Consider the following 88,686-nt stretch of genomic DNA (forward strand, 5'->3'; position numbering starts at 1 on the left):
TTCCTAAGACTATCTAAAACACTGCCAGCGCTGTCATAGTCATACATACTTATAAATTCATCAATTGCAGTTATCGCTTCTGCAAACTCTTCGTCTGTGATCTCTTCCTTGAATGAATCGTCCAGCTCATCCTCTGCCATAGGTGCCAGATACTCTTCATAGGCCCTGTAGTCTTTAAGAAGGCCCGGAGTCAGCTCCTCAATGGACTTCTCGTCAGCCTTGTCGCCGCATTCCTCAAGAAATCTTGCCTTCTCGGACAACTCAGACGCACCAATAAGTCTGCTGCTGCCCTTAAGGCCATGGACCAGTATTGTATAATTCCTGAAATCCTTCTCTGCAGCAAACTTCTCTATCTTCTCACTCTTACCTTGGATATCTTCTCTAAACATCTTGAGAGATTCTGCCAGGACTTCTTCTGACCCGCAGTTGGTCAGTCCCTTGTCCAGATCAATACCCCCAATCTTATGCAATAATTCCGTCAGGCTCATGCTAAATAACCTCCAAAAGGGATCTTTTTCCCCCGCGTTACACATTCCCGCATAGAGATTATCGGCATAAATCATCAACAAATAAACTTATACTCAAATTATAACATGACGTAAGGGTCAAAAGTCATTTCGATTCGAGCTTGCTCGAAATCGAATATGAATTTATGACCCGCAAAACATGAGCAAAGTAGCACGTAGTGCGGATTGGCGAATGTTTTAGGATTGTGAGAGTTTCGAAGAAACGGAACAATCCGTTAGTCATAAGGTGTCAAGCAGTGTATATATTTAAATTTATTGAATAATACGTCTTATCTCATCAAGAAGCTTTCTGTAGCTCTCCATAAAGATATGATGATTAGCTTCGATAAAGCTATGATCACCTCTTTTGCAGGCATCACTAAGGTCCCTTGCCATGGAACCAATATGATCAATACCCAGAGTCAGGGATGTACCCTTTACTGAATGCACATATACGCCATAGTTCTTCCAGTCCTGAGCAGTAAAGCTCTCTTCAAGAGCCCTACTCTTTTCTCCCTCAAGATAATCGCCAAGGAGCTCTATATACAGATCCTCATCTCCGGCGCAAAGGGCTATTCCGTCCTCAACACTAACGCCGACTATATTTCTTACCTCATCTAATTTAGTCACGATGGTCTCCTTTGACCGCAGCGCGGCCTTCAAAATATGTAAACAGCATGGGATATAAGCCCAGGCAGTAGAGTCCTACCAATATATAAGTAATAAAGTGGCCCGGCAGATAGCCAAAGATCATATCAAATCCCTTACCTATGCCCATGGCCAGGATCACCAGTCCCAAAAATCCGGGAACAAAGCGCGTGAGAGCCTTCTTCAAAGTCATACCCTCTGTAGTAAAATGCACATATCTGCGTTCGATAAGGTAGCCCCAGTTGGCTCCGATAAAGATACCTGTCATCTTGAAAGCATCCTTTTTAAGGACAGCAGGATCCGCAAGAAGCTCTCCGTCAGCACCAATATCCATGGGATAGGCCTTAAAGGAAATATAGAGTATGGCAGCCAGAGCAAGCGCAGTAATTGCGATGAGATAGCGGATAAGGGCTGCATCATCTGATCTGTCCCCTATCTCAAGGAGCCTTCGCGATGCAAATAAGAATATGAGACTCAGCCCGCAGCCTGTCAGCACGTCCTGAGGCGTATGCACCTCGCAGTAGAGTCTGGACAAAGGTATGAGCACCGCAGGAAGGACAAGGAGCATTGACAGCTTCTTTCTCCCATTATCCCTTGCTGCTGCAGAACCGGCGCCATATACTGCCACAGCATTAATGGTATGACCGCTGGGAAAAGAGTAGCCCGTAGCCCCCTTGAGAGCGCTTGCAACAGGCTCTACAGCAGGATTCCTGATCCAGGGCCTGTATACGCAAAAAAGACACTTGGTAAAATTACCAATAAAATTGGCATAGGCAGCTGCTGCCACAATACAGATGCCGCTCCTCTTGTGGATACACCAGTAAACAAGGGTCATGAGCATCATCATGGGATACACATCCCCTGCAAAGGTCACGGCATTCATGATAAAGTCCAGGGCATAACCTGTAGCCTCTCTGAAAGCCTGGATTTTAAGCAGGATATCTATATCTATCCCCTGTGCATATAACATAGACAGCGTCATCTCATCCTCCATTCTTAATCACGCAATATAAAGATTTTAAATGCTATTCCATAGTCAAGTCAACTTTCAGAACTATACAACCGATATATAATACGCAGGAGCAAAGGGCGGAGCTGTTAATACCCCAGTAGAAAACAGATCACAGCAGGACTGTTATTACCCCATTAGAAAACAAATTGCAGCAGGACTGTTATTACCCCATTAGCAGTCAGATCCGGGAGGCGCTGATATGCCGGCAAACAGACGTCGCAGATCATCAGGATACGAAGATGGACACGGCCTTATTGTAGAATATGAGCATGAGGACGTGTCTTTGGAGCACCCTGTAAACCGTGACCTACGCCGCAGCGTCTACAAGGATGAAATAGCAGGCAGACTAAACTACTATGAGCAAACTGCCCATCCAAAGAAAATGCCCAAGGACGGTGTGATGAAGGAGTACGGCGACATCTATGATGATCTCAGTCGTCAGTTGGACATGGTCAGACATACAAGCTCCTCATCTGCGATCAATCAGCTCAAAAGAAAGCCTGTAAGCTCTTTATCATCAACTACTCAAAATAGAAGCTATGGACAAAGCTATGATAAAGGCTCCGCTCCCGGCCGCACACATTATAAAGACAGGGATTATGAGATCAGCTACAAGATCCACAAAGATCTGGAGAGAACAGGCTCCTCTCACAGAAGATCAGCTGCTTCCATAAGAGAAGACCTGGACAGGAGCTACTCGGAGTGGGGACATGACTTCTCCGAACTCAATGAGGAATACACAAGAAAGCGCAAAAGAAAAAGAGGCAAAAAGCTCTCCTCTTTCCTCTTTGTTATGGCCGGTATGATCATGGCCCTTGGTATCATATTTGTGATCTACATGATAGGAAGTAACAGGATGCCTGATTATTTTAAAGGCAGCTTTGAAGAGACCCGCTCCATGCTTCCCTCCGCAGAGGATCCCTATGCAAGACTCACCTCTGATATATACAAATAATATACCCGAAAAAGATAATCAATATTTAAGGGTTCTGCCACGGCTGCGGCAGAGCCCTGCTGTTATCCTTTTGGTGTAAGTCCCTTGTAAAAGCGCTGCATCAGCGCTATCTTGGCATCCAGCTCCACATGTGCCTTGCGAAGCTTGTCCTTTAGGCCTGCAGAGAGTGCTTCTCTATCATAGACTCCCTTGGCAAAATGAGAAGGTTCTGTTACTGCCTTGGATACAGGTCTGGCCAGCTCTCCTGTGACTTCATCAGTTCTAAGAAGCTGTGAGAGCTTGGTCATGGTAGCATCCTCTCCAACTGCAGCTGCTCCTCGCTGCTCCGATTCCTCCCAGGCAGCCTCATATCCTGCAAGTGCTGCAGCGCGTGAACGCTGGCCGCAGCCTGATTTCACAAGCCCCGCCAGAAGATCTGCAGCCCAGGCCTCAGCCGAAGCTCCAAGAGTCTTAAAGGTCACAAGTCCCGTTATATCTGCCTCATTGGATACATTATCAGCTGCCAGGCAGGGAAGGCCACAGGCCTGAGCTTCTATAAGAGACTGAGGTACTCCGCCGCACATAGTAGGACAGATATAATAATCCATCACCTGATAATAATCCCATATATTGCCCAATATTCCGGGCACCATTACCTGCATGATGATCCCCAGGTCACGGGCTTTTTCCAGGACCTTTTTTCTAAGGGGGCCGTCGCCGGGCATAAATAGATAAAGGGGAAGCCCTCTGAACGCAGCAAAGCCTGCTCCCTTGTCAGCACCTATTATCCCCAGTACACGATCAAATATCTCCAGCGCAAACTCATGATTCTGATCTTCATTAAAGGCTGCCACATAGCCAACGATGATGCCATCCCTGATGCCCATCCTTTTTCTTACTTCCAGCCTTTTTCGAGCAGAATAAACATATTTGGATGCACTGACGCCATCTCTGGTTACCAGTATCTTCTTTTCTTTGACAGCATTCTTGCCAAATACAGATACCGCACCGGCCTTGGAACCTGCTACGCAAAAATCCGCAGCAGACAGCGCCTGGGTGACACTTGTATAGAAGCCGGCATTTCTGTTTTCTTCGGGAGGGATGGCTGATGAAGCATGGAGTATGGTGCCCAATCCTTCCTTGGATGCAATAGAGAGATAGAGGGCAGCCGTGTCCAGGTCATGGGCCTCCACTATGGACCATCGTCCCCTATGAGATGCAAGGAGCCTTGTAAAGCAGTCCTTATATGCAAATATCCTGCCTTCAGCAGGCCTTGGCAGAGCATAGATATGCCCGCCCAGGCGTGTGATCTCTGCGTCAAAAAAGCCGGGCTGCCTGCGCCTCATAAGCTCATCCGAGCCTGGCATATCACTGTTTATATCTTCTGCACTGACATGGACTACAAAGTCAAACTGAATCTGAGATCTGTCCAGTGCTCTGTAGAGATCCATGAGCCTGACCATCTCGCCTGATAATTCCAAAGATGAGAAAACATGTAAAACCCTGAGAAGGGATAGACCTGATGATCCGCCCTGATCAGCATGAGCAGGAGTCCTGGCGGCTGTGACCCTGGGGGGATTGGCTGCTCCCTGCCCCATAAGAGCGGCACTTCTGAGAGCTGCACTCGTCTCGGATATCTCTTCCGATGCCTTGATGATATCATCATAGCGGTCAAGCCTGGCTGCAGCACTGGTGATATCCACAGCGCCCTGTCTCTTCTCCCACGCTTCCTTATAAAGATCGCTCCTCTTGGCACCGGGTCTTAATGGATCCCTGCCTCCGGAGCGCAAAAAATCTATAGCTGTCATCCTTTCGGATCCAGCTTCCGGTTCTGTCTCATGTATCTTGTCATCCTGAATGGAATCCCGGACAGTACCTGAGAAAATCGGGGAATCGTCATCTGCTGCTCTTGTATCGGCCGCCCCCTTTATTTCCTCCTGCAAGCCATGAAACAGCGGTTCTTCTTCATTTTTATTCCTGCCAAAAAAACGAGGTATCCGCGGCACCTTGCCTTCCCCCTTCTCTGTCAAAAACAAAAAAGAATCATACTATCTATAGTTAATATATTATCACAATATAGATTACTGATACAGCCCTGATGTAAGCAAACATGCCCTAAGTGCAAAATCCTTCATATCTGTCATAAGTTCCTCAAGACCATCCTCTGTGACCTTGTGCTCTCCTGTAAGGAAGCACTGCTCCATGTAGTGATTGATATCAGATGTAAAATGCAGAGTATCCATGTAATTATCAAGGTCAGCTGCAATATCCTCAACGTTTTGGAAAAAGTATACTTCTGCATTGTCATATTTCAGAAGCTCTCTCATCGCCAGCTCTTCGCAGGACAGATAGGCATCCAGGTCCCCATTCATGACTACGCTGTCCCAGTAAAGTATAGAATACACAGGAAAGAAGAATACAAAACGGGTCTCAGGGTGAGCTTCCACTCTCTCACAGATAAGAGCCGTATTGGCCCTTGCATTATCCAGATAATGATCTGCAGCCTTTATCTCAGAGACTTCAGAAGGCCTGTCATAATGGCTCATAGCAGCATCTGCAGCAAATACCTTGGATTCCTCCCAGTTATAGGAGAGGTCAGGATCAGCATCCCCTGTCATGGACTTTACCAGCATATATGGGATCCTCTGAAGGAGTACGTCCTTATTAAAAAGGTATTTATAGTCATTGAAGGGATTCCTGTCATATAAGTATACAGGAGCTCCGGTAGTCTCAAAGGTAGGAAGGGGCTCTGCAGGTAGCGACGTGGTATCAATATTGTAAAAGACATATGATAGGTCGTGCTCTTCATAGGCAATATCAAGGAGACTCACCAGGTCCGCAGTAGCGCCGTAGGACCTGATAGCCTTGATGGAGGTCACGCCAAAGTCTTCATCAAACCAGTCATTGTGATTATTTTCTGCCACAGATGAGCCTACGATAACAGCATCATAATCAAAGTTCCTGAGAGTGCCGGGAACCTGATACTCCTTTTCCGTAAGTACAGGAGTAAGAAAAGACAGATTTTTGTGATAATGATAAAAAGGGTCAAAGATCACGGTCACAAGGGCAGACAGAGCTAGCAGAACAGCTGTTATAAGTAATATTCTCTTTATAAAATCCAAAGATGTATTCTTCATCATATAATCATTTCCTCTGGATAAGATCAGGATGCCAAAGAAATCATTGACACCATATGGCAAGGGGCCCTCTACTTTTATGCAAAAGTCCCGCAATCCTCAAAAGTTGAAATACACATAGCTCTGAACTCCCGACAGCGACAGCAGGGAAAAGGCAAAAAGAAGGGACAAAGCAAGCGCTCTTTGCGTGGTAAACACCTTGTCAGAAGCAATCTCACGGGCATTTCTGCCTCGGATCACAAATGCAGATATCACAAATGCAAGAAGCATCAATATGACCTTGATCGCTGTTTCAAAGGAAGGTGCGATAAAACGCACAGCCTCGCTGATAAGATAGGTCTCAGGGATTATAAGGCTCTCAGCCGTCCTGAATACAAAACCGGGCCAGGTAAAGAAGAAGAGCCTCCTGACCATGGCAAGGGCATATGCCATATTCTCCGCTCTAAAGAAGAGAACAGTAAATGCAAAATAGAGGAAAGTCAAAAGAGTCCTGATAGAAAGCACAAGCCCTCTGCTGACCCGGGGCAGATATCTGTCGACCACTACCATAAGTCCGTTTAAAAGCCCCCATACTATAAAGGTATATCCTGCACCATGCCAAAGGCCGGACAGGAAAAATACGATCATGATATTGATAGAGGTCCTCACAGTGCCCTTCCTGCTGCCTCCAAGAGGTATATACACATACCTTGTAAGGAACCGTGAGAGGCTCACATGCCAGCGCTGCCAGAGCTCTCGTACACTCCCTGCCTTAAAGGGAGAATCAAAGTTAACAGGAAGCTCTATACCCAGCATGACTGAGATACCCTCAGCCATATCACAATAGCCGGAAAAGTCAAAATAGATATTAAAGGCACAGGCTACTCCCGCTATAATGACACAGATAGTATCAAGGTAATAAGCCTCCCTGAAGGTATAATCCACAATAAGGGCCATGGTATCTGCAAGAAGGACCTTTTTGCCAAGGCCTATGATAAATAGGGTAAGTCCTCTTGCAAATCTGTCCCTGTCCCAGCGGCAGTTATCCAGCCTTTCAAACTGAGGCAGCATCTCGGTGGGAAGCGCTATGGGTCCCTGCAGGATCTTGGGGAAATAAAGGATATACGCCAGATAGGTCAGAATGTCCTTGTGCTCTATATCTCCGCGGTATCTATCAACTGTATATGCGATCATCGAGAAGGTATAGAAGCTGATACCCACCGGCAGTATGACCTTCTCCATTAGGAGATCAGTCCTAAATACCATATTGATATTATCCAGCACAAAGCCGCTGTATTTAAAATATCCAAGAAGCGCCAGATCGATCAAAACTCCCGCTATCATATATAGTCTGCTGCCGGGAGATATTGCCAAAAGATAGGATATCAGATAGGTAATAAGCGCTGCTGCAATGAGTATCAGCATTGAAGTCATGCCAAAGCCTGTATAGAAGATAACGCTCATTGCAATCAGAAAAAGCAGGGCTGCCCTCTTAAGAGAGCGGCCCTGCAGATAATACCATCCAATAAGCAACAGAGGTAAAAATATAAAGATAAATGAAAACGAATTAAAAATCATAGTCAGGTCAGAACCATGTCACCATTTTGTTTCAAAAGCTTCTGCAAGCTGATGACCCGGTCCCAGCTGCCCCCTTCTTCAGTCATCGGTATCCAGCATTTGCCCTGGAGACATATGAAATGGTAGTAGTAATACATATCCCTTTCCAGTCTCTCGGTAGACAGGCCAAAGAGTTTGGAGAAACGCTCTATGGCCATCAGCTCATCTTCTGTGTAGGATACTGCCATAGCTCCGCTCTCAAGCATGGGAAGTATATGGCTCTTGGCATACTCAAAGCCTTCATCCCAAGATCTGCCCTCATCTGACCGAGAATTCTCATCATAGCCTCTTCCCGCTTCATCAAGAAGTGACTTGATAAATTCCAGGCTGGATATGTTGGTATTAGAGGAAAGATTGGCTATGAAATTCTTAAAGAGGATCAGCATATCTGCATCATCTGCGATCCCCGCAAACCACATCTTACCTGTCTCATCATCAAGTACCAGTGCCCTGTCATAGGCAAGGATCTCACTGCCGCTGCAGCGCATAGCTGTCTGAGCATAGCATATATTCTGAGACACAGCCTTAGAATCCCCCATATTGTGTATGCAGGCATTGAGGATAGCGACCATATATTTGGTATCCACAATCAGCATAAAGGGGAGCTTTGCGCGGCTTACACCTACAGCATCTACGGTAAATCTCCCGTCAGCCTGATCTGAATCAAGGGCAACAAGTATCCCTTTTCTTATTACCTCCTGACTGTTATCTGCTCTGGCGATCTTTAAAAAAGTGTTCTCAGAAATATAATCCATTAGGCCTGCCCTCCCTGAGGATAAACGACTTATGACACCTATATATATTTATAATATCATATAATCATAAGCTTTTGACAGATGCATTTACGTTATTCCGAGAATAAAAGATCGGAATATACAGGGAAAGGCCAGTAATCGGAATCAGTGAGCTCTTCAAGCTTGTCCGCAACTTCTCTAGCCTTCATCATATCCTTCATCAGGACATTTCTGCTGTAATCAAGAGCCTTGGTGGAATCGGAAGGCACCTTGGCAAGATCGGACTCAAGCTTGTTATTCAGGCTCTGGAGCTTATCTGTAAGCTGTGCAACCTTGCTGCCTACAGTCTTCTCGTAGCCGTTTGCAAATCCCACAGCCTCCTTGGCTGCTGCCCTTGCTGCCAGATCAGAAGCAAAGTCTGACACTGCAGGCAGGATACTGCGCCTTAGCATATCACTCATAGTCCTGGCTTCAATGGAGATCTGAGCATTGTAGATCTCTTCATGGATAGCACGTCTTGCATGCATCTCCTCTTCTGTATAGATGCCATTTCTCACATAGAGATCGATATTCTCCTGATCATCATAGTGAGGAAGAGCATCAGCTGTTGAAGGCAGATTGGACAGTCCCCTTCTCTCAGCTTCTTCCAGCCATGAATCCTCATAACCATTGCCATCAAAGATAATACGCTGATGTTCTGTAAGAGTCTTTTTGATCAGCTTCTGCATATCTGACTGGAAGTTCTTGCTGCTCTCCAGCTTGTCTGCAAATGCCCTGAGCTCTTCAGCCATGATGGTATTAAGTGCAATGTTGGGTCCTGATACGGACTGAGCACTTCCCAGCATACGGAACTCAAACTTGTTGCCTGTAAAGGCCATAGGTGAAGTACGGTTTCTGTCTGTAGTATCCTGACGGATCTGAGGCAGTGAATCGATACCGATCTTCAGGGTCTTCTTGCTGCCATCCTTATAAGCAGTGCCATCAATGATGGACCTTACAACCCTCTCAAGCTCATCTCCCAGGAAAATAGAGATAACAGCCGGAGGAGCCTCCTGGGCACCAAGTCTGTGATCATTGCCCGCACTGGCAACAGTACACCTCAGAGTGTTCTGATATTCATCGATACCCTTGATGAATGCAGCAAGGAAGAGGAGGAACTGCGCATTCTGGCTGGGTGTGGAACCGGGCTTGAAGAGATTCTTGCCGGTATCTGTACCCAGTGACCAGTTATTGTGCTTACCGGATCCGTTCACGCCAAGGAAAGGCTTCTCATGGATCAGGCATACCAGGTCATGGCGCAGAGCTACCTTCTTCATCAGCTCCATAGCAAGCTGATTCTGATCGCAGGCTGCATTACAATCTGTATAGATAGGTGCCATCTCGTGCTGTGCGGGAGCCACCTCATTGTGCTTGGTCTTGGACAGTACGCCCACCTTCCAGAGCTCATTGTCCAGATCGATCATATAGTTGGCAACGCGGGGCTTAAGCTGACCAAAGTAGTGATCAGAAAGCTCCTGTCCTCTGGGAGGCATATTGCCAAATAGAGTCCTGCCGGTAAGCCTTAAATCTTCTCTCTGATCGTACATATTCTTATCTATAAGGAAATATTCCTGTTCTGCTCCAACCTGGGGAATGACCCTCTTAGTAGTCTTATCACCAAAAAGACGAAGGATCCTAAGAGCTTCATGGTTGACCTTCTCTATAGAACGCAGAAGAGGTGTCTTCTTATCCAGGGCCTGTCCGCCATATGACAAAAAGACTGTGGGTATATAAAGGGAATTATCTTTGATGAAAGCAAAAGAATTGGGATCCCACGCAGTATAACCTCTTGCCTCAAAGGTGGATCTGATACCACCGTTAGGGAAGCTTGATGCATCAGGCTCGCCCTTTACCAGCTCTTTGTCTGAGAACTCCATGATGATCTTGCCGCCACCTGCCGGCTCTACGAAAGAGTCGTGCTTCTCGGCAGTCACACCTGTCATAGGCTGGAACCAGTGTGTGAAGTGAGTAGCTCCCTTGGACACAGCCCACTGCTTCATAGCCTCAGCTATCTCATTTGCTGTTGACAGCTCCAGTGCGGTACCGTCCGTAACAGATTTCTTCCATGCTTCATAGGATGCTGTGGAGAGCCTGTCCTTCATGGTATCTTCATTAAATACCATTGATCCGAAGAGTTCAGGTAACTTATTTGGTGCTTCCATTAATTTCCCCTTTCAAAAAACGAACTAATTAAGCGGTGAACACTTTAGGAATAAACATAGCACAAGAAGAAACAATCTTCCACTATAAAATCAATTTTTTTGACCAAACAGTAAAAATCAATAGCGGGGCGTGTTGATAAAGGCGGCGCTGACGTGATCCCTAAGCAGGCGCAAGTCGTCGCCGTCTGCGAGGATGATGCGGGGCATGAGTCTGGAGAGGAATAGGTGGATGCCCTCTGTGACTGTATAAGCGCCGGTATTCTCAAATACTAATAGGTCGCCAAGCCCCAGGTCTGTAAGAGGCAGCTGCCTGACAAGCACGTCTGCCGTGGTACAAAGGCTGCCGCAGATGCAGTAGTCTCGTGACTCTAATGCACCAGCTGCGCTGCCATCTAATATGCAATCGCCGTCAGCAACCGGTTTCAAATGTCTGATACGCGGCACCTTCATGCCCATCATCTGACCCAGGTAGCTTAGGTGGTTCATACCGCCGTCCACTATGACATAGGCTGAGCCGTTATTCTCCTTGATATCCATGACACGTGTCAGATAATAGCCGCATTCCGTCACATAAAACCTGCCCATCTCCACTGTGACATCAGCCCAGCCGGCTGCCTCTTTCAGGGCAGCTGCTATATCCCTGGCAGGCTGCAGACTGTCTTCAAAGTCCTCGCCCTCAAATAGCGGGACTGCAAGGCCGGGTCCATACTCAAGCCTGGGAAGTCTTATTAAGAAGCGCTCCGAGATCTCGTCATAAAAGTCCCTGAGCACGCTCAGTTCCTTTATCTGCTTATCAGTCTTTTTCCTCTGAGTGCCTGCAAAATAGTGAATACCCACAAATTCCAGGTGAGGATAATCCTGCCTCTTCTCGATAGCAGTAAAGATATCCTCTCTGGACATACCAAACTGATTGCCGCTGGTCAGCCTAAGAAGTACAGGAAGAGAAAGCTGCGGCGTATCTACTGCGCCGCGTGCTCCGGTGCTGTCTTTATAAATCTCCCGGGCTGCCTCTTCCAGATACTGCAGGTGCAGAAGGGATTCTGCGGTATAGACACCAGCGCCGTAGCGAACTGCTTCCTTTATATCCTCCAGAGTCTTATTTACTCCAGAGTAGACTATGGAGGATGCAGATAGCCCTAGTTCCTCACATATCTCCAGTTCACCGGGGGAGCATACTTCCAGGGCATCCACCTTTTCCAGCATTTCTTTGGCCAGAAAGGGATTAGCCTTAATGGAATAGGCCAGCCTTATATTCTCTCCAAATATATCCCTGATGGCATCCACTCTCTGCCTCAGCCTCTCAGCGTCAAATACAAAGGAGGGGCTCCCATACTGCTCATATATCTTTTGAAATCTATTAATATCCACGATATGCTCCTTTATATAAGCTCCTGCAGAGCCTTTCTGTCTATCTTGCAGTTCTTGTTCATAGGCATCTCGTCCAGCTTCCTTGTGCTGCCCGGGATCATAAATACAGGAAGGATAGCCTTTAGCCCTGCTGTAAGCTGCTTTTTATCTGTATCGCCTGTATAGAATAGTATGATCTTCTTTTTGACACTATCATATATACAGCAGGCCCTGGACACTCCCTCCAGTGCCATGGCAGCATTCTCGATCTCTCCCAGTTCTATCCTGTGGCCCAGATGCTTGATCTGAAAATCCTTACGGGATACATAATATAGAAGGCCGTCCTCATCATATCTGCCAAGGTCACCTGTCCTGTAGATTATATCAAGGTATGCCTTGTTTAGAGGATTCTGGACAAAGGCTGCCCCGGTCCTCTCGGGATCATTATAATAGCCTGCACCTACCGATGTGCCGCTGACGCAGATCTCTCCATTGACCCCAGGTCTGTCAGGACCCACAAGCTTATCTTCCTCATCCAGGAGGAAGACTCTCTCATTTGCAAAGGGGATTCCCATGGGAATCAGGTCTGTATCCTCCCATTTTCGCTCTTTATCAAGAACATAATAAGTACAGTTACAGGTGATCTCTGTAGGTCCGTAGAGATTAACATAGGTGGCATCAGGAAGATATCTCTGCCATACCTTGAGCTGCTTTAGGGGCATCACTTCACCGCTGAACATGATAAGGCGAAGAGTATCCGGATTTCTGTAATCCAGGCCATTCATGATAGATACAAAGCACATGGCGCTCACTGCCCAGATCAGCACTGTAGCCTTATTGTCAGCGATATAATCCATGAGCTTCATGGGCTGGGAAAAATAATCCCTGGGGATGATCTGCACCAGAGCCCTCTTGTAAAGGCCGGAATAAATATCCTTCACCGATACGTCAAAGTCAAAGGGCGCCTGATTGGCTATTATATCCTCATCACAGATAAAAAAGCGGTCTGCAAAGATGGGTATAAACTCCAGTACATTCCTGTGGCAGATGGTCACTCCCTTGGGAACCCCGGTGCTGCCACTGGTAAAATTCACATAAAGAGGATCTGTCTCGCAGGCAGACTCCCTCACCTTCAAAAGAGCCTCCTCGTTTACAATGGCGCTGTCATCCTGAAGGATATCACTGAGGATAAGGACTTTGACAGCTGCTTTTTCTGCAATAGGGCTTATAGAATCATATAGCTCACTTGTGGTCAAAATGACCGCAGGCTCAAGTACATTTAATATCCCGCCTATCCTTCCTTCAGGCTGCCTCACATCTATGAAGCTATAGAAGGCACCCGCATATACGGCTGCCATCATGCCACAGACGGCTTCTACGCTCTTCTCCATATAAAAGGCAACAGGGCGCCTCATGATATCACCCAGTTCACCGATCAAAAACGCAGCAAGGCTCCTGCTCTTATCTCTAAGCTCGCCATAGCTGATCCCCGCATTTACATCAGCAAAGGCAGTCTTATCAGGGCACTTGTCTGCAGCTCTCTCAAGCCAGCTCAATATATTAGTATCTCTCATACCTCTCTCCTGCATATATGTGGATGCACTTCTATGTCGTGAATACAAGGATGTATTTCGACATGCTTAGAAGTGCAGGGATGCACTTCTATGTCGTAGTATCAGTTAATGCTCAGAAAATAGTCATTAACAGGCTTTCCTCCATCTCTCCATTTAAGGAACTCCGCAAAGAACCTGCTAAACAGCTGCGCTCCATAAGTGTTCATATGCCCCTGGTCCTTAAAATAACTTCGATCAGGTCTGTAGACCTCGCCTATGACCAGATTAAAATCATAATAATCAAATCCGTATCCGTTAAAGAGTTCTATTAACCGGCTGTGCATAGCTGCATAGTCTTCAAGAGAGTAGATGGTGACAAAGGTGGGATAAGGCACAGTGATGGCGATCAATTCTATATCATTGTCTCTGCAAAGTCCTGCTATATTACGCAGATCATCTTCTACTTCAACCGACATGGTCAGTTCCTGAAACTCCACTCCGGATTCGCCCCAGTCTTTTGCCTCATCCAGGCTGATATATTTCAGATCGCCCAACTCTTCATCAGAGGGAAGAAAGCCCCTGTCCGTCCTGTGACCTTCCTCATCCAGTATCCTGCCGGCAAGCTTCTCCCTGACATTAAGGCTTATGTCAGGATTCCTGTCATAGATCCAGGAAAAGAAATAATTAATAGAAGAAGGCTTCCCAAGATATACCTTGTCCACAGCAAATAAAGCCTCATCTGCCGCCCTGCGAAATAAATTACCGGGTATGTAGCGGCTCCTTGCGTGATAAAAGCTGGCCTCAGCCCTGAAGTTATCATATCTGTCAGTATCCAGCATCTCATAGTCCACCACAAGGACCACTCTCCTTAGAGTATCCTTGTGCTGCGCAATAGCAGTAGCAAGAGCTATATAGGAATTGTGAAAGGACTGCATGTTGGTACCCATGTTAAAGGAAAGAGTACCCAGGCTCTTATCTATGACCTCGGGATCGATATCGCTGATACACTGAGATGAGCCTGCATATACCATATCAATGTCGCCCATATTGTCATAAGCGCTCCACATCTCCTCACCGGAGCCTTTATAGGGGCTAAGAACAAATACAAGCGCAGAATTGATGAGCACAAATACCAGCAGGAAGGCTGCTATTTTCAATATGATCTTAGAAATTCGCATACATAAATCCTCCCGCTGATGTTGCCAACATAAATGAAGCCAGGATCAAAAAGATAAGTCCCTGATAGAGGGCAAATCTCACAGGAAAAGCCCTGGATCGGATAAATAAGTAGACATCAACATTACGCTCCCTGAGGATGCTGACTGCAAATATCACAAGGCAGCCTATAACGGCAAGAGCAAAGCCTCCCAGCACATAAGCAGGGGACACAAGGTCAGGATTCAGCATGGTATTGCCAATCTCAAAGGTAAGGCTGCGCAGGTTAAAAGAAGTAAAGGTCCTGCCCAGTGCCATAAAGGCATCACCGATATCATATATCCTGTCAAAATACCAGCCTATATTCACTATCAGGAATGTCCTGATGATCCTGAAAATATACATTCCACGAGACAAAGGGCTGATATGAAGTCTATCATTTACATTCTTGAAGAAGGGCTCCGCCAGGTCGCTGAGGGCTATGATGATACCGTTATAGAGTCCCCAGGCAATGTAGTGAAGCTCTGCCCCGTGCCAGATACCCACCAGGAAGAATACCAGGATATTGGCTATACCTGCAGGGATCACTCTCCCGGCATGGCTTCCCAGGCGCTTGCCGCACCATTTACCAAATCTCTGCATGAATTTAAGAAGGGCAAAGGGGTAAAAAACATAATCTCTCATCCAGGTACCAAGGGAGATATGCCATCTGCGCCAGAAATCTCCAAGGCTCACTGAGAAGTAGGGCTGTCTGAAGTTGACCATCAGCCTGATCCCCAGCATTCCGGAAACAGCCGTCACTATGTCTATGCCTCCGGAGAAATCCGCATACTGCTGAGCTGAATACATGAGCACAGCCGTAAAAATGGTAGAACCCGATAAGGACGCTATATTGCCGTCCAGAACTATGGAAATGCTGTCTGATAAGAGATTTGCAACAGCATATTTTTTCATAAAGCCAAAGCCCGCAAGAAGAAGGCAGCGCTTAAAGCTCTCGTAGTCGATGCTGCGCCTGCTCCCAAACTGGACACCCAGCTGGTCGTATCTGCCTATAGGTCCCTGGATCAGCTGAGGGAAGAAGGACACAAAGAGCAGGAATCTGAGATAATCCTTTTCAGCAGGATATTTGTTATTGTACTGATCTATGAGATAGCCTGTAGCCTGAAAGGTATAAAAGGAAATACCAAGGGGAAAGAGCAGTCCCGAGGTATGAAAAAGCACATTCCAGTATTTGAGATAAGCCAGTATCCCAAAATTCAATATAAGTACGGCAAATAAAACTGCTCTCCTTCGGCGCGTCATCTCGGCCTTGATCTCTCTTTTGACCGATTTGTCGGTCTCTGCCTTTCTCCTGGCTCCATAGCTTGCAGAGAGCCGGTCCATAAGGAGCGCTCCCATCCATACGCTAAGAGATGTGACCAGGATAAAAATGAGATTGAAAACGCCGTGATAGGCATAAAAAGCCAGGCTGCCTATAAGGAGAAGCGCGTTCTGATAGCGGTGATCAGAGGGCACAAGATAATATAAAGCCATAAGCACAGCTATAAATACAAAAAATAAAAGTGAATAGAGTTCCATAAGAATCCTTTATGCGTAAATGTTTTTGGTCCTGTGATATTTTAACATAGTTTGAGCAGGTGGGCACGAAAAAGGGAAGCTATGGCCATACGTCATAAGTAATTATGACATACGGTCATAGCTTCCCGTAATATCTGCTAATAAATATATGCACTTCTATGTCGTTGGATATATGGATATATCCTGACATGCTCAGAAGTGCAAGGATGCACTTCTATGTCGTTAGATATACGGATATATCCTGACATGCTCAGAAGTGCAAGGATGCACTTCTATGTCGTAAGTTCAATTCCCAACAGAAAGAGCAGACAGTGTGTCTGTGATCCTTCCGCGTACAACATCCCACTCAAGATCCATAGCATAAGCAAGCTCAGAATATAAGAGCTTCTCGGCAATACCAAGATACTTCTCGTCCATTGAAGAGAATTTCTTGCCTTCAGCGGCGCGCTGGGACTTGATCATATAAAGAGTCTTGATAAGGCTCATGACTTCACCGGCTTCATTCTTCTTGCATACATCAGAAATAACTGTCTCAGCCTTCTTGCCAACGGGAAGCTCGATCACTTCCATATCTTCAAGAGAGCCGATAAGCTCATCAGCCGCCTCTGCACTGATAACTTCACGCATCTTATCTTCAGCGCCATCAACAGGAACGTAGAGAACGCCCCCACGATCGATCGCAGAAATCATCTGATAATACATCTTCTCACTACCTTTGGGAAGAAATGACGGCACCATCATGTCAGATACTTTGCACAATCCATGATTTCCGTATACAGCAACATCTCCTTTGTTAAGCATTTCCACCTCACTTTACAAGACACCCTGCTGGATAGATACCCAGGGCAAACTACCCACCGAACGAACATGCTTATTATAGCACAAATATTACTAAAAGTTAATAGTTTTACAAACGAAATATCGGAAACTCAAAATGCGATTATTGTTTTTTGTGCATTTTCTACAATTCATTCAATTCACAAAATAATTTAAACATACAATTTGTAAAACCCATATAAAGCAAAATAGTGAAAACGTTTTAAGCGCATAAAATACGCAATTCGCACCCGGCTATATAAACAGCTCGCATAGAGATATAGACCTAAAGGGGATTTGACGCATTTGAACAAATGGTCAAATTTTCGTAATTCTGCCAAAGAAAATAGCGAATCTTTGTCCATTATTATTGTTACATTTTTTGTAACATATTATCGAAATAACATTTAGTATGTTAACTCGAAGTCAGCCACAAGTTATTGTGCCCGGTCCAGATAAAAGACCTTGTGAGACTTTACTTCTCCCAGCATGGGATTATAAATGTCATGAACAGTCCGCAGATAATGAAAGCCAAGCTTACCGATCATGGAGAGTGAAGGAGTATTATCCTCAAAAGAACTACAAATAAGCCTCCTGATATTCAGGTCCTCAAAGGCATACCTTATCACCTCTCTGACTGCCTCTTCTGTCAGTCCCATCCTGCGATAGGCAGTCCCTATCCAGTATCCTAGCTCGGCTTCACCCTCAGCGATATCGCGAGTCAGCATGGGTCCCAAGGTCAGACTGATATTGCCAATTGGGGCATTCTTACAAGCACCTGCTATCACGCCTTTCTTGGGAACCATGGCAAATACAGGACGCGACAAATAGACCGTCCTGAGAACGGTCCTGGAAAAAGCAAGGCTTTCATGCGGCCTCCAGCCTGCGCCGGGGCCAACAAGAGGATCAGAAGCCAGCAAATATAAATCTTCGGCATCGGATTCAGTCCAATGCCGAAGAATAAGTCTGGGAGTATCCAGAATAGTATCCTGATCAGTTAACATTGCTTCCTTTATGACGGGTCAGGCTATCACAGCCTGTACCCATAATAGCTTCCTTGATAAATCCAAATACAAGGTCTGAATAGCCGTTTTCACCGTTACGCTCATAATTACGGTCAAAAGCAGCAAATTCGCCATCCTCATATTCAACACACATAGCACCCGAAGGCTTCTTGACAATATACCTGGTCACATTGCCGGATATAGCTGTCACAAATTCATAATCCTGCTCTTCCAGGAAGCACTTGATGTCATCTCCTGCGCCATCAGCTACAGGTACAGGTTCAGGTATGGGTTCAGGTGCAGGCTCTGCTATCGGCACTGCTGCCGGCTCTTCCATCACAGGCATCTCCGGCATAGCTTCAGGCATTGCCTCGGGTACAGGTTCAGGTATGGGTTCAGGCGTAGGTGCAGGCTCTGCTACCGGCATTGCTGCCGTTTCTTCCATCACCGGCATTTCAGGCATGGCTTCAGGCATTGCCTCAGCTACTGGCTCTGCTGCAGGTTCAGGTGCTGGTTCAGGTGCTGGTTCTGCTGCTTCAGCCAGGATATCAGGCATAGGCACTTCTTCAACAGGCATCTCTGGCATGGCTTCAGGCATTGCCTCAGCTACTGGCTCTGCTGCAGGTTCAGCTACTGGTTCAGGTGCTGGTTCTGCTGCTTCAGCCAGGATATCAGGCATAGGCACTTCTTCAACAGGCATCTCAGCCATAGCTGCCAGGAGATCATCAACAGAGGCAGCTGTCTCTTCGGCTGCAGCTTCAGGGAGAGGTGCTTCCGGAATGGGTACTTCAGCCAGAGGCATTTCAGGGCCAGATGTTTCCAGAGCAGGTGCCTCTGCCACAGGCTCTTCGCCTATAGCCATAGCAGCCTCCACCGCAGCCTCAGCTTCTGCAATGGCTGCATCCTGAGCAGACATAGTGGGGGCAGCCTCTTCCTGGGGAGCTGCAGCGGCCTCCTGAGCCTTCATAGCAGCCAAGAGATCATCCACACTGACATCAGCCAGATCCTTATTGATCATATCCTGCATTGTAGCACCTTCCATGTCTTTTCTCCTTTCGCATATATCTGCTTATACACAAGCTATGACATGGGCCAATAATAGCTTGCCCACATTAAGATACACAGTTAAAAAGCAGCAATACCGCCATCTTTTAAATATATCGTGCTAATAGTATGAAAATATAATAGTGTCAGTATAATCGCGTCAGAAAATCTGAACAATTCGTCTTACGCAATCATATTTGATATTTATTTTTGTTTATCCCTTGCGTTTTTGCGATTTTTGTGTTAGCATGTAATCAGAATACTATTGTTCAGCAAATGCGAATTTCTGAATAGACATAGGAAGTCATATCTTTTCGGGAAAGGATTACCCAGAAAGGAGCGCTTTATGAATATATCACCGGTAGCAGCTAATAATGCCGATCTATCAACAGCTTTGCAGGAATTTATGAAGAGTGCCAGAGAGCAGTCAGCTCAGCAGACTCAGAGTCAGCAGGCTGCCCTTGAGACCAAGCCCACAGCAGAGAAAATAGCCAGCCAGGCATCAGTGCAGATCAGTGCACAGGGCCAGGAAGCTTATGCGAAGAGCAGACAGGTAAGTGGCGCTGAGGAGTCGGGCACTGAATCCAATAAACAGAGTAAGGAAAGAGACATGGCCACCAGGGCCTTTGATGAAGGCGTAGTAAAGCAGCTGGCTCCCACTGTAATGAAGCCAGGCAGCGATGAGGAGAAGGTAGCCAATTCAAATGCTGAATCAAACGCAAGCTCCGGTAATGCAGCTGCACTTCAGAATTTTGCCATTCCCGGCATTGACGGAGTTGCTTGATCAGCACAAAGCCAAATTTCAACTACAGCTAAATGCTTATTTCAACTACAGCAAAGAAAGGGCGTAGAGATCAGTTCTCTGCGCCCTTTCTGCATCTTTGTTAAACTCGCAAACGCTTCGCTTTTTGCTCGTTATAAAATCACTGCTGACGCAGTTCTACGGGTACGGGGCTTATAACCCCGCACCCGTAATCAAGATATTCCCACCACCTAAAGGTGGTGGGTTATCTTGATTATTTTATATATTATCACTTTTCATAATAACAGACTGTCCTTACCGATATATTTGTTTATCACGCTTCCGGATCATTCCACAGCAAAAAGCTTTTGCGTATTATAGAGGCTAGCGTATTCTCCGCCGGCTTCTATCAGCTCCTTGTGTGTACCTTCTTCGCTGATCCTGCCCTCTTCTACCACTACGATCCTGTCTGCATTTCTGACAGTAGCCAGTCTGTGAGCTATCACAAAGGATGTCCTGCCTTTCATCAGCTCTTCAAAGCTCTTTTGTATCTTTTCCTCAGTGATGGTATCCAGGGCAGAAGTAGCCTCGTCCAGTATGAGTATGGAAGGGTTCTTGAGGAATATTCTGGCTATGGATATCCTCTGCTTCTGACCACCTGAGAGCCTGGTACCCCTTTCTCCCACATAGGTATTAAAGCCATCAGGCATCTCCAGAATATCCTTATAGAGTTCTGCTCTCTTGGCAGCCTCTATTACCTCTTCGTCACTGGCTCCGGGCCTTCCGTATCTGATATTCTCCATGATGGTATCTGCAAATACAAATACATCCTGCTGTACGATGCCTATAGCAGTCCGCAGGGACTTCTTGGTCACTTCCTTGATATCCATGCCGTCTATGGTTATATGACCTTCGGAAAGATCGTAGAATCTGGGGATCAGCTGGCAAAGCGTAGTCTTACCACCTCCGGATGCACCTACTACAGCGATCATCTCTCCGGGCTTAGCAGTCAGAGTCACATCGTGAAGGACCTCTTTTTTGTCATTATAGGCAAAAGAGACATGGTCGATATCCACCCTTCCTTCTGTCACTAGAAGCTCGGCTGCATTATCAGCTTCCCTGATAGCCGGCTCGAGGTCCATGATCTCCTCGAAACGCTTGATACCGGCCATACCGCTGGCAAAAACCTCTGCAAAATTGGAGAGCTTCCTGACAGGAGAAATAAATGAATTGGTAAAAAGTGTAAAGGTGATAAGGTCAATGTAATTGAGCTCGCCCTTCATCATCAAAAAGCCACCAAAGGCAATGACCACAGCAGGCATAATGCCCAGGAAGAATTCCATGGATGCATTAAAGGTGCCCATAGCCTTGTAAAACTCCTTTTTGGCTGTGCGGAAGCGGTCATTGGATTCATAGAATCTCTCCAGATCCACATCCTCATTGGCAAAAGCCTTGGAAGTCCTGATACCGGATATGGAAGACTCTATATCAGTGTTGATGATGGCTATCTTCTTTTTGACATTTTCGGAACTGCGTCCCATATTTCTGCGCTGCATGATGACCACTGCAATGAATATAGGGATCAGTACTGCCACAACAAGAGCCAGTCGCCACTCGATGCGAAACATCATAAATAAAGCGCCGATAATGGTCAAAAGGGATATAAGCAGGTCTTCGGGGCCATGATGGGAAAGCTCAGTGATCTCGAAGAGGTCGCTGGTAAGTCTGGACATCAGATTACCGGTCCTGACCCTGTCATAGAATTCCAGATCCAGAGTCTGCATATGCCTGAAGAGATCTGCCCTGATATCAGCCTCTACCCTTACACCAAAGGTATGTCCCCAGTAACTCATGATAAAATAACATATGCTCCTGATCACATACATAAGACCTACCAGGATCATGATCAAAAAGAAAGTCCTAAAGGCATTATCAGGCAAGAGATCATACATACAATGACGGGATATGAGGGGGAACGCAAGGTCCACCAAGGCGGCTGTGACAGCACATATCATATCCAGTACAAAAAGTTTCATATGTGGTCTGAAATACCTGACCATCCTAAGAATTGATTTCATTTCACCCTCCACGCAATAACAATATCCCCGATATATGCCAGTTTTTTCCAGCAATCAGATAGTACTGCGATCCTTCATCTATATTATTATGCCGACACATTAATAGGCAAGGCACATAAACATTGTGCCTTGCCCTAATTAAAAAAGCAATGTATTATTCACGAAGTATTTATCTATAACATATGTTCTGTTACTATTCTCAGCTTATACAGATGCATCCAAGCCGCTCCCCGTATTGTTCTCAGCGGTTTTGGAGCCGTCAGATGAATAGATAGCCTTGGTGGAATCAGCCTCTTTTTCCTCTTCTTTATAAGTTGACAAGAGCTTTTCCAGCTTGCCGCTCTTCTCATAAGAGGTCTTCTCTACTGTCTTGGGATCATTTGCCTTCCTAGAAGAGGATGTGCCTTCGCTCTCAGCCTTTTCCTTGGCATAAACAGCCTTTAACAGCTTGCCGTAGCTGCCATTCTTAAGGGAGCTATAGTCCGAGAGGGTATAGTTGCCCAGCATATTATTCTGAGTGGCGGGTAAGCTGCCAAACATAGCATTGGCTGCGGAAGCTCTCATATTGATGGCATTTTGCTGCCCAAAAGATAAATAAGATGAATTGATGGTACTCATATCGTCACCTCCTTGTCACAAAGCAGGGAACCTATTCCGTTAGATTCCATACCTCTTCATCTCTTTTTATCGGACAGGCAAGCTCAATTCTTTAGCTCCTTTGCCAAAAAATCTTTTACCGCTTCCACAACCTTGTCAAGATGCCTGGTATAGCAGTGATCATCGCCATGGATAGTGGCAAGTCTTGCATCAGAATACTCTGCAGCAAGCTCTGCTCCGCAGGAATATGGCACCGCCTCATCATCATCTCCATGCACCACAAGGACAGGACGCTTATATGCCTTGACCGCATCATGGACAGGAAGCAGAGACGCCACCCTGATAGAGTCACTGCTCAGCTCCCATTCATCGCTGCCTATGGAATCAGGGATATGCTCGCTGTCAAATTCATTGCCCAGAAAAAAGCCCGATGCTGCGTCATTATATATATTGATAGCAGGAGAAAGAGGAATCAGCGCTTTGACTACATCTCTCATAATACCTGCTGCCAGTACTACTGACAGGCCGCCCTGGGAATGACCCGTAAGATATATATCCGAGACATAGGGGAGTCTTCTTACATAGCGGATCACTCTCACGATCTCCATGACCCAGATCATAACATTGTGATCATAGAAATCACCGCCGCTTAGCCCATGGCCGTACATCTCAGCCCTTATGCTGACCATGCCAAGATCTGTGGCCAGTCCTGCTACAGCGCGGATATGGTCTTCTTCCATATGGCCTGTAAAGCCGTGGATCACTATGAGTGCAGGCATCTTATCCTGCACAGCATCCGGCAGATCCTCCTTGATATGAAGGGGAATGCCATCAGATTCCAGATATTTTTCTATGGATCTTTTGCCTCCTTCAAAGATCAGCTGCTGTTCTTCATCTATATGCGCATTAAATGCATCCACCTCTTCTTTGCTATGGGAACTGATATTGATTGTCTTCATGCCTTTTCCTTTCATTGTCTATTTGTAGTGAGCTGCATATGATCCGGTGCCATATAGTTTATCAGCTTATGCTCATAAATAACCACGCGCCTCAACAATTACCGGTATATACATAGTGCAGATTCTCCCCGGCTATATCCGCCAGGCGGTATATCTTATCCACATCGGTAGCCGCCCTGTCAGTCATATGAAACCTTGGAAAAAATCTGCTGATATGAAGGACTATCTCCTCACCATCAGCACCCTTTATGGTACTAAGCCAGAGGGACATATCCCGCATCTCATCTTCTGAATCATTTTCCCCTGGAATGATAAGGCTTGTAACCTCCAGATGGGAATACTTACAGGCTCTGACTATGAAATCCATCACCTGCTGCCTGCTGCCTTTTAAGACCTCTGAGTAATAGCGGTCTGTAAAACCCTTGAGATCTATATTCATAGCATCTATACAGGGCCCTATCTCATCCAGCACAGGAAGCTCGCATGTCCCGTTACTCACAAGGACAGTCTTTAGCCCCCTCTTATGTGCCAGCATAGCCGTATCCCGCACGTATTCATAGCCTATGAGCGGCTCATTGTAGGTAAAGGCTATACCTATACTTCCCCTGTCCTGAAGCTCTATTGCCAGCTCCACAAGTTCCTCCGGAGCCATGAATCTGGCAGTATCTGCCATGGCAAAGGCTTCGTCGGACCAGGATATCTCATAGTTCTGGCAAAAAGGACAACGGAGATTGCAGCCAAATGAGCCCGCTGAGAGAATATAGCTCCCGGGATAAAAGCGGGCAAGAGGCTTCTTTTCAATAGGATCAAGAGCCAGCCCTGTGATCCTGCCATAGTTATAAGCTCTGACTGCCTTGTCCTCACATATCCTGCCACCGCAAAAGCCCAACTGTCCTTCTTTTACATCACAATGCCTAAAGCATACATCGCATTTCGCCACTATTCATTCTCCAAACAGCTTCTCACTAATCTCTGATAAATTTTTTCTTATATCCCCGCAATAAGACCTTACCATTCTCTGAATACAAGGATGTATTTGGACATGTTCTGAAGTGCATGGATGCACTTCAATGTCCTGAATACAAGGATGTATTTGGACATGTTCTGAATAATTCAGTTTAGTAATGCCTTACTACTTCAAATCTTTGAAGCTTATAATCCTCATATTCGTGGATACCGCCCTTTTGTCTGGCTATGCTGATCTGATCCTCCACTGTATCAACGCCGTCAAGATTGGGAAGGAGCAGCCCCCTCTTCATTCCGCTGCTGACGATCACGCCGTAGCGCCTTACATCAAGCTCGTCAGGGGAATCTATATCCTCTATCTCTCCCAGAACATCTACAGATATCTCCAGAAAAGGCAGCTCCGACTCTTCTATTGGCGTAAACCTGGGATCCCTGGAAGAAGCGCTGATGGCATTGTCTATGATCTCTTCAGCTATAGATTCCCTGGTAGCCATGATCGTGCCGATACAGCCTCTGAGTCTCCCTTTTTCATGGATGGATACAAAGGTGCCTGCTGCCTTGCCAGTCATCTCCTCGGGCAGACCATCCGGCATGGCAAGACGCTTTCTATACCTCACCCAGGATTCAACACTGGCCCTTGCAAGCTGCACATACGCATCACTCATATAAGCCTTCCTCCTGCAATCATCTTCCTGCTCATCCAGGTAATGAGCCAGAAAGCAGCGCTCCTTAGAGGGTGCACCGGGATAAAAGGTGCATATGCCATAGCCCACTCCGGTCACATCCTGATGGGACAAAGCACTGGCCTTCACTTCAAGTCCGTCAAAGCAGCCTGCCATGATGACAAAGGACCTATGGCCGCACTCAGCAGCCTTTTCGCAGAAACGCTCATCAAAATCAAAGAGTTCCCCAAAGGCAGCTCTGCCGCATACATCCATAATACGCCTGTCATATGCAGGTCCCTCGGCGGCATAACCATAAGGACCATAGCTCTGCAGCTTGTGTGACAGATCTCCACTGGCCACTACTACCACTCTTCTTCCCAGATCATTTACAGCCTCTGATATAAGCTGGCCCAGATGATAGTGCTCAGTCAGCGCAAGGCCCGACAAGCCTATCCTGATAATGCGCCCGCCCCGGTATTGCTGCCTGATGAAATACAGGGGTACCATACAGCCATGATCCAGCAAAGGATCCCTTTCGCCCTCAGTGCCTGCAGGAAAATCCTCTCTGTCAGCCAAAAGGCATATCTTGTCAGCAAGCTCGCGGTCATACTCTTCATCAAATCTGACCTCCGGGGCTCCAAAGCGAACAAATGAGCCCCTGGCTCTATCTCCGGGGGAAATATGGAAATAATCCGAGTACATAATGGAATGGGGACTGGTAATGATAATGGTCTCAGGCTCAAGGGCTGCTATTTCCGATGCGGCCTCTTCATAAGCTCTGATCGTATCTATGACTTCTCTCTCGCTGCCCTTGCCAATCCGGGGGACGATAAGCGGCGGATGGGGCAGCATGAATGCAGCTAAGATAGGCATATCCGAACCCTCCTTATGTACTTTTTATTATATATTAGCAGGAGGATTTTTACACAAAGAAAAAAACCGCTCAACATGGGGGTCGTTGAACGATTTCAGAGTAGCGAGAGGGGGACTTGAACCCTCGACACCACGGGTATGAACCGTGTGCTCTAGCCAGCTGAGCTATCTCGCCATTTATTTGCGACCGCTTTCTGCAGCCGACTAGAATACTATATCTCAGAGCCTCCTATATGTCAATAGCTTTTTTATAAAAAAACTGCAGTTTGCAAAAACCGCCTTTTACTGCATGCTCCTTATGGCCTCGTTCATTATCTTTTTGACATTCGCGCCTGCTATAACACCCCGTGGTCCAGCTACTAGGTTACTCTGTGGCCGGCCCATTTCATGCTGCGAAGGCGTATGGTGTAGAATACACCCCTGACAAACCAATCAGAGAACATACCAATCCAGACTGCCATAGGTGACATGTAATGGAAAAAATAAACCAGCGTCAGTGTAATGCCTACCCTTACAAACCACATGGTGGAAATGGATAAGAGCATGGAGAATCTCACATCTCCTGCAGCTCTCATACCATAAGCAGGTACAAATGAAGGTACCCAAAACAGGGGCTTGATGATAGTGATCCAGCCTACCATATACATGCATAGCTTTGCACTCTCACTATTCATACCTGCTATAGCCGTGATACGGCCGCCTGCCAAAAAGACCAGGATACAGCTGGCTGTAAGAAAGACCTCTGCCCAGATGGACAGCTTCCTGATATAATAGGCCGCCTCTTTCTTTCTACCGGCTCCCATAGTCTGACCTGCTACAGTCATAAGGCCTATGCCCACGCCTACAGCGGCTATGCCGTTGAGGTTCTCCATAATATTGGTCATGGCCTGTGCTGTAATAGCTATGGTGCCCATGGCAGATACTGCAGACTGGATGACCAGCTTGCCAAATTGAAACATGGAATTCTCTATACCATTTGGTATACCCAGTCCCAGCACCTTCCTGACAAGATAAGGGTCAGTACGAAGGCGGCGGTAATCTCTGATGTTGATAAGCTCGCTCCTTCGTCTAAGGAATGCATATACCACAAGGGCAGAGAGCCATCTGGATATCAGGGTGGCAAGGGCAGCTCCCGCTACGCCCATATTAAATACAAAGATAAATACCGCATTGCCTGCAATATTGATACAGTTGCAGGCTATAGATATGACCAGAGGTAGCCTGGTATTACCCTGAGCCCTGTATATGGCAGAGCCTGCGCTATAAAGCGCAATCCCCGGAAATGACAATATGGTAATAAAAAAGTAGATCCTGGCCTCAGCCATCAAAGCCTCTTCCACTCGTCCAAAGGTCAGGTCCAGGATGGGATTCTTTAAAACAATACAAAAAACAGTAATGAACAAAGACAATAAAAAGGCCGAAAGAGAAACCTGTTCGGCAGCCTCCTTCGCCCTTTTAAGATTCTGTTGTCCTATATAATGAGAGCAGATGACTACTCCGCCTGTTGCAATGGCAGCAAAAGCCTGGATCACCAGGATGTTAATGGAATCCACAAGCTGTACTGCTCCAAGGGCATAGTCATTAACGTTGCTGACCATCATGGAATCGGCCAGCCCCATGAGAGATGTGAGAAACTGCTCCGCAATGACGGGCAGGATCAGCATCAGCAATTGCTTGTTAGAAAATAATCTCTTATTATCCATGAAAAATATATCCGCACCTGCTTCGCAGTAAGCTTTTTTCCTCATGATTGTTAGGGTCATGAATACAAACAGCTCCACATGCAAGCATGCGAGCTGTTTGTATTATGACCCAATATCATTACATCCTATCCGGGGCGTCGAAGCCAAGGAGGTCTATTCCTGTTTCCATTACCTTTAAGGTGTTATAGAGAAGGGCGATATAGCCTTCCTTCTTGTTTTCATCAGGCTCAGTCAGGATCTTGGTCTCATGATAGAAACTGTTAAAGTCATTGGCCAGAGCGTAGATGTAAGCACAGATCCTGTTAGGCATAAGGTCTCTTGCAGCGCTTTCTACAGCTTCAGCAAAGGCAGTGAGCTGCAGGCAGAGAGCCTTCTCATTGTCTGTGGATGCATTTGCCAGGAGCGTATCTTTGGCCTTCTTGCCGGACTGCTCTTCGTACTTAGCCAGGATAGACTTGATACGAACAATTGTATAGAGCAGGTACGGACCTGTATCTCCTTCAAAGGAAGTGAACTTATCTATATCAAAGATATAATCCTTGGAAGGCTGGTTAGAGAGATCGCCGTACTTAATAGCTGCGACAGCTACCTGATGAGAAGTCTTACGAGCTTCCTCATCGCTCATCTCGGGATTACCCTCTTTGATCCTGTTGTACATCTTCTCATCAATATCTGCGATGAGGTTCTCCAGACGCATAACGCCGCCCTGTCTGGTCTTGAATGGCTTGCCATCGCTGCCGTTCATAGTACCAAAGCCTACGAAGCGCATATCGGTCTCAGGCATGGCAAGCTTGGAGATATGTGCACTTCTGAATACCTGTGTAAAGTGCAGGGTCTGACGCTTATCAGCTACGTAATAGATAGCATTTGGATGGAACTCATCCATACGCTTCTTGATAGTAGCAAGGTCTGTTGTGGCATAGAGAGCAGCTCCGTCACTCTTGAGCACGATGCAGGGAGGCAGCTCCTTGCTGTCATCTTCCCTTGTAACATCAATGACCAGAGCGCCCTGGCTCTCGTGAGCATAGCCGCCTTCCTTGAAATAATCGATCATGCCGGGGATGATGTCATGGACATCAGACTCGCCCCACCAAAGATCAAAATCCACATTCAGATTCTTGTAATTCTTTTTCAGATCTGCAACAGAGATATTCATGATATGATGCCAGAGAGCTCTGTAGCCTCTGTCACCGTCCTGAAGCTTCTTGGTAGCTTCAAGAGCCATGTTCTTGTACTCTTCATCCTCTTTGGACTTGCCGGATGCAAGAGGATAGATCTGTTCCAGCTCTGACAAAGTGAAAGGAGCTTCCTTGGGATAGCTGCCTGTATAGGACTCGTCAAAATAAGGAAGATCGGGCTTCTGAAGCTTAAGCTCAGTGATGATAAGGCCCATCTGCAAGCCCCAGTCACCCAGATGTACATCGCCGATGACCTTATTACCTGTATATTTCAGGATCCTCTTTAATGATTCACCGATGACCGCACTTCTAAGGTGTCCAACATGAAGAGGCTTAGCCACGTTGGGTCCTCCGTAATCTATAACGATGGTAGGCTCATGTCCGGGCATATCCACTCCAAATCTCTTGGCATGGAGCATCTTCACGATATAAGAACGTACAAAATTCCTGGACAGGATGAGGTTGAGGAATCCGGGTTTAACGGACTCCACCTTCTCAAATGCACTGTTATCCTGAAGGAGCTCTGCTACCTCATCTGATATCATAAAGGGAGCCTTGTGATACTCCTTGGCTGCAGCCATGGCGCCATTACACTGATACTCGCACAGATCAGGACGGTTGGATACAACGCACCTTCCCAGCTTCCTGTCATAGCCCGCCTTTTCAAAGGCATCGGACACTTCTTTAGAAATAAGATCTATCAGTTTTTCCACTATAGTTTCCTTTCTTTCACAACTTCCTAAAAAATCATTTCTTATTCAATATCACTTCACAATATAATAATAAAGTAACTCTGTGAAGTCAACAAATTCACTGAGGGAGACTGAGTATATGTGCCTTCAGGAGATTATAGATCCTCTCATAGCCCTCGTCACTGGGATGGAGTCCGTCCACATAGAACTTCTCATTATTATAGGGAAGCTCAGGCTGCATGGAGCTGAGAGCATAGAGGTCCAAAAGAGGAAGTGCATAATACTCTGCTACTTCTCTGATGATAGCAACATAATCTCCAAGGCTTCCCACATTTCTCACGCCAATTTCATTGATATATTTATTCTCCTCAGTCCTGTGAAGAGGTGTCATGGGAATGATCCTTGCAGCAGGATACTTCTTCATAAGCCTGCTATAGAGATCATGAAGAGCTCCGTAGAAGGTGTCAGGGTTTCTGTCTTCCATCCTGCCAAGAGGAGCATCCCCGTGCCCGTAATCATTGGTACCGCCAAATACCACTACTACGTCTGCTTCAGGATCCAGCTCCTCTATCCTGGAAGCAAAATACCTATCCCACCGCTCTTCACAGGAAGGAGTATGCTGCCTGGCAATCCTGGTGCCGCCTATGCCGTTTCCGCAGACAATGGCTCCGTCTTTTTCAAAGCGTTTCCAGTAGACCTTGTCTATACTGCTGGCGCCAACGCCTTCTGTAATACTGTCCCCCAGGAAATTCATCTTTAACCCTTCTAGTTTCATCTTCTCCTCCATATATATTTATATATTTTAGCCCTTGGGCTTTGATAGCTATCCCCTAATATATTTGATCATTGCCTGTCTTTTAAAGCCTTTTCCCTCTCCCTTTGAGCCTTGGAATATGCGCAGCCGCAGTAGTCCTGCCTGTAGAGGTCAAAACGCTTTGATAATTCTATAGAACGCTTATAGCCGTTCTTTTTCTTAAAGTCCGATGGAAGGAAAAAAATGCCATACTTATCAGCAGCTTCTCTTCCTGCCAGATTAAGCTTGTCTGCATTCTTAAGAGGACTGATGGTGAGTGTGGTTGTAAACAAGTCAAAGCCCCCTTCAGCTGCTACTCGCCCCGCTTCATCAAGCCGCAGCATGAAGCACTTTGTACAGCGATCTCCCCCTTCAGGGATATCCTCCATTCCTTTTACTGCGCTAAGCCAGTTCTCCGGATCATACTTCCCTTCCATAAAGGATATAAGGGAGGCATTCTCATCAGAGTTCATCCCTTCAAAGTCCCTCTCTATCACCTGGCGGTTGTATTCCTCAACAAGGCGCCTAGCTTCCTCTGTCCTCTTCCTATACTCAGCCTCATTGGTAATATTAGGATTGTAATAAAAGAGCGTGACATCAAAATACTGCCTGAGAAGCTCCAGGCAATAGGACGAACATGGCGCGCAGCAGGCATGAAGAAGAAGCCGGGGACGAAGTCCTCTGCTCATTATATCATCTATATACTTATCAAACTCTTTACTATAATTTATTTTATTCAATATCCAAACCTGTTTATTTCTCTTTGCTTGCTATCAGCTTATAAGCAGCATAACCTGTTTTCTGCATTTTCTTATCTTCTGATGCTGATATCCACTTCCCGGCTTTGTGCTAGAAAATCGGCTGCTGCACCAGGTGGTGCAACAGCCGATATAGTCATATCAAACTCCCATGTCATTGGTTGCAGGATGCAACCCGACATGATGTCATTGTTACAGGATGTAACACGACTTGTCCTGAAGTGCATGGATGCACTTCAAAGTCATTTCTTCCACAATCCGTGGAGATTGCAATAGGCATATGCTGCAGTAACGCTATCGCCTTCAGAAAGGGCGAATGTTACGCATGGAGCATCTCCGGCCTTCAGGTCCTTCATAGCAAAGCCTTGCGCAGTCTCAAGTCCGATCCACTCAATATAGTGCTCGGGCAGCATAGGATGGTCCACTTCACCGACCTTAACTGTTACAACAGAGCCGTTTACTTCAACTACCGGTACGTGTTTCTCCACAGCTGCATCGGTACTTCCGGGAACGATGAGTTTCATCTCTTCGCCGCAGCACATGGTTGGGCAGGCAGAGCCTTTGATGAGAGCAACTATTTTACCGCATTTACTACATTTGTAAAAACTAAGTTCCATAAAACTGCTCCTTTCTCCAAGCCTAAAAAATTTTAAATGGAAGCGATATCCACAAGCTCAATTCCTTCTTCATTATAAGCATTTTCCAGACTGGAAACAAGCGCTCTTGCAGTATCAAGTGCAGTAATTACATTTACTCCTGTTTCTATTGCAGTACGGCGGATCAGGAAGCCGTCTCTGCTCTTGTCGCGTCCCTGTGTAGGTGTATCAATGACCAAATCTATCTTATGACCCAGGATCAGATCCATGACTGTAGGTGATTCCTGGTGGATATTGTTGATCTTACGGGCCTTAACACCGTTCTCATTCAGTACTACAGCAGTACCAAGGGTAGCATAGATGATATAGCCCAGTTTCTCATAACGTCTTGCTATATCAATGATCTCGCCCTTATCAGCATCCTTGACAGTGATGATCATCTGCTTGTGCTTGGGAAGGGATACTCCTGCTCCAAGGAAAGCCTTGTAGAGAGCCTCGTTAAAGCTCTTACTGATGCCAAGACACTCACCTGTAGACTTCATCTCAGGTCCAAGGCTGATCTCTGCACCCCTGATCTTCTCAAAGGAGAATACAGGCATCTTGATAGCCACATGCTCAGCTTCAGGCTGAAGTCCGGGAGTGTAGCCCATATCGGTGAGCTTCTCGCCCATCATGACTCTTGCTGCCAGATCCACAATGGGAATACCTGTTACCTTGCTGATATATGGAACAGTACGCGAAGACCTGGGATTGGCTTCGATGATATATACTTCTTCGCCCACAGCGATGAACTGTACGTTGATCAGACCTATTACATGCAGCTCCCTGGCCAGTCTTGCTGTGTACTCGGCAATGGTAGCCTTGACATTATCAGACAGTGACTGAGCAGGATATACAGAGATGGAGTCACCTGAATGGACACCTGATCTCTCAATATGCTCCATGATACCGGGGATCACTATATTCTCACCATCGCATACCGCATCTACCTCAGTCTCTATACCCTGGAGATATTTATCTACAAGGATAGGATGATCCTGGGCATAGCGGTTGATGATATTCATAAACTCTTCTATTTCCTGATCGGAGAGAGCTATCTGCATGCCCTGGCCGCCCAGTACGTAGGAAGGTCTTACAAGTACAGGGTAACCCAGGCGATTAGCTACTTCCTTGGCTTCTTCCGCAGTATATACTGTAGCGCCCTGAGCCCTCTTTATCTCTGCTTTCTCCAGGATTTCATCAAAGAGCTCACGGTCTTCAGCCGCATCAACATCAGCAGCATCTGTTCCGTAGATCTTCACACCCATCTTCATCAGATCCTGAGTCAGCTTGATAGCTGTCTGGCCGCCAAACTGTACCACCGCTCCGTCAGGTTTCTCCAGACGGACTACATTTTCCACATCTTCGGGAGTCAGAGGCTCGAAATAGAGCTTGTCTGCTATATCAAAGTCAGTAGATACAGTCTCAGGGTTATTATTGATGATAATGGTCTCAAAGCCTGCCTTTTCAAATGCCCATGTAGCATGTACAGAGCAATAGTCAAACTCGATACCCTGACCGATCCTGATAGGACCTGAGCCCAGTACCAGTATCTTCTTTTTCCTGTCAGCGCCCTGGGGCTCTGCAGCCTCATCCTCGCTGTCAGGGCCGTCATATACAGAGTAGTAATAGGGAGTCTGTGCCTCAAACTCAGCAGCACAGGTATCAACAAGCTTGTAGCTGGCAGTGATATTATTGGCCAGACGCATCTCTTTGACTTCGTCTGCGCTCATGCCTGTAAGAGAAGCAATCACTGTATCGGGATACTCTACCCTCTTGGCTTCCAAAAGGGTAGAGGCGCTAAGCGCCCTGCCCTCTTCCTTAAGAGCCTTCTCCACCTCTACCAGGTGAGCCAGCTTGGAGATAAACCAGATATCGATGCCGCTTATCTTATTGATAGTCTCATAGCTCACATCTCTTCTAAGGGCCTCCGCGATCCTCCAGATACGCATATCATCCACGATCCTGAGTTCGTCAAAAAGGTCTTCATCGGACAGACCGGAGAAATCATAGGACATAAGGGAGTCCACATGCTGCTCAAGGGATCTGATAGCCTTCATCATGGCACCTTCAAAATTGGTGCAGATACTCATGACTTCACCTGTAGCCTTCATCTGTGTAGAGAGACTTCTCTTGGCAGTGATGAACTTATCAAAAGGAAGTCTTGGGAACTTGAGTACGCAGTAGTCAAGCGCAGGCTCAAAGGACGCAAAGGTCTTGCCTGTGATAGCATTGGGGATCTCATCCAGGGTATAGCCCAGCGCGATCTTGGCAGCAACCTTGGCAATGGGATAACCTGTTGCCTTGGAAGCCAGAGCTGAGGAACGGCTTACTCTGGGATTAACTTCGATAACACAATATTCAAAGGATGTAGGATGAAGTGCAAACTGCACGTTACATCCACCTGTGATCTCCAGTTCATTTATGATATTAAGAGCAGAGCTCCTGAGCATCTGATACTCTTTATCAGTGAGAGTCTGAGAAGGAGCTACCACTATAGAGTCACCTGTATGTACGCCTACAGGATCGATATTTTCCATGTTGCAGACAGTGATGCAGTTACCCTTGGAGTCTCTGATCACCTCATATTCGATCTCCTTCCAGCCGGAGATGCAGCGTTCTACCAGTACTTCGTGTACTCTTGAGAGTCTAAGGCCATTAGCCAGGATATCCTCAAGCTGAGTCCTGTCATAAGCGATACCGCCGCCGGATCCTCCCAGGGTAAATGCGGGACGCAGTACCACAGGATAGCCTATCTTATCTGCAAAGGCAGCTCCTGTCTCCACATCATGTACCACCAGAGATGCTGCGCAAGGCTCGCCTATCTTTTCCATGGTATCCTTGAACTCCTGGCGGTCCTCAGCCTTCTTGATGGTAGCGGAGGTAGTGCCCAGGAGCTTTACTCCGTGCTTATCAAGAAAGCCCGATTCAGCCAGCTCCATACCAAGGTTCAGACCTGCCTGTCCTCCCAGAGTGGGAAGGATGGAGTCGGGCTTTTCCTTTTCTATGATCTGCTCCAGCACCCTGACAGTCAGGGGCTCTATATATACTTCATCTGCTATATCCTTGTCGGTCATGATGGTAGCGGGATTGGAATTGACCAGCACTACCTCTACACCCTCTTCCTTGAGGGAACGGCAGGCCTGAGTACCTGCATAATCAAACTCAGCGGCCTGGCCTATTACTATAGGTCCCGAACCGATCACTAAGACCTTTTTGACATCTTTATTCTTAGGCATTGAAAGATCCTTTCTTCATCATGTTTATAAACTTATCAAAAAGAGTAGCTGTATCCTGGGGACCTGCACATGCCTCGGGATGGAACTGTACTGTGTAAATATTCTTGCCTGTGTATTTCAGGCCTTCATTTGTGCCATCATTGACATTTACAAAGGCAGGCTCTGCAACAGCAGGGTCCAGCTTGTCCGTATCAACCACATAGCCATGGTTCTGTGAAGAGATGTATACCTGACCGGTAGCCAGCTCCTTGACAGGATGATTGCCGCCTCTGTGGCCATACTTCATCTTATGTGTATCTGCCCCTGTGGCAAGAGCCATGAGCTGATGTCCCAGACAGATGGCAAAGATCGGAACATCGGATTCATAGAGCTTTCTCACTTCTTTGATCACATCCTGACAATCCTTGGGATCGCCGGGGCCGTTGGAGAGCATGATGCCATCGGGATGAGCTGCCAGTATCTCTTCTGCACCGGTATTGTAAGGATATACTGTCACATCACAGCCTCTGGCAGCCAGGCTGTCAGCAATATTTTTCTTGGCACCCAGATCCAGAAGAGCTACCTTAAGGCCCTTGCCGTTTAGTTCCCTCACCAGGGAAGGTCTGCGCTCTCTCTTAGTGTGATCGCCTGCCAGGTCTGCCTTGTAATTCTCTGCGTTAAAGGATGCACTACCTGATATAGGACCATTGTCAGTGAGACTCTCAGATCCTTTTACCAGATATTTTTCTTTGCAGGATACCTTCTTTACAACGCCTGCAGTGGTGTAGGCCTTGAGCCTTCCTATGATCTCATCCAATGAATAATTCTCATCAGAAGTGATGCAGCCGTTCATGGTACCCTTTTCCCTGAGAATCCTGGTCAGCTTCCTGGTGTCGATGCCCTCGATACCGGGAATATCATATTTATCCAGAAACTCCTGGATGGTCATGTCACAGCGGAAATTGCTGGCAACAGCTGACAGCTCCCTGACGATCACTCCGTCAGGCCAGATCCTGTCAGATTCCATGTCATCTATACATACGCCGTAGTTACCTATGAGAGGATATGTCATGCATACTGCCTGTCCTGCGTAGGAAGGATCAGTATACACTTCTGTATATCCTGCCATTGTAGTATTAAAGACTATCTCGCTGATCACTTCCCTGTCAGCGCCTATCCTTCTGCCTGTGAAGACTGTCCCGTCTTCAAGGATCAAAAATGCTTTCTTCATATACGTCTAAATCCCCGTTCTATCAGTAAACAATGTCAAACCGCATAAAATCATCATCCGAACATAATGCAGCCTGTCCGGATGATGCGTCATTGCACTTTATTATCTGAAATATGAAACACCGGATTCGAAGATCTTCAGATCCTGTTCTCCGTAGATATTAAGAGCTACGCCGTCACCTCTTCGCTCAGCGTGGCACATCTTACCCAGACATCTTCCGTCAGGTGAAGTGATACCCTCGATAGCTCTGTAGGAACCGTTGATGTTCCACTCGGAATCCATAGTCACATTGCCATCTACATCACAATACTGAAATGCAACCTGGCCGTTCTTAAAGAGTCCGTCTATAACTTCATCGGATGCAACAAATCTTCCTTCGCCGTGAGATGCAGGATTGGTGTAAACCTTGCCTACCTCAGCAAGTCTCAGCCAGGGGCTCTTGTTGCTCACAAGCTTAAGGTAAGCCATCTTGGAGATATGTCTGCCGATGGTGTTGAAGGTCAGTGTAGGTGAATCTGCAGTCTGCCCTGTTACAGCGCCGTTTGGTACCAGGCCCAGCTTGATGATAGCCTGGAAGCCGTTACAGATACCAAGTACCAGTCCGTCTCTCTTGTCCAGCATACCCTGAACAGACTCTTTGATCTTCTCATTTGCAAATGCTGTAGCAAAGAACTTGGCAGATCCGTCAGGCTCGTCACCTGCGGAGAAACCGCCGGGGAACATGATGATCTGAGCATCATCTATAGCCCTTGCAAACTCTTCTACAGATTCATATATATCTTCCGGAGTCCTGTTCCTGAAGATCCTGATATCAGTCTCAGCGCCTGCATTCTCAAATGCCTTTGCTGAATCATACTCACAGTTGCTGCCTGGGAATACAGGAATGAATACCCTGGGCTTTGCAACCTTGTTTTTGCAGACATATACATTTGATGTCTCAAAGAGCTCTGCTGCGACAGATGTATTATCATGGCCTGCAGCTGAAGGGAATACCTTGTCAAGCTTGCCTGTCCATGCCGCAAGCATATCCTCGATGTCTATCTCTATGCCTTCAAGCTCAAATGCTGCCTTATCAGTAACTGTAGCAACCATCCTGCTGCCAGGCAGTGCCAGGAACTTGTCAGCATCGGCACTGTCTACTTCAAGAAGCAGTGAAGCCATGTTATTAGCAAAAAGGTCTGCTGCCTTAAGTGAAGGATCAACGCTTACGCCCAGCTTGTTACCAAAGCTCATCTTGGCAAGTGAAGCTATAAGACCGTAGGAATCCTCTGCATACGCTGCCTTTACAAGGCCCTGTCTCTCAAGCTCTGTAACTGCCTCATAGAGCTCTATGAGCTTGTCGTATACAGGCAGATCATATTCGTCTCTTGGCAGAGAGAGCTCTATAAGCTTATCTCCTGCCGCCTTAAGCTCAGGTGTGATCACGTCGCCTGTCTTTGCGATATCTACTGCAAAGGATACCAGTGTAGGCGGAACGTTGATATCGTTAAAGGAGCCTGACATGGAATCCTTACCGCCAATGGATGCCTTGCCAAATCTCAGCTGTGCTTCCATAGCTCCAAGGAGAGCCGTGAAAGGCTGTGACCATCTGGAAGCATTGGCGATCTCGCCCTTTTCAAGGCTTCCGGTGAGCATATGCTTAAAGAATTCCTGGAAGGTGAAGTGGATATCCTTAAGCGCGCCGCCTCCTGCTACGATCCTGGATACAGACTCTGTCACTGCGTATACGCTGCCGTGATAAGGGCTCCAGGAGGAGAGATAAGGATCAAAGCCGTATGCCATCATGGTAACGGTATCTGTATCTCCGCCCAGCACAGGGAGCTTGGCGATCATGTTCTGTGTCTCTGTAAGCTGATACTTACCACCATAAGGCATCTCTACAGATGCAGCACCGATGGAAGCATCAAATCTCTCTACAAGACCCTTCTGGGAACATACATTAAGGTCAGCCATCTCAGCAAGGACAGCCTCTCTTACATTGCCCTTTTCAAGCTCTGCAGCAGCCTTGTCACATGCTATCTTGTCAAAATAATTATCTTCTCTGGCAGGTATCTCTACCTGTACATCTGTCTCCTGGTGAGCTCCGTTGGTATCAAGGAAGCTCCTGGCGATATCTACAATCTTCTGACCTCTCCAGTTAAGCACCAGTCTGGGATCCTCAGTTACTACAGCAACTGTGACAGCTTCAAGGTTCTCTTCAGCTGCATAGCCCAGGAACTTGTCCACATCTGCAGGGTCAACTACTACTGCCATTCTCTCCTGAGACTCGGATATAGCAAGCTCAGTTCCATCAAGACCTGCATACTTCTTGGGTACCAGGTCCAGATTGATATCAAGTCCGGGTGCCAGCTCGCCGATGGCTACTGATACACCGCCTGCGCCAAAGTCATTGCACTTCTTGATGATAGAGGATACTTCAGTTCTTCTAAAGAGTCTCTGGAGCTTACGTTCTGTGGGAGCATTACCCTTCTGGACCTCAGCTCCGCAGCTGGTCAGTGACTTGTTATCATGAGCCTTGGAGGAACCTGTAGCTCCACCAATACCGTCTCTACCGGTCCTGCCGCCCAGGAGGATGATCACATCACCGGGATCAGCAGACTTTCTCATGACACTCTTCTGGGGAGCAGCGCCCATAACAGCACCGATCTCCATACGCTTAGCCACATAGCCCTGATGATATACTTCCTTGACATAGCCTGTAGCCAGACCGATCTGGTTACCATATGAGGAATAACCCTGAGCTGCTCCTGTTACCAGCTTCTTCTGAGGAAGTTTGCCCTTTAAGGTCTCTGAAACAGGTACTGTAGGATCGGCAGCGCCTGTAACACGCATAGCCTGATATACATAACCTCTGCCTGACAGGGGATCTCTGATAGCACCGCCCAGACATGTGGCTGCACCACCAAAAGGCTCTATTTCTGTAGGATGGTTGTGTGTCTCATTCTTAAAGAATACCAGCCAGTTCTCAGTTACCTTTTCGCCGTTATACTCTGCTTCAACAGGTACCACAACTGTGCAGGCATTGTTCTCTTCAGACTCTTCCATGTCTGTGAGCTTGCCGTCCTTCTTGAGCTTCTTCATACCCACAAGGGCCAGATCCATCAGAGAGATAAACTTCTCTTCCTTCTTGGCTGGATCTGTATAAAGCTCATCCCTGGCTGTAAGGTACTCTTTGTAGGAATCTTCAATAGGTCCGCGGTAAAAACCATCTTCAAAAGAGATATTCCTTAGCTCTGTTCCGAAGGTGGTATGTCTGCAATGATCGGACCAGTATGTATCAAGCACGCGAATCTCTGTTACTGTAGGATCCCTGTGCTCATCATCATGGAAATAGGTCTGTATCCATTTAAAATCATTAAAGGTCATGGCAAGACCCAGGCTGTCATAGAGAGCCTTCAGGTCTTCTTCCTTCATATCCGCAAAGCCGTCAAAGCTCTTAACATTCTCAGGCTCAGGATACTCTTCATAGAGAGTCTCTGCTTTATCTTCACTTACAATGCCGGAATCAACAGGGTTTACTACATAGCCCTTGATCTTCTCAGCTTCTGCCTCTGTAAGGTCTCCGCTGATCACATAAGTGATAGCTGTGCGGACTACAGGGCGCTCATCACCCTTGATAAAGCCGATACACTGCTCAGCAGAATCGGCACGCTGATCAAACTGTCCGGGCAGGGCCTGAACGCTGAAGATCAGGTCGCCATCTGCAGCCTCAAAGCTCTCTCTGTAAAGATTATCAACAGGGGGTTCAGCAAAGACACCACTGCAAGCTTTCTCGAATACATCGTCTGATATGTTTTCCACATCATAACGAATCAGCTCTCTGACCTGTGTTACAGATGAGATCCCCAGGAATCCTCTGATCTCCTCATGGAGTTCCTCTGCCTTGACCGCAAAGGGCTTTTTCTTCTCAACATAGACTCGTCTTACCATAAACCTCATTTCTCCTTATAAAAAAGTGCTCCGGGAAAACCTGAAGCACATTAATTAACATATTCGTCTGCCGGTACCAGGCCCTGCAGAATATATAAGATCTCTCTGTCAACGGCAGCTTCGCTGATACCTGTAGATACTGCCATTAGCTTAAGTCCCTCAAATACATATGCCATATTTCTGGCACAGCCCTGAGGATCGTAGCACTCAAATTCTGAATTCTCCACACCTTCATTAATAAGCTTCTCAATGGTCTCACAAACGCCATCAAACTTCTGCTTTACATAGTTCTCGGCAGAAGGTGTCTTATTACAGGTATAGTATTCGATCATAGCCTGAAGGATACTGCCCTTCTTTCTCAGGATCTCCTTCTTCTGCTGACGGATAAAGAGAGCCAGCATGGATGAAACAGGAACATCGCCTTCCGGGATATCATTCTCGAAAGACTCTGATTCCTCATTCTCTGCATCCATTACGCACTGGAAAAGCTGAGCTGTATCGGAAAAATAAAGATAAAGGCCGCCGCGACTGATATCACATGCGTCCACTATATCCTTCATCGTCACTCCCTTGAAACCTTTTTCAGCAAAAACATCACGGGCCTTGCTGACGATATACTTCTTCTTGTGCTCAGATTTTGCTCCCATCGCGCCCTCAATAATAGCTTAGCAGGGGTTCAGCTCTGCTTATCCCAGAACTCGATCAGCTCCTGCATTTTGGTGACAGCCCTCTCCATCACTCCGCTTCTGACACCTTCAGACCAGAGCTCGCCCTTGACATTACCCTCCAGAATATATCTGGAAAGAATATCTCTCAGGTCGTCCATTCTCATGATATCAGCCTGCTCGATGATACGAAGCTCATCCTGCACGCCGCTGATATGATATTTGGAATAGAGATAGACATAGTTGCGATTCATGATCCCGCTTCCCTGAGCGGTCTTAACAAAATTGAGCAAAGTCGAATCATATACAGGGAAAGGGATAGTATGCCCCATTTCGGAGTTATCATACTTGGTGGAGACATCCTTCTTGGCATGCTCCCGAAGCCAGGGTAAAAACTTGGCGAGTACGGCTACGCTCTGTCTGTAACGATTGACAATATCCTGGGTACTGTTCTCGTTTAATGACATGTCTGACATGATCTGCCTGCCTTTCAACGCCCCTATTCTCCAACTTCCGCATAATAATAACATTGCTGTCATAAATTGTATAGAGGGCGATTCTCCAAATATTTGGGCTACACTCACGATTTTTTTGAACAAACGTTCTAAAAATAAAATAAGGTCTTTTCTTATATAAAAATTGTATCACATGTGATATAAATATGGATGGTGATTGTAGATCAAATAAATGAGGAAAAGTCTGTTATGGCAAGAAGAAGCGGTGGAAACGCTTTAGAAAATACATATAAAGAGGATGAGATCAGAGTCCTGGAAGGCAAAAACGCTCCTTCCAAAAACAGCAATCTGGTGACAGGTGCCTTTGGGGATAGCGAAAGCATTGGAACCGGAAGGGCACTCCCTTTCGCAAAAGAACTGGCCAAAGCCAGTTCTGTGATACCTGCCCTTATCAGTATGGGCAGCATATATTCCTTCTCCGCTCAGACAGGAGAAGAATCTGCAGGACTGAGCTACAGGGCGTCCTACGGGATCGTAAGCTTAATTAACAACATCTTCACTTTAGGACTGAGCCGTTTCAATATTGAAGGAAGAGCCAGAAGCTACGAATTCTTTATAAGAAAGGCTGCACATTTCTCAGAATACTTTATACTGGCGCTATGCGTGATGCTGCCCCTGTATGTATACAAGGTCAAGGGCCGCAAAAAGGGGCTCATCGCTGTGATCTTCTGTGCCATATATGCCTGCCTGGACGAGTTCCACCAGTCCTTTACAGCAGGTCGCTCCCCCCAGTTCCGTGACGTGATCATAGACAGCCTTGGCGCCATGGCCGCGGTGGGGATCTGCTATGCAATACGCAAGATTAGAGAATGAGCTGCTAAAAAATGCATGTTTTTATAAAAAACTCTTGCATAGCCCTCCTGGCTTTGCTATAATTACTTTCGTTGGCGGCGAGTTCAAAGCTAATGATCAAATAAATAGGGGAGTCATACAATGGCTAGTATTACGGTCTCCAAAACCGTCCATCAGCGTTCGAATCGCTGTTCCCCTGCTAACCGAATCCATTTGATTATGGATTCGGTTTTTTAATGTCTTTATCTTCAACCAATACAAACCTATCGTCCGGTTGCTTGCATCTCGGGCACTGATCTATATCTTTGATACTCTTGCCCTCTTTCTCCTCATCAAAAATGTAGCCACAAGACATGCATCTGTATACTGCCATACGCGCCTCCTTTTGATCAGATCACCGTTATCAATATCTCTGCCTCAATTAGTACACGTCCGCAAGTAAATCAGCAGCAGATATCGCCTTCTTCATAACGGCTTTTCTTATCCCTGCAAATATAGTCCCAACTGCAATCGCCGCAAATATCGCCGCGGATACCCGCATCAATTATCTTGTCCTTTACAAGTTCTATAAACCGTGCAAAAGAGATCTCGCCAGCTTCATCAAGGCCGCAAGCCTTTAGGACTGCTTCATCGTATCGCTGCACCTTCTCCCGGGTGCTGCAAATACCGCTATTATTATTTGGACAGTTCTCACATACAATATCTGTTTCTGCCTTCAGCAGCAGCTTTTGTGCAGGATCTGCTTCAAGCTCTTTGATCACTCGTCCCATATGATCGGTGAAATCGGCGCTATAGCCCTTGCCTTCATAGAATTGAAAGCACATTCCATGATGTGGTCTTAAAAACTTACTCATCTTATTCCCAATCTTAAGCAATCCTTTAAATAGTAATCTCTATTTTTATATCCCGGCTTCTCCAAAGACCTTTTATATTCCACTGAAAAGATCCATGATCGCTTCTATTATCTCCACGATCAGTCTTATAAGGCTATGGGAGCCGCTATTATCCGGGCCGTGCAGGATCCCAGAGTCTTCTTCAGAGCTCATGGGTGGTTCGAATATGGGAGCATATTCAGCGTCGTCATCAGAAGCTTTGGCGCCAGTCCCTTCTGCTTCAGCTAATGCATCAGATGCAGACTCTGCAGGCTCAAACTCCGCAGCAGCTTCTTCTGTAGCTGTTTCTGCTTCTGAAGCTGCTTCTGCATCCTCATATTCTGCCGATTCTTCTACAGCTTCACTTTCCGCTGTTTCTGCAGCAGATTCGTATGCTTCACCTTCTCCCCCTTCTTCATAAGGCTCAGCTGCCTCCTCATAGTAGGAGCTGGTATCTGATATAGGCTCAGAGCTGTGATTGCCTCCTGAGAGGACGTTGAAGAAGAGATAGCTGCCGCCTGCCAGCAGCATAAAGGCAGCAGCCGCTGCAGCTATCCTGCTAAAGCTATATATACGGGCTTTTCTCTTCTTGTCCTTTTCAAGTTCTTTTGATCCGTTATCCTCACCCGGTCTTTTTACAATCTTATCGGATTGCTGGCCCGTAGTATCACCTGTCAAAATGCCGGGAGCATTGCCGCTCAAATCTTTTTCAATATTTTGAAGGATCCTGGCGCGCATCTCAGCTGTCACTTCGACTTTGCTTATCAGCTCATCATATTTACTCAAAGTCATACGCCTCCTTCAATATTTTCTTTAGCCTGTCCCTGCCTCTTTTGAGGTCGGAACGGATCGTTGCTTCCTTACGTCCCAGGATAGAGGCTATCTCCGCAGTAGAATAGCCCTCATGGTAAAAGAGGTGAATCACCTCCCTGTTATTATCAGGAAGCGACTTAACAGCTTCCCATACAAATGCCAGATCCTCCTCTTCTTCAGCGACCAGTTCCTCCATTAGTTCGTCTGCTTCACGAACCTTCTTGTAGTCTATCTTGTTTTTGCTAAGATTAGCTGCAACACGCAGGAGCCATGCCTTCTCATGTGCCGGAGATTCCAGGAGAGGCCTTGTCTTAATGTACTGAACCAGCGTATCCTGAAGGATATCCTCAGCGTCTGTCATATTGTGGAGATACGAATATGCCACTCTGAGAATACTGTTACCATAATTGTCTATAAGGAATGCTGCTCTTGCTGAATGATCTGTCACAAAGCCGACAGCTCCCTCAGCTCCTGCCATATATAGACTAGCTCCTGCCATATGCAGAGCAGCCGCTGCAAAAATTCTTATCCTGCTAAGTATCCTGTATACTTTATCAGCTAATATGCGCCGCCTGGATACCGGCTGCCATATGAGTATTTCTTCCATTACTATCCTCCGCCTATTAGTTACGGTTCACAAAGGATAGTATATCATGATTAGGCCTCTTTATCCTCTCTTTTCCACAAGCCTTACCAGCTGATAGAATTCCTCCTGGTACTCATCAATATTCTTTAGATTCTTAAACTCATTTCTGATATGATCAAGGCTTGCACTGCCTGCATGATCGCTATCGCCCAATATAAGAGCAAATTCTGCTACAAGGCCTGCAAAGGTCAGATTCTCGCCGGCGTTTTCCTTATAAGCCTTTTTATCAACAACATATGTCTCAAGTCTGGACTTTGCTCCGTCAGGCTCCTTGTATCTGAGCTTAAGTGTTGCATAATCATCAGATGCTGAATCAGTCCCATTCTGGTACTTCAGCTCTATAGCATCCTTGCCATCTGCAGGTACTATCTCATAAAGGGCTACTACAGTGTGACCTGCACCCATCTCGCCGCCATCCTTGCTGTCATCATTAAAGTCAGCAGCATCCATTACCCTGTTCTCATAACCAATGAGTCTGTAGGAATTGACCTTGGCAGGATTGAATTCAATCTGGAACTTCACATCCTTGGCTACAGTTACCAGTGTAGATGTCATCTCTTCCACCAGGACCTTGTGGCCTTCAAGCTTGGAATCTATATATGAATAATTGCCATTACCATAGTCTGCTACTCTCTCCAGCATATCGTCTCTGTAATTGCCATCACCAAATCCCAGAACTGAAAGGAATACGCCGCTTTCTTTTTTCTCTTTGATAAACTTCTCCAGATCATCAGGATTATTTATACCTACATTGAGGTCACCGTCTGTGCACATGATGATCCTGTTATTGCCGCCTTCGATATAATTACGCTCTGCGATCTCATAAGCCATCTGTATGCCTTTTTCGCCATTGGTAGCACCATCTGCATAGAGATTATCTATAGCATTTATGACATCTTTCTTGTCCTTAAAGCTCACGCCATCAAGGAGCACCTCTTCCTGGCTGGCATAGGTCACGATAGACATAGTACCCTTGCAATCTATATTGTCGATCATATCCTTAAGTGATGTCTTGAGGAGATCCAGCTTGTCACGGGAATCCATGGAGCCGGATACATCAATGAGAAATACCAGATTGCTCTCCGGCACCTTGCCATCCAGCTTGTCTTCCGCCTTTACTCCCACGAACATCAGCTGGTGGTCCTCATTCCAGGGGCATGCAGATACTTCAGTAGTCACTCCGAATTTATTGCCCTTAGAAGGTCCCTTCAGATCATAGTGAAAATAGTTAATGAATTCTTCAGGTCTGACTGCTGCAGGATCAATATCCATGCCATAGTAGCCGTCTTCGATCATCCTTCTCACATTAGCATATGATGCAGTATCCACATCTGCAGCAAATGTAGAAAGAGGTGTTGTCTGAGCCAGGCTATAGCCATTCTCCTCATATTCCTGATAGGTCTCGCCTGTGGGTTCATCGTAGTATATCCAACAGTCTTCAGCCATAGCCTCCGCGGTTGCGCCTGCATCCTGCGCAGCTAATACAGGCTGGTCCATATCATATGCAGTATCTCCTTCTACAGCATAATCATAATCTGATGCCTCTTCTGCTATCGGCATCGTCTCTACAGTTGCCTTATCTGATGAATCAGATCTTATCGCTCCTTTATTTGAGCCTGTACCTATCTGGTCAGAAGAGCTTGTAGTCTCCTGCACATAAGATGAAGCCCCACAGCCAGTGAGGGCACCGGCCAGGATTGATGTAGAAGTGATCATTGTTACCAGCATTTTCTTTTTCATAAGTTACCCTCCGTTAATATAGTTATCAGTAAACTTTTTCATTATCCCTCGCGCATCACCCAGACTTTAACCCTATCGCCAACCGCTGGGTATCTGTGCGCTTCTACTATATATACAGAGAGGCTTATGAAATTGTTGCAGCTATCAAAAATTTTTTTCTGTTTTAGTGCGTAATCAAATTTACACGCAAAGATAGATTCAATTGTCAGTATGTACCAATCGAGTAGGCTGACTCCTACTCGATTTCGCACACGAACATTCCGCACTTAGTGCTCCATGTTCTTACGACCGGCAAATGAATTTGTATGCAAGCATCCATTCGCTTGCCGGTCTTGTGCAACAAAAAAGGCTTTCCGATGAGATACTCACCGAAAAGCCCATTCCTACAACAATATTTGCACCGACTTGTTCTCATAATGTGCTTCGCACATTATGTCAAATTAGTGTGCTTGCACACTAATCTTGTTTTACTCCTTATATGACTCAATCTGCTCATTAAGTGCAGCGCAGATCTCATCGCCGTCTATGCCGTGTACAGCACATGCCTCAGCCAGAGACTCCATCTGGGATGCAGGACAGAATATGCACTCCATACCGCAATCCATAAGGAACTGGGCTGTAGAAGGATGCTTTGCAATGATCTCGCCTACAAGCATATCTGAGGTGATCTCTCCGCTCTCCTTCTTATCACTATCGCCTGACATAGCCTTTGCTGCTGCCTCAGCGCCTGCCTTCTCAGCATCTTCATTGACAGGAGTATTCATGATCTCTTCCTCACTACCAAATAATATATCCTTAAGACTCATTAATTTTTCCTCCTAAAACAAGATGACTCCATTGTACAGCTAAAATGAATTTTACACAATTATTTAAATATTAAAAATTACTTGATGAGGCCATCCATTACTATAGTTAACATAGTATTCATAGCATCTCTGTAGTCAACACCGGTTTTTTCAAGGGTATTAGTGCTAAGGAGTTTCTCCATAAATGCCTCAATAAGAAGTGCCACCGAATCGACACTAACCTCTCTGATAGAGCCTTCCTTCTGTCCCTCTCTGATGAGATCCATAATCTCATTCCAGTCCTTCTGCATCATGCTATTGATTTTAGCATAAACCTTAGGATATCTTTCAGACAGAATATAGAGCTTATTAAAATCCATATCCTGATAGGAGTCCGGAAGACCACCCATCATCTTTCTGAGCTTCTCAGGAATAGATAAAGCGCAGTCCACCTTATATTGCTTCCTGTTGCTACGGATAATGTCGAACATATAGTCCACCATATCACTAAGCATCTCCTCTTTATCACGATATATGCGATAAATAGTCTTCTTGCTCATATGAAGCTGACTGGCAATATCATCCATTGTGAATTTCAGATCTTTTTCTCTGTACTGTACAAGGATCGCTTCCAGGATCCTCTTTCGAGACTCATCCATAGCTTGCCTCCCAATATTATATTTATTCGTCCGGTGATGATCGCAGCAGGTGATATGCTCTCAATACCAAACACCCCTTATAACAAGTAAGCTACAACTAATTACTCTCAATCTTTATTTTAACACAGCACAGAGATATTCAAAGGTCCTCTTTGAAGATTCAACACCAAGTTTTTCTGCAGTAGTATGAACACCTTCCATATCAGGGCCTATAGAGATGCAGTCAAGACCGGATATCTTCTCTGAGAAGAGGCCGCACTCTACTCCCGCATGAAGGGCTTCAATCCTGGCTTCCTTACCGAACATTTCCTTATAGACAGCTGCCATATGCTCACGGAGCTTGGAATTAACCTTGAAAGGCCAGCCGGGATAAGGTGCTGTGATCTCACATTCGCAGCCAAATGCCCTGGATATGATAGTCAATCTGTGAAGAAGATTATTCTTGGCAGATTCAACACTACTCCTTACTGAATACTCCAAATTTACAGCCTTGTCATCTGTAGATATCACTCCCAGATTGAGACTGGTCTCAACAAGACCGGGAACAGATATGCTCATAGCCTGTATGCCATTGGGAAGAGCAAGGATCAGCCTGTATACATTCTTCATAGACTTGGCATCCATGCAATCAAAGGTACCCCTTCCCTTTTTGGTCAGCTCAAATCTTACATCAGGATCCTTTACAGCCAGTTCATTCTTGACTTCTGTATATACGCAGTCAAGAGCAGCTTTCAGTTCTTCTTCGCTCTTCTCATCAGGAAGGATCACTGTAGCTACAGCTGACCTGGGAATAGCATTGTCTGCAACACCTCCTGATATAGATACCAGAGATATATCAGCCTTACTATAGAGATCAGCCAGGATCCTGCCCATGATAAGATTGGCATTGCCATGCTCCTTGATGATCTCTACTCCTGAATGACCGCCCAGGAGTCCCTTGATCTCTACGTCATAAGCTGTACCACTTCTATGCACTCTGCTAAGCGCAACGTGAGTGGCAAATCTGGCTCCGCCGGCGCATGATGTGAGGAGCACACCCTCTGTCTCTGAATCAAGATTGATCAGCTGCTTGCCCCTGAGCATAGACAGGTCAATAGCAAATGCTCCGTCCATTCCTGTCTCTTCATTGGTCGTAATGACAATCTCAAGAGGAGGATGAGGAATGCTGTCAGAATCCAGGATAGCCAGGCAGTATGCAACAGCTATACCATCGTCACCACCAAGGCTTGTACCCTTGGCCCAGATCTTCTCACCGTCAGTAGCAATCTTCAAAGGCTCCCTGGTCATATCAATATCCAGATCATCATCATGTACAGCCACCATATCCATATGGCCCTGAAGGATCACCGGTTCCCTGTCCTCATATCCTGCTGTGGCAGGGGCAAATATAATAACATTGAGAGCCTCATCCTGGATATATTTAAGTCCTCTGTCCTTTGCAAAGTTCACCAGATAATCACTGATAGCCTGAAGATTACCTGATCCATGCGGGATCTGCGTGATCTCCTCAAAAAAGTGGAACACTCCCTTAGGTTCCAGATTGTCCAATACGCCCATAAATACCTCCTAAAACAGAAAAGCCTGCCGCTCACAGTCTGTGAACAGCAGGCCTAAAGCTTGTTGTAACGATATACAAATTATGCAGTCTGCTTCTTAGCAAGCTCTGTAAGAGTTGCAAAGCCTTCAGCATCGTTTACAGCCATCTCAGCAAGCATCTTGCGGTTGATGTCAACACCAGCCAGCTTGAGGCCGTGCATGAATGTGCTGTAGGACATTCCGTTCAGTCTTGCAGCAGCATTGATACGAACGATCCACAGAGATCTCATATCTCTCTTCTTCTGCTTACGACCAGCAAATGCACTTGTAAGTGCTCTCATAACGGACTGCTTAGCAATCCTGTACTGCTTGGAACGAGCTCCTCTATAGCCCTTAGCGAGCTTTAATACTCTGTTATGTCTCTTCTTGGCATTTAATGCACCTTTGATTCTAGCCATTTTAATTTCCTCCTAAAAAATCCGACATGATCCCATAGTTAAAAAAGGGATCTGATTCAAAGCATCTTCAACAGATTAAACGTAGGGAAGAATCTTCCTCATTGTCTTTACGTTTGTAGCATCTACCAGTGTAGCCTGACGAAGATTTCTCTTTCTCTTTGTGGACTTCTTAGTCAGAATGTGGCGCTTATATGCCTTATTTCTCATAAGCTTGCCTGTACCTGTTAATTTGAAGCGCTTGGCAGCTGCTCTTTTAGTCTTCATTTTCTGCTGCATGATAATATCCTCCTGTTTCTTAAATGATCTGCCTGTTCACTCTTATTTCTTCTCAGCCAGGAACATAACCATGCTCCTGCCTTCTGCCTTGGGCTGTCTCTCAATAACAGCGCAATCCTCCAGCTCCTTGGCCAGATCTATAAGGATGTGAATGCTGGCACCCATATGGGCCATCTCACGTCCACGGAATCGCATGGTAATCTTGACACGGTTGCCCTTTGTAAGGAATTTCCTAGCAGCCGCGATCTTGGTATTAAGATCGTTGGTGTCGATGTTGGGAGAAATACGTATCTCCTTGATCTCAACAGTCTTCTGTTTCTTACGAGCTTCCTTCTGTTTGCGAAGCTGTTCATACTTGAACTTACCGTAATCTACAATTCTACATACCGGGGGCTTAGCGCCGGGAGCGATCTTAACAAGATCCACACCAGCTTCCTCTGCAGCCTTTCTGGCATCCTGAATAGACATTACACCAAGCTGTTCTCCGTCCGGTCCAATGACACGGACTTCCTTATCTCTGATCTGTTCGTTAATAAATAAGTCGTTAATGGTCTTTACCTCCAAGACTCAGCAGAAATAGCCTGATAGCTAATCCCGGATCCCCATTAGGGATCAAAAAAAGTGGACACGCAAGACGCATCCACTTATAATCAAACCGTACGAAAAAGTATTGTTTGAAAATATAAACACCTGCTGGCGATGCCGCAGGGTGAGAGTGGATACTCTGCTTTGTTATCAAACATAGTTAGGTTATCACCCATAGCACCTATTGTCAATAGGTTTTCCATATTTTTTTGTCTTTTGGAGGAAAGCTAATGTCAGATATCAATCTGGAATATTACAAAGTCTTCTATCATGTGGTAAAGTCCGGCAGCATCACAGCCGCAGCAAGGGAGCTGTCCATCAGTCAGCCCGCTGTGAGCCAGCAGATCTCTGCATTGGAAAAAAAGCTTGGTCTTTCTCTATTTAGCAGAAACGGCCGTGGTATACGGCTCACTGCAGAAGGCGAGTCTCTGTATGAGTATGTCAGCCGCGGGATAGACGAGATCCTCCAGGGCGAGAAGAGACTATGGCAGATGCAGCAGCTGGAAGCCGGCCAGGTCAGGATAGGCGCCAGTGACATGACCCTGCGCTTCTTTCTCCTGCCCTACCTTGAGATATTCCACAATCTCTATCCCGGCATCAAGGTCACGGTTACCAACGGACCTACTCCCGAGACTCTGAAAGCTCTCTCTGAGGACAAGATAGATTTCGGGGTGGTCTCATCTCCCTTTCCGGATAATATAAGAGCGGTCCCATATGCCCAAAATCCCAGCAGAAAAGAGCTGCTGATGGGAGAAAAGGGCACAGAGACCGTGCTTCGTTACACTGATGTCAAAGAGATCAGAGATACCTTTGTCGCAGGACGCTCTTTTATACAATACAAGAATCACATGCTGGATATCGCTGAGCTTGAAAAAATGCCTCTCATATCCCTGGAAGGAGACACCGCCAGCGGTAATTATGTCAGGAAATTCCTGGAAGAGAATCATGTGACTTTAAAGCCGGAATTCAGCCTGGCAACCAGTGATATGATCGTGGAGTTTGCAGAAAGGTCACTGGGCGTAGGTATCGTCGTGAGAGACTTTGCCAGGGATTCCCTGGAAAGCGGCAGGCTCTTTGAGCTATTGTTCAAGCAGCGCATCACTCCCAGGCAGATCAGGCTAGTAACAGACCCGAGGCACCCATTGTCTACAGCTGCCTCGGGTCTCTTGGATATCATATTAAAGAATAGCAAAGTATCACACTGATCACTTTACTCCCAGCTTTTTAAGCTCTGCAAGTACCTGGTCCAGAGTCTGGTAATGGATGGCTTCAATGCCAAGCTTTCGCGCCGCTTCCACATTGGGAAGAGTATCATCAATAAATACGCATCTGGAAGGATCAAGGTCGTACCTCTTTATGAGAAGCTCATATATGGCCGGATCAGGCTTTATGAGCTTTTCTTTGTAGCTGAGTATCCCTCCGTCCATCATATCGATGATGCTCATCACATCCCTGTTTGCTTCCAGTGCCTGCTTGGAAAAATTAGACAGGAAGTAGAGATGATAGTGAGCCTTCTTTAATGCCTTGATCAGATCTGCTGAGCCGGGCCTTGAGGCCACTATGCCTACATGATCGGCAAATACGCGGTCTATCTCGTCTGCTATTTCCGGATCATTCTTTTTAAATAGACCCAGAATATCCTTATATTCCATTACGCCTCTGTCTATCTCAGGCCAATCCTTTGATAATACAGTGGCCTTGCCAAAGCGGTCTATATCTTCCTCTTTGATCCCCTTGGCCAGGAGCATCTCCTTCCAGGAAAAGTCTATAAGGACATTACCCAGGTCAAAGATGATGGTAGTGATCCTGCCGGAAGGCTCTCTTGGTATGGGATTACCATATTTATCATGATCCATATTAGAAGTCATGGCATCAAGGGATGCAATGGTATGCCTGCCGGTGAGCACTCCTGCCATCCAAATGATGATCCAGAGCATGATAGGCACCGCCACAGTCACTCCGATAGCGCCAAAAAAGAGCTCTAACGACTTCTCCGGAATGATAAATGCTGTGACTAAAAGTGCCAAATACATGCCGACGAGGAGTACCACACCCACCAGCGCAGCTATGCGCTTAAATGTCCATTTGTTCTTATTATCACTCATTATCAAATATCCTTATTTTAAAGGGCTGTTCCTGTAAATGATATCTTCTCTTGCAGGTCCATTGGATACCATGGTGATAGGGAATCCAATCTGTTCCTCAATGAAGTTGACATATGCCTTGGCATTTTCAGGCAGCTCATCAAAGTTTCTGATACCGCGGATATCGCACTTCCATCCGGGAAGAGTCTTGTATACAGGCTTTGCTCTCTTGAGGTCCTTGGTAACAGGGAATTCTGTAGTCTCTACGCCGTCAATATCATAAGCTACACATACCTTGATCTCATCCAGATATCCCAGATCATCCAGAACAGTGAAAGCTACATCTGTAGCACCCTGCAGCCTGCAGCCATATTTGCTGGCTACGCAGTCATACCAACCCATACGTCTGGGTCTTCCTGTGGTAGCGCCGTACTCACCGCCGTCACCGCCGTGATTTCTCATAAGCTCAGCTTCTTCACCAAAGATCTCGGATACAAACTCACCTGCTCCAACTGCAGAAGAGTAAGCCTTGGTAACAGCAACCACCTGCTTGATCTCATAAGGAGGAATGCCTGCGCCCAAAGCGCCATAAGCTGCAAGTGTGTGTGAAGAAGTAACCATAGGATAGATACCATGATCGGGATCCTTCATGGTGCCCAACTGGCCCTCCAGAAGGATAGTCTTGCCCTCCTTCATGGCTTTATCCAGATACTCGGATACGTTGCCGATATAAGGGCGCACCATCTCTCTCCACTCTACAATGGTATTAAAGAGAGCTTCCTGATCAATGGGATCTGTATGATAAAGGTGTACCAGAAGGGTATCCTTGATAGCTGCGATACCTGCGATCTTTTCCCTGATCACATCATCATCCTGGAAGAATTCGTTGATCTGCCAACCGATCTTGGCAAACTTGTCTGAATAGAAAGGAGCAATACCTGACTTGGTAGAACCAAAGCTCTTGCCTGCAAGTCTGGCCTCCTCAAGGGTATCAAAGAGAACGTGATAAGGCATCATGACCTGTACCCTGTCAGAGATCATGATCTGAGGCATGGGCACACCCTGCTCTGTTACTGTCTTAAGTTCATTCATGAACTTAGGGATGTCAAAAGCCATGCCGTTACCGATTATATTCATAATGTGGCTGTGAAAAACGCCGGAGGGCATAGTATGAAGAGCAAACTTGCCGTACTTGTTTACAATAGTATGACCTGCGTTAGCACCGCCCTGAAAACGGATAACAACGTCAGCGCTGTCTGCCAGCATGTCTGTGATCTTACCTTTGCCTTCATCGCCCCAATTGGCTCCGACTACTGCCTTAACCATTATATTTCCTCCTGAGATCAGAAAAAGCCTTTATCATCCAAAAGCCTTTTCTATTAAAAGAGCCCCTAAAGACTCTGATTGACAGTCTTCATCAGCACAAAAACAAATAGCGATGATGACCGCAGTGACTATGTAACTATAACTCATATTTCTCTATAAGTAAAATCAATATTTTTTATGTTATATATAAGGTATGCTAATGACAAATCTTTTAAAACATAGTCCTGGCAAAATAATACTCATTCCAAACACCAAAAAACCAAAAAGCAGATTATCTTTAGCTCATTCTGAACAAAAAATCCCCAAAACAGACTGCATTCATCAGAATCGTCTGTTTTAGGGATTTAAGATCAAAATAAGATCAAACGTTTATATCTGCTTTTTCGCCAAGGTCATCCTTATTGGCTTCAAGAATGGGATTCACAACATCAGCAAGGAACTTCTCAACCTGATGAGCGCTGCAGCCTGTATATTTTGCAGGGTCCATGGATTTCTGAAGATCTTCCAGTGACATATGGAATGCAGGATCTGCTGCGATCAGCTCCAGAAGATTATTGTCCAGGCCATTAACCTTAACATTCTTGCCGGCTTCCATGGAAAGCTCCCTGATCTTCTCATGGAGCTCCTGGCGATCTCCGCCTGCCTTAACAGCATCCATCATGATATTCTCTGTAGCCATAAAAGGAAGCTCGCTTCTAAGTCTCTTCTCAATAACCTTGGGATATACCACAAGTCCGTCCACCACGTTGAGACACAGATCCAGGATACCATCGGTAGCAAGGAAGCCTTCAGGAACTGACAGACGCTTATTGGCTGAGTCATCCAGAGTCCTCTCAAACCACTGTGAAATCTCTGTGATAGCAGGGTTGAGTGTATCGGCGATCACATATCTTGCAAGTGAGCAGATTCTCTCACTTCTCATAGGATTGCGCTTATAAGCCATTGCAGAGGATCCGATCTGGTTCTTTTCAAAGGGCTCTTCCACTTCCTTGAGGTGCTGGAGAAGGCGGATATCCTGAGCCATCTTGCTGGCTGAAGAAGCAATCCCTGCAAGGACATTCACAACCTTCATATCAATCTTACGTGTATAGGTCTGTCCGGATACGGATACATATTTCTTAAAGCCCATCTTCTCAGCGATCATGGGATCAAGTCTGTCCACCTTGGACAGATCGCCTTCGAAGAGCTCCAGGAAGGAAGCCTGAGTACCTGTAGTACCCTTACAGCCCAGAAGCTTCATATTGTCAAGTGTATAATCCAGGTCTTCCAGATCAAAGATAAAATCCTGAAGCCAGAGGCTGGCTCTCTTACCTACTGTAGTAGGCTGGGCAGGTTGGAAATGTGTAAAGCCCAGGGTGGGAAGATCCTTGTATTTATCTGCAAAGGAAGCAAGCTCTGCTATAACGGACACCAGCTTCTTGCGGACCAGCTGCAGAGCCTCTGTCATAATGATGATATCTGTATTGTCACCAACATAGCAGCTGGTTGCGCCCAGATGGATAATGGGCTTTGCAGCGGGGCACTGAACACCAAAAGCATATACATGGCTCATAACATCATGACGTACCAGCTTTTCACGCTCTTTGGCTACATCATAATTGATATCATCTGCATGTGCCTTCATCTCCTCTATCTGCTCATCGGTGATATTAAGGCCCAGCTCCTTCTCTGTTTCTGCAAGAGCGATCCAGAGCTTCCTCCAGGTCTTGAACTTCTTGTCCTGAGAGAAGATATACTGCATCTTGCTGCTGGCATAACGCTCTGAAAGCGGGCTGCTGTAACGATCTGTACTCATTGGTAACGCCTCCTGAATTTGCGGTTCTTAGGTTTATCAGTGCCTCGTGGCACCTTTACTTTTATAACAGAAAGGAGAATGGAATACAATAGTGTTTTTGACCAAACGTTCTAATTTAAAGCCTGACACCCCTGAAACGGGCCACCTGATCCAGTATCTCATTGGCATAAAGGGGATAAGACCTGGCCAGATCCTCAACTTCATTTCTGGCACCGGCAATGACTACTTCTCTGTTGTAATCCATCCTTTTCCTGAGATTCTGTCTGCGGACAATGAGCGCATGACGGACTTCTACTTCCTCATTGTGATCTATGAGAGCAGCAGCCTGATGAAGCCATATCTCGGGGGTAGAGACACCTGCAAGCCTAAGGAGTCCCAGCAGTTCTCTCTGGTCTGAGCCAAGCTGCCTCTCTGTTTCTTCAAATACCTGGCGCTGTTCCCGCTCCTCGCGATATTTGCTGATCAGAGTCTTTAATTCCTCTCCGCTCTGCACACCATATTTAAGATAGAGATAATCCATGAGATTGATATTGTTGACGTAACGGACTTTGATAGTATTCTGAAGCTGTATAAGCCTGGACCTGGCGCTGGCAACCTGACGTTTCTGGGTCACCGCCGAACTGTGTCTGAGATATAGTCCCGTAATGCAAAGAGCACAGGCAAATACTGTGACCATCATAGCTCCCATTACATTGAACTTTAATATGATGCCTGTTATATACAGACCGATCATGATAGCCGCAAATGCAAAACAGGTAAAGATCATAAGGGTCCTGCAGGTCTTTATGGTCTTTCCTGCATCTTCTGCTTCCTCTGCATAGACTTCTCTTTCATTATCAAGGCGCATCATATCCTTGCGGATCTTGCGTTGAAGATCTTCAGCCTCCTTGATCTTCCTTACCGCCTCATCTTTCTTGTCTCCCAGTCGGTCTATGCGCTCGAATTCTCTGTCAGTCATCTTGGAACTGCGCTGGAGATAGGCCTGGCGCTGATTCTGACTGTCACATATCCTGGAAGCCACCGCATTGATCTCCAGCCTCTTATCCTGAGGAAGCTCATTGACAGCCTCCATATCATGGAGATAGGCAGTAACCGTCCTGTATTCGTATTGAAGATCATTTAATTCACGGCTGCTCTCTTCCATCTGCTGAAGGCAGTTCTGGACATACTCGCGTCTCTGAAGCGGATCGTCCATATTGACGCCTTCTCTGGAGTAACTGACCCTCTCCCACTTTTCCTCTTCATCAGAAGAAGAATTAGCAGCCTCATTTGCTGCGGCATCCAGTTCTTTTTCATATGCCGCATCATAGTCATAATGTTTTTGTCTGTGTGATGTTTTCTTCCTGGCGGTAAAAAAATCAAACAGTCCCATATCCGACTCCCCCAGATCCCGAAATCTCTCTGTACTCTCGTTTAAAAGATTCTGTAAGAGCTTCCATTCCCAGCTTGAACTCCCTGTCCTTGCCCTCGTTCTTGATCACCGACAAGGTCCTGAGACGATGCTTGTCTTCGCCTGCATCATATATAAGTATAGCATCCTTGAGGCTCGCCTCAACATCCAAGCCAAAGGCCGGATCATTATGAGCACGGCTGATATAATCCACGTATTCTTTTTCCGTCATGGATATACGAAGAGCGCAGAGATATGCCCTGATCGCGTCCTGGCTCTTCTTGTTCTCATATTCCTTTCTAAAGCACTCTGCAGCCTCTCTAAAATCAAAGAATCTAGCAAGTATCACACCTTCATTGTGAAATACTATGGCGCGCCTGTCAGAGGCTTCGGCAGGAAGGGACCTCTCAAGCCCCTTGTAGATGGACAGAGCCGCTGAGAGCTTGCCCTGCTGAAGTAACAGCCCTGCACTGTTCATGGTCTTGTCATATTTATCAAGACCCTCTCCCTCTTTAAGCCTCTCTCTGATGATCCCGGCTTCCTCACCTGTATGATAAGCCACATAATCTATGACCGTCATAGCAAGATCACAGCTTCCTGCACCGGACCTCCTTACGGCTCTTAATCTGTCTGCAAGCTCGTGAAGAGACAGCGATGCCTCTATCCAGTCAAAGAGCTCATCAGTAAAATCCTCAGCTTCTATAAACAGAGCATTTTGATCTATCAGTCTGCACAGCTCTTCTATGCTGAAGATCCTGCAGTTAAATTTTGGTATGAAGCAGGGCTTCTCTGCCCTGTTGCCAACACATGTCAGTACGCTCAACTCTATTATCCCCTCTCCTGTTCTCCCAGCTTTTCTTCAAGAGTCCAGGTCATCCCACTGGCTTTCTCCATTTCTCCAAATCCCAGATCTGTCACCTCTACAAAAAGCTCTGTAGCAGATTTCATGGAGGATCTGATCAGCAGTCTGGTGCATCTGTCCGGCCTCTGAGGCAGTCCCGCAAGCTCCAGACTATAGGAACTGGGCGCTTCTCCTGTGACCGGAGTCACATCAAAGGATAGCATCGTGCCTTTATCAAGGATGAATTCTCCGCTGAAAGCAGCTTCAAAATAAGATATACCTGCATCCACAAGAGGAAGGTATTCTTCCTGCCCCCTGCGCTGAACCTTCATTCCCACATTGTATCTGACCTTATCTTCTCCAAGGAGCAGAAATCTGGCCGATACTTCGCCGGGATTGGTCCTCTCCCTGGCTGCAATAGATGCGCCTTTGGAGAAGAGATTATTACCCTGGAACACTCTCCTGCCACTGCAAACATATTTCAGTGTATTGTTCATCCAGCCATTCCTGAAGCCTCTTCCAAGAAAATAAACACTGCTGATGATCTTGCCATCTATCTCTTTTTTGAGGATATAGCGAAGCTGATCATCAAGCACAGAGAGCTTGTCAGGATCTGCAGGAAGCGCGCCGTCAGCCATAGCCAGATCCGAATAAACCAGCTTATCTACAACAGTCACTTCAGGCCTTGTGGAATGATTGATATGCAGGTTGTAGATAGTAAGATCGCCATAATCGTAATGGACAGCCATCACATCGTGAACTCTAAGCTCTTCCTTTTGGTAGAGCATATAGTAAAAGAAGCTCTCCTCATAGCTTTGATAGAAGATATTGCACTTCTTCAGTTCAAGAGCATCACGGATTCCCTGCAGCACTCTCACCATACTCTCATCCAGATCCGGAACGGTAAAAACAATAGTCCTGACCAGATCCATGGACAGATCCATAGACAAAAGAGAAAGGCTCCTCTTGATGAATAAAGCAAGGAGTCTCACAGGGTCATAGCTCTCGTCGCCCACCATGACAGGATCCCCTTTTCTTGCCTTCTCAACAAGCCTGTCTACGGTATGATCTCCTCCCGAGGCTGCCCTCTCCCGGGCTTCCTTGCCATAATACCAGAGGTTGTCCCTTTTGGATCTGGATAAAACTGTCGGAATATTATAGAGCTCGGCTCCGGCCAGTATGGACAAAGTCTCGGGCATCTCAGCATCCGATGCCAGGTAAGAAATCTGGCTGTAGCTATCATCCAGATCTATACCCAGAACATAACTTTTGGATCTTCCGATATCAAAAATCATAGATCCCCCCATCAATTCATCTTAAAGAGTTCTTCCGATAAAAAGCGATATTTCTCATAATCTGATGCAAGCTTAAACACTGCCTTGTCATCATCCCCCGCAAGGCGTGCCGTCAGCTCATTGATCATCTTGTATCTGCGCTTGCCGGGCATATCTGTAGCCCTGTCACAGGACAAAGTGCCTGACTCAGTAAGCTGAGGAGAAGTAAAGCCTGTAGCAGGATCCACCACTTCCTCAGTTATATAATACTGGACCTTCTCGCCTTCAAAGAGCACAAAATCAGTCACATAGACGCCTTCAAACATCTCTTTGAGCTTGATCTTGGTATACTCAGGCGAATCACTCTCACCGTCTACAAGCATATAATTAACTATACAGCCGGTATGTGGATCGGTCCTGTACTCCAAAAAAGTCCTGTCAGCATATTCATTCATGGCAGGAATGATATCCAGGCAGTTCTTAAAGAAATCAAAGTACAATCCTGCTGCAATAGCATCCTCCAGGAAAGCTTCCATTATAGCCCTGTCACTGTCTCCCGGAAGAGTCAGCTCGGATTCTGCATGAAAACGCATCCATGCCAGCTTGCATATCTCAGGAAGCTGTGTTCCTGTCATATGCAAATAGCCTATCCTGTCGTAGATATATGCATCAGTCACTTCGTCCTTCACAAAATAGTCATAGGAGGACAGCGCCAGATAGGCCAGCTCGATATCAGTATTAGTACCGGACTTGACATAATCCTTATATATTCCGATCTGATCTCCCAGGTAAGTACCTGTATAGATCATCTGAACCATTATCCTGCCCAGAAGATTCCATGCATCTATGCCAAAGGATCTGGAAGCTCTATATAGATCTCTCATTTCCCTGACGCTGCCATTAAAGGTAGCACAAAGATAGATCAGCTCTGCTTCATCATATTTGCCCCTTCTAAAGGAGTACCAGGCGATCTCTGCAAGTGCGGGATCATCAGAATCCGCATCCTGATCAAAGGCCCTGTTGACCAGCCTCATGATGATCTTGGGATCCACATCGGTGCAGCCAAACTTCCTGATCCAGTCCAAAGCCTTGTCATACATGCCCGTCAGCACCATCAGCTCCAGCATCTCGCTGCGCTGCCTGGGCTGAAGGAGTTCCGGAGCCAAAGCTTCCAGGTATTCCTTAAGCTGCCTGATAAAGTCGTTGTCATAATAGAACCTGATAAGGCCCGAACGGATCTCTGCCCTTACATCATCACTGATCAGATCAGAATCCGCCAGATCCCTGTATCTCTCAGCGTTCTCCAGGCTGATAGTGTAAGCACTCCTACCCAGCTCACAGAGGAAGAGATCAAGATTTTCTCTGCCCTTTTGTATGTAGGGTATAGTCAGAGCAGGCAGGTCTCCTGCTCTCATATACTTTCTGACCTTGTATTCAATCGAACTAGCAAATATATTGCCCTTGTCATCCCCAAATAGCAGGGTGTATTCGCTGCCATAAAGGGGAATCTCGGCATGTCTGCTCCTGACGCTGTATCTCACCAGCTTCCTGCACTTATCATAGACTACTATGACAGAACTGATAGCAGGGTCTTCTACGGTGATGCCTGCAGTATGCATCAGAGTCAAAAGACGTGAAGCATTGCCTGAGTCCACCATCTGAGATGTGAGCATATTCTCATAGAGATAGCCAAGTGCAGGGCTGATATGTCCCAGGTCTATCTCTTCCAAAATAAACTTCTCGATCTGTATCCTGTAATTCTCATACAGATCAAGGAACTCCGCCCTGTGTTCATGAATATAGCGGTAGAGTATGGCATTCTGAGACCAGGGAAGATTGCTCTGATAAGAGAAATACATCAAAACCATCTTATCAATGGGACAAAGAGGCCTTCCCTCTTCATCCTCTTCAATGGACATCATGTAGTATTCATAAAGCCTGGTGATGCGAAGCTGTCCCTCAACTGCCTTGCGGTACCAGACAAAGCTATCCTTGTCCTGCCTGTCATCCTTCATAAGAAGGAGACATATAGCTGTGAGGCTATCCTTGTCCTGGCAGATCTCATAGCATTTCTTTAATATCCTGAAAAGAGAAGGTGAATAATCCTTGGCCTTAAGTGCCAAATATACCACCTGTTCCATCATGGGAATGGTGAGTATATTCTCCCTTGCGGCAAATGACAGGACAGAAAGCTCAAACTCCTCAAGCCTGCTAAGGAGTATCACATTGTTTCGAAGAATATGTACAGCATCCAGGAGTATCACCGGTGAATTACAGCCGTCCATATACAGATCCCTTAGAAAATTCCATCTGCGGGAGGGATCTGTGGAAAACTCCTCAGATACATACTGAAGAATCCATGCTATCCTCCAGTTGCCTCTGTTGCGCTTATATACCTCTTCTATTATCTCAGACACTCTTGATATATCACTTTCATCCCTGGTAAGAAGGGTCTGGAGATACAGATAATAGCAATAGAGCTGCTGTTCATATTCGCCGCCTCTTCTGAGTCCCTCTTCTATATCAGGGCGCAGCTCTTCAAGGGCAAATCTGCCTTCACCCTCTCTCATAGCTGTGATCTGATACTGGGCATTATAGAGGCGAAACTCTATATCATCAGGATAGAGCGCCAGCATTCTGCTGATAAGACGCTTGGTGGAATTGAGCCACTGAACAGAATCAGTCCTCTTGCATCTAAAGTCCACATAGAGCTTCATAAGCTCTGACACATATTTTTTGCGCTCGACATGCTCTGCAAGTTCCTTTCTGCGTGTGCCTCCCATAGTCACTGTAATAGGGATAGTCAGCACTCCCGAAGGGTTCCTGAAGCTGATATTGCAATAATTGCTGCCTTCATGAAGGCAGGATCTGTCTATAGTGAAATGGAAATACGCGGTACTTCCCAGAAAATCATCCTCTGTCAGAACAGTCTTGTCAGCCTTTATAGCATCAGAACCGGTATCTATCTCCAGATAGGAATAGCCCCATCCGTTCTTACGAAGAGAAATACAGTAATCCGTATTTTCTCCGGGAGAATCAATAAGCATGGACTTGGTATCTGCCACAAAGCTGACGGGATGCTTTTTGCTAACACTGATCAGAAACTCCTCCATGTTCCTGTCGGAGCCCCTGACTGTACTAAGTCCTCTGTAAAGGCTTTCAAACCTGGCATCTGCACCATTTAAAACCTTGGTAAACTTGGATGAATAAAAAATATGGAGCGCCTCATTCCAATCACTCCTTGCCAGATTGGCAAAATGAAAAAGATTCCTGATATCCCCCATGCCGGACGATACCCTGGCCTCTGTTGCTTTTACTATAAAAGGAAGCTGGTATTCGCCTCTGTTGGATATGATCCTGAAGAAGCCGCTAACCTGGCTTCTGTCGTTCATGCCAACACTTCTGAATCTGTATATGATCTCATCCTGCTCACCTTCAAATCGGGGAGTAAGAACTTCCATTCTCATATCAGAAGAAGAAACGCTGCCTTCTGTGATCTTTCCCTTGGGACCACGTATGCTAAAGCTACCCTCTATCTCTTCATTCTCATTAACCGTAAGCTCAACAACGGTTGTTGAAAACTCCAGATTGCCCCTTTCATATTCAAATTGTCCGTTTAATATCCTGTCTATACACTCTCTCAAAACTCTCCACCCCGGAAGCAGTAAAAAAATTACAAGGCAGCCAGCCTATGCTTAGACCATTCTAACACAAAAAACACCCGAAATATACTAAAGCTAGCATATTTCGGGCGTTTTCTATAGATTAATCGCTATGTCGTTAACTTATTATTTACTCTGCGCCTGTAAGAAGTTCCATGATCTTGTTGGATCTGGAAATAAATGCAGCCATGTCATCTCCGGAAAGAGGCTCATTCTGGATGCGGGCCAGATCATAGAGCTGCTCGCAGATCATACGATTGTTGCTGTCATCAGCCTTATCCATTACATACTTAACTAGGGGATGATTTGCATTAAGGATAAGAGTCTGTCCCTCACCCTTCATATCAGGCATTCCCATACCGTTCATGGCATACATTCTCATCATATCCTGCATACGTCTTGTCTCTTCAGATACTGTGAGAACTGAGGATATCTTCTTGTCCTTGAGCTTTCTGATGCTGACTGTAAGCTTGTCATTGGACAGAGCCTTTCTCATTTTCTCCTGAAGTGCTGCTGCAGCCTCATCAAATTCCTTCTCAGCCTTCTTGGAAATCTTGGACTTGAATGTATCGCTGATCTCAGCATCTATTCTCTGGAATCTCAGATCCTGGTTCTTGGACTCAATAGCCTGCATAAAAGGAGTATCAATATTGGTATTGAGCACAAATGCAGTCATCTTCTGAGCCTTGAAAAGCTTGATATACTGACTCTGCTGCTGCTCATCGGTCACATAATAGATAGTGCGGGGTTCTTTATCCTCTTCGCTATCCTGACCCTTATTATCTGCTGCATTATCAGCTGCCGCAGCATCCTTTGCAGCTGTATTTTCTTCGCTACTTGTCTTCTCTTCCTCTTCTGCAGCTTCCTCCGCTTCCTTATTGATCTGAAGAGCTTCAGGAAGGGCATGGTACTGACCGTCCAGATCTTTGAAAAGGATGAAATCATTGATCTTCTCTGCAAACTTTTCATCCTTGAGATAACCGTATTTGATAAATGGAGCGATATCATCCCAATACTTATCATAGTTTTCTCTGTCTGTCTTGCACATGCCGGAAAGCTTCTCGGCAACCTTCTTGCTGATGTAGTCAGAGATCTTTTTCACAAAGCCGTCATTCTGAAGAGCACTTCTTGACACATTCAGAGGCAGATCAGGGCAATCGATAACGCCCTTAAGGAGCATCAGATAATCCGGTATCACTTCCTTGATATTATCAGCTATGAATACCTGATTATTATAAAGCTTGATCACACCCTCGATGGACTCAAATTCCATATTGATCTTGGGGAAATAGAGGATTCCCTTGAGATTGAAAGGATAGTCCATATTCAGGTGGATCCAGAAAAGAGGCTCCTTGTAATCATTAAAGGTCTTGCGATAAAACTCAAGGTAGTCATCCTTTGTGCAATCAGAAGGAGTCTTGGTCCAAAGAGGATGAGTATCGTTCATAAGCCTGGGACGACGTCTGATCTTGAGCTTATTTTCTTCCTTTTCAGCACCATCCTTGTCTGCATCCTTCTTTTCTTCAGGAACGATGACCTCGATCACCTCGTCATCAGGCCTCTTTTCAGACTCTTTGATAGTCTCTGTCTGATCCTCATTTGCCCTGGATATATAGATCTCATAAGGCATGAAAGAACAGTACTTCTGTACTACTTCCCTGGCCTTGTACTCATTACAGAACTCCAGACAGTCATCAGACAGGTGCAGAGTAATAGTGGTACCTACGCCCTGCTTATTGCCATCTGACATCTCAAACTCAGAACCGCCATCACAGGTCCAGTGAACAGGAGTGGCACCTTCTTTGTATGAAAGTGTATCAATGTCTACGCTCTCAGCTACCATAAATGTTGAATAGAAGCCCAGGCCAAAGTGACCAATGATCTGCTCGTCGCTTGCCTTATCCTTGTATTTCTCAAGGAAATCAGTAGCTCCTGAGAATGCAACCTGGTTGATATACTCTTCAACCTCAGCTTCTGTCATACCAATACCGTTATCGGTAACAGTTATAGTCTTATCTTTGTCATTAAGGACTATATCTACTCTGGGTGTATATCCTTCGGGCAGCTCATAATCGCCCATTGCATCCATCTTTCTGATCTTGGTAATAGCATCACAGGCATTAGAAATGATCTCACGATAAAAAATATCATGGTCACTGTAAAGCCATTTCTTAATAATGGGAAACATGTTCTCGCTGTTAATACTTAAATTTCCTCTTTTGTCAGCCATATACTGATTCCTCCGTGATGTAAAATTTAGAATACATAAGGTATAGTAAGTCCCATAAATTTAAAAGTCAATAGAAAATTAGCACTCTCAAGGGCAGAGTGCTAATAATTAATGAAATATTTAGATTTTCATATCAAGATCAAAGAACAATCAACCAATATGACATCATAAAAATAAGCCTATTTTCTACGGATCACTTTCCAGGGATATATAAAGAACTCAGGATATACCAGCTTCTCCAGTATATAAGCAATGACACAAGACCCGCATATCCCGGCAAAGAGTCCCGATGCCACGTGCACCGCAGGGTCAAATACTCCAAGACTCACAAGACCTACCCTCACTGCGCCTGCAAGAATGGTATGCATAAGATATATAGGGAAAGTATAATGCGAGAATACTTTTAATATAGAAGGCATATCCTGCCCCCTGTCTATATAGGAAAATACAAAGCAAAAGCCCAAAACTGCCATGCAGCCCATAAGGAAGGTCCATGGAGTAAACTCTCCGCCAAGGCCATGGGTATATAGGACGACTGCCGTGATAACAAAAAAGATCAAAAGTACTGATCCCAAAAGGAGGATCCGCCTGTCTTTCCTGATCTCACCTCCGGAGAACATATACATTGCCATACCAAGCACAAACCAAAAACCATATTGAGCCACAGATAAGAGCACAAAATTAAAGGCAAAAAAGCCGGAAAACTGATATAAAACAAAGAAAAGAAAGCAAAGAGCCGCCATAAGGTAATGACTTCTCACAAAGGGAATCAATAGGAACATGAAAAAAAGCGTGTAGAGAAACCAATAAGGAGCCGTAGCGGGAGCCATAAATATAAAATCAAGGAGCTTGCCGCTCCTCATATTAACAGCATCCGCTGCCAGATCCTTGAGAAGCCAGGTCAGACAGGCAAAGGTCAGATAGGGCACCCCAAGAGAGATGAGCTTCTTAAAGAGAAAATCTATCCTGTACTCTCCCCTTCCATAGCCCTTCTTTTGATAGAGCCATCCACTGCAGACAAAAAAGAGCTGAACATGAAAGGTATAGATAGCCCAAAGAAAACCGGACAAGAAAAAGGACTTCCCTATGATGCCCCTGCGGCCAAGTCCCTGAAGAAGATGGCCAAGGACCACAAGAAAGCAAGCGGTCATTTTCATGTTATCCAGCCAGCTCTCCCTTTTGTCCATTAGTCCTCCCCAAAATATGTGTTAAACACATCAAAAAAATCTGAAAGCTCTTCTACGCTGCCATCCTCTACCCGAACGCTATTCCAAAGCTCCTCATTGAGATCGCAGGCAAGCCCTCCCGCAAATGCATCATACTCCTCGCTAAAGGCCTCACTTTTCCTCTGAAGAGCTATTCTGACCTTGTTGGCCTCGGTCTCTTCACGGTTAAATGTGGTGACACACTTAAGGAGCACCAGTCCGTCGCCGGTTCTGATGACATCGGATACTTCTCCAGTTGACAGATTAAAAGCAGCATCTTCAAGGGCCTTGTCAACCTCACCCTTGCCAAAGGAAATAGTGCCTTCCGGAGCCTCATTCATGTCAGCCACAAAGCTCTCAAAATCAGCCCCTTCCTCAATCTGTTTTTTGACAGATTCCATATCCTTCCTGATATGATCCACCTCAGAATCAGACAAGGAAACGCCGTCAGCGCCCGTGGTATACCTCATGATCTGAAGGACCGTGATAGTCCTGGCCTCATCGTCACTGACCTCAGGATTTATGTCCCTTATAGTGTATTCATAAAGCTTGGAAGCCAGAGCGTTCTCCAGGAACATCTCATAGATAACATCCTCAGAAACGCCGGCCATAGCAGTGATATCTTCCTCCGTCAAAGACTCATAATAGGCTTCCGCTGCAGAATGGGCAGCTCCTATCTCTCTGTCATCCAGTTCGATACCGTTTTTTCTGGCAAGCAGGACCATGGTCTTGACCCTTATCACCCCGGAGAGGCAAGCATCCTTGAGTCTTGCAGAGAGACTCTCATCTCCATCTCCAATAGTCCATATCTTCTCTCCAAGCCCGGCCTGATACTCCTCTCTCATATTGATAAGGTATACCTTTAGCTCCTGCATGCTGCAGCTAAGGTCTTCTATCCTGAGCACCTCATCTTCAGCAAATCCGCAGGTCATGATCACTTTAAGCCCTCCTGCACTGTACGATGCAGAAGAACTGCAGCCTGTGATCATAAGAAGACAGGCTGCAAGCATACCTATTATTCTGATTTTATCAGTCATTTTGCCTTTGCAAGTCATAGTATTCCCGTTTCATTAAGATCTGGAGGCCATGATACTTCTGGCTACGCTGATACCATTGGCACTGGCCTGCTGGAGTCCTCTTGTGACGCCTGCGCCATCACCGATAGCATAGAGTCCCTTGATACTGGTCTCAAAATTCTTATCTACAATAACCTTATTGGAATAGAACTTGACCTCTACGCCATACATTAGAGTCTCTTCGGAAGCAATACCGGGAGTCACCTTGTCCAGAGCCTGGATCATCTCATCAAGGTCCACCATGATCCTGTGAGGGAATACCAATGACAGATCGCCGGGAACCGCATCCTTAAGTGTAGGGATCAGGTTATTACGGCACAGACGCTCATCTGTAGTCCTGCGTCCACGCTTAAAGTCTCCATAGGTCTGTACCAGTATCCTGCCGCCGCAGAGCATATTGGAGAGCTGGGCGATCATCTTGCCATACTCTATAGGTGTCTTAAAAGGCTTGGTAAAATTCTTGGATACCAGAAGTGCAAAATTGGTATTACTGGTCTTGAACTCCTGAGCCTTGTATGCGTGTCCGTTTACCACAGCCAGATTGTCGTCATAATATTCTGCAGCGACTTCGCCTGAAGGATTGGTACAGAAGGTACGTACCTTATCATCAAATGTAGGAGTATGATAGATCAGCTTGGCCTCATAGAGATTCTCATTGAGGAACTGCATCACTTCATCCCTGACTTCTACACGGACACCCACATCTACTGTACCGGGCTTGGTCTCAATGCCAAGATCTATACATACATCCTTGAACCAGTCAGCGCCGTCACGTCCAACTGCTATGATCACCCTGTCGGAATTAAAGGTATCGCCCTTCTCTGTGGTCACTCCTGTTACCTTGCCATCAGAGATGTGGATCTGAGCTACAGGTGAATTGAACATAAGCTCAACTCCTGAAGCCTCAAGGTGCTTTTGGAGTTTGGAATAGATCTTGTAGCCTTCCTCGGTTCCCAGATGTCTGATAGGGCACTCCACCAGCTTGAGGTCAGCTCCTATAGCCTTGCGGCGGATCTCACGGATCTCCTTTTCCTTGTCCACACCATATACACTCTTGTCAGCGCCAAACTTCAGATAGATCTCATCAGACTCATGAATAAGCTTTGTGGCCGCATCATAGCCCAGGATCTCAGGAAGATTGCCGCCTACGTCAGGTGACAATGACAGCTTGCCGTCTGAAAAAGCTCCCGCACCGGCAAAACCTGTGGTAATGGAGCAGGGCTGGCAATGAGCACATACTCCTGTGATCCTCTTAGGGCACTGTCTCTTCTCTATGCTTCTGCCCTTTTCAATGACCAGAATCTTCATATCAGGGCATTTTTCTTTAAATTCATAGGCAGCGAAGATACCTCCGGGGCCTGCGCCAACTATTATTGCATCATAACTCTTTACCATAAGAATACTCTCCTGTCCAAATCCCGCTCTATCACTGATTTTTAGAGCGTTTGTTCAAATGCTGACCTTTACGGCAGCAGATTATGTTATCACAGTAAACCACCTGTGTAAACCCCATATAAATGATAACACCAGTGCCCACCGGCAAGCAATGTCATATATATGCAGCTGTGAATGATATTTTCCGCGTTGTAACTGTTCACTCGCTGAAGGTGTTCATATGGCGCTGCTGCAGAAGTTATTTTCCTAGTTCACGCACTCCAAATGGTGTTTTGCTAAATTCTTCATCACAGCCTTTTTTAATACGCCGCACTCGAAAGAAACTCACCTGTCAAAATGGAACTATGGTTCCACTTTGACAGGTTCAGACAACTTTCTCGTGGGCGTTTAAAGGCTGTGACCTAAGAATAAGCAAAAACTACCATTTGAAGTGAATGTTCGCTGCGGAAAATAATCTTCTGTAGCAGCGCCATTTTGATCATTGTAGGCGAGTGAACAGTTACTCCGCGTTCGCAATACTTCAAATGGCTTTTTACTATATTCTTCCGCATCCTTCTTTTTAATGCATAACTATATATTTTTCGTAAAAAAACGACCTCCAAAAGTCAGATTTTTAGGTCTAACTTTTTGGGGGCCGTTTCAGTTTGTCAGAAAAGAGAGCAAACATCTATTTCGGTCGTTACTTTATGTAGATCTTATATCTTTCCGCTATTCTCTTTTGATGATCAATATCATCCAAGATCAGGTCCTGGCGCTGGTCCTGTACTGAACAGGTGTCATGCCGTATTTCTTCTTGAAGAGGCGGTTGAAGTGCTCAACGTTCTGATAACCTGAAGCTTCTGCAACCTTTTCTACCTTCATATTGCCGTTTCTTAAAAGAGATGATGCCTTTTTAAGACGTACCTGCTTTACATTTTCACCAAAGGTCTTGCCTGACTTATCCTTGATATACTTGGACAGGTAAGGCTTGGAAAGGTAAAACTGTCTGGAGAGGTCATCCAGGGTCACGCTCAGGTAATTGTCCTGGATATAGGTCAGTATGGCATTGATCCTATCATCGCTGCCATCCAGCAGGTTCTGTACCTGCTCCAGCTGGTTAACAGCTACACAGAGAGCATTAACAGAGGATCTGATGATATCTTCATCATTGCCTACGCCCCAATATGTCTTGCCATCCTTGGTAATGCCTACATAAGTGATAGCCCTGGAAGAGGAACCTCTGGTAAGAGCGTGCTCTTCATAGCTGGAAAGCTCATAGGTCACGTCAAAGAAGCTCTTTAATGCGTTGCTGACAGCATCCAAACGGCCATTACCGGATGCTTCGATCACATGCTCTTTGCCTCCCTGAAGAATGGTCAGTTCTGTAAGGATGCCATCTCCCTGGCGGAAATGACACTCATTTACCTGGAATACAGAGTGGTTATTTACATACTTAGCCACAAACTCATCACGGATACGATCGGGAGTCAGCTCAGCATGCTCTCTATCGGAAATATCCTTCATAGTATAGGATACGTCCGCCTGCATCTCTTTGGGGATGGTCAGGCCGTATTTGCTCTTGAGGATGAAGCTTACGCCGCCCTTGCCGGACTGGGAGTTGATACGGATAACGTCACCATCATATTCTCTGCCCAGATCCTTGGGATCCACAGGAAGATAGGGAACTGTCCACATGCCGTTGTCCTTGCCCTCATTTCTCCAGCTAAAGCCCTTGGCAATGGCATCCTGATGAGAACCGGAGAAAGCTGTAAATACCAACGCGCCGGCATAAGGCTGTCTCTCATAGATCTGCATCCTGGTCAGACGCTCATAGGTCTCACCCACTTCCTGGATATGAGAGAAGTCAAGCTTGGGATCTACGCCATGGGAGAACATATTGACAGCCAGAGTCACGATATCTACGTTACCTGTACGCTCACCGTTTCCAAAGAGTGTACCCTCTATTCTGTCAGCACCTGCCAGGAGGCCCAGCTCAGCATCGCTGACGCCGGTTCCTCTGTCATTGTGAGGATGAAGAGATAATGTAACGGCATCACGATATTTGAGGCTCCTGCTGATATACTCAACCTGAGTAGCGAATACGTGAGGCATGGCAATCTCAACAGTGGTAGGTATATTGATGATGACCTTGTGATCCTGAGTAGGCTTCCAAACATCCAGAACTGCGTTGCAGACTTCCACTGCATAATCCACTTCTGTGCCCGGGAAGCTCTCTGGAGAATATTCAAATGCAAAGTTGCCGCTGGTCTCCTTGGCAAGCTTATCAAGGAGCTTGGCACCTTCTACGGCAATCTTCTTGATCTCAGCCTTGTCCTTGCCAAATACCTGCTCTCTCTGAGCTACTGATGTTGAGTTATAAAGATGTACAATAGCCCTGGGAGCTCCCTTTACAGCCTCAAAGGTCCTCTTAATGATATGCTCTCTGGCCTGGGTCAGTACCTGGACGGTAACGTCATCAGGGATCATGTGCTTATCAATAAGTGTACGTGCAAATTCAAACTCAGTCTCTGATGCTGCAGGGAAACCGATCTCAATCTCCTTAAAGCCAAGCTTGACAAGCATGGTAAAGAACTCCAGCTTCTCTTCCAGACTCATAGGCTCGATCAAAGCCTGATTGCCATCTCGAAGATCAACACTGCACCAGATGGGCGGATGATCTATATAATCCTTCTTAACCCAGTCATAGCTGCAGACCGGGGGCATAAAATACTGTCTCTCGTACTTCTGATAATTCTCCATCACAACTACTCCTTTTGCCTTATAGATGCCCTAATTTTTTTGCCATATTGGAACCCTATAAATTATTTGGTCCGTTCCATACCAAAATCCGCTATACATGTTTAAATATATAACGGATTTATTGATAATAATTATGATAACATCCAAAAAGAAATAGTGTAGTGATAGATTTAATCACTTTGGTTGATATTTTTTAATCTCTATATCTGGTTAAGAGTTCCAAAAAGGCCTTGCAGCCGTTTTCTGTCTGCTCCATACAAAGCTTAAAATCCCTTGTATACCAAGGGTCTGCAATGTCTCCCTGCTGGCCTGCATAGCTTCCAAGGAGGTGGACCTTGTGGCCCAGATCCTGCCCGCAAATGCGACCAATCTCGGATACATTCTCAGCATCAAAGCAGAGAATATAGTCCCAATTCCAGTACTCATCACTCCTAAGGCGCCTTGCTCTCTTTTTACTGCAATTGATCCCTCTCTCTTCGAGTAGCTTTTTGACCGGAGGATATACTCCGTTTCCAATTTCTTCTGTTGATGTGGCTGCGGATTCAATATAGATATCCTTCTCAGTCCATCCTTTTCTTGCTGCAATATCCCTGAGGAGATACTCTCCCATGGGGGATCTGCATATGTTGCCGTGGCAGACGAATAAAATTCTTATCATTTATTTTGACTCCTTAAAATTCTGAGTTATTCCCTGTAATGTGCACCGTTGCGGGATAAAAATTGTGTTCACATATCACGGTGACAGAACTATAATATCACAGTTTGTGTAATAACTACGAATATCTGGGAAAATCATGGACATGAAAAGTAGTCAAAAAGTAGTAAGGCGTGGTTGGGATTATGAGATATTCCGAAAATTTAATCTAAAAAGCAGCATAGATAAGTCATCTATGCTGCTTTTTGTTTATCATTTGATGTCAAGCTCAGGCGGCTCGTCCAGGTTCTGGGACACGTATTTGCCGTCCTTCTTGCGCTGTTTGACACATTCAGTTAAAAGATATTCTATCTGTCCGTTAATTGATCGGAAGTCATCCTCAGCCCAGGCAGCAATCGCATCGTACAACTTCGCATTTAGTCGCAGCGGAACCTGCTTTTTTTCTGCCATATCAGTAGAGGCTTCCTGAGTTAACTATTGGCTGTGCATCGTGATTGCCACACAGAACTACGAGGAGGTTTGAAACCATCGCTGCCTTGCGCTCCTCATCCAGGTTCACGATATCTTTTTCATTAAGTCTCTCAAGTGCCATCTCAACCATTCCAACAGCTCCGTCAACAATGAGCTTTCTTGCGTCTACTACTGCTGAAGCCTGCTGCCTCTGAAGCATTGCTGCAGCGATTTCAGGAGCATAAGCAAGATATGTGATCCTTGCATCCACGATCTCGATACCAGCGCCCTCAACCTTGGACTGAATCTCTTTCTTGATCCTGTTAGCAACGACCTCTGTAGAACCACGAAGGCTGCCATCATCTGCCTGTCCATCACCGGTTGTATCTACATTCTCTGTGATGTCGTAAGGATAAAGCTTAACTACGTTACGTACTGCAGAATCGCACTGAAGTGAAAGATACTCTTTGTAGTTATCTACTGCAAATACAGCCTTGGCTGTGTCTGTAACCTTCCACATAACAGCTACTGCAATCTCTACTGGATTACCAAGGATATCGTTGACCTTCTGCTTGGAATTGCTAAGGGTCATAACCTTTAAGGAAATCTTCCTGCTTCCGCCATTCTTAAGTTCGCCTGTTGTTCCGATCTGGCCACCACTTACAACGATACCAGAAAGTCCACTCTTCTTGTTATCGGAGATATCTCCGCTCTGTCCAAGCTTGGTGTCTGCTGCAGGGTTGAAGGCTGTGCAGAACGGATTTACAAAAAAGAATCCATCACCCTTAAGGGTTCCTACATACTTTCCAAAAAGTGTAAGAACAAGAGCTTCACCAGGCTTAAGGACCTTAAGGCCAAGGAATAAGATCCAGCCAAAGGCAAGATACAGAATAGATGCAATAAAGAGTATTGCACTTCCATCCTTGTCTTGATCGATGCCAGCACCACCAGATAATACTCCTATGAATGCCAGTAAATAAAGCGCTATTGTCAGGATCATCATTACAATCCCGTTCTTGTGGCCACTAATAACCTTTTCTTTGATGTTTTCGTTCATGACTGTTCCTCCATTTTCTGTCTGACCAGCCGCACTATTGCGGCATTTGCATGATGTCATAAAGTGTTGTGAATTGTTTTGATATCATTATGATATCATTAATAATCATTTTGTCAACACCTTGAAGCAGCATAGATAAGTCATCTTTGTTTATTTTCCTGTGTTAGCATCTAGCTCCTTTAATGTAATACCATCCGCTGTTTTCCACTCAATATTCCCATTTGCACTAGACCCGCAAACAAATGCAGCTGCTCCAGATGGAGAATTAAAGAGAATATACTCTATCGGATAACCCACGCCCGAAACCTGCAGCTCATACTCTACCTTCATGTTCTTTCCTTCATCCATATCCTGTTCTTCATCTAACTTCCTTCATCCAAAAACCGCAGTTTTCGGACTACTCTCCTTTCTCTGATAAAAAATATTGATAGTTTCGTTATGCCTCTCCTTCACGTGCACCTGATTTTGGGCATAAAATTAGACCAGTAAGTACCGGACGTTTCCGGCCTTTGCTGGCCTATGTAAAAAACCCCTATACAACAAAAGAACATCCCCCCAAAGACTGTTCATCCACATCTTCACAGAATCTGCACTATCTCTGTCTTTCTTTTCAATGTTTCTGTAAAAGGTGTTTGCAACAAAATCCGCAAGTTGAACAAGCTTTTCATTCTTAGAATCTGTATAACTTGCAGAAAACTTATAACATATTGGATTCTTAATCGTTAATTGCTGATTCAGATACTCTTCCAACTGCTCTATGTAAGATTATTCTATTTAATTTGTGAACCACAACAAAAACTATTTACCTAGTCATTAAAGGGATATAATTCTTCATTTTCTTATTATTTACCCTCTTAAACGTCAAATAAATAATTCTCCCTTAGACATAAATTCATCTATTGCTTTATCAGTATCACCAAGAAGTTTTTCCCACTCTTCATCAGTAAGATCTCCGAGGTCCTTATCACCACCATGAGAAGCAAAGAGATTTGCGTTCTCTTCCAGCATTTTCAGAAGAACTGATGAATCAAACGTTTCACCTGTCTGTTCTTTATGTCATCATAACTTCCATCAGCCTGTTTATGTGAGAAAGAAGCTGCTCTGCTCCAAGTGTACTTACTCCCATCATCTGAAAGTTGTTTATGGAGCCATTCAGCTCTGACAGATAATTCTTTTTCTCAAAGATATCATAAGGGGCTACTCCATCTACTGCCTGCATAGCTTCATCTGCAATACCCTCAGTGTCACGGATATACGAGCACAATGCGGCAAATTCTGTAAAATCCGAATCTGTCGGATTCACTTTATAAGGATCGATCTCTTTTGAGAACTCATTGCCGTTTTCATCTGTTCCGGTTGCAGTATATTTCCTGCTGTCTCCCATCACATCAATCCTTATCTCAAACTTCTGCATCACGCCTTGATAAGAATAGGCTGTTTTGCCATCAGCAAGTTGCGTTGATGTCATTCCTGAGTTCCACACATTTGCTGTTATAACTCGTGTATATCCTTTCTTTGCAGGCTCTTCTTTTGCCAGGGCATCTACTACTTCAGAAGAATCTTCATCTTTTTTGATGACAGCACTCTGGAAATCATTGTTCCCGAAAGTCTGATTCGAATAATAGTGGGCACTCTGTGAGTAATAATAGTTTCCGTTTGTTATTGTATTTGACATAAGCGTTCCTTTCTGCGGTTCATCTGTCAGTCAGAACCGCTCCACGCTCCGGAAAGGGCCAAGTGGTCAATTGATTATCAGTTGCGGCGCTTTGCTCTTTACTTTCACCCTCCTTCATAAAACAAGGATTTTGCTCCTTAAGTGCCATACAACATTTTTCTATGCTCGATAGCCTTTTCTGTCAGCTGTTTATTAAGATTCTGCTTTTTCTGATAATCCTCAAGCTGTTTCTTCTGTCTCGCTGCTCTCTGAGCCCGGCGTCTTGCATTATCATTGTTGTTATTTCGTCTGCTCCTTTGAGAGCTCTCACTGCGCATTTTCTCAAGGACTTCATCCAGCTTTTCAGCAGCACTCATAAGTTCTGATTCACGGCCTTTAATCGCGAGGTCCACGTGTTGGATAGTTCCGGCTGTACCGTCTTCTTTCAGGAAAATACCCGTTTTTCGTACCTTTCCATCAAGGACACCATCCTCACCCTCAAGAGTAAACTCAGTATTTTCTGCTCCCAGGAAAATGGCACCAACTCCGGATTCTTTGAGGCTCTTCATCTCATCTTTTCCATCATCTGTTTTGCTCCATACTTTGAGTTTTTCAAAAACCTCATCATTTTCATCAATCCAACCGTTGCCGTCAGTATCGTACTCTGCCAGGTCCCTAAAGCCGTCACCGCTCTTTACTCCAAACAGTTCAGTGCCGTCATTTATTTTTCCATCATCGTTCTTATCAAGAGCCAAGAATCCGCTCCCAGCCTTGGTCATGGAGATCTCATCCTGCTTGCCATCTGCATCCAGATCAAACTTGAATTTCTTATCACTAAGCCCTGATGTCTGTGCAGTGGTATTGATAATAAGTGGATCAAAAAGGTTATCCAGTGGTGATGACATTGCAATAAAAGTATCACGTTCTTTCTTCCTTGCCATGCTTACATCAACATCAACCTTGATCTCTCTGCCATCTTCAGTCCGTACCTTAACAGTTCTTCAACCGCTCTCCTAAGTACTCCATCAAATACAGGCTGCGAAACGGGTTTCAGCAGATAGTCATATGCATTAACACCGAAAGCATCTCCCATTCTGTCCGGAATCCCGGTAACATATATAATCAGTGGTCTGGAAGCGCGCATACTTCTGCCATTATTTTCTACTCTCTTCCCAAGTTCTCTGGCAGTGTCAATGCCATCAGCCCCTCCCATTGCAATGTCCAGAAATAGGATATCCGGATTTACTCCGGCATCAATATCATTAAGTAGCTCTTCACCGGAAGAGTATTCTTTTATTTCTGACTTGTATTGACTTTTTGAAAGCCAAGCGGAAAGCAGATTCCTGACAACTTCCTCATCATCGCATACTGCAAAACGATATTTATCCATTTGCGCTTGCCTCAATTCTCTTTAGCTCATCGGTATGCTTAAATAACGCAAAAATGCTTAGCACGGACATCCATGTAAGCATTTTCCCTTAAACTATGTATTTATAATATCATCATGAATAATACTCTTTATATATTCATGTCATGAATGGACGGATTATTGTAATGAATGGACATTTATATCTGGCTATCTACGGTACTACCTTTAACATCATTTGAAAGAAGACTAAGCTTATTGAGGATATTTGTGATTTCGGAATTAACAGCATTCTGCGTATCCTCCATGGATGCACCTTCAGAAATAATAGTTCTCTGGGCTTCCTCTGCTCCCATACTGTCAGCTTCTGCACGTTCTCTTCTGGCAATGGCCCGCTTAGTATCAGCACTGGTCCTATTACTCTCTGCAGCGTGTTCCTTGATATTCTCTAGCATTTCCTGCTGCATAGCTTCTTTTTCGAGCTTCTTTGCTTCTTCCTTCTTCTCTTCTTTCTTCTTTTCGGCAGCTTCCTTGGCTTCTTCCTCACGTTCCTTCTGCTCTTCATCAACATGGTCGACTGCTTCCTGTGTCAAAAGAGCTATAGCCTCTTCGCCCGCGGCTTCCATTATTTCTTCAGCTTCATCCTGAGCTTTCAGCATATCCTGTGACTTAGCTCGTTCTCTTTTCATATCTGCATAGCCCTGAACATTTCCCATCTGCTGAGCTTTTGCCCTATCTATATCAAGTGAATTCTGCTGATTCTTCGCAACATAGTATAAAGCCTGCTGCTGGTACTCGGACATCTGACTCTTTTCCTCATCCGAGAGTCCTTCTTTGGAATGATTTGCTTTGAATGCAAGCTTTGAAAGTTCCTTGCTCTCCTCACCGTCAGGATCAATTCCATATTGTTCCTGTAACTCTTTTAACCTGGCGTCATTCGCCATCGAATCAGCAGTCTTTTCGTTTATCACATCCTGAAGACGCTTTATCTCATCTTTAATGCCCTGCATCTGAGCATCCAGCTTCTTCTCGCCGCCAAAAGCATCTGACACAACCTTAAGTGCCTGCTTTCTTGCAAGGCCCTGTCTCTGCTGAACAAGACTTTCACCCTTGAGATTAGCACCGGATACTGAGGACAGATTACCACTCTTATGAGCGGTTTTTCCCGCACCTGCGGCAGTCCTGACATTATCCTGATTTTGAAAAGGATTTATTTGAACATCCGTGTTCTGTTGTATCCTCATAGAGCACCTCCACCTGCGATAAATCTGACACTATCATGTATCATGCATAGTTATGGTTTTCTATTTGTATATCGGCAAAAAATAACTTTTAGTCAAGCTCTGACATCAAAACTGCCATTTGGATTCACAACCGTTTTCTCTGCCAATTTTCTGGAAAACTGTCAGATCTTCAAGATCTTTACCCTGCAGCTCCATAGAATAAAGGTCCTCTTGCGATTCCATAACTTGCGTGTACTATATTCCTTTCCAACCGCAACATTATGAAACATTACGATATTTGCAATGTTTCCTCAATCAATAGATGTTAATAAAAGCACCCTGCTTCTGCAGAATGCTTTCATATCATCATCGGGTAGTCCACCTTCAAAAGGTGTAAATCTCTTTTCCGTACAACTCGCTTATTCATTGGCGACAGCCACACAGCGAAAAAGCCGCAGGCTTTCGAGCGGTCAAGCCCTATGCCTCCTTTCAGTTCAGAATCTCATGCACTCTTTCCTGTACCATTTTACTGATTAGTTTTAATCTATCCGATGCCTTGTCCCTATATTCAGAAAAATCCGTTAAAACATCAGTATCTTTTTTAGATTTATTCCTTTATTCTTCCAATAAAAAAGGCAACATATAAATTGGCATGAATAAAGTCTGTCCGTCATTAGAAATATCTTTCTGCGAAAAGATATAAGGCCTGGAAGTTATTTTAGAATATTTTTCGCAAAAAACATCAATAGACTTATGTGAAGTGGTTGCTGATGATTTTATCTCGATTGGAACTACTTTTTGTTTCTGCCCTATCAAAAAATCCATTTCATAATAATGCGTACTTCCATCCTTTAGCCATGTGTGATAGCACAGTTCTCTACCGGAAGCCGCAATCATCTGAGCAGCCACATTTTCATACAGATAACCCAGGTTAGCAGGCAACTTATCCGATAGTAGTTTTTCATACAGTATATTCTCTGCTACAGGTCTGTCAATAAACATAAGTGTTACAAATAGGCCTGTATCTGCAATATAGAGTTTATAACTGTCCAAGTCCTTTGTGCTGGATAAACTTATATCAGGCTTTGTTATATTGTATGATACTAGTACTGTCTGAGAATCGATCACATCATACAATCTCTCCAAATCCCTCTTCTGAGTCTTTTTACCTGTTGCACTCGAAATCACATAACGCTTTTTATTCTGCGACAACTGTGAAGGCACATCCTTATATATTCTCGAAGAAAGACCTGAGGCATCTATTTTCCTAAAGTCATCCTCATAAAGACGAATGATGTTTCGCTTAACTTCATCTATCTCTCTAAAACTCTTTTTTTCAAGATAAGCCTGTACAGCTTGGGGCATTCCACCCACTGCCATATACATTCTGAAGTCACGCATCAGTTTTCTGTTTACAGAATTACCTATCGCTGTCTTTTTGTCATAGAAATCTTTTAACAATCTATATGTTTCATTCCCAGTTGCCCACAGAAACTCTTCATAATCCAGCGGATACAATTTGAGTTTCATCTCTTCTGAAGGAATCAGAATATCCTTTACGTTTTTCTTAATTGATATCAGAGATCCAGTCTCTATGTAATCATATCTTCCATCAGCTACCATATACTTAATAGCCTGCCTTGCCCTAGGGTATAGCTGAACCTCATCAAAAATAATAACTGAATCTCTATTTATAAGCTGTACGCCTGTAATTGTCTGAAGCCTAAGAAAAAATCTGTCCAGATCCGCTATATCGTCAAAGCAGTCCTTGATATTCTTCGATGCTTCTGAAAAGTCTATCAATATGTAGGATTTGTATTCATTTTTTGCAAATTCCTCTACCAGAGTACTTTTTCCCACACGTCTGGCACCTTCTACAAGTATCGCATACCGTCCGGCATACTTGGTCTTCCATTCAAGCAACTTGCCATATAGTTTTCTTTTAAACACTGCCATTATGCACCTCCTGGCAAATATAAATCAAAAATATCCGTTCTGCCAAGATTATTATACGCATTTTTATCCGTTTTGCCAATATTTTCTTTCAACTAATTATCCATTATACTTGAATATTTTGGAAGCAGAATATCTATTTTGCCAGGTTTTTGGCATCAGAGATCGTTTTTTAGCCATATCGGAGCCGATTTTAACTGTTACTATAAAGGTGCAAATGAGGTGCAAATCGGATGATAAAGAATTCAGAAAATGCTTTAATCATGGGGTTTTAGCGCTCAAGTCGGTACGTTGCCGTGGCAAATGAATAATATTCTTATCATAGGGAAAACTACTCTCTACGGAGAGTGTGACAATAACCGTGGTGGTTGAAGCAAGAATCCCATCAAGCTTTAGCTTGTGGGAGTGTCAACAAGTTCATCCATCCATATATTTACACAGGCATCAGATGGCATCCTAAGATCGCCTCTGGGCGAAACGGCCACTGATCCGACTTTCGGTCCGTAAGGAAGGCAGCTCTCAGATCATTATCATCAGTGGTATCTGCATAGTACTGCACCAGATATCTGACCAATGATTTTGGAACCGAAGTATTCACCGCATACATCGACATATGGCCAGAATCTCTTATCATATCATTTACTGCCGGTGACCAAACAGCCAGCTGAAAAGTCCAATATTCCTGGTCCCTATGGTGAAGCTGGCTTTCTTACTACCGGCTGCGCCCGTTCCGTCACCGGTGATGATGATGGAAGCCTTTCCCCTGTTCACGTTGTTTACGTAGCTGACTGTGTACAGATCAGAAGGAACCTCTGTCCAGACTTTGCCCTTCTTTATCAGCACACGTATCCGGGGCCTTACGGCCTTACCTGTGTATTCCTGCTTGCCAACTGCTATATCCTTGCCCTTGGCACTCTTATTTTGGGCAACGATCTTTGCTTTTGACAGGTTATAGACATTCCCATCAGCCTTTATCACATGATAGCTTGTGCTTATCTCCTGAGCCTGGTATTTGCCTTTGCCTATGATCTTCACACTTATCTCTTTGGCCTTAGTATCAGCATCAAGGGTGAGCCTGGTCTTAGAAGTCAGCTCCTTCTCTCCGTCATAGTATTTTACGGTGTAATTCCCTGCCGTAAGCAGTACTCCGCCTATTGATACCATAGGCGCAGACAGATATTTGCCCGGCCCTGAGTATACCAGATCAGCTGATACTGCCCTGGCCCCGTCAAACGCTGCAGGCTTAATGGTAAAGGGCTTATTCCTGATCGCAGCATGTCCCTTGTAATTACCTATAAAGGTCACGGTAAACCTGCCCTTGCCCACGTTCTTGTTATTGCTATAAGAAAGCTTATAATCCTCATTTGGTCTGAGTACTTCCTTGCTGTCATCAGACTTTGTCAGGGTTACTGTAACGGCAGGCCTGGCCCCGCTCTTGCTATACAGTATATCTGCATCAGGCTCTGTTAGTTCAGCTGTGATCACACTGGTCTTATCAGGACGGATCTTAAAGGTCTTTGTAACATCACCAATATAATCTCCAAGTGCTTTAACGCGAACAGTAGCCATGCCCGCTGACTTATTAGACTTATAGGTCACTGCATAATCTATGTCTTTTATCAGCGGAGTCTTAGACGAGCCGGCTGTTACAGTCAGCTCTCCGGGTGTATCCGGACCGGCATATGTCAGCACTTGATCTTCTCCGTTATAGATATGTGTGCCTGCCTTTAGCGTCACCTTGATAGAAAGTTTTTTAAGATCCGCAGCCTTTATCACCTTGACGCTGATGTCCTCAAGCCTTCCGGTAAAATTGCCTTTGCCGCTGATGCTAACCTTGGTATCTTCCCTGATAGCCGCCTTATTACTAAGCAGCATATCTGATTTCTTTAGCTTGTAATCGCCGTATTCTATTACAGGGCTTAATTTTTTGCCTGCCTGCACCCTGAGCTGCTCAGGGACTGACAGATTGCCCTTATCCCTTAGCACTGCAAGATCAGCCTGCAAAATATAGAATTTCAAAAGCTTCTTTCCGGAGAAATTACCTTTTCCGGTCACGGTTATGGCGGCTGCTCTGCCCTTGGAGTTATAGTTTGTATTATTGCTGTATTTAACTGTATAGTCGACGCCCTCAGTAAGGAAGCCTCCGGAGCCAACTACCTTGATGGGAGGCTTTTGTGCATATCCATTATAGACAGTTTCGTAATGCTCTGTCACAGGGTTATAGCATAGGCCATCATATGGATCCGAAGACAATCTATCAAAAAGAACGCTGAATGACCCTTCCGGAAACTCACTAAATACGCCCTTTATACAGGTGTCATCAAGCACAGGAAAACGATATACAAGGTCAGTTGACAATAGCTTGTCATCAATATACCAGCCTGTAAAATAGCTGTCCTCTTCAGGCACAGCTGTCACCTGACAGAATTCTCCGGCATAATACTGACCGCCGCCTTCCACGCTACCGGGGCCATTAGAAGATGTCTCAACACTTAGAGATACAAGATTTTCTCCGCTCTGGTCTATGTCAGGAACAAGGGTATTTCCGGCCGGGTCTTCCACAATTGTATCTTCACCATCGGCTATTATGTTAACAGTCTCACCTTTCCTAACATCTATCTGAAGGTAACTCGTAAGCTCTTCAGCAGAGATATTTTCTCCTGAATACCTCATGCTTGTAATTGTAACATCACCATCATCATAAGCTCTGGCTTCTACCCTATAGTTATCATCAGAAGGGAGGATGACCACCTTTTGTCCATCATCATCCACAAAAGTCCCAATACCATCTTCAATATCTACAGGGTTATCCGCTACTATACGGCCCACTATATTATCCCTGCTATCACGGACTGTAACATCAACGGGACAGTTGATCACAAGCGTTTCTGACTTACCCAGCTCAGAAGCAGCAATGTAATCAGATAATTCAAGACTATCAACCCAGGCAAGGGTAAGCTCAGGATAATGATCAGGTGCAACATATGCAGCAACAACAACGTCCTCCATTAAGCTTCTGCCCATGGCGACTACACCTGAAGTGATCTCAATCAAATCCCAAATATTTAAAACCTTACTGAGAGATTTTGTTTTGATAAGGTCATATATTTTATTCTGACATTGCTTCACATAATTAATATCACTTGGGATCCTTTGGATGAGATCATCCAGCAATCTCTTGTTAGCATAATTAACAAAGGTATTTTGGCCTTTTTCGTAGCAGCAAAGCTGCTCCCGTAGCCTTTCTTCAGATCCCTTTTCTCCCAGTATATCCCTATAGGCATCTCGCATTTTTTTATAGTTCTTTTTGAAAGTGCTTTTACGGATATTTCCATCATCAATATAATAGCTTGTGCCAAATCTGCCATATTTCCAGCCACTAGCATTATTAGGTGCAACAAGGGGTACCAGATCTACCAGATTTATAATATTGACAATATTCTTATACTTTGCCAGCCTGTCTTTGGACCATACACTGGCTCCCATACTGTTTTTGGGACATTCAAAACAAAAGGCATAAACGTTATCAGCTGTTATACCTTCAATTGCCCCATCATCAAGCTTCATCGCAGTAAGGTTAGAAACTGCAGCGGCCCTGCTGTAGCCGCAAATCCAGACCTTCACTTTGGACTTGTCATCATATTCCTGAAGATGACTTTTCAGCCTTTTTATCACTTCCTCAGATGCAATATTAAAACCATTGTGATGCCCTGTCTGCACACCACTTGCTCCATCCCCTACATTGCAGTTTCCGGCCCACTCATTCTTATAACCGCCTCCGCGGACAGCCACCATTACCAGTGTGTATTCTTCATCACCTTTTTTGATCTGCCTGCTGCCAATAGCAGTTCCTATAGTATCCCCATCGGGATTCACATACTGAATATCTTCTTCCTCAAATTGGAAGTCCAGCTTCTTCATAAGGTCCTTGATAAAAGAAGCCCGAAAATCAGTACCAGTATAGGTATCAGGATCCATTGCAGCCATCGCTACACGCAGGGACGTTCTGATCAGACTATTCTGAACAGTGCTGCTGGGTTTAAAAAAGTCTCCAAGATCCGCATCAATAGGATAGGTTCCCACTTCTACGCTGCTTTCAGAAGCTGAAAGTGGGAATTTAAATGTCGTTCCGCTATAGTCAAGTTTTTCTATATCATAGCTATTTTGGCTTGAAGACAAGATAAAAGATACATATATAGTGTGATCCCCGGTTACATTTTCAAATGTATATTCCCTGGCATCTCCTAAAAATACCTCGCCGTCTACAGTGTATGACCATACAATATAGCCGGGATCCGGAGTGAAGGTGAAGGTCTTGTTTTCTCCCTTGCTGACATTTACAATTCCAGAAGGGCTGATATTTCCGCCTTTTCCTGCTGATGCATCTATACTAAATTCTGTAGAACTATCTTCACCGCCTGGGTTATATGCATTGTAGTAAACTTTGGCTTTCTTAAATATGTCATTTCCATCTTCAACAGTGATTACCGTATATTCTTTGGCATCTCCTTCGTAGAAAACTTCTGCAGCCTCGGATATACCACCAAACGCGCTATCCCCAATGTATGTCACAGATTTAGGAAGATTAATACTCTTAAGTTTACGACAATTACAAAATGATTGCTCACCAACACTTGTCACAGAATTAGGAATATCAATATTTGTTATTTTACATCCAAAAAAAACGGCATATTCAATACTAGTCACGGAATTTGGGATGCTGATACTCGTCAAATTATTGCAATCCCCAAACGCTCCACGCTTAATGCTGGTCACAGAATCCGGGATATCAATACTTTCCAAGCCAGTGCAACTCCTAAAAGCATTATTCTCAATGCTTGTCACAGAACTGGGGATACTAATAGCCTGCAGACAACTGCAACCGTCAAACGCAAATTTCCCAATGCTTATCACAGAATCCGGAATTATAGTATTCTTACATCCCGTCACTAACTGATCTGTAGTTGAATCTATTATCGCATTACAATTGTTTCTGCTGTCAAAAGATGGATTATCTTTATCAACCACTATAGTGTTAACTGATGAACATTCTTTAAAAGGATTGATACCAATGCTCGTCACAGACTTGGGAAGCTTGATGCTCGTTAGAAAACAGCAATCATCAAACGCATAATCCCCAATACTCATCACAGAATCCGGAATGTCAATACTTGTAAGCCCATGGCACATCGAAAAAGCACGATCCCCTATGCTTGTGAGGGAATTAGGTAGTTCTATACTCTCTAGGTTATAGCAAGAAGCAATGGCATACTCGCCAATGCTGGTAACAGAATTAGCTATCTCTACGCTGCTTAGACTCTTGCACAGGTATAAAGCATTATTGCCGATGCTTGTCACGCCTTCGCCAATGAACGCAGAAGTAATATCATCTCTTTGGTTATACCAGGGCATAGTAGTAGAACTATAATTATACATCTGACCGCTTCCGGAAATGCGAAGTGTGTACTCATCTCCATTTTGCGACAGAGTCCAAGTCACCTTATCGCCACATTTTCCACTAGATACGATAGTATCTGTACCATTTTCTGATAGCAGTTCCGGTTTTTGGGCATTCTCTCCCAGATCATCTGCTATTTCCTGACTTTCAAAAACAGCTTCAGAAGAGCTATCATCTGCTTCCAATGGTGTTTCTAATGATGCATCTTCTATGTCGGCTTCGCCTACAACAGTGCTTTCATCTATATTGAGACCGCTGTTTTCATCAGCTTCTATAATTGCACTTTCTAAATCAGCAGCATAAGAAACATTTCCATTTCCCCATTCTGTGCTTGCCAGTATCGCACCTGCCAGCAATACTGCCAATAGTCTGTTACGGATCATATCTATCCCCCTTAATTATCTTGTATCCATCCAGAGTATTATAATAGCTGCACATAATAAAAGGAAGCCCGTATGATATGATCCCGGATCATATAAACAGGCTCCCTCTTTTCTTTGACATACCGGCAGTTTAGTAGTTTAACCGTTTGATGCTGTAAAACCGCAAAATATATTTAAATTTTTCTAATATTATTATCCAAGCTTCTTGCCCTCTATGATCATAGACAGAGGAAAATTGGTATGATCCAGTGCGGTAAAACCGCCGCCAATATCATAATCAAACTCTTGAAGGCCAGTGATGACAATTTCGTTATTACACATTCCGGATATGATCTCAGACATGGAATGGGTAAAGTCGGTAAAGGTCTTGGAATGATAGCTTTTCTGTGTAATGTAATACATGCCTTCATTTCCTATCCATTTATGATCAAAGTATGAAAAAAGGCATTCCTTTCTATGCTCCGGGTCAAATTCCGGATCAGATTCCGAGGCAAGCATGTTGGTACAGGGGTGCTGCTCGTTCAGAAAGATAAGCGCTCCCGGCTTCATAGTCTTTGCAACTATCTCAAAGAAGCGGTTTAGATCTTCAAACCAGCACAGTGCTCCAATTGTAATGATCACAATGTCAAACTGATCATCATAGCGATCATCAATATCGTAAATGTTTATGGCTTCAAAGCTACAGGGAAGTTTTAATTCTTTTGCTTTTTCATTGGCAAAAGCCACCTGATTTTCTGCAATATCAAAGCCTATTCCCTTTGCGGCTCTTCCGCTTTTAACCAAAGATAACAGCTCACGGCCGTTATTACAGCAGAATTGTCCGATTGTCTTGTCTTCACAGTCAATGCCACGCAGGATATCAGCCATTTCTTTTTCAAAAAACGGATACTCTTCCTTCGGTATGCGCTCTGTTATATCAACGCCCCAGGACTCAGCTCTGTTATCAAAAGCCTCTTCCCAGGCCTCTTTATTACCCTGGATATAGTTTTCCATGAAATCTCCCTTCTTAATATGGTCTCTTGGGGACGGGGTTTGTGGACCATGTCGGAATACATCCCTGTATTCACGACATAGAAGTGCATACTTTATTTATACATAGTGGATATCCACTGATCCAAATATGGAGCTGATGTCCATTGTCAGCTCCATGGGAGAATCGACAGCGGGAGTCTGGCCGTATTCATTTATGGAGCCAAATACCATGCAAGGGTCGAGCCTGATCTTGTATCTTGCAGGAACATAGAGGTCTACCTTGCCGAAGACGTTGCTGGCATCCAGCGCGGCCTTGTTATCTTTTAGATCAACTTCCTCCAGATGTATGGTCAACGCACCAAAAACATTGGAGATATCTAGTCTTTTGAGACAGCTGTTTCCAAGATATTTTGTGTGCTCATTGAATACATTGTTGATATCAAATATGCCGCTTCCTGTGTCACTGTCATCACTTTCTGTGCTATCAATATAGACAGCAGCTTCTTTGACAGAGTTGTGGACAAGAATGGGAGCGTATTCGCCAGCGCCTGCGGAGGGGTATTTTTTTACCTTGGGGAAGATCAGGTTAAAACCTATTGTGGCCAGAAAAGCTGCTCCCAGGATGGTAAGAGTGGAGAGCTTGGCCAGTCCCAGCATCTCCTTATTGACGATCACCAAAAAAGCCAGTGCAAATATGATTTTGCCAAAGCTCCTGTCTATGATGCCCTTGATCAGCAGCACCAGTATGCATACGTTTATTGCTATGTCCCATAAGCCAAAGGACAGTCCGCTGTGGTTTCTGGTCAGTAGACCTGCTGCAGCAATTATGAGCAGCAGTCCCATTAGTAGATTCTTGTTTTTCATTTTGTGGTCTCCTTCTTATTTGTCTGAATATGATCGTTCTTTTGCCTGTTAAGAGGTGTGTATTTCTTTGAGCCTCTCCATTACTGCCTTGTAATAGCTTCTGGATATGTAGGCTATCTTGTTAGAAGCTTTGAACTCCACCGAACTGGACGATGTGAGATTCCTGTTTATAGAATAGATGAGCCTCAGGTTGATGATGCATGATTTGGACACTCTCATAAAATCCAGTCCCAGCATCCCTTCCAGCTCATAGAGCTTAAAGGGGGCTTCGAATATCCTATCCCTGCTGTGGGCGTACACCTGGGGCCCGTCAGACTCGAAATAGTAGATATCCTTCACCGGGACGTAATAGCTGGTCCCTGATTTATTCAGATTGAGTACTCTGCGTCTGCTCGAATCCTTCTCCAGATACTGCTGCAGCTTCATGATATTTTCATCAAGCTTTTTGCATTTGATGGTGATCTCCGGTTCGGTTATGGACGGATCTGTTTCGATTATTATTTTCATCGTTTTTCCCTTGGTGTGATCCTTTATATTGAAAAAGAATGCTTTAATGGCCTATTTGCATACTATCTTGTATTGTTTATACAAGAAAGTATATTTATGATATACCTCCTTGTAAACAACTTTACAGCAAGAGGTCAATATTTGCCCATAAGAGGTATGGTCTCTTGGGGACGGGGTCAATGCCATTTAGATAAGGATTTCCCGTCCCAATCCTATAGTTACAATTAAATATATTACTGAAATCATAGGTGAAATACCCTCTGATTTTTTTGCAGTTTTCTGCGAAAACTGCTTGACAAGTCAGCCAAAAAATGTTGCCGCGCCTTGATTATAAGACATTTTTACGGAGGTGCTGACATGTCATTTACTGTTACTGAAATACGTCAAAATCTATTCTCGGTGTTTTCATCCCTATTGGAACGAAGGGATGAATTCTTAAAAAATCCATCTTCCGATTTTACCCGGAAAAAGAAGATATCGTTTGAGCAAACCATGCTGTTTC

General features: G+C 45.2%; 73 protein-coding genes and 1 tRNA gene (1 of these 74 cut by a window edge). 4 read left to right on the forward strand and 70 right to left on the reverse strand.

The features are described from left to right. The 3 genes from G636_RS0107445 to G636_RS0107455 form a co-directional block, all read right to left on the reverse strand. On the reverse strand, positions 1-488 hold the 5' portion of the coding sequence (locus G636_RS0107445) for an Hpt domain-containing protein (protein WP_026507526.1). 112 nt of this gene lie to the left of the window's left edge; the window shows 488 of its 600 coding nt (coding positions 1-488); the start codon lies at positions 486-488; its stop codon lies off the left edge, out of view. A 291-nt stretch (positions 489-779) separates the two neighbouring features. After that, complete coding sequence (locus G636_RS0107450; protein WP_026507527.1) at positions 780-1,136, reverse strand: Hpt domain-containing protein; 357 nt, start codon at positions 1,134-1,136, stop codon at positions 780-782. Further along, complete coding sequence (locus G636_RS0107455) at positions 1,129-2,136, reverse strand: phosphatase PAP2 family protein (RefSeq protein WP_026507528.1); 1,008 nt, start codon at positions 2,134-2,136, stop codon at positions 1,129-1,131. Before G636_RS0107455 ends, G636_RS0107450 begins: the two co-directional genes overlap by 8 nt. 229 nt (positions 2,137-2,365) lie before the next feature. On the opposite strand from G636_RS0107455, the gene G636_RS0107460 reads away from it, so the two are divergent. Beyond that, positions 2,366-3,121, forward strand: a complete 756-nt coding sequence (locus tag G636_RS0107460) for a hypothetical protein (protein WP_026507529.1) — start codon at positions 2,366-2,368, stop codon at positions 3,119-3,121. A gap of 62 nt (positions 3,122-3,183) precedes the next feature. Here the strand turns inward: G636_RS0107460 and G636_RS0107465 are convergent, their stop codons facing one another. The 12 genes from G636_RS0107465 to G636_RS19485 form a co-directional block, all read right to left on the reverse strand. Then, a complete protein-coding gene (locus G636_RS0107465; protein WP_026507530.1) occupies positions 3,184-5,106 on the reverse strand; it encodes a glycosyltransferase in 1,923 nt (640 codons plus the stop codon). 75 nt (positions 5,107-5,181) lie between these two features. After that, positions 5,182-6,240 carry a hypothetical protein gene (locus tag G636_RS17765; protein WP_051226721.1) on the reverse strand — a complete coding sequence of 353 codons (1,059 nt, stop codon included), beginning with the start codon at positions 6,238-6,240 and terminating at the stop codon, positions 5,182-5,184. Between the two features lie 96 nt (positions 6,241-6,336). Then, entirely contained in the window at positions 6,337-7,680 is a 1,344-nt protein-coding gene (locus G636_RS0107475; RefSeq protein WP_051226699.1) for an MBOAT family O-acyltransferase, read from the reverse strand. 116 nt (positions 7,681-7,796) lie between these two features. Beyond that, complete coding sequence (locus tag G636_RS0107480) at positions 7,797-8,588, reverse strand: hypothetical protein (RefSeq protein WP_026507532.1); 792 nt, start codon at positions 8,586-8,588, stop codon at positions 7,797-7,799. Between the two features lie 92 nt (positions 8,589-8,680). Continuing rightward, positions 8,681-10,768: a glutamine synthetase III family protein gene (locus G636_RS0107485; RefSeq protein ID WP_026507533.1), complete on the reverse strand. Its 2,088-nt coding sequence runs from the start codon at positions 10,766-10,768 to the stop codon at positions 8,681-8,683. Between the two features lie 117 nt (positions 10,769-10,885). Beyond that, the gene (locus G636_RS0107490; RefSeq protein ID WP_026507534.1) at positions 10,886-12,136 is read right to left on the reverse strand and encodes a diaminopimelate decarboxylase family protein; all 1,251 of its coding nucleotides are present in this window, start codon (positions 12,134-12,136) and stop codon (positions 10,886-10,888) included. A gap of 11 nt (positions 12,137-12,147) precedes the next feature. Continuing rightward, positions 12,148-13,689 carry an amino acid adenylation domain-containing protein gene (locus tag G636_RS0107495; RefSeq protein ID WP_026507535.1) on the reverse strand — a complete coding sequence of 514 codons (1,542 nt, stop codon included), beginning with the start codon at positions 13,687-13,689 and terminating at the stop codon, positions 12,148-12,150. Between the two features lie 101 nt (positions 13,690-13,790). Next, positions 13,791-14,846 carry a hypothetical protein gene (locus G636_RS0107500; protein ID WP_026507536.1) on the reverse strand — a complete coding sequence of 352 codons (1,056 nt, stop codon included), beginning with the start codon at positions 14,844-14,846 and terminating at the stop codon, positions 13,791-13,793. Further along, complete coding sequence (locus tag G636_RS0107505; protein WP_026507537.1) at positions 14,833-16,401, reverse strand: MBOAT family O-acyltransferase; 1,569 nt, start codon at positions 16,399-16,401, stop codon at positions 14,833-14,835. Before G636_RS0107505 ends, G636_RS0107500 begins: the two co-directional genes overlap by 14 nt. Positions 16,402-16,686: 285 nt before the next feature. Then, positions 16,687-17,202, reverse strand: coding sequence for a CarD family transcriptional regulator (locus G636_RS0107510; RefSeq protein ID WP_026507538.1), 516 nt, complete (start codon positions 17,200-17,202; stop codon positions 16,687-16,689). Positions 17,203-17,654: 452 nt separating this feature from the next. Further along, positions 17,655-18,221 carry a GNAT family N-acetyltransferase gene (locus G636_RS17770; RefSeq protein ID WP_035779166.1) on the reverse strand — a complete coding sequence of 189 codons (567 nt, stop codon included), beginning with the start codon at positions 18,219-18,221 and terminating at the stop codon, positions 17,655-17,657. Further along, on the reverse strand, positions 18,211-19,263 hold the full coding sequence (locus G636_RS19485; protein WP_026507539.1) for a hypothetical protein: 1,053 nt from the start codon (positions 19,261-19,263) through the stop codon (positions 18,211-18,213). Before G636_RS19485 ends, G636_RS17770 begins: the two co-directional genes overlap by 11 nt. 348 nt (positions 19,264-19,611) lie before the next feature. Between G636_RS19485 and G636_RS0107525 the strand changes: the two genes are divergently transcribed. After that, positions 19,612-20,049, forward strand: coding sequence for a hypothetical protein (locus G636_RS0107525; protein WP_026507540.1), 438 nt, complete (start codon positions 19,612-19,614; stop codon positions 20,047-20,049). Positions 20,050-20,354: 305 nt separating this feature from the next. Here G636_RS0107525 and G636_RS0107530 read toward each other — a convergent pair whose 3' ends face one another. From G636_RS0107530 to G636_RS0107605, 16 genes are all read right to left on the reverse strand, one after another. Next, positions 20,355-22,085 (reverse strand): ABC transporter ATP-binding protein, encoded by a 1,731-nt coding sequence (locus G636_RS0107530; protein ID WP_035779168.1) that lies wholly within the window; start codon positions 22,083-22,085, stop codon positions 20,355-20,357. Between the two features lie 204 nt (positions 22,086-22,289). Continuing rightward, positions 22,290-22,703: a hypothetical protein gene (locus G636_RS0107535; protein WP_026507542.1), complete on the reverse strand. Its 414-nt coding sequence runs from the start codon at positions 22,701-22,703 to the stop codon at positions 22,290-22,292. Between the two features lie 83 nt (positions 22,704-22,786). Beyond that, entirely contained in the window at positions 22,787-23,641 is an 855-nt protein-coding gene (locus G636_RS0107540; RefSeq protein WP_081668317.1) for an alpha/beta hydrolase family protein, read from the reverse strand. A gap of 91 nt (positions 23,642-23,732) precedes the next feature. Beyond that, a complete protein-coding gene (gene amrS / locus G636_RS0107545) occupies positions 23,733-24,584 on the reverse strand; it encodes an AmmeMemoRadiSam system radical SAM enzyme (protein WP_035779170.1) in 852 nt (283 codons plus the stop codon). A gap of 175 nt (positions 24,585-24,759) precedes the next feature. Next, positions 24,760-26,145: an AmmeMemoRadiSam system protein A gene (gene amrA, locus G636_RS0107550; RefSeq protein WP_026507545.1), complete on the reverse strand. Its 1,386-nt coding sequence runs from the start codon at positions 26,143-26,145 to the stop codon at positions 24,760-24,762. Between the two features lie 101 nt (positions 26,146-26,246). Then, positions 26,247-26,320: transfer RNA gene (locus G636_RS0107555), tRNA-Met, on the reverse strand. Positions 26,321-26,504: 184 nt separating this feature from the next. Further along, the gene (locus tag G636_RS0107560; protein WP_242826935.1) at positions 26,505-27,893 is read right to left on the reverse strand and encodes an MATE family efflux transporter; all 1,389 of its coding nucleotides are present in this window, start codon (positions 27,891-27,893) and stop codon (positions 26,505-26,507) included. A 73-nt stretch (positions 27,894-27,966) separates the two neighbouring features. After that, on the reverse strand, positions 27,967-29,739 hold the full coding sequence (argS, locus tag G636_RS0107565) for an arginine--tRNA ligase (protein ID WP_026507547.1): 1,773 nt from the start codon (positions 29,737-29,739) through the stop codon (positions 27,967-27,969). Positions 29,740-29,836: 97 nt separating this feature from the next. Then, positions 29,837-30,493, reverse strand: coding sequence for an SGNH/GDSL hydrolase family protein (locus tag G636_RS0107570; RefSeq protein ID WP_196803055.1), 657 nt, complete (start codon positions 30,491-30,493; stop codon positions 29,837-29,839). Between the two features lie 68 nt (positions 30,494-30,561). After that, positions 30,562-31,251: an epoxyqueuosine reductase QueH gene (locus G636_RS0107575; protein WP_026507549.1), complete on the reverse strand. Its 690-nt coding sequence runs from the start codon at positions 31,249-31,251 to the stop codon at positions 30,562-30,564. Positions 31,252-31,511: 260 nt separating this feature from the next. Further along, positions 31,512-31,886: a desulfoferrodoxin family protein gene (locus G636_RS0107580; protein WP_026507550.1), complete on the reverse strand. Its 375-nt coding sequence runs from the start codon at positions 31,884-31,886 to the stop codon at positions 31,512-31,514. Between the two features lie 32 nt (positions 31,887-31,918). Further along, positions 31,919-35,143: a carbamoyl-phosphate synthase large subunit gene (gene carB / locus G636_RS0107585; protein ID WP_026507551.1), complete on the reverse strand. Its 3,225-nt coding sequence runs from the start codon at positions 35,141-35,143 to the stop codon at positions 31,919-31,921. Beyond that, positions 35,136-36,353: a carbamoyl phosphate synthase small subunit gene (locus tag G636_RS0107590; protein ID WP_026507552.1), complete on the reverse strand. Its 1,218-nt coding sequence runs from the start codon at positions 36,351-36,353 to the stop codon at positions 35,136-35,138. Before G636_RS0107590 ends, carB begins: the two co-directional genes overlap by 8 nt. Positions 36,354-36,455: 102 nt before the next feature. Next, a complete protein-coding gene (locus G636_RS0107595; RefSeq protein ID WP_196803056.1) occupies positions 36,456-40,283 on the reverse strand; it encodes a phosphoribosylformylglycinamidine synthase in 3,828 nt (1,275 codons plus the stop codon). A gap of 50 nt (positions 40,284-40,333) precedes the next feature. After that, positions 40,334-40,930 carry a TetR/AcrR family transcriptional regulator gene (locus G636_RS0107600; protein WP_026507554.1) on the reverse strand — a complete coding sequence of 199 codons (597 nt, stop codon included), beginning with the start codon at positions 40,928-40,930 and terminating at the stop codon, positions 40,334-40,336. 29 nt (positions 40,931-40,959) lie between these two features. Next, positions 40,960-41,487: a hypothetical protein gene (locus G636_RS0107605; RefSeq protein ID WP_196803057.1), complete on the reverse strand. Its 528-nt coding sequence runs from the start codon at positions 41,485-41,487 to the stop codon at positions 40,960-40,962. 165 nt (positions 41,488-41,652) lie between these two features. Here G636_RS0107605 and G636_RS17780 point away from each other — a divergent pair, with 165 nt between their 5' ends. After that, the gene (locus G636_RS17780) at positions 41,653-42,276 is read left to right on the forward strand and encodes a VanZ family protein (protein WP_051226703.1); all 624 of its coding nucleotides are present in this window, start codon (positions 41,653-41,655) and stop codon (positions 42,274-42,276) included. Positions 42,277-42,472: 196 nt separating this feature from the next. Here G636_RS17780 and G636_RS20270 read toward each other — a convergent pair whose 3' ends face one another. The 11 genes from G636_RS20270 to infC form a co-directional block, all read right to left on the reverse strand. Next, entirely contained in the window at positions 42,473-42,628 is a 156-nt protein-coding gene (locus G636_RS20270) for a hypothetical protein (protein WP_155832344.1), read from the reverse strand. 70 nt (positions 42,629-42,698) lie between these two features. Further along, positions 42,699-43,109 (reverse strand): DUF1284 domain-containing protein, encoded by a 411-nt coding sequence (locus G636_RS0107625; protein ID WP_026507557.1) that lies wholly within the window; start codon positions 43,107-43,109, stop codon positions 42,699-42,701. A 72-nt stretch (positions 43,110-43,181) separates the two neighbouring features. Further along, positions 43,182-43,913 (reverse strand): hypothetical protein, encoded by a 732-nt coding sequence (locus tag G636_RS0107630; protein WP_155832345.1) that lies wholly within the window; start codon positions 43,911-43,913, stop codon positions 43,182-43,184. After that, positions 43,906-44,547 (reverse strand): RNA polymerase sigma factor, encoded by a 642-nt coding sequence (locus G636_RS0107635; RefSeq protein WP_242826936.1) that lies wholly within the window; start codon positions 44,545-44,547, stop codon positions 43,906-43,908. The genes G636_RS0107630 and G636_RS0107635 overlap by 8 nt, the downstream gene beginning before the upstream one ends. Before the next feature lie 60 nt (positions 44,548-44,607). Next, a complete protein-coding gene (locus tag G636_RS0107640) occupies positions 44,608-46,326 on the reverse strand; it encodes a vWA domain-containing protein (protein WP_026507560.1) in 1,719 nt (572 codons plus the stop codon). Between the two features lie 467 nt (positions 46,327-46,793). Then, complete coding sequence (locus G636_RS0107645; RefSeq protein WP_242826937.1) at positions 46,794-47,132, reverse strand: DUF1858 domain-containing protein; 339 nt, start codon at positions 47,130-47,132, stop codon at positions 46,794-46,796. 77 nt (positions 47,133-47,209) lie between these two features. Then, positions 47,210-47,770, reverse strand: coding sequence for a TetR/AcrR family transcriptional regulator (locus tag G636_RS0107650; protein WP_026507562.1), 561 nt, complete (start codon positions 47,768-47,770; stop codon positions 47,210-47,212). A 114-nt stretch (positions 47,771-47,884) separates the two neighbouring features. Further along, a complete protein-coding gene (locus G636_RS0107655; RefSeq protein ID WP_026507563.1) occupies positions 47,885-49,327 on the reverse strand; it encodes an aminoacyl-histidine dipeptidase in 1,443 nt (480 codons plus the stop codon). A gap of 80 nt (positions 49,328-49,407) precedes the next feature. Next, on the reverse strand, positions 49,408-49,764 hold the full coding sequence (gene rplT / locus G636_RS0107660; RefSeq protein WP_026507564.1) for a 50S ribosomal protein L20: 357 nt from the start codon (positions 49,762-49,764) through the stop codon (positions 49,408-49,410). 75 nt (positions 49,765-49,839) lie between these two features. After that, a complete protein-coding gene (gene rpmI / locus G636_RS0107665; protein ID WP_026507565.1) occupies positions 49,840-50,040 on the reverse strand; it encodes a 50S ribosomal protein L35 in 201 nt (66 codons plus the stop codon). Between the two features lie 42 nt (positions 50,041-50,082). Beyond that, positions 50,083-50,604, reverse strand: a complete 522-nt coding sequence (infC, locus tag G636_RS0107670; protein WP_026507566.1) for a translation initiation factor IF-3 — start codon at positions 50,602-50,604, stop codon at positions 50,083-50,085. Between the two features lie 251 nt (positions 50,605-50,855). On the opposite strand from infC, the gene G636_RS0107675 reads away from it, so the two are divergent. Then, positions 50,856-51,830, forward strand: coding sequence for a LysR family transcriptional regulator (locus tag G636_RS0107675; RefSeq protein ID WP_026507567.1), 975 nt, complete (start codon positions 50,856-50,858; stop codon positions 51,828-51,830). On the opposite strand, the gene G636_RS0107680 is transcribed toward G636_RS0107675, so the two are convergent. The 28 genes from G636_RS0107680 to G636_RS0107820 all read right to left on the reverse strand — a co-directional run bounded on the left by G636_RS0107680 (position 51,831) and on the right by G636_RS0107820 (position 88,184). After that, complete coding sequence (locus G636_RS0107680) at positions 51,831-52,730, reverse strand: HAD family hydrolase (protein ID WP_051226707.1); 900 nt, start codon at positions 52,728-52,730, stop codon at positions 51,831-51,833. A gap of 12 nt (positions 52,731-52,742) precedes the next feature. After that, positions 52,743-54,035 carry an adenylosuccinate synthase gene (locus G636_RS0107685; protein WP_026507569.1) on the reverse strand — a complete coding sequence of 431 codons (1,293 nt, stop codon included), beginning with the start codon at positions 54,033-54,035 and terminating at the stop codon, positions 52,743-52,745. Between the two features lie 361 nt (positions 54,036-54,396). Continuing rightward, positions 54,397-55,830 (reverse strand): adenylosuccinate lyase, encoded by a 1,434-nt coding sequence (gene purB / locus G636_RS0107690; RefSeq protein ID WP_026507570.1) that lies wholly within the window; start codon positions 55,828-55,830, stop codon positions 54,397-54,399. 115 nt (positions 55,831-55,945) lie between these two features. Next, positions 55,946-57,202 carry a hypothetical protein gene (locus G636_RS0107695; protein WP_026507571.1) on the reverse strand — a complete coding sequence of 419 codons (1,257 nt, stop codon included), beginning with the start codon at positions 57,200-57,202 and terminating at the stop codon, positions 55,946-55,948. Beyond that, positions 57,189-58,043: a hypothetical protein gene (locus G636_RS0107700; protein ID WP_026507572.1), complete on the reverse strand. Its 855-nt coding sequence runs from the start codon at positions 58,041-58,043 to the stop codon at positions 57,189-57,191. The genes G636_RS0107695 and G636_RS0107700 overlap by 14 nt, the downstream gene beginning before the upstream one ends. Positions 58,044-58,048: 5 nt before the next feature. Beyond that, positions 58,049-59,356, reverse strand: a complete 1,308-nt coding sequence (locus G636_RS0107705; RefSeq protein WP_026507573.1) for a DUF5716 family protein — start codon at positions 59,354-59,356, stop codon at positions 58,049-58,051. 11 nt (positions 59,357-59,367) lie between these two features. Further along, entirely contained in the window at positions 59,368-62,979 is a 3,612-nt protein-coding gene (locus tag G636_RS0107710) for a DUF5717 family protein (RefSeq protein WP_026507574.1), read from the reverse strand. Positions 62,980-63,127: 148 nt separating this feature from the next. Beyond that, positions 63,128-65,227 (reverse strand): molecular chaperone HtpG, encoded by a 2,100-nt coding sequence (htpG, locus tag G636_RS0107715; protein ID WP_026507575.1) that lies wholly within the window; start codon positions 65,225-65,227, stop codon positions 63,128-63,130. A gap of 179 nt (positions 65,228-65,406) precedes the next feature. Continuing rightward, the gene (locus tag G636_RS19490) at positions 65,407-66,414 is read right to left on the reverse strand and encodes an acyltransferase family protein (RefSeq protein WP_051226710.1); all 1,008 of its coding nucleotides are present in this window, start codon (positions 66,412-66,414) and stop codon (positions 65,407-65,409) included. Then, on the reverse strand, positions 66,414-67,469 hold the full coding sequence (locus tag G636_RS0107725; RefSeq protein WP_035779210.1) for a peptidylprolyl isomerase: 1,056 nt from the start codon (positions 67,467-67,469) through the stop codon (positions 66,414-66,416). The genes G636_RS19490 and G636_RS0107725 overlap by 1 nt, the downstream gene beginning before the upstream one ends. Before the next feature lie 33 nt (positions 67,470-67,502). Further along, positions 67,503-68,903: an NAD(P)/FAD-dependent oxidoreductase gene (locus G636_RS0107730; protein WP_026507577.1), complete on the reverse strand. Its 1,401-nt coding sequence runs from the start codon at positions 68,901-68,903 to the stop codon at positions 67,503-67,505. Between the two features lie 741 nt (positions 68,904-69,644). Further along, the gene (locus tag G636_RS0107735) at positions 69,645-71,642 is read right to left on the reverse strand and encodes a 2-isopropylmalate synthase (protein WP_026507578.1); all 1,998 of its coding nucleotides are present in this window, start codon (positions 71,640-71,642) and stop codon (positions 69,645-69,647) included. A gap of 193 nt (positions 71,643-71,835) precedes the next feature. Continuing rightward, positions 71,836-72,300, reverse strand: coding sequence for a low molecular weight protein-tyrosine-phosphatase (locus G636_RS0107740; protein ID WP_026507579.1), 465 nt, complete (start codon positions 72,298-72,300; stop codon positions 71,836-71,838). 249 nt (positions 72,301-72,549) lie between these two features. Next, positions 72,550-72,747: a PTS ascorbate transporter subunit IIC gene (locus G636_RS0107745; protein ID WP_026507580.1), complete on the reverse strand. Its 198-nt coding sequence runs from the start codon at positions 72,745-72,747 to the stop codon at positions 72,550-72,552. Position 72,748: 1 nt separating this feature from the next. After that, a complete protein-coding gene (locus tag G636_RS0107750) occupies positions 72,749-73,792 on the reverse strand; it encodes an SPFH domain-containing protein (RefSeq protein WP_026507581.1) in 1,044 nt (347 codons plus the stop codon). A gap of 162 nt (positions 73,793-73,954) precedes the next feature. Then, complete coding sequence (locus G636_RS0107755; protein ID WP_026507582.1) at positions 73,955-74,152, reverse strand: DUF4357 domain-containing protein; 198 nt, start codon at positions 74,150-74,152, stop codon at positions 73,955-73,957. Positions 74,153-74,281: 129 nt separating this feature from the next. Beyond that, entirely contained in the window at positions 74,282-74,554 is a 273-nt protein-coding gene (locus G636_RS21260) for a DUF3800 domain-containing protein (protein WP_026507583.1), read from the reverse strand. A gap of 111 nt (positions 74,555-74,665) precedes the next feature. Next, positions 74,666-74,812 carry a hypothetical protein gene (locus tag G636_RS20275; protein WP_155832346.1) on the reverse strand — a complete coding sequence of 49 codons (147 nt, stop codon included), beginning with the start codon at positions 74,810-74,812 and terminating at the stop codon, positions 74,666-74,668. A 43-nt stretch (positions 74,813-74,855) separates the two neighbouring features. Further along, positions 74,856-75,479: a hypothetical protein gene (locus G636_RS0107770; protein WP_026507584.1), complete on the reverse strand. Its 624-nt coding sequence runs from the start codon at positions 75,477-75,479 to the stop codon at positions 74,856-74,858. 137 nt (positions 75,480-75,616) lie between these two features. Then, a complete protein-coding gene (locus tag G636_RS17790) occupies positions 75,617-76,399 on the reverse strand; it encodes a hypothetical protein (RefSeq protein WP_051226713.1) in 783 nt (260 codons plus the stop codon). Between the two features lie 2 nt (positions 76,400-76,401). Further along, positions 76,402-76,848, reverse strand: a complete 447-nt coding sequence (locus G636_RS17795; protein ID WP_051226715.1) for a LytR/AlgR family response regulator transcription factor — start codon at positions 76,846-76,848, stop codon at positions 76,402-76,404. A 176-nt stretch (positions 76,849-77,024) separates the two neighbouring features. Next, a complete protein-coding gene (locus tag G636_RS0107790) occupies positions 77,025-78,068 on the reverse strand; it encodes a hypothetical protein (RefSeq protein ID WP_026507585.1) in 1,044 nt (347 codons plus the stop codon). A gap of 594 nt (positions 78,069-78,662) precedes the next feature. Next, entirely contained in the window at positions 78,663-80,003 is a 1,341-nt protein-coding gene (locus tag G636_RS0107800) for an ATP-binding protein (RefSeq protein ID WP_035779174.1), read from the reverse strand. 430 nt (positions 80,004-80,433) lie between these two features. Next, entirely contained in the window at positions 80,434-80,634 is a 201-nt protein-coding gene (locus G636_RS19910) for a hypothetical protein (protein ID WP_330363932.1), read from the reverse strand. Between the two features lie 5 nt (positions 80,635-80,639). Further along, positions 80,640-85,841, reverse strand: coding sequence for a leucine-rich repeat protein (locus G636_RS21050; protein WP_051226717.1), 5,202 nt, complete (start codon positions 85,839-85,841; stop codon positions 80,640-80,642). A 192-nt stretch (positions 85,842-86,033) separates the two neighbouring features. Next, positions 86,034-86,834, reverse strand: a complete 801-nt coding sequence (locus G636_RS0107810; RefSeq protein WP_035779176.1) for a class I SAM-dependent methyltransferase — start codon at positions 86,832-86,834, stop codon at positions 86,034-86,036. Between the two features lie 96 nt (positions 86,835-86,930). After that, positions 86,931-87,677 (reverse strand): LiaF domain-containing protein, encoded by a 747-nt coding sequence (locus G636_RS19500; protein WP_081668320.1) that lies wholly within the window; start codon positions 87,675-87,677, stop codon positions 86,931-86,933. Positions 87,678-87,725: 48 nt separating this feature from the next. Further along, positions 87,726-88,184 (reverse strand): LytTR family DNA-binding domain-containing protein, encoded by a 459-nt coding sequence (locus G636_RS0107820; RefSeq protein ID WP_026507588.1) that lies wholly within the window; start codon positions 88,182-88,184, stop codon positions 87,726-87,728. Between the last annotated feature and the right edge of the window lie 502 nt (positions 88,185-88,686).

Origin of the sequence: Butyrivibrio sp. MC2013, assembly GCF_000424585.1 — a bacterium.
Classification (GTDB): domain Bacteria; phylum Bacillota; class Clostridia; order Lachnospirales; family Lachnospiraceae; genus Butyrivibrio.

What these genes read in the sequence shown, in the direction of transcription:
- G636_RS0107580 (WP_026507550.1), bottom strand. Translation starts at nt 31,886, where the DNA reads ATGGAACTTAGTTTTTACAAATGTAGTAAATGCGGTAAAATAGTTGCT.
- G636_RS0107655 (WP_026507563.1), bottom strand. Translation starts at nt 49,327, where the DNA reads ATGGGCGTATTGGACAATCTGGAACCTAAGGGAGTGTTCCACTTTTTT.
- G636_RS0107495 (WP_026507535.1), bottom strand. Translation starts at nt 13,689, where the DNA reads ATGAGAGATACTAATATATTGAGCTGGCTTGAGAGAGCTGCAGACAAG.
- rpmI (WP_026507565.1), bottom strand. Translation starts at nt 50,040, where the DNA reads ATGCAGCAGAAAATGAAGACTAAAAGAGCAGCTGCCAAGCGCTTCAAA.
- G636_RS21050 (WP_051226717.1), bottom strand. Translation starts at nt 85,841, where the DNA reads ATGATCCGTAACAGACTATTGGCAGTATTGCTGGCAGGTGCGATACTG.
- G636_RS0107530 (WP_035779168.1), bottom strand. Translation starts at nt 22,085, where the DNA reads ATGAAATCAATTCTTAGGATGGTCAGGTATTTCAGACCACATATGAAA.
- G636_RS0107800 (WP_035779174.1), bottom strand. Translation starts at nt 80,003, where the DNA reads ATGGCAGTGTTTAAAAGAAAACTATATGGCAAGTTGCTTGAATGGAAG.
- G636_RS0107600 (WP_026507554.1), bottom strand. Translation starts at nt 40,930, where the DNA reads ATGGGAGCAAAATCTGAGCACAAGAAGAAGTATATCGTCAGCAAGGCC.
- G636_RS20270 (WP_155832344.1), bottom strand. Translation starts at nt 42,628, where the DNA reads ATGGCAGTATACAGATGCATGTCTTGTGGCTACATTTTTGATGAGGAG.
- G636_RS0107455 (WP_026507528.1), bottom strand. Translation starts at nt 2,136, where the DNA reads ATGACGCTGTCTATGTTATATGCACAGGGGATAGATATAGATATCCTG.
- G636_RS0107540 (WP_081668317.1), bottom strand. Translation starts at nt 23,641, where the DNA reads ATGAAGACAATCAATATCAGTTCCCATAGCAAAGAAGAGGTGGATGCA.
- G636_RS0107505 (WP_026507537.1), bottom strand. Translation starts at nt 16,401, where the DNA reads ATGGAACTCTATTCACTTTTATTTTTTGTATTTATAGCTGTGCTTATG.
- G636_RS20275 (WP_155832346.1), bottom strand. Translation starts at nt 74,812, where the DNA reads ATGCTGGAAGAGAACGCAAATCTCTTTGCTTCTCATGGTGGTGATAAG.
- G636_RS0107485 (WP_026507533.1), bottom strand. Translation starts at nt 10,768, where the DNA reads ATGGAAGCACCAAATAAGTTACCTGAACTCTTCGGATCAATGGTATTT.
- G636_RS0107625 (WP_026507557.1), bottom strand. Translation starts at nt 43,109, where the DNA reads ATGAGTAAGTTTTTAAGACCACATCATGGAATGTGCTTTCAATTCTAT.
- G636_RS0107745 (WP_026507580.1), bottom strand. Translation starts at nt 72,747, where the DNA reads ATGGCAGAAAAAAAGCAGGTTCCGCTGCGACTAAATGCGAAGTTGTAC.
- G636_RS19500 (WP_081668320.1), bottom strand. Translation starts at nt 87,677, where the DNA reads ATGAAAAACAAGAATCTACTAATGGGACTGCTGCTCATAATTGCTGCA.
- G636_RS0107480 (WP_026507532.1), bottom strand. Translation starts at nt 8,588, where the DNA reads ATGGATTATATTTCTGAGAACACTTTTTTAAAGATCGCCAGAGCAGAT.
- G636_RS0107695 (WP_026507571.1), bottom strand. Translation starts at nt 57,202, where the DNA reads ATGGGACTGTTTGATTTTTTTACCGCCAGGAAGAAAACATCACACAGA.
- G636_RS17795 (WP_051226715.1), bottom strand. Translation starts at nt 76,848, where the DNA reads ATGGATAAATATCGTTTTGCAGTATGCGATGATGAGGAAGTTGTCAGG.
- G636_RS0107790 (WP_026507585.1), bottom strand. Translation starts at nt 78,068, where the DNA reads ATGAGGATACAACAGAACACGGATGTTCAAATAAATCCTTTTCAAAAT.
- G636_RS17765 (WP_051226721.1), bottom strand. Translation starts at nt 6,240, where the DNA reads ATGATGAAGAATACATCTTTGGATTTTATAAAGAGAATATTACTTATA.
- G636_RS19910 (WP_330363932.1), bottom strand. Translation starts at nt 80,634, where the DNA reads ATGATAAGAGATTCTGGCCATATGTCGATGTATGCGGTGAATACTTCG.
- G636_RS17790 (WP_051226713.1), bottom strand. Translation starts at nt 76,399, where the DNA reads ATGGCAAGGAAGAAAGAACGTGATACTTTTATTGCAATGTCATCACCA.
- G636_RS17780 (WP_051226703.1), top strand. Translation starts at nt 41,653, where the DNA reads ATGGCAAGAAGAAGCGGTGGAAACGCTTTAGAAAATACATATAAAGAG.
- G636_RS17770 (WP_035779166.1), bottom strand. Translation starts at nt 18,221, where the DNA reads ATGTTAACTGATCAGGATACTATTCTGGATACTCCCAGACTTATTCTT.
- G636_RS0107475 (WP_051226699.1), bottom strand. Translation starts at nt 7,680, where the DNA reads ATGAGCGTTATCTTCTATACAGGCTTTGGCATGACTTCAATGCTGATA.
- G636_RS0107810 (WP_035779176.1), bottom strand. Translation starts at nt 86,834, where the DNA reads ATGGAAAACTATATCCAGGGTAATAAAGAGGCCTGGGAAGAGGCTTTT.
- G636_RS0107735 (WP_026507578.1), bottom strand. Translation starts at nt 71,642, where the DNA reads ATGGAGAATTATCAGAAGTACGAGAGACAGTATTTTATGCCCCCGGTC.
- G636_RS0107595 (WP_196803056.1), bottom strand. Translation starts at nt 40,283, where the DNA reads ATGGTAAGACGAGTCTATGTTGAGAAGAAAAAGCCCTTTGCGGTCAAG.
- G636_RS0107730 (WP_026507577.1), bottom strand. Translation starts at nt 68,903, where the DNA reads ATGGTAAAGAGTTATGATGCAATAATAGTTGGCGCAGGCCCCGGAGGT.
- G636_RS0107560 (WP_242826935.1), bottom strand. Translation starts at nt 27,893, where the DNA reads ATGAGGAAAAAAGCTTACTGCGAAGCAGGTGCGGATATATTTTTCATG.
- G636_RS0107510 (WP_026507538.1), bottom strand. Translation starts at nt 17,202, where the DNA reads ATGCTTAACAAAGGAGATGTTGCTGTATACGGAAATCATGGATTGTGC.
- G636_RS0107635 (WP_242826936.1), bottom strand. Translation starts at nt 44,547, where the DNA reads ATGGAAGAAATACTCATATGGCAGCCGGTATCCAGGCGGCGCATATTA.
- G636_RS0107650 (WP_026507562.1), bottom strand. Translation starts at nt 47,770, where the DNA reads ATGGATGAGTCTCGAAAGAGGATCCTGGAAGCGATCCTTGTACAGTAC.
- G636_RS0107740 (WP_026507579.1), bottom strand. Translation starts at nt 72,300, where the DNA reads ATGATAAGAATTTTATTCGTCTGCCACGGCAACATATGCAGATCCCCC.
- htpG (WP_026507575.1), bottom strand. Translation starts at nt 65,227, where the DNA reads ATGGCTGACAAAAGAGGAAATTTAAGTATTAACAGCGAGAACATGTTT.
- G636_RS0107640 (WP_026507560.1), bottom strand. Translation starts at nt 46,326, where the DNA reads ATGAAAAAGAAAATGCTGGTAACAATGATCACTTCTACATCAATCCTG.
- G636_RS0107685 (WP_026507569.1), bottom strand. Translation starts at nt 54,035, where the DNA reads ATGGTTAAGGCAGTAGTCGGAGCCAATTGGGGCGATGAAGGCAAAGGT.
- G636_RS0107460 (WP_026507529.1), top strand. Translation starts at nt 2,366, where the DNA reads ATGCCGGCAAACAGACGTCGCAGATCATCAGGATACGAAGATGGACAC.
- G636_RS0107605 (WP_196803057.1), bottom strand. Translation starts at nt 41,487, where the DNA reads ATGACAGCAATGTTATTATTATGCGGAAGTTGGAGAATAGGGGCGTTG.
- G636_RS19490 (WP_051226710.1), bottom strand. Translation starts at nt 66,414, where the DNA reads ATGGACAAAAGGGAGAGCTGGCTGGATAACATGAAAATGACCGCTTGC.
- amrA (WP_026507545.1), bottom strand. Translation starts at nt 26,145, where the DNA reads ATGCCTATCTTAGCTGCATTCATGCTGCCCCATCCGCCGCTTATCGTC.
- G636_RS0107820 (WP_026507588.1), bottom strand. Translation starts at nt 88,184, where the DNA reads ATGAAAATAATAATCGAAACAGATCCGTCCATAACCGAACCGGAGATC.
- G636_RS0107500 (WP_026507536.1), bottom strand. Translation starts at nt 14,846, where the DNA reads ATGCGAATTTCTAAGATCATATTGAAAATAGCAGCCTTCCTGCTGGTA.
- G636_RS0107705 (WP_026507573.1), bottom strand. Translation starts at nt 59,356, where the DNA reads ATGATTTTTGATATCGGAAGATCCAAAAGTTATGTTCTGGGTATAGAT.
- carB (WP_026507551.1), bottom strand. Translation starts at nt 35,143, where the DNA reads ATGCCTAAGAATAAAGATGTCAAAAAGGTCTTAGTGATCGGTTCGGGA.
- G636_RS0107525 (WP_026507540.1), top strand. Translation starts at nt 19,612, where the DNA reads ATGAATATATCACCGGTAGCAGCTAATAATGCCGATCTATCAACAGCT.
- G636_RS0107570 (WP_196803055.1), bottom strand. Translation starts at nt 30,493, where the DNA reads ATGAAACTAGAAGGGTTAAAGATGAATTTCCTGGGGGACAGTATTACA.
- G636_RS0107680 (WP_051226707.1), bottom strand. Translation starts at nt 52,730, where the DNA reads ATGAGTGATAATAAGAACAAATGGACATTTAAGCGCATAGCTGCGCTG.
- G636_RS0107675 (WP_026507567.1), top strand. Translation starts at nt 50,856, where the DNA reads ATGTCAGATATCAATCTGGAATATTACAAAGTCTTCTATCATGTGGTA.
- G636_RS0107590 (WP_026507552.1), bottom strand. Translation starts at nt 36,353, where the DNA reads ATGAAGAAAGCATTTTTGATCCTTGAAGACGGGACAGTCTTCACAGGC.
- rplT (WP_026507564.1), bottom strand. Translation starts at nt 49,764, where the DNA reads ATGGCTAGAATCAAAGGTGCATTAAATGCCAAGAAGAGACATAACAGA.
- G636_RS19485 (WP_026507539.1), bottom strand. Translation starts at nt 19,263, where the DNA reads ATGGAAGGTGCTACAATGCAGGATATGATCAATAAGGATCTGGCTGAT.
- G636_RS0107770 (WP_026507584.1), bottom strand. Translation starts at nt 75,479, where the DNA reads ATGTCAAATACAATAACAAACGGAAACTATTATTACTCACAGAGTGCC.
- G636_RS0107645 (WP_242826937.1), bottom strand. Translation starts at nt 47,132, where the DNA reads ATGAGTCTTAAGGATATATTATTTGGTAGTGAGGAAGAGATCATGAAT.
- purB (WP_026507570.1), bottom strand. Translation starts at nt 55,830, where the DNA reads ATGAGTACAGATCGTTACAGCAGCCCGCTTTCAGAGCGTTATGCCAGC.
- G636_RS0107725 (WP_035779210.1), bottom strand. Translation starts at nt 67,469, where the DNA reads ATGACTGATAAAATCAGAATAATAGGTATGCTTGCAGCCTGTCTTCTT.
- G636_RS0107535 (WP_026507542.1), bottom strand. Translation starts at nt 22,703, where the DNA reads ATGAGTACCATCAATTCATCTTATTTATCTTTTGGGCAGCAAAATGCC.
- G636_RS0107755 (WP_026507582.1), bottom strand. Translation starts at nt 74,152, where the DNA reads ATGGATGAAGGAAAGAACATGAAGGTAGAGTATGAGCTGCAGGTTTCG.